109 protein-coding genes, 1 pseudogene and 1 other annotated feature (2 of these 111 running past the window's edge) are annotated in these 115343 nt (G+C 55.2%); of the genes and pseudogenes, 53 read left to right on the top strand and 57 right to left on the bottom strand.

Annotated elements, in window-relative coordinates:
- From tyrR to pspA, 7 genes are all read right to left on the bottom strand, one after another.
- Nucleotides 1–497 carry the 5' portion of a transcriptional regulator TyrR gene (gene tyrR, locus PGR23_RS04325; protein WP_045393099.1) on the bottom strand. The gene continues 1045 nt to the left of window position 1, outside the view, so the window shows 497 of its 1542 coding nt (coding positions 1–497); the start codon lies at nucleotides 495–497; the stop codon falls past the left edge of the window.
- Nucleotides 498–1510: 1013 nt separating this feature from the next.
- Nucleotides 1511–2572 carry a TIGR01620 family protein gene (locus PGR23_RS04320; RefSeq protein WP_047067032.1) on the bottom strand — a complete coding sequence of 354 codons (1062 nt, stop codon included), beginning with the start codon at nucleotides 2570–2572 and terminating at the stop codon, nucleotides 1511–1513.
- Nucleotides 2569–3966, bottom strand: a complete 1398-nt coding sequence (locus PGR23_RS04315) for a YcjX family protein (protein ID WP_015705662.1) — start codon at nucleotides 3964–3966, stop codon at nucleotides 2569–2571. The genes PGR23_RS04320 and PGR23_RS04315 overlap by 4 nt, the downstream gene beginning before the upstream one ends.
- A gap of 105 nt (nucleotides 3967–4071) precedes the next feature.
- Entirely contained in the window at nucleotides 4072–4290 is a 219-nt protein-coding gene (pspD, locus tag PGR23_RS04310; protein WP_015366275.1) for a phage shock protein PspD, read from the bottom strand.
- A gap of 31 nt (nucleotides 4291–4321) precedes the next feature.
- Nucleotides 4322–4681: an envelope stress response membrane protein PspC gene (pspC, locus tag PGR23_RS04305; RefSeq protein WP_015366274.1), complete on the bottom strand. Its 360-nt coding sequence runs from the start codon at nucleotides 4679–4681 to the stop codon at nucleotides 4322–4324.
- Complete coding sequence (gene pspB / locus PGR23_RS04300; protein WP_045393114.1) at nucleotides 4681–4905, bottom strand: envelope stress response membrane protein PspB; 225 nt, start codon at nucleotides 4903–4905, stop codon at nucleotides 4681–4683. The genes pspC and pspB overlap by 1 nt, the downstream gene beginning before the upstream one ends.
- Nucleotides 4906–4960: 55 nt before the next feature.
- A complete protein-coding gene (gene pspA / locus PGR23_RS04295; protein ID WP_015366272.1) occupies nucleotides 4961–5629 on the bottom strand; it encodes a phage shock protein PspA in 669 nt (222 codons plus the stop codon).
- A 152-nt stretch (nucleotides 5630–5781) separates the two neighbouring features.
- Here pspA and pspF point away from each other — a divergent pair, with 152 nt between their 5' ends.
- Entirely contained in the window at nucleotides 5782–6768 is a 987-nt protein-coding gene (pspF, locus tag PGR23_RS04290; protein WP_162184060.1) for a phage shock protein operon transcriptional activator, read from the top strand.
- On the opposite strand, the gene PGR23_RS04285 is transcribed toward pspF, so the two are convergent.
- Together PGR23_RS04285 and PGR23_RS04280 are read right to left on the bottom strand one after the other, a co-directional pair.
- Nucleotides 6759–8150 carry an MFS transporter gene (locus PGR23_RS04285; RefSeq protein ID WP_213292476.1) on the bottom strand — a complete coding sequence of 464 codons (1392 nt, stop codon included), beginning with the start codon at nucleotides 8148–8150 and terminating at the stop codon, nucleotides 6759–6761. The two genes, pspF and PGR23_RS04285, sit on opposite strands and share 10 nt — an antisense overlap.
- A gap of 24 nt (nucleotides 8151–8174) precedes the next feature.
- Complete coding sequence (locus PGR23_RS04280) at nucleotides 8175–9344, bottom strand: M20 aminoacylase family protein (RefSeq protein WP_045393123.1); 1170 nt, start codon at nucleotides 9342–9344, stop codon at nucleotides 8175–8177.
- 171 nt (nucleotides 9345–9515) lie between these two features.
- On the opposite strand from PGR23_RS04280, the gene PGR23_RS04275 reads away from it, so the two are divergent.
- From PGR23_RS04275 to sapF, 7 genes are all read left to right on the top strand, one after another.
- Complete coding sequence (locus PGR23_RS04275; protein WP_289578376.1) at nucleotides 9516–11813, top strand: helix-turn-helix domain-containing protein; 2298 nt, start codon at nucleotides 9516–9518, stop codon at nucleotides 11811–11813.
- 124 nt (nucleotides 11814–11937) lie between these two features.
- Nucleotides 11938–12222, top strand: coding sequence for a hypothetical protein (locus tag PGR23_RS04270; RefSeq protein ID WP_045393127.1), 285 nt, complete (start codon nucleotides 11938–11940; stop codon nucleotides 12220–12222).
- 238 nt (nucleotides 12223–12460) lie between these two features.
- Nucleotides 12461–14113 (top strand): ABC transporter substrate-binding protein SapA, encoded by a 1653-nt coding sequence (sapA, locus tag PGR23_RS04265; protein WP_045393130.1) that lies wholly within the window; start codon nucleotides 12461–12463, stop codon nucleotides 14111–14113.
- Nucleotides 14110–15075, top strand: coding sequence for a putrescine export ABC transporter permease SapB (gene sapB, locus PGR23_RS04260; RefSeq protein ID WP_020078599.1), 966 nt, complete (start codon nucleotides 14110–14112; stop codon nucleotides 15073–15075). Before sapA ends, sapB begins: the two co-directional genes overlap by 4 nt.
- A complete protein-coding gene (sapC, locus tag PGR23_RS04255) occupies nucleotides 15062–15952 on the top strand; it encodes a putrescine export ABC transporter permease SapC (protein WP_020078584.1) in 891 nt (296 codons plus the stop codon). Before sapB ends, sapC begins: the two co-directional genes overlap by 14 nt.
- Nucleotides 15952–16944 (top strand): putrescine export ABC transporter ATP-binding protein SapD, encoded by a 993-nt coding sequence (gene sapD / locus PGR23_RS04250; protein WP_015366243.1) that lies wholly within the window; start codon nucleotides 15952–15954, stop codon nucleotides 16942–16944. Before sapC ends, sapD begins: the two co-directional genes overlap by 1 nt.
- 1 nt (nucleotide 16945) lies before the next feature.
- Nucleotides 16946–17755, top strand: coding sequence for a peptide ABC transporter ATP-binding protein SapF (gene sapF, locus PGR23_RS04245; protein ID WP_047044986.1), 810 nt, complete (start codon nucleotides 16946–16948; stop codon nucleotides 17753–17755).
- A gap of 44 nt (nucleotides 17756–17799) precedes the next feature.
- Here the strand turns inward: sapF and PGR23_RS04240 are convergent, their stop codons facing one another.
- Entirely contained in the window at nucleotides 17800–19230 is a 1431-nt protein-coding gene (locus PGR23_RS04240; RefSeq protein WP_396279609.1) for a purine-cytosine permease family protein, read from the bottom strand.
- A 199-nt stretch (nucleotides 19231–19429) separates the two neighbouring features.
- Here PGR23_RS04240 and PGR23_RS04235 point away from each other — a divergent pair, with 199 nt between their 5' ends.
- The 4 genes from PGR23_RS04235 (at nucleotide 19430) to PGR23_RS04220 (ending at nucleotide 24373) form a co-directional block, all read left to right on the top strand.
- Entirely contained in the window at nucleotides 19430–19972 is a 543-nt protein-coding gene (locus PGR23_RS04235; protein WP_063414235.1) for a HutD/Ves family protein, read from the top strand.
- 242 nt (nucleotides 19973–20214) lie between these two features.
- Nucleotides 20215–21003, top strand: a complete 789-nt coding sequence (fabI, locus tag PGR23_RS04230; RefSeq protein WP_045393136.1) for an enoyl-ACP reductase FabI — start codon at nucleotides 20215–20217, stop codon at nucleotides 21001–21003.
- 193 nt (nucleotides 21004–21196) lie between these two features.
- Nucleotides 21197–22357 (top strand): carboxymuconolactone decarboxylase family protein, encoded by a 1161-nt coding sequence (locus tag PGR23_RS04225; RefSeq protein ID WP_047044995.1) that lies wholly within the window; start codon nucleotides 21197–21199, stop codon nucleotides 22355–22357.
- Between the two features lie 81 nt (nucleotides 22358–22438).
- Entirely contained in the window at nucleotides 22439–24373 is a 1935-nt protein-coding gene (locus tag PGR23_RS04220) for an exoribonuclease II (protein WP_063414231.1), read from the top strand.
- 5 nt (nucleotides 24374–24378) lie between these two features.
- Here PGR23_RS04220 and PGR23_RS04215 read toward each other — a convergent pair whose 3' ends face one another.
- Nucleotides 24379–24501 (bottom strand): hypothetical protein, encoded by a 123-nt coding sequence (locus PGR23_RS04215; RefSeq protein WP_264673920.1) that lies wholly within the window; start codon nucleotides 24499–24501, stop codon nucleotides 24379–24381.
- A 21-nt stretch (nucleotides 24502–24522) separates the two neighbouring features.
- Here PGR23_RS04215 and PGR23_RS04210 point away from each other — a divergent pair, with 21 nt between their 5' ends.
- The 3 genes from PGR23_RS04210 (at nucleotide 24523) to osmB (ending at nucleotide 26010) form a co-directional block, all read left to right on the top strand.
- Nucleotides 24523–24705 (top strand): hypothetical protein, encoded by a 183-nt coding sequence (locus tag PGR23_RS04210; RefSeq protein WP_045393142.1) that lies wholly within the window; start codon nucleotides 24523–24525, stop codon nucleotides 24703–24705.
- 70 nt (nucleotides 24706–24775) lie between these two features.
- Complete coding sequence (locus tag PGR23_RS04205; RefSeq protein WP_045393144.1) at nucleotides 24776–25525, top strand: DNA-binding transcriptional regulator YciT; 750 nt, start codon at nucleotides 24776–24778, stop codon at nucleotides 25523–25525.
- A 266-nt stretch (nucleotides 25526–25791) separates the two neighbouring features.
- Nucleotides 25792–26010: an osmotically-inducible lipoprotein OsmB gene (gene osmB / locus PGR23_RS04200; RefSeq protein ID WP_032688354.1), complete on the top strand. Its 219-nt coding sequence runs from the start codon at nucleotides 25792–25794 to the stop codon at nucleotides 26008–26010.
- 113 nt (nucleotides 26011–26123) lie between these two features.
- Here the strand turns inward: osmB and yciH are convergent, their stop codons facing one another.
- From yciH to pgpB, 5 genes are all read right to left on the bottom strand, one after another.
- Nucleotides 26124–26450, bottom strand: coding sequence for a stress response translation initiation inhibitor YciH (yciH, locus tag PGR23_RS04195; RefSeq protein ID WP_045393146.1), 327 nt, complete (start codon nucleotides 26448–26450; stop codon nucleotides 26124–26126).
- The gene (gene pyrF, locus PGR23_RS04190) at nucleotides 26450–27187 is read right to left on the bottom strand and encodes an orotidine-5'-phosphate decarboxylase (RefSeq protein WP_045393148.1); all 738 of its coding nucleotides are present in this window, start codon (nucleotides 27185–27187) and stop codon (nucleotides 26450–26452) included. Before pyrF ends, yciH begins: the two co-directional genes overlap by 1 nt.
- 194 nt (nucleotides 27188–27381) lie before the next feature.
- Nucleotides 27382–28551, bottom strand: a complete 1170-nt coding sequence (gene lapB / locus PGR23_RS04185; RefSeq protein WP_045374683.1) for a lipopolysaccharide assembly protein LapB — start codon at nucleotides 28549–28551, stop codon at nucleotides 27382–27384.
- 6 nt (nucleotides 28552–28557) lie between these two features.
- The gene (locus tag PGR23_RS04180; protein WP_045374686.1) at nucleotides 28558–28866 is read right to left on the bottom strand and encodes a LapA family protein; all 309 of its coding nucleotides are present in this window, start codon (nucleotides 28864–28866) and stop codon (nucleotides 28558–28560) included.
- 142 nt (nucleotides 28867–29008) lie between these two features.
- The gene (gene pgpB, locus PGR23_RS04175; protein ID WP_045393152.1) at nucleotides 29009–29767 is read right to left on the bottom strand and encodes a phosphatidylglycerophosphatase B; all 759 of its coding nucleotides are present in this window, start codon (nucleotides 29765–29767) and stop codon (nucleotides 29009–29011) included.
- Nucleotides 29768–29930: 163 nt separating this feature from the next.
- On the opposite strand from pgpB, the gene ribA reads away from it, so the two are divergent.
- On the top strand, nucleotides 29931–30521 hold the full coding sequence (gene ribA, locus PGR23_RS04170) for a GTP cyclohydrolase II (protein ID WP_015366227.1): 591 nt from the start codon (nucleotides 29931–29933) through the stop codon (nucleotides 30519–30521).
- A gap of 46 nt (nucleotides 30522–30567) precedes the next feature.
- Here ribA and acnA read toward each other — a convergent pair whose 3' ends face one another.
- The 4 genes from acnA to topA all read right to left on the bottom strand — a co-directional run bounded on the left by acnA (nucleotide 30568) and on the right by topA (nucleotide 37909).
- Nucleotides 30568–33240, bottom strand: a complete 2673-nt coding sequence (gene acnA, locus PGR23_RS04165) for an aconitate hydratase AcnA (protein ID WP_316423407.1) — start codon at nucleotides 33238–33240, stop codon at nucleotides 30568–30570.
- 380 nt (nucleotides 33241–33620) lie between these two features.
- A complete protein-coding gene (locus PGR23_RS04160) occupies nucleotides 33621–33779 on the bottom strand; it encodes a YmiA family putative membrane protein (RefSeq protein WP_072056445.1) in 159 nt (52 codons plus the stop codon).
- 245 nt (nucleotides 33780–34024) lie between these two features.
- On the bottom strand, nucleotides 34025–34999 hold the full coding sequence (gene cysB / locus PGR23_RS04155) for an HTH-type transcriptional regulator CysB (RefSeq protein ID WP_015705738.1): 975 nt from the start codon (nucleotides 34997–34999) through the stop codon (nucleotides 34025–34027).
- Nucleotides 35000–35311: 312 nt separating this feature from the next.
- A complete protein-coding gene (topA, locus tag PGR23_RS04150; protein ID WP_045393156.1) occupies nucleotides 35312–37909 on the bottom strand; it encodes a type I DNA topoisomerase in 2598 nt (865 codons plus the stop codon).
- Between the two features lie 410 nt (nucleotides 37910–38319).
- Between topA and PGR23_RS04145 the strand changes: the two genes are divergently transcribed.
- A complete protein-coding gene (locus tag PGR23_RS04145; protein ID WP_015366222.1) occupies nucleotides 38320–38571 on the top strand; it encodes a YciN family protein in 252 nt (83 codons plus the stop codon).
- 82 nt (nucleotides 38572–38653) lie between these two features.
- On the opposite strand, the gene sohB is transcribed toward PGR23_RS04145, so the two are convergent.
- Nucleotides 38654–39700 (bottom strand): protease SohB, encoded by a 1047-nt coding sequence (gene sohB, locus PGR23_RS04140; protein WP_047045013.1) that lies wholly within the window; start codon nucleotides 39698–39700, stop codon nucleotides 38654–38656.
- 251 nt (nucleotides 39701–39951) lie between these two features.
- Here sohB and PGR23_RS04135 point away from each other — a divergent pair, with 251 nt between their 5' ends.
- Nucleotides 39952–40713 (top strand): YciK family oxidoreductase, encoded by a 762-nt coding sequence (locus PGR23_RS04135; RefSeq protein WP_015366220.1) that lies wholly within the window; start codon nucleotides 39952–39954, stop codon nucleotides 40711–40713.
- Nucleotides 40710–41300 (top strand): cob(I)yrinic acid a,c-diamide adenosyltransferase, encoded by a 591-nt coding sequence (cobO, locus tag PGR23_RS04130; RefSeq protein WP_045393160.1) that lies wholly within the window; start codon nucleotides 40710–40712, stop codon nucleotides 41298–41300. The genes PGR23_RS04135 and cobO overlap by 4 nt, the downstream gene beginning before the upstream one ends.
- Here cobO and PGR23_RS04125 read toward each other — a convergent pair.
- The 9 genes from PGR23_RS04125 to rnm all read right to left on the bottom strand — a co-directional run bounded on the left by PGR23_RS04125 (nucleotide 41272) and on the right by rnm (nucleotide 55520).
- The gene (locus PGR23_RS04125) at nucleotides 41272–42246 is read right to left on the bottom strand and encodes a helix-turn-helix transcriptional regulator (RefSeq protein WP_047050029.1); all 975 of its coding nucleotides are present in this window, start codon (nucleotides 42244–42246) and stop codon (nucleotides 41272–41274) included. The two genes, cobO and PGR23_RS04125, sit on opposite strands and share 29 nt — an antisense overlap.
- Before the next feature lie 22 nt (nucleotides 42247–42268).
- A complete protein-coding gene (locus PGR23_RS04120; protein WP_320482693.1) occupies nucleotides 42269–44620 on the bottom strand; it encodes a beta-glucosidase family protein in 2352 nt (783 codons plus the stop codon).
- Nucleotides 44621–44638: 18 nt separating this feature from the next.
- Nucleotides 44639–46000 carry an MFS transporter gene (locus PGR23_RS04115; RefSeq protein WP_396279608.1) on the bottom strand — a complete coding sequence of 454 codons (1362 nt, stop codon included), beginning with the start codon at nucleotides 45998–46000 and terminating at the stop codon, nucleotides 44639–44641.
- A 178-nt stretch (nucleotides 46001–46178) separates the two neighbouring features.
- Nucleotides 46179–47081, bottom strand: coding sequence for a 23S rRNA pseudouridine(2605) synthase RluB (gene rluB / locus PGR23_RS04110; protein ID WP_045393170.1), 903 nt, complete (start codon nucleotides 47079–47081; stop codon nucleotides 46179–46181).
- 227 nt (nucleotides 47082–47308) lie between these two features.
- Complete coding sequence (locus tag PGR23_RS04105) at nucleotides 47309–49870, bottom strand: EAL domain-containing protein (RefSeq protein ID WP_396279607.1); 2562 nt, start codon at nucleotides 49868–49870, stop codon at nucleotides 47309–47311.
- A gap of 27 nt (nucleotides 49871–49897) precedes the next feature.
- Nucleotides 49898–52207 carry a bifunctional diguanylate cyclase/phosphodiesterase gene (locus PGR23_RS04100; RefSeq protein WP_396279606.1) on the bottom strand — a complete coding sequence of 770 codons (2310 nt, stop codon included), beginning with the start codon at nucleotides 52205–52207 and terminating at the stop codon, nucleotides 49898–49900.
- Between the two features lie 237 nt (nucleotides 52208–52444).
- Nucleotides 52445–53872: a GGDEF domain-containing protein gene (locus tag PGR23_RS04095; RefSeq protein ID WP_315710809.1), complete on the bottom strand. Its 1428-nt coding sequence runs from the start codon at nucleotides 53870–53872 to the stop codon at nucleotides 52445–52447.
- A gap of 149 nt (nucleotides 53873–54021) precedes the next feature.
- Nucleotides 54022–54642, bottom strand: coding sequence for an L-threonylcarbamoyladenylate synthase (locus PGR23_RS04090; protein ID WP_020078571.1), 621 nt, complete (start codon nucleotides 54640–54642; stop codon nucleotides 54022–54024).
- A complete protein-coding gene (gene rnm / locus PGR23_RS04085; protein WP_315710811.1) occupies nucleotides 54639–55520 on the bottom strand; it encodes an RNase RNM in 882 nt (293 codons plus the stop codon). The genes PGR23_RS04090 and rnm overlap by 4 nt, the downstream gene beginning before the upstream one ends.
- A 159-nt stretch (nucleotides 55521–55679) precedes the next feature.
- Nucleotides 55680–55775 (top strand) — a sequence feature (Trp leader region).
- A gap of 35 nt (nucleotides 55776–55810) precedes the next feature.
- On the opposite strand from rnm, the gene PGR23_RS04080 reads away from it, so the two are divergent.
- From PGR23_RS04080 to trpA, 5 genes are read left to right on the top strand one after another with little or no spacing between them, the layout of a single operon-like run.
- A complete protein-coding gene (locus PGR23_RS04080; RefSeq protein WP_047045030.1) occupies nucleotides 55811–57373 on the top strand; it encodes an anthranilate synthase component 1 in 1563 nt (520 codons plus the stop codon).
- Nucleotides 57373–58968, top strand: a complete 1596-nt coding sequence (gene trpD, locus PGR23_RS04075; protein ID WP_047066978.1) for a bifunctional anthranilate synthase glutamate amidotransferase component TrpG/anthranilate phosphoribosyltransferase TrpD — start codon at nucleotides 57373–57375, stop codon at nucleotides 58966–58968. Before PGR23_RS04080 ends, trpD begins: the two co-directional genes overlap by 1 nt.
- Nucleotides 58969–58971: 3 nt before the next feature.
- Nucleotides 58972–60330, top strand: coding sequence for a bifunctional indole-3-glycerol-phosphate synthase TrpC/phosphoribosylanthranilate isomerase TrpF (gene trpCF / locus PGR23_RS04070; protein WP_045393187.1), 1359 nt, complete (start codon nucleotides 58972–58974; stop codon nucleotides 60328–60330).
- 14 nt (nucleotides 60331–60344) lie between these two features.
- Nucleotides 60345–61538: a tryptophan synthase subunit beta gene (trpB, locus tag PGR23_RS04065; RefSeq protein ID WP_015366207.1), complete on the top strand. Its 1194-nt coding sequence runs from the start codon at nucleotides 60345–60347 to the stop codon at nucleotides 61536–61538.
- On the top strand, nucleotides 61538–62347 hold the full coding sequence (gene trpA / locus PGR23_RS04060; protein WP_315710814.1) for a tryptophan synthase subunit alpha: 810 nt from the start codon (nucleotides 61538–61540) through the stop codon (nucleotides 62345–62347). The genes trpB and trpA overlap by 1 nt, the downstream gene beginning before the upstream one ends.
- Nucleotides 62348–62377: 30 nt before the next feature.
- Here trpA and PGR23_RS04055 read toward each other — a convergent pair whose 3' ends face one another.
- A complete protein-coding gene (locus PGR23_RS04055; protein WP_047066974.1) occupies nucleotides 62378–62833 on the bottom strand; it encodes a MarR family winged helix-turn-helix transcriptional regulator in 456 nt (151 codons plus the stop codon).
- A 75-nt stretch (nucleotides 62834–62908) separates the two neighbouring features.
- On the opposite strand from PGR23_RS04055, the gene PGR23_RS04050 reads away from it, so the two are divergent.
- Nucleotides 62909–63856 carry a quinone oxidoreductase family protein gene (locus PGR23_RS04050; protein ID WP_315710817.1) on the top strand — a complete coding sequence of 316 codons (948 nt, stop codon included), beginning with the start codon at nucleotides 62909–62911 and terminating at the stop codon, nucleotides 63854–63856.
- 174 nt (nucleotides 63857–64030) lie between these two features.
- Here the strand turns inward: PGR23_RS04050 and PGR23_RS04045 are convergent, their stop codons facing one another.
- Genes PGR23_RS04045 through PGR23_RS04035 form a run of 3 tightly spaced genes read right to left on the bottom strand, consistent with a single transcriptional unit; the run spans nucleotide 64031 to nucleotide 65828 of the window.
- Complete coding sequence (locus PGR23_RS04045) at nucleotides 64031–65167, bottom strand: HlyD family secretion protein (protein ID WP_045393199.1); 1137 nt, start codon at nucleotides 65165–65167, stop codon at nucleotides 64031–64033.
- A 9-nt stretch (nucleotides 65168–65176) separates the two neighbouring features.
- Nucleotides 65177–65527, bottom strand: a complete 351-nt coding sequence (locus PGR23_RS04040) for a DUF3302 domain-containing protein (protein ID WP_045393202.1) — start codon at nucleotides 65525–65527, stop codon at nucleotides 65177–65179.
- A gap of 37 nt (nucleotides 65528–65564) precedes the next feature.
- Nucleotides 65565–65828, bottom strand: coding sequence for a hypothetical protein (locus PGR23_RS04035; protein ID WP_049060844.1), 264 nt, complete (start codon nucleotides 65826–65828; stop codon nucleotides 65565–65567).
- 138 nt (nucleotides 65829–65966) lie between these two features.
- Between PGR23_RS04035 and PGR23_RS04030 the strand changes: the two genes are divergently transcribed.
- Nucleotides 65967–66902 carry a LysR family transcriptional regulator gene (locus PGR23_RS04030; protein WP_045393208.1) on the top strand — a complete coding sequence of 312 codons (936 nt, stop codon included), beginning with the start codon at nucleotides 65967–65969 and terminating at the stop codon, nucleotides 66900–66902.
- A gap of 42 nt (nucleotides 66903–66944) precedes the next feature.
- On the opposite strand, the gene ompW is transcribed toward PGR23_RS04030, so the two are convergent.
- Nucleotides 66945–67583, bottom strand: a complete 639-nt coding sequence (gene ompW, locus PGR23_RS04025) for an outer membrane protein OmpW (RefSeq protein ID WP_045374891.1) — start codon at nucleotides 67581–67583, stop codon at nucleotides 66945–66947.
- Nucleotides 67584–67852: 269 nt separating this feature from the next.
- On the opposite strand from ompW, the gene PGR23_RS04020 reads away from it, so the two are divergent.
- The 5 genes from PGR23_RS04020 (at nucleotide 67853) to yciA (ending at nucleotide 72598) form a co-directional block, all read left to right on the top strand.
- On the top strand, nucleotides 67853–68266 hold the full coding sequence (locus PGR23_RS04020) for a YkgJ family cysteine cluster protein (protein WP_045393211.1): 414 nt from the start codon (nucleotides 67853–67855) through the stop codon (nucleotides 68264–68266).
- Between the two features lie 27 nt (nucleotides 68267–68293).
- Nucleotides 68294–69037 carry a YciC family protein gene (locus PGR23_RS04015; RefSeq protein WP_315710821.1) on the top strand — a complete coding sequence of 248 codons (744 nt, stop codon included), beginning with the start codon at nucleotides 68294–68296 and terminating at the stop codon, nucleotides 69035–69037.
- Between the two features lie 51 nt (nucleotides 69038–69088).
- Entirely contained in the window at nucleotides 69089–69628 is a 540-nt protein-coding gene (locus tag PGR23_RS04010; RefSeq protein ID WP_015366196.1) for a septation protein A, read from the top strand.
- A gap of 286 nt (nucleotides 69629–69914) precedes the next feature.
- A complete protein-coding gene (locus PGR23_RS04005; protein ID WP_315710823.1) occupies nucleotides 69915–72098 on the top strand; it encodes a TonB-dependent siderophore receptor in 2184 nt (727 codons plus the stop codon).
- 101 nt (nucleotides 72099–72199) lie between these two features.
- The gene (gene yciA / locus PGR23_RS04000; RefSeq protein WP_015705756.1) at nucleotides 72200–72598 is read left to right on the top strand and encodes an acyl-CoA thioester hydrolase YciA; all 399 of its coding nucleotides are present in this window, start codon (nucleotides 72200–72202) and stop codon (nucleotides 72596–72598) included.
- Between the two features lie 33 nt (nucleotides 72599–72631).
- Here the strand turns inward: yciA and PGR23_RS03995 are convergent, their stop codons facing one another.
- Nucleotides 72632–73168, bottom strand: a complete 537-nt coding sequence (locus PGR23_RS03995) for a YniB family protein (protein WP_047045057.1) — start codon at nucleotides 73166–73168, stop codon at nucleotides 72632–72634.
- Between the two features lie 151 nt (nucleotides 73169–73319).
- On the opposite strand from PGR23_RS03995, the gene hxpB reads away from it, so the two are divergent.
- The 3 genes from hxpB to PGR23_RS03980 all read left to right on the top strand — a co-directional run bounded on the left by hxpB (nucleotide 73320) and on the right by PGR23_RS03980 (nucleotide 76231).
- Nucleotides 73320–73988 (top strand): hexitol phosphatase HxpB, encoded by a 669-nt coding sequence (gene hxpB, locus PGR23_RS03990; protein WP_045393217.1) that lies wholly within the window; start codon nucleotides 73320–73322, stop codon nucleotides 73986–73988.
- 127 nt (nucleotides 73989–74115) lie between these two features.
- A complete protein-coding gene (locus PGR23_RS03985; RefSeq protein ID WP_015705758.1) occupies nucleotides 74116–74706 on the top strand; it encodes a metal-dependent hydrolase in 591 nt (196 codons plus the stop codon).
- A gap of 133 nt (nucleotides 74707–74839) precedes the next feature.
- Nucleotides 74840–76231 carry an L-cystine transporter gene (locus PGR23_RS03980; protein WP_015366191.1) on the top strand — a complete coding sequence of 464 codons (1392 nt, stop codon included), beginning with the start codon at nucleotides 74840–74842 and terminating at the stop codon, nucleotides 76229–76231.
- A 59-nt stretch (nucleotides 76232–76290) separates the two neighbouring features.
- Here PGR23_RS03980 and cedA read toward each other — a convergent pair whose 3' ends face one another.
- Entirely contained in the window at nucleotides 76291–76563 is a 273-nt protein-coding gene (gene cedA, locus PGR23_RS03975) for a cell division activator CedA (RefSeq protein WP_072047989.1), read from the bottom strand.
- Between the two features lie 172 nt (nucleotides 76564–76735).
- On the opposite strand from cedA, the gene katE reads away from it, so the two are divergent.
- Nucleotides 76736–78994 (top strand): catalase HPII, encoded by a 2259-nt coding sequence (katE, locus tag PGR23_RS03970; protein ID WP_315710828.1) that lies wholly within the window; start codon nucleotides 76736–76738, stop codon nucleotides 78992–78994.
- 41 nt (nucleotides 78995–79035) lie between these two features.
- Here the strand turns inward: katE and chbG are convergent, their stop codons facing one another.
- The 8 genes and pseudogenes from chbG to osmE all read right to left on the bottom strand — a co-directional run bounded on the left by chbG (nucleotide 79036) and on the right by osmE (nucleotide 84948).
- Nucleotides 79036–79794, bottom strand: a complete 759-nt coding sequence (gene chbG, locus PGR23_RS03965; protein WP_047045065.1) for a chitin disaccharide deacetylase — start codon at nucleotides 79792–79794, stop codon at nucleotides 79036–79038.
- A 12-nt stretch (nucleotides 79795–79806) separates the two neighbouring features.
- On the bottom strand, nucleotides 79807–81153 hold the full coding sequence (locus PGR23_RS03960; protein ID WP_045374759.1) for a 6-phospho-beta-glucosidase: 1347 nt from the start codon (nucleotides 81151–81153) through the stop codon (nucleotides 79807–79809).
- Nucleotides 81154–81255: 102 nt separating this feature from the next.
- On the bottom strand, nucleotides 81256–82095 hold the full coding sequence (gene chbR, locus PGR23_RS03955) for a transcriptional regulator ChbR (protein ID WP_045393229.1): 840 nt from the start codon (nucleotides 82093–82095) through the stop codon (nucleotides 81256–81258).
- A gap of 12 nt (nucleotides 82096–82107) precedes the next feature.
- Complete coding sequence (chbA, locus tag PGR23_RS03950) at nucleotides 82108–82455, bottom strand: PTS N,N'-diacetylchitobiose transporter subunit IIA (protein ID WP_015366185.1); 348 nt, start codon at nucleotides 82453–82455, stop codon at nucleotides 82108–82110.
- A 52-nt stretch (nucleotides 82456–82507) separates the two neighbouring features.
- Complete coding sequence (gene chbC, locus PGR23_RS03945) at nucleotides 82508–83866, bottom strand: PTS N,N'-diacetylchitobiose transporter subunit IIC (protein ID WP_015366184.1); 1359 nt, start codon at nucleotides 83864–83866, stop codon at nucleotides 82508–82510.
- Nucleotides 83867–83877: 11 nt separating this feature from the next.
- Nucleotides 83878–83943, bottom strand: a pseudogene (locus PGR23_RS03940) (hypothetical protein); the annotation flags it as partial.
- A gap of 70 nt (nucleotides 83944–84013) precedes the next feature.
- Nucleotides 84014–84334, bottom strand: coding sequence for a PTS N,N'-diacetylchitobiose transporter subunit IIB (gene chbB / locus PGR23_RS03935; protein ID WP_015366183.1), 321 nt, complete (start codon nucleotides 84332–84334; stop codon nucleotides 84014–84016).
- Nucleotides 84335–84609: 275 nt separating this feature from the next.
- Entirely contained in the window at nucleotides 84610–84948 is a 339-nt protein-coding gene (gene osmE / locus PGR23_RS03930) for an osmotically-inducible lipoprotein OsmE (RefSeq protein WP_396279605.1), read from the bottom strand.
- A 295-nt stretch (nucleotides 84949–85243) separates the two neighbouring features.
- Between osmE and nadE the strand changes: the two genes are divergently transcribed.
- The gene (gene nadE / locus PGR23_RS03925; protein ID WP_045393234.1) at nucleotides 85244–86071 is read left to right on the top strand and encodes an ammonia-dependent NAD(+) synthetase; all 828 of its coding nucleotides are present in this window, start codon (nucleotides 85244–85246) and stop codon (nucleotides 86069–86071) included.
- Nucleotides 86072–86172: 101 nt separating this feature from the next.
- On the top strand, nucleotides 86173–87036 hold the full coding sequence (gene cho, locus PGR23_RS03920) for an excinuclease Cho (protein ID WP_047077942.1): 864 nt from the start codon (nucleotides 86173–86175) through the stop codon (nucleotides 87034–87036).
- A 92-nt stretch (nucleotides 87037–87128) separates the two neighbouring features.
- Here the strand turns inward: cho and spy are convergent, their stop codons facing one another.
- Nucleotides 87129–87611: an ATP-independent periplasmic protein-refolding chaperone Spy gene (gene spy, locus PGR23_RS03915; protein ID WP_045393240.1), complete on the bottom strand. Its 483-nt coding sequence runs from the start codon at nucleotides 87609–87611 to the stop codon at nucleotides 87129–87131.
- A 157-nt stretch (nucleotides 87612–87768) separates the two neighbouring features.
- Between spy and PGR23_RS03910 the strand changes: the two genes are divergently transcribed.
- Nucleotides 87769–87969, top strand: a complete 201-nt coding sequence (locus tag PGR23_RS03910) for a hypothetical protein (RefSeq protein ID WP_155960284.1) — start codon at nucleotides 87769–87771, stop codon at nucleotides 87967–87969.
- 9 nt (nucleotides 87970–87978) lie between these two features.
- Here the strand turns inward: PGR23_RS03910 and astE are convergent, their stop codons facing one another.
- The 4 genes from astE to astC all read right to left on the bottom strand — a co-directional run bounded on the left by astE (nucleotide 87979) and on the right by astC (nucleotide 92738).
- A complete protein-coding gene (gene astE / locus PGR23_RS03905) occupies nucleotides 87979–88941 on the bottom strand; it encodes a succinylglutamate desuccinylase (protein ID WP_047045078.1) in 963 nt (320 codons plus the stop codon).
- 73 nt (nucleotides 88942–89014) lie between these two features.
- Entirely contained in the window at nucleotides 89015–90490 is a 1476-nt protein-coding gene (gene astD / locus PGR23_RS03900; protein ID WP_045393248.1) for a succinylglutamate-semialdehyde dehydrogenase, read from the bottom strand.
- Nucleotides 90487–91521, bottom strand: a complete 1035-nt coding sequence (astA, locus tag PGR23_RS03895) for an arginine N-succinyltransferase (RefSeq protein WP_032711851.1) — start codon at nucleotides 91519–91521, stop codon at nucleotides 90487–90489. The genes astD and astA overlap by 4 nt, the downstream gene beginning before the upstream one ends.
- Complete coding sequence (gene astC, locus PGR23_RS03890) at nucleotides 91518–92738, bottom strand: succinylornithine/acetylornithine transaminase (RefSeq protein WP_047045085.1); 1221 nt, start codon at nucleotides 92736–92738, stop codon at nucleotides 91518–91520. The genes astA and astC overlap by 4 nt, the downstream gene beginning before the upstream one ends.
- Before the next feature lie 446 nt (nucleotides 92739–93184).
- Here astC and xthA point away from each other — a divergent pair, with 446 nt between their 5' ends.
- From xthA to PGR23_RS03850, 8 genes are all read left to right on the top strand, one after another.
- Entirely contained in the window at nucleotides 93185–93991 is an 807-nt protein-coding gene (gene xthA / locus PGR23_RS03885; protein WP_315710841.1) for an exodeoxyribonuclease III, read from the top strand.
- A gap of 239 nt (nucleotides 93992–94230) precedes the next feature.
- Nucleotides 94231–94851, top strand: coding sequence for a TVP38/TMEM64 family protein (locus PGR23_RS03880; protein WP_161801924.1), 621 nt, complete (start codon nucleotides 94231–94233; stop codon nucleotides 94849–94851).
- Nucleotides 94838–95548 carry a TVP38/TMEM64 family protein gene (locus PGR23_RS03875; RefSeq protein ID WP_396279604.1) on the top strand — a complete coding sequence of 237 codons (711 nt, stop codon included), beginning with the start codon at nucleotides 94838–94840 and terminating at the stop codon, nucleotides 95546–95548. The genes PGR23_RS03880 and PGR23_RS03875 overlap by 14 nt, the downstream gene beginning before the upstream one ends.
- Nucleotides 95545–96108 (top strand): carboxymuconolactone decarboxylase family protein, encoded by a 564-nt coding sequence (locus tag PGR23_RS03870; RefSeq protein WP_047077939.1) that lies wholly within the window; start codon nucleotides 95545–95547, stop codon nucleotides 96106–96108. The genes PGR23_RS03875 and PGR23_RS03870 overlap by 4 nt, the downstream gene beginning before the upstream one ends.
- Nucleotides 96109–96117: 9 nt before the next feature.
- Entirely contained in the window at nucleotides 96118–97296 is a 1179-nt protein-coding gene (locus PGR23_RS03865) for an ABC transporter substrate-binding protein (protein ID WP_380376188.1), read from the top strand.
- Nucleotides 97269–98801, top strand: coding sequence for a thiamine ABC transporter permease (locus PGR23_RS03860; RefSeq protein WP_396279603.1), 1533 nt, complete (start codon nucleotides 97269–97271; stop codon nucleotides 98799–98801). The genes PGR23_RS03865 and PGR23_RS03860 overlap by 28 nt, the downstream gene beginning before the upstream one ends.
- On the top strand, nucleotides 98801–99445 hold the full coding sequence (locus PGR23_RS03855) for an ATP-binding cassette domain-containing protein (RefSeq protein WP_430915606.1): 645 nt from the start codon (nucleotides 98801–98803) through the stop codon (nucleotides 99443–99445). Before PGR23_RS03860 ends, PGR23_RS03855 begins: the two co-directional genes overlap by 1 nt.
- 75 nt (nucleotides 99446–99520) lie before the next feature.
- Complete coding sequence (locus PGR23_RS03850) at nucleotides 99521–100828, top strand: rhodanese-like domain-containing protein (protein WP_047045093.1); 1308 nt, start codon at nucleotides 99521–99523, stop codon at nucleotides 100826–100828.
- 5 nt (nucleotides 100829–100833) lie between these two features.
- Here PGR23_RS03850 and PGR23_RS03845 read toward each other — a convergent pair whose 3' ends face one another.
- A complete protein-coding gene (locus PGR23_RS03845; protein ID WP_047045098.1) occupies nucleotides 100834–101466 on the bottom strand; it encodes a CDP-alcohol phosphatidyltransferase family protein in 633 nt (210 codons plus the stop codon).
- A 100-nt stretch (nucleotides 101467–101566) separates the two neighbouring features.
- On the opposite strand from PGR23_RS03845, the gene PGR23_RS03840 reads away from it, so the two are divergent.
- Both PGR23_RS03840 and gdhA read left to right on the top strand, forming a co-directional pair.
- Complete coding sequence (locus PGR23_RS03840; RefSeq protein WP_047077936.1) at nucleotides 101567–101965, top strand: pyrimidine (deoxy)nucleoside triphosphate diphosphatase; 399 nt, start codon at nucleotides 101567–101569, stop codon at nucleotides 101963–101965.
- Between the two features lie 193 nt (nucleotides 101966–102158).
- On the top strand, nucleotides 102159–103502 hold the full coding sequence (gdhA, locus tag PGR23_RS03835; RefSeq protein ID WP_396279601.1) for an NADP-specific glutamate dehydrogenase: 1344 nt from the start codon (nucleotides 102159–102161) through the stop codon (nucleotides 103500–103502).
- Between the two features lie 43 nt (nucleotides 103503–103545).
- On the opposite strand, the gene PGR23_RS03830 is transcribed toward gdhA, so the two are convergent.
- The 5 genes from PGR23_RS03830 to selD all read right to left on the bottom strand — a co-directional run bounded on the left by PGR23_RS03830 (nucleotide 103546) and on the right by selD (nucleotide 109290).
- Entirely contained in the window at nucleotides 103546–104523 is a 978-nt protein-coding gene (locus tag PGR23_RS03830; protein WP_047045103.1) for an NAD(P)H-quinone oxidoreductase, read from the bottom strand.
- A 26-nt stretch (nucleotides 104524–104549) separates the two neighbouring features.
- Nucleotides 104550–105401: a glyoxalase III HchA gene (gene hchA / locus PGR23_RS03825; protein WP_047045104.1), complete on the bottom strand. Its 852-nt coding sequence runs from the start codon at nucleotides 105399–105401 to the stop codon at nucleotides 104550–104552.
- Nucleotides 105402–105433: 32 nt separating this feature from the next.
- Nucleotides 105434–106153: a PA1136 family autoinducer-binding transcriptional regulator gene (locus PGR23_RS03820; RefSeq protein WP_227508626.1), complete on the bottom strand. Its 720-nt coding sequence runs from the start codon at nucleotides 106151–106153 to the stop codon at nucleotides 105434–105436.
- Nucleotides 106154–106292: 139 nt separating this feature from the next.
- Entirely contained in the window at nucleotides 106293–108242 is a 1950-nt protein-coding gene (locus tag PGR23_RS03815) for a DNA topoisomerase III (protein ID WP_015366158.1), read from the bottom strand.
- A gap of 4 nt (nucleotides 108243–108246) precedes the next feature.
- Nucleotides 108247–109290, bottom strand: coding sequence for a selenide, water dikinase SelD (gene selD, locus PGR23_RS03810; protein ID WP_045360482.1), 1044 nt, complete (start codon nucleotides 109288–109290; stop codon nucleotides 108247–108249).
- 226 nt (nucleotides 109291–109516) lie between these two features.
- Between selD and phoC the strand changes: the two genes are divergently transcribed.
- Nucleotides 109517–110263, top strand: coding sequence for an acid phosphatase PhoC (gene phoC / locus PGR23_RS03805; RefSeq protein ID WP_015705781.1), 747 nt, complete (start codon nucleotides 109517–109519; stop codon nucleotides 110261–110263).
- A 218-nt stretch (nucleotides 110264–110481) separates the two neighbouring features.
- On the opposite strand, the gene PGR23_RS03800 is transcribed toward phoC, so the two are convergent.
- Entirely contained in the window at nucleotides 110482–111033 is a 552-nt protein-coding gene (locus tag PGR23_RS03800; RefSeq protein WP_047045108.1) for an NAD(P)H nitroreductase, read from the bottom strand.
- Nucleotides 111034–111197: 164 nt separating this feature from the next.
- On the opposite strand from PGR23_RS03800, the gene sppA reads away from it, so the two are divergent.
- From sppA to PGR23_RS03780, 4 genes are all read left to right on the top strand, one after another.
- The gene (gene sppA / locus PGR23_RS03795; protein ID WP_015366153.1) at nucleotides 111198–113051 is read left to right on the top strand and encodes a signal peptide peptidase SppA; all 1854 of its coding nucleotides are present in this window, start codon (nucleotides 111198–111200) and stop codon (nucleotides 113049–113051) included.
- A 140-nt stretch (nucleotides 113052–113191) separates the two neighbouring features.
- A complete protein-coding gene (gene ansA, locus PGR23_RS03790) occupies nucleotides 113192–114208 on the top strand; it encodes an asparaginase (RefSeq protein ID WP_045393280.1) in 1017 nt (338 codons plus the stop codon).
- A 10-nt stretch (nucleotides 114209–114218) separates the two neighbouring features.
- On the top strand, nucleotides 114219–114860 hold the full coding sequence (pncA, locus tag PGR23_RS03785; protein WP_045393282.1) for a bifunctional nicotinamidase/pyrazinamidase: 642 nt from the start codon (nucleotides 114219–114221) through the stop codon (nucleotides 114858–114860).
- Between the two features lie 281 nt (nucleotides 114861–115141).
- On the top strand, nucleotides 115142–115343 hold the beginning of the coding sequence (locus tag PGR23_RS03780) for a glycoside hydrolase family 18 protein (protein WP_396279600.1). It continues 1055 nt past the right edge of the window; the window shows 202 of its 1257 coding nt (coding positions 1–202); it begins with the start codon at nucleotides 115142–115144; its stop codon lies beyond the right edge, outside the window.

Genomic DNA, 115343 nt, shown 5'->3' with positions numbered 1-115343 from the left:
AGATACACCGGCGTTACTTCCAGCATAAAGTTTTGGCCATTAACGACCACATGCTCGGTATGCGACTCCAGCGGATTGCCTTCCAGCCAGCGCTGCAGGTTGAAATCAGTAATGAGCTGCGCCACCGGATGGCTGCGTAAGCGGGCCTGGGTTTGACCAAACAGCTGGCAGCTGGCCGGGTTGGCAAGCTCTACTTTGCCTTTGGCATCCAGCGACAGCACCGGTTCCGGCATTGCCACCAGCAGCGCGCTCAGCGCCAGATGTTCCCGTTCTGACGGCATCCACGCCACGGTACGTACATCGGTTACGCCGGAGATACGGCGGATTTCCGCCATTAAACTGCTGAAACTGGCGAACTCCAGCTCGGCGAAATTAAGGTAGATTCGGCCAATCGGGTCGATATCGATACCGCGCAGGTCAATACCGCGCAGCACCAGCAAATCGAGTAATTCACGGGTCAGACCAAGACGGTCCTGACAAAAGACTTCCAGACGCATAGGAGTTTTCACCCTAAAAAGGCCAATGACGGATGAATGATAGGACAGATATGGGCTTACGTGAAGATAGCTGTCAACAATTATTGACAGTATGGCGGAAAAATGGGCTTTATGCCGTAAAGTTATGCGGGCAACAGTAAACTGTTTAAAGGATTTCATCAATTACAGCAGACGCAGCGTATCGTTTGGTCCAGGAAAGCATATGCGTTGTGTTAATTCAGAGCACATTGCGCTCCCGATATTTCTTCTGCGTTATGGCTCTCATGGCACAGAGGGCGCTGGTCGCTAGGTTTTTTCCCGGAGGCGGCGCGTTGCGCCTTCTCCGGGCTACCAAATCGCAAAGCGCTGTAGCCCCGGTAAGCGGCAGCGCCACCGGGGGATCCAGCGTGGTGAATAAATTAACGGCAGGTCGCACGAACCGTAGATACTGTTATCGGTTTGCAACCTTTTAGCTTGAGAAAAGCGTTTATCTCGTTTCGCTCCAGAGTATCTTGCGCTCCTGGTTAATTTTTCTGCGACATGTTTTCCGTGGCGCAGGGAGCGCACAGAGGGCGGCCAGTCGCCGCCGCCCTCTGTACTCCCGGGCTCTGGCCGCCAAAATCGCCACTTCGTGGTACCTTCGACTTATCCCGGCAGGCTTCGGGTCGGGCCGAGGCAGCGTCCTTGCAAATCACGGCCCTCAGCCCGCATCCATGCGGGCTGCCCCGGCCTGCCGGGAACGTCTCAGCGATTTTGAGGCCACCAACACCGGCAGTTTCAGTCAGCATGGTGAATAAATTAAAGGCAGGCCGCACGGACCGTAGATGCTGTTATCGGTTTACCACTTTTTTAAGGGGTTTTCCCGGAGGCGGCGCGTTGCGCCTTCTCCGGGCTACCAAATCGCGCAGCGCTGTAGCCCCGGTAAGCGGCAGCGCCACCGGGGAATCCAGCGTGGTGAAGACATTAAAGGCAGGCCGCACGAACCGTAGGCCGGGTAAGGCGCAGCCGCCACCCGGCATTTACGCTTGCCGGCGTTATTTCTCCGCGCCGGTTTTGCTTTTCTGCAGCGTCTCTTTCAACTGGCCGATCAGCTCGCGGCGAAAATCGCCGAGCCGCGGTTTATCATCGGCGATCCACGGCAGCGGACGGCACAGCTCCATCGCCTTAATCCCCAGACGGGCGGTCAACAACCCGGCGCCGATACCCTGGGCGGCGCGCGCCGACAAGCGGGCCGCCAGATCCTGCGACATCCAGTCCATTCCGACTTCACGCACCAGTTCGCTGGCGCCGGCAAAGGCGATATTCAGCAACACCAGGCGGAATAAACGCAGGCGGCTATAATAGCCGAGTTCAATACCGTAGAGAGTGGCGATACGGTTAATCAGCCGCAGGTTACGCCAGGCGATAAACGCCATATCGACCAGCGCCAGCGGGCTAACGGCGATCATCAGCGTCGATTCCGCCGCCGAGCGGCTGATTTCCCGCCGCGCCTGTGCGTCCAGCACCGGCTGTACCAGTTGCGCGTACAGGCTCACCACTTCACGATCGTTTTGCGTTTCATGGATGGCCGCATACCAGCGCTGCAGCGCCGGATGCGATTGATCCAGCCCGGCCTGCTGCGCCAGCTTCTCACAGAACGCGCGCCCTTTGCCCACCGCGTGGCTATGCATCAGATCCCGCGCTTCATCGCGTTCGTGCGCGCGCTGGCGCAAACGCCACAGGCGACGCCATTCGGTCGCCACCGAGCCCACGCCCGCGCCGACAATCAACGCCCCGGCCGCACAGCCGCCGAGCGCAATCCAGTCCTGGGTCTGCCAGGCCGTCGCCGTCCACTGTACGCCCTGCGCCACCACGCTAATGCCAAAAATCGCCAGACCGGCGCTAACCATCCGCCGCCACAGGCTGCGTTTCGGGCGCAGTACCGATTCCACCACCGCTTCGGCGGCCCCCTCCTCTTCAGCCACCATTTCAGGCAGCATCGGAGAGAAGGTTTGCGCATCGGCCGCGTCAAAGGCGCGGGCCGATTTTAAGGTCTGGCTCTTTTCCGTTTCCAAAGGGCCATCGAAATCGATCCGCGGTTTTATCGGCTCGCTCATCGCAATTTATCTCCAATCAAAAATTCCAGCGCCGCGTCGAGGCGAATATGCGGCAGCGGTTTATCGACATCCATCGCTCTCGGGCGGAAGTTCTCAAACTGGAAGCCCTGCTGTTCCCAGAAGGCCTGACCCGGCAGCCGCGCCGGCACCTCGCCCGGGAAAATGGTGAGCGGCTGCCCATCGCTCAGACGATCGCCGCGCAGCGCCGGGATCTTCTCGCCGTTAACCTCGATAAGCCCGCCCTGGGTGGCCTGAATTGACGCCAGCCCCAGACAATCCATGCTGATGCCCTCAAAGGCGGCATTCTGCCAGGCGTCCTGAATCAGTTGCTGAAGTAGCGACACCATGTTGCCATGCTGATCGACGGTCACGTGATCGGCTTTGGTGGCGGCAAACAGTAGCTTGTCGATAACCGGTGAAAACAGGCGGCGGAACAGCGTTCGCTGGCCGTAATGGAAGCTTTGCATCAACTGGGTCAGCGCCAGGCGCATATCGTTAAACGCCTGCGGCCCGCTGTTTAATGGCTGCAGACAGTCCACCAGTACAATCTGGCGGTCAAAGCGCAGGAAGTGATCTTTATAAAAGCCTTTCACCACTTTCTCGCAGTAGTATTTGAAACGCTCGCGCAGCATCCCGGCATTGGTGTGTTTATCAGCCTGCGCCAGTCTGGCTTCGCCAATCGCATCGACATCCGGCCAGGGGAAGAACTGCAGCGCCGGCGCGCCCGCCATGTCGCCGGGAAGCACAAACCGCCCCGGCTGAATAAAGTGCAACCCCTCGCGCTTGCAGGCGTGCAGATAATCGGTCCAGGCGGCGGCGATCTCCGCCAGACGGGTTTCGTCGGCGGGCGCCAGCGGATCGAGCCCATCGCACAGCTGTCGCCAGCGGGCAGACCATTCCCCGCGTTGCCCCTGTAAAAGCCCGGTCATCTGCCGCGACCAGCTTAAATAATCCTGCGCCAGCATCGGCAGGTCGAGCAGCCATTCTCCCGGATAATCCACGATTTCCAGATACAGCGTTGAAGTGTCTTTGAAATGACGTAGCAGAGAATCGTTAGAGCGATAGCGCAGCGCAAGACGAATTTCGCTCACCCCACGGGTCGGCGTCGGCCAGGCCGGGGGCTGGCCATAAAGCTGTGCCAGGCCTTCATCATAGGTAAAACGCGGAATACCGAAATCACGCTGCGGAACCCGTTTCACGCCCAACAGACGTTCTTCACGCGCCGCGCTCAGCAGCGGCAACCGCGCCCCGGCGTGGATATTCAGCAGTTGATTGACCATCGCGGTGATAAAAGCCGTTTTACCGCTGCGGCTTAGCCCGGTCACGGCAAGACGTAAATGCCGGTCAACCCCGCGGTTGACCAGCGCATTGAATTCAGTTTTGAGTCGCTTCATCGCCAGTCCGTTATGCCCAGAAGGAATGTCGTTTAATGATAAGCTAAATAGATGGGGATAATCAGGGCCAATATAAAGCGCGCCGGTATTCCTCCCCCTGAGGAATTATTTCATTCCGCGGGCAAAACGATTGGCCAGCCGACTGAGCAGCGGCTCAAGCGCTACCGCCAGCAACATTTTCAGCGGCCGACGCGCCACCGATTTCACCGCCCAACCGGCAACGCCCGCCGGGCCGTATCGCAGCGCGGTCAGTAGCACCAGCTTACCGGCGATCTTAAGACCCGGTTTCACTTTTTGCCCTGCCTGTTGCCATTTCATATTCATGCGTTGCCTCATGGGTTATATGGAAAAAGTTTTACAGTTGACGAAAACGGCTGCGCAGCGTGAAGGTATCGGAGGTGATGTAACGCTCCATATCACGCAGGCGCTGTTCGCCGGAAGCCAGTTCGGCATCCACTGCGGCCAGTAAATCGCCATTGCTCGGCCCTTTTTCGCCGTACAGTTCGCTATCCGGTATCGGATCCAGCGCGAAAGTGAGAATGATGTAGGCCACCAGCACGAAAAAGAAGAGGCCAAAAATCATCGCCAGTACGGTTATCAAACGCACCAGCTTCACCGGCACATCCAGGTGCTGCGCGATACCGGCGCAGACCCCTTTCACCATTCCGCGCTGCGGAATGCGCCACAGTTTTTTATTAAAGTCCAATCCGGCCATTATTTGTCTCTCCAGTTCGGATGTTCCGCATCAAGGATCGCTTCCAGCGCCTGAATACGCTCGCGCATCCGTTTCGCCTCATCGGTCAGCTGCAGCAGGCGCTGCTGTTCATTCTGGGTTAATGCCCCGTCCGCCGAGCGATTGTTGTAGTGCAGCCATAACCAGACCGGCAACACGAACAGCACAAATAGCGTGAGCGGGATGGCAAGAAAAAGCATGCTCATGTGTACTCCTTACAGGTGGTGAGCCGCGGCGCAACACCGCGCCGCGCAATATGCATTACTGGTTATTCTGATTCATTTTGGCTTTCAGCGCCGCCAGTTGCTCGCTGATTTCATCATCCGCTTTCAGCTCGGCAAACTGCTGATCCAGCGATTGTTGTTTGCCAAAACGATGGCTCTCCGCCTCGGCTTCCATTTGGTCAATACGGCGTTCGAAAGACTCAAAACGCGCCATCGCTTCATCCATTTTACCGCTATCCAGCTGGCGGCGGACATCGCGCGAAGAGCTGGCAGCCTGATGACGCAGCATCAGCGCCTGCTGACGAGCGCGGGTTTCGCTGAGCTTATTCTCCAGCTCGCCAATCTCTTTTTTCATCCGCGCCAGGGTTTCATCCACCAGTTGCGCTTCGTGTTCCAGGCTGCCGATAAGGTCGGTCAGCTTCTGTTTTTCGATCAGCGCCGCACGCGCCAGATCTTCTTTCTCTTTACGCAGGGCCAGCTCGGCCTTTTCTTGCCATTCCACCTGCTGCGCCTGCGCCTGTTCGATACGGCGGGTCAGCTGTTTCTTTTCCGCCAGCGCGCGGGCGGAGGTCGAACGCACTTCAACCAGCGTGTCTTCCATCTCCTGAATCATCAGACGGACCAGCTTCTGCGGATCCTCCGCTTTCTCCAGCAGAGAGTTGATGTTGGCGTTCACGATGTCGGCAAAGCGAGAAAAAATACCCATAATTTCAATCCTCATAGTTCTGATAGCAGGCAGCGGCCTGTGCAGTAGTTAATACAAATGGCGTGCCAACTTTTTATCTTATTGATTTTAAACAAGGTGGTTGAGGAATGGCCGCCTGCTTGCTACAGTGAGTTGGTGAATCACACTACTTAATGGCGAAATTCATCATGACGGAATACAAGGATAACCTGCTTGGCGAGGCAAACAGCTTTCTGGAGGTGCTGGAGCAGGTCTCGCAGCTGGCGCCGCTGGATAAACCGGTGCTGGTGATCGGCGAGCGCGGGACCGGCAAAGAGCTCATTGCCAACCGTCTGCACTTTCTCTCTTCGCGCTGGCAGGGGCCGTTTATTTCGCTCAACTGCGCGGCGCTGAATGAAAACCTTCTCGATTCCGAATTGTTTGGTCATGAGGCCGGCGCCTTTACCGGCGCCAGCAAACGGCATCCGGGGCGCTTTGAACGTGCCGACGGCGGCACGCTGTTTCTCGATGAGCTGGCCACCGCTCCGATGCTGGTGCAGGAAAAATTGTTGCGGGTAATTGAATACGGCGAACTGGAACGCGTCGGCGGCAGCCAACCGCTGCAGGTTAACGTACGGCTGGTGTGCGCCACCAACGCCGATCTGCCCAAAATGGTCGAGGAAGGTCATTTCCGCGCCGACCTGCTCGACCGGCTGGCGTTTGATGTCGTGCAACTACCGCCATTGCGCGAGCGCCAGAGCGACATCATGCTGCTTGCCAACCAGTTTGCTATTCAGATGTGCCGCGAACTGGGGCTTCCTCTGTTTCCCGGCTTTAGCGAGCGAGCCGTCGACACGCTGCTCGCATACCGCTGGCCGGGCAATATTCGTGAGCTGAAAAACGTGGTTGAACGCTCGGTTTACCGCCACGGCAGCAGTGATAGCGAGCTGGATAATATCATTATCAACCCATTTCGCCGCGCGGCCCCAGCGCCTGCTCCAGGCGATGAATCTGCGCTTCCCAAACTACCACTGGACCTGCGCGCCTTTCAGCTGGAGCAAGAAAAAAGCCTGCTGCAGTCAAGCCTGCAGCAGGCGAAGTACAATCAAAAGCAGGCGGCTGAGCTGCTGGGGCTTACCTACCACCAGCTACGCGCATTACTGAAGAAGCATCAGCTATGAGCGACGCGCGGCAGCATCGCCGCGCTGACCAGCATTGAGCCTAAACACAGCGCGGCGTTAAACCACAGCGCGTACTGCGCGGCGCTGGCCATACCCAACGGCAGGAATAGCGCAAAAAGTGACGCCGTCACGGCAATACCCATCGCGCCGCCAAGCGAGCTTCCCATCTTATACACCCCTGACGCGACGCCAATTTTATTCTCCGGCGCATTGGCGACGGCGGTGTCGGTCGATGGCGTGGCGTAACAACCGAGCCCGAGGCCAAACAGGATATTACTGAAGAAGACGGTCCCGATATAGAGCGACTTATCGAGGAAGGTACAGGAGATCAGCAAAATGCCGATGGCGGTAAAGACCGGCCCGGTCATCATCGGCAGCCGAGCGCCGTAGCGCTGGAGCAGCTTTTCCCCGACGCGGATCATCGCCAGTACCGTCACTAGATAGCCCAGCGTCATCATGCCGGTTTCCAGCGGACTGAGATGATGCCCCTGTTGCAGCCAGATGCTGGTAATCATCATGGTGCCGATAGCGCCGTTGAGCATAAAGTTCGATAGCACCGCCGCGCCGTAGGCTCGGTTGCGAAATAAAGCGAAGTCGATCAGTGCCGCTTCACCTTTACGCAGGCCGCTGCGGATAAATACTGCTGCCGCCAGCACCGCGCCACACAGCATCGACAGCGATAAACCACTACTCCAGCCCCATTGATGACCCTTGCTGATAAACAGATTAAGCAGCACCAGCGACGCGATCAGGCTTAATAATCCGCCCACATCCAGCTTATGCCGATCGGCGCTGGCGCTGCGGCTCTCCGGGGTGCCGCGCAGCAGCAGCAACGCCAGCAGCGCCACTGCAATCGAGAACACGAAGATCCACCGCCAGCCAAGACCGGTGGCAATCGCACCGCCGACAAACGAGCAAAGCCCGCTGCCGCCCCAGGAACCAATGACCCAGAAACTCACCGCCCGCTGCCGCGCTTTGCCTTCATACCAGGTTTTAATCAGCGCCAGCGTCGCCGGCATAATGCAGGCCGCCGAAAGCCCTTGCAGGATACGGCCGGTGATAAATAGCCCCGGCCCCTGCGACGCCGCCAGAAATGCGCTACCGATAATACTCAGCGCCAGGCCGAGATAGGTCATCCGCACCCTGCCGAATTTATCCGCCAGCCCGCCGCTGGCCACCACAAAACAGCCGCTGAATAAGGCGCTAAGACTCACCGCCAGGGTTAGCGTCTCCAGTGAAATATCGAGGCTGCTTTTCATCGCCGGAACAACATTGATAACCGATTGCGCAAACAGCCAGAACGTCAGCACGCTGAGCACAATACCCGCCAGCAGGCGATCGCTACCGACGAACTGAGATTCGCTTAACGATACAGAACTCATAATCGGGTCCCCCGTCGCGATAGGTTAACGCAGATAGCGTTCCGTCAGGCCGCACCACAGCGCCGCGCCGGTAAGCAGGATTTGATCGTTAAAATCGTACCCTGGGTTATGCACCATGCAACGGTCGGCTTCATCACCCGCGCCGATAGTGAAATAGCAGCCGTTGGGATTGCTCTCCAGCATGAAGGCGAAATCTTCGCTGCCCATAAATGGATTCACGGTACCAACCTGTTCTTTGCCAAACAGCGTGGTCGCCACTTCACGGACCAGCTCATTAGCCGCCGGATCGTTACGCAATACCGGGCTGCCGTTGACGTGGGTTAAGGTAGCGCTGGCGTTAAAACTTTCCGCCTGAGCGACCGCGATGTCGTGAATACGCTGCAGCACCGTCTCGCGCACCTGCTGGTTAAGGGTACGTACGGTTAGCTTCATCAATACCTTATCGTTGATGATGTTCGGCGCATGGCCCGCCTGAATGCTGCCGACGGTGACTACCGCGGGTTCAAATGGCGTGATGTTGCGTGAAACGATTGATTGCAGCGCGAGAGTAATGTGGCAGGCCACCAGCGTCGCATCGACGGTATGTTCCGGCACCGCGCCATGGCCGCCAATGCCCTTCACCTCGATATGCAGCGTATCGGAAGAGGCCATCATCGCGCCGTCGCGCAGGCCGATTTTGCCCAGTTTCTGGCCCGGCATGTTATGCAGGCCAAAGATGGCGTCACAGGGGAATTTCGTGAACAGGCCATCTTCGACCATCACCCGTCCGCCGTACAGCAGCTCTTCCGCCGGTTGGAAAATTAAATGCAGCGTACCGTTAAACTGACGCGTGCGCGCCAGATATTCCGCCGCATACAGTAGCGTGGTGGTGTGACCGTCATGGCCGCAGCCGTGAAAACGCCCGTCGACCTGGCTTGCCCATGCTTTACCGCTCATTTCCTGCATCGGCAGCGCATCCATATCCGCGCGCAATCCCAGACGTTTTTCGCCGCTGCCGACTTTCAGCGTCCCGACCACGCCGGTACCGGCGAGGCCGCGATGCACTTCATACCCCCACTCAGTAAGCAGCCGGGCGACTTCATCGCTGGTTTTATGTTCTTCAAAGCCAATCTCGGGCTGTTGGTGGAAGCGGCGACGTAACGCCACAAACTGCGCTTCATTAACTTGCAAGGATTCAATCAATGGATGTGTCATTTTTATTATTCCTGTGTTGTGTTTGCACGACACTTTCGAGTTTATGCGCCCCACCCGGCTTTAAAATGCTTTTTTTTGTTTTATATTGACGAAATATCAATGACTATTTTCTATACAATTCTGTTATGACAAAAAACAGCCTGCTATTTTTTGTCTTTTAAGGAGCGGCGCATGGAACATCATCTCGGCGATTTCAGCCTCACGGTTCGCGATATTCGCCATTTCAGCCCGCCGGAAAACGACGGATTAACGCTGCTATGGCTGCTGGAAGGTAGTGCAACGTTGCAACTCGGCGAATCGTCGCAACCGATGCGGGTTGATGAACTGGCGATTATTAACCGCCGCCAGCGCTGGCAGATTGCCGGCGAAGAGGCCAATGCGGTCATGATCCTCAACCTTGCCGCCGGTTGGCTCACCCGCCTTGATAGCGATTTTTTTGCCAGTGATTATCGGGTTAGCAGCGAAACCAGGGATGCCACAGATAATCTACGCCAGCTGATGCGCCAGTTGCTGGTAGCCGGGCTGGTCAATCATCAGTCGCGCTATCGGCTGGAAGCGAACCGTTGGCTGAGTGAAATTGCCCTACTGCTGGCAACCCGTTTTACCCAACCTATCGTGCCCAGCCTGCGCCGCGGCGCCGAGAACTGGAGCCGACGAATTACCAACGTGATAGCGCGCATCGAAGCCAACTATCAGCGGCGGATCTCGCTGCAGGAACTGGCTGCCGCCGAATTTGTCTCTGAGGCCTGGCTTTCGCGCCTGTTCCATAAAGAGGTCGGCATTAGCTTCGTGCAGTACATTACCGCCCTGCGTCTCGGCAAAGCCGCCGAGCAACTGCTGACTACCCGCCGCTCGGTTCAGCAGGTGGCGCAGGATAACGGCTTCGCCAGTACCCGCATCATGAGCGATCTGTTTAAGCGCCAGCACGGCGTCACGCCGCGACAATTTCGCCAGCAGCAGCCGCAGTCCAGCGCTCGTCCACGAGCGAACGCCAGCGAAATCTGGCGCCCGGTCGCGGTCGAGAGGCTTTACGCCCGTCTTAACGAGGCGGAAAAAAGCAGCGATGATACGCCGCCGCTGCTGCTCAACCCGCGTCAGACACGGCTGGTGGATATCCGCCAGCTGCCAGCGCGCGCGCCGGTATTGCGCCATACCCGAACCATCGTTACCGTCCGTGAACTCGATGATTTACTCCGCGAAGATGTGCGACGCGAGCTGGAGCAACTGCAGCAGACGCTACCCGTTTACGGCATCGATATTCACGATCCGTTTCTCAGCAGTCGCTTGTTTGGCGAGGGCTGGGACGACCCGACGCTCGCAGGCTATGCCTGTTGGTACAATCTTCAGCAACTGTTTAGCTGGCTGGCGCAGAAAGGCTGGACGGTGCTGCTACATACCGGCTTAACCACCCGCTGCGATTTATTACAACGTTTTCTGCAACTCGCCGCCAATCACTTTCCACCCGCGACGCTCGCGAGCTGGCGTTTTGTCTGGCACTGGTCGCCGCAGGCCAGTGAAGCGGCGCGACAGCTGGCCTGGCGACAACAGCGAGAAGTGCTCGCGTCCACCTTGCAACAACCGCAAATGGGTATCTGGCATCGTTTCCCGCAAAGCGGTATTGGCGACGATCCGCTTCTGTCTTCCCCGCTGCTCAGCGAGGCCGACTTTCTCGCCTGCCAGGCGGATGCCAACGAACTGCTTGACCTGGCACAGGCCGATAGCAGCAAACTATCCGCCAGCGAAGACTATCCACGACAAAAATTACGCCAAATCCATCATGCCCTACGGCAACGGCAGCTCTCGTTACCGCTGTGGCTGCTATCGTGGAATACCCTAACCGGCGATACCCGCGATACCAACGGGCGTTTTTTCCGCGGCGCGCTGTTGATGGATAACCTGTTGGGCATTGCCGATCGGGTGTGGCTGGCCGGCTTCTGGCTTAATTCAGGTCTTCAGGGGGAAGCGCGGGACAACGGTAAACTCGACACCTCCAGCCTGGCGCTGCACTACCTGCATGGTCTGCCGCGCCCGGTGTACTGGGTATTATGGCTGTGGCGGCGTCTACGCGGCGAAGTCTTAATCAATGACAAAAACCTGTTGTTATTGCGCCATAACGGACACTACCAGTTGCTACTGCGCAATACGGTGATTTTCAACCCCTGGCTGTCGAGCGAAGAGGCCTTTACTCAGCGTTTTCGCCAGCCCTATACCCTGCGGCTTGCAGGGCTGAAGGGACGCTGGCGCATCAAACAGCATCTGTTCGATCAGCACCATGGCGCGCTATTCCCGCTATTTGAGGCATTTCGTAGCCGCAGCGGCCCTGACGAAGAAGATTATCGCTGGCTCCAGCACCACGCCCGTCCGGCGCTGAGCGTGCATGAGGAACAACTGGATGATGGCTGGCTACGGGTGGATTCACTGCAGAGCAATGCGCTGGCGTTATATGAATTCACACCGCTGGAGGATTAAAACGTGACAACGTCACTATCAATTCACATATGAAAACGCGGAGAGTTAATAATATGTAACTGGTAAGATGTCTTAATGTGAATTATCATCGACGGCAATATCATTCAATGGATTGAAAATTCACGTGATCCCGGTTAATTCTCATACGCTCACCCGCTATGCCGCCCATGCCAGTTTGATCCACACCATGAAAAATCATCACGCCCCGGCCCTCTCATTAATGATGATTTTCTCGGATCTCTGCGTGCGTTCCACCCGTGATGCCTACAATGAACAAGGCTGGGAGATATCAGAGCGTAAAAGCGGATTCGTGCTGCGTACTTTCGTCGCCATCCATCGCGATGGCGGAGAACTGGAGATCACGCCAAAAGATTATATTGCCCGCTATAATCAGCTCCTTCCGCTCTGATCCCCACAGCCCACCCGCGCCGATACCAGAACGCCTGCAGATGGCTAACTGGAGAAATTGGCAATAAAAAGATACCATGTTTGATAATACTGGTTTATTTCCGACACTATTTTGACCAACTGGCTGGACAACATGCGCTGCCGGTGACCGCATTATCCCCCTCGATGTCGTAAAGGTGGTGGTAAATGTCATTTAATATTAATAAGATAGAGCTCTGCTCTATGATCAAAAAGAAAATATGCGCCTGAAATTGTCCTCTCTTTTAGCGGCAGCCTCGATGCTGTGCGGGCAGGCTTTTGCCGCACCGGCCCCGACACCGGCGCTGCCAGCTAATGCCGATATCCGCGATAGCGGATTTGTCTATTGCGTCAGCGGGCAGGTAAATACCTTTAACCCGCAAAAAGTCAGCAGCGGCCTGATTGTCGACACCCTCGCAGCCCAGATCTACGATCGCCTGCTCGACGTCGACCCTTATACCTACCGTCTGGTGCCTGAACTGGCGGAAAGCTGGGAAGTGCTTGATAACGGCGCCACCTACCGCTTCCATCTGCGCGATAAGGTCCAGTTCCAGACCACCGACTGGTTTAAACCGACCCGCGCTTTTAACGCTGATGATGTCATATTCACCTTCGGGCGCATCTTTAACCGTGACGACCCGTGGCACAGCGTCAACGGCAGTAGCTTCCCCTATTTCGATAGTCTGCAGTTCGCCGACACCGTAGAAAGCGTTCGGAAACTGGATAACCATACCGTCGAGTTTCGCCTGAAACGTCCCGACGCCTCTTTCCTGTGGCACCTGGCGACGCACTATGCTTCGGTCATGTCCGCAGAGTATGCAGCGCAGCTGACCAAAAGCGATCGCGAAGAACAACTCGACCGCCAGCCCGTCGGTACCGGTCCGTTCAAGCTAGAAGAGTATCGTACCGGGCAGTACATCCGCCTGCAGCGCCACGCGGCCTACTGGCGCGGCAAGCCATTGATGCCGCAGGTGGTGGTGGATCTCGGTTCCGGCGGCACCGGCCGGCTGTCAAAACTGCTGACCGGCGAATGCGATGTGCTCGCCTGGCCGGCCGCCAGCCAGCTCACCATCCTGCGCGACGATCCGCGCCTGCGTCTGACGCTGCGCCCGGGTATGAATATCGCCTGGCTGGCTTTCAACACCGCCAAACCGCCGCTGGATAACCCGGAAGTTCGCCACGCGCTGGCGCTGGCGATCAACAACCAGCGGCTGATGCAATCGATCTACTACGGCACCGCGGAAACCGCGGCTTCAATGCTGCCGCGCGCCTCGTGGGCCTACGACAACGACGCTAAAATCACCGAATACAACCCCGCGGAGGCGCGTCGTCGCCTGCAGGCGCTGGGCTTGAGTAATTTGACCTTAAAACTGTGGGTGCCGACCAGTTCCCAGGCGTGGAACCCCAGCCCATTGAAAACCGCCGAGTTGATACAGGCGGATATGGCGCAGGTGGGTGTAAAAGTGATTATTATTCCTGTTGAAGGCCGCTTCCAGGAGGCGCGTTTGATGGACATGAGCCACGATTTGACGCTTTCCGGCTGGGCCACCGACAGTAATGATCCGGACAGTTTCTTCCGCCCGCTGTTGAGCTGCGCGGCGATTGGTTCGCAGACCAACCTCGCCCACTGGTGCAACCGCGAGTTTGATGAGGTGTTACAAAAAGCGCTGATTTCTCAGCAGCTGGCCTCGCGCATCGAAGCCTATAAAGAGGCACAGCATATTCTCGCCCGCGAACTGCCGGTGCTGCCGCTGGCCTCTTCGCTGCGGCTGCAGGCTTATCGTTATGATATGAAAGGACTGGTGCTGAGTCCGTTTGGCAACGCCTCCTTCGCAGGCGTGTCGCGCGAAAAAGAAGAGGTGAAAAAACCATGATTATTTTTACCCTGCGCCGCCTGCTGCTGTTACTTGTGACGCTGTTTTTCCTCACCTTTATCGGCTTTAGCCTCAGCTATTTCACGCCGCACGCGCCGCTGCAGGGTGCATCGCTGTGGAATGCCTGGCTGTTTTGGTTCAAAGGGGTGCTGCACTGGGACTTTGGCGTCTCCAGCATCAATGGCCAACTGATTTCCGAACAGCTGAAAGTGGTCTTCCCGGCCACAATGGAGCTGTGCATTCTGGCATTTGGTTTTGCGTTATTGGTCGGCATTCCCGTGGGGATGATTGCCGGGATCATGCGTAATAAGTGGCCGGACACGCTCATTAGCGCCCTGGCGCTGGTGGGGTTCTCTATTCCGGTATTCTGGCTGGCATTACTGTTTACCCTGTTCTTCTCGCTGACGCTGGGTTGGTTCCCGGTATCCGGTCGCTTTGACTTATTATACGAAGTGAAGACGGTGACCGGCTTCGCGCTCATCGATGCCTGGCTCTCTGATTCGCCGTGGCGCCATGAGATGATCGTCAGCGCCGCGCGGCATATGGTGCTGCCGGTGTTGACCCTGGCCGTCGCGCCGACCACCGAAGTGATCCGCCTGATGCGCATCAGCACCAGCGAAGTCTACGATACTAACTATGTTAAAGCGGCGGCGACACGCGGCGTCACCCGACGGACAATCCTCCATCGTCACGTGTTGCACAATGCCCTGCCGCCGGTGATCCCACGCCTGGGGCTGCAGTTTTCCACCATGCTAACGCTGGCGATGATTACCGAAATGGTCTTCAGCTGGCCGGGGCTGGGGCGCTGGCTGATCAACGCCATCCGCCAACAGGATTACGCGGCGATTTCCGCCGGAGTGATGGTAATCGGCGCGCTGGTCATTATCGTCAACGTCATCTCGGATATTTTAGGAGCCATGGCTAACCCACTGAAACATAAGGAATGGTATGCCCTACGATAGCGTCTATCTTGAAAAGCGCCCGCCCGGCGCATTGCGCACCGTATGGCGTAAATTCTACGGCGATACCACCGCGATGATTGGTTTATACGGCTGCGGCGCGCTGGTGCTGCTGTGCGTATTCGGCGGCTGGTTCGCGCCTTATGGCATCGATCAGCAGTTCCTCGGCTACCAGCTGCTGCCGCCCTCGTGGTCGCGCTACGGCGAAGTGTCGTTCTTCCTCGGTACCGACGATCTCGGCCGCGACGTTCTGAGCCGCTTGCTCAGCGGCGCGGCGCCGACCGTTGGCGGCGCCTTTGTGGTCACGCTCGGCGCCGCACTGTTCGGCCTGGTGCTTGGCGTCATTGCCGGCTCCACCCATGGTTTGCGTTCAGCGATAATGAACCACATCCTCGACACTCTGCTATCGATCCCCTCGCTGCTATTGGCGATTATCGTCGTCGCTTTCGCCGGGCCGCATCTGAGCCATGCAATGTTCGCCGTCTGGCTGGCGCTGCTGCCGCGCATGGTGCGTTCGGTCTATAGCATGGTGCACGATGAACTGGAAAAAGAGTACGTGATTGCCGCCCGCCTCGACGGCGCTTCCACGCTCAATATTCTCTGGTTTGCGGTTCTGCCTAATATTACCGCCGGGCTGGTCACCGAAATTACCCGCGCGCTGTCAATGGCGATCCTCGACATTGCCGCACTCGGTTTTCTCGACCTCGGCGCCCAGCTACCGTCTCCGGAATGGGGCGCCATGCTCGGCGACGCGCTGGAACTGATTTACGTCGCTCCCTGGACGGTTATGCTGCCGGGCGCGGCCATCATGATAAGCGTACTGCTCATCAATCTGCTGGGCGACGGTATTCGCCGCGCAATTATTGCCGGGGTTCAATAATGCCGTTACTGGATATTCGTAATCTTACCATTGAGTTTAAAACCAACGAGGGTTGGGTAAAGGCCGTCGACCGGGTCAGCCTGACGCTGGCTGAAGGTGAAGTCCGTGGTCTGGTCGGTGAGTCTGGCTCCGGCAAAAGCTTGATCGCCAAGGCGATTTGCGGCGTCACCAAAGACAACTGGCGGGTTACCGCCGACCGTATGCGTTTTGATGATATCGATCTGCTGCGCCTGTCTAACCGCGAGCGCCGCAAACTGATTGGCCACAACGTGTCAATGATCTTTCAGGAGCCGCAGTCTTGCCTTGACCCTTCCGAGCGTATCGGTCTGCAGTTGATGCAAAATATCCCCGGCTGGACCTTTAAAGGCCACTGGTGGCAACGCTTTGGCTGGCGCAAGCGCCGCGCTATCGAACTGCTGCACCGGGTGGGGATTAAAGACCACAAAGATATTATGCGCAGCTTCCCCTACGAACTGACCGACGGCGAATGTCAGAAGGTTATGATTGCCATCGCACTTGCCAACCAGCCGCGCCTGCTGATTGCTGATGAACCCACTAACGCCATGGAACCGACGACTCAGGCGCAAATTATTCGCCTGTTGACCCGGCTCAACCAGAATAACAACACCACCATTTTGCTGATCAGTCACGATATGCAGATGCTCAGCAAATGGGCGGATAAAATTAACGTCATGTATTGCGGGCAGACGGTGGAAACCGCCCCGAGCGAAGAGCTGGTGACCATCCCTCATCACCCCTACACGCAGGCGCTGATTCGCGCGATCCCGGACTTCGGCAGCTCAATGCCGCATAAAAGCCGGCTGAATACCCTGCCCGGCGCCATTCCGCTGCTGGAACAGCTTCCCATCGGTTGTCGGCTGGGGCCGCGCTGTCCCTATGCGCAACGCGAGTGTATCGTCACGCCGCGTTTGACCGGCGCGCGTAATCATCTGTACGCCTGTCATTTCCCGCTGAACATGGAGAAAGAGTGAAATGGTCGAAACATTGCTGGAAGTTCGCAATCTGAGTAAGACCTTTCGCTACCGCACCGGCTGGTTCCATCGCCAGACGGTAGAGGCGGTGAAGCCGCTCAGCTTTACCCTGCGCGAGCGGCAGACGCTGGCAATTATTGGTGAAAACGGCTCCGGGAAATCCACGCTGGCCAAAATGCTGGCCGGCATGGTCGAGCCGACCACCGGCGAACTGTTGATTGACGACCATCCGCTGGAGTTTGGCGATTACTCATTTCGTAGCCAGCGTATTCGCATGATTTTTCAGGATCCCTCGACCTCGCTCAACCCGCGTCAGCGTATTTCGCAGATCCTCGATTTCCCGCTGCGTCTCAATACCGATCTCGAACCGGAAGCCCGGGAAAAGCAGATTATCGAAACCATGCGCATGGTGGGACTGCTGCCGGACCACGTCAGCTACTATCCGCATATGCTGGCGCCGGGGCAAAAGCAGCGCCTGGGGCTTGCTCGCGCCTTGATCCTGCGCCCGAAAGTCATTATCTGCGATGAGGCGCTGGCCTCGTTGGATATGTCGATGCGTTCGCAGCTAATCAACCTGATGCTGGAGCTGCAGGAGAAACAGGGAATATCCTACATCTACGTGACCCAGCATCTGGGGATGATGAAGCATATCAGCGATCAGGTGCTGGTGATGCATGAGGGCGAAGTAGTCGAACGCGGAAGCACCGCCGATGTGTTGGCCTCGCCTCTGCATGATCTGACCAAACGGCTGATCGCCGGCCATTTCGGCGAGGCGCTAACTGCCGACGCCTGGCGAAAAGATGGCAAATAGCGTTAACATTCCTTCAGGGGCGGCATAATAGCCGCCCCTGCTGTTTATGACTGCGGGAACACGCTCTGCGCCGGTAATGGACGGCGGTCGAAGCGGCGCAGCGCAAAATACAACCATCCGGTACCTACCCAGCCGATAATCCATGACACATCATTGCCGGCGAATATCCACGTCAGCGAACCATGGAACAGCGGGTTCTCAATAAACGGCAGTTGAATCAGCACGCCAATGATATAAATGGTAATGGCATACCAATTCCAGAAACCATAGCGTTGATGCGGATCGCTCAGCGCCGGAATATCGACCGCGCCTTTAGAGATAATGTAGTAATCCGTCAGGCTGATGGCGCTCCAGGGAACGAAAAAGGCCAGCAGGAATAACAGGAAATGGGTAAAGTGCTTTAAGAAAGCCGGTTCGCTGAGCAGCGCGATAATACATGAAGCCGCCACCATCATGACGACGAAAGCAACCCGGCATTGCTGCGACAACGCGGTCTGACGACGAAAACCGGAAACAATGGTAGTCAGAGACATAAAACTGCCGTAAGCGTTGAGCGTCGTGAAGGTGATTTTGCCAAAGCAGATAGCAAAATAGATAACCATCGCCATCACCTGGCTTTTACCTAATCCCACCAGATAACTCACTTCATGACCGGGGAATGCGCTGCCGGCAATCGCGGCGGTAAACACACCCAGCGTCATGGATGTCTGGGTTCCCAATATGGTTCCGAAAAACACCGAGCAGAACGTTTTCGTTGCCGATACATTGCGTGGCAGGTAGCGCGAATAGTCGGACACATACGGGCAGAAAGCGATTTGCCACGACGAGGCTAGAGACACCGCCAGCAGGAACATCGGCAGGGAGAAATGGTTATTTTGCGCCAGGGCCGTGAGATCCGCCGACATCAGCAGGGTAACGAACATATAGACGAAGGCCAGAATGCCGATAATGCTCGCCAGTTTACCCAGCTTATGAATCACCTTATAACCCAGCACCGCAATAACAATAATAATTGCACTGAATAGCAGCATTCCAGCTACATTGCTGATACTCAACAGTTTTGCCATCGCCTGCCCCGCCAGTACGGTACCGCTCGCGGAGAAACCGACATACATAATGCAGACCAGTACCAACGGCACTACCGCGCCAAAGACGCCAAACTGGGCGCGGCTTATTATCATCTGCGGCAAACCCAGCCGTGGTCCCTGCAGCGCATGCAGCGACATCACCGCCGCCCCCAGCACCTGTCCAAGAAGAAGACCTATCAGCGACCACACCACGTCACCACCCAGCACTACGGCTAAAGCGCCGGTGACAATAGCGGTAATTTGCAGGTTGCCGCCAAACCATAGGGTAAACTGGCTAAAGGGATGCCCATGCCTTTCGCGCTCGGGGATGTAATCAATCGACCGCGTTTCCTTTAATCCTGCCTCATTATTTTTTGATTGCCCGTCTGTAGACGAAAAAGAAGACATAGGTACCTCGCTATTATTATTTCACTCACTCCCCATCTGACCGATCCTGTATATACAAGCATTGACAACTGCCCGCACCGCACGCATCCTATTTTTGTGATGAATATGTAAATTCTTTGTATTGCAAAAAGTAACAAAACCATAACAATAACGTTGATTAACGCCTGCGCAGGCAGCGCTTAACCGAGGTGTACCGCTCATGATCGTTCCCGTCCAACTATCCACTCTGCCCGTCACACCCTGGAAAAATGGCGCAGGCGAGACCCGTGAGATAGTCTGTGTGCCTTCACCTGATGCCCCTTTTTTATGGCGAGCCAGCATTGCCACTCTGCAAAATGATGGTCCGTTTTCCTGCTTTCCCGGCGTCGATCGGGTCATTACCCTGCTGACCGGGCAACCGCTCCGCCTGAAAGGTGAAGCTATCGATCACCCTTTAGCGTTGTGGCAACCCTGGGCTTTTGCCGGCGAGTGGCCGCTGCGTAGCGAAGGGATCCGCGAGCGCGGTCTCGACTTTAATATCATGACCCAGCGCAGTCGCGCCGCCGCCGAGGTACGGGTCGTGGACGATGTACAGACCCCCGGCGACGAAGGCGTCGCGTGGGTATTACAGGGGCGCTGGCAACTTGGTGAACGGCAATATGAAGCGCAATCGGGTATTTTCTGGCGCCAACAAGCGCCGGGCGAACTCGCGCCGCTAACGACGGACGCCCTGCTTTTACTCACCACGATCGTGCGCCGTTAACCGCAGAAATTTCGGCAACGCGTTGGGATCTGTCGCTAAAACACAGTGATTATCCGGTGATATACTGGAGCGAGCGCATTTATCATTACGCGCTGCCTTGCGACAGGCGACACAAAAAATCGTGACACAAGGGGTCTTCAGTGGGATATAATTCCCGGCTAAATTTGAGTTATTTTGAAATAACAACGTTAACCTTTTGATTGTTAGAGTAAAAATAAGCAATAACGATAAGGATTAAAGCTATGGGTTTTCTTTCCGGTAAGCGCATTCTGATCACTGGCGTGGCCAGTAAACTGTCCATCGCCTACGGTATTGCGCAAGCAATGCACCGTGAAGGGGCTGAACTGGCATTCACCTATCAGAACGAAAAACTGAAAGGCCGCGTAGAAGAGTTTGCTGCTGCGCTGGGTTCCAACATTGTGCTGCCGTGCGATGTGGCTGAAGACGAAAGCATCACCGCGCTGTTCACTGAGCTTGAGAAAGTATGGCCGAAATTTGATGGTTTCGTGCACTCTATCGGTTATGCGCCGGCTGACCAGTTAGATGGCGACTATGTCAATGTCGTAACTCGCGAAGGTTTCAAAATCGCCCACGACATCAGCGCCTACAGCTTCGTGGCGATGGCGAAAGCCTGCCGCGCGATGCTGAACCCGAACTCCGCGCTGCTGACCCTCTCCTATCTGGGCGCTGAGCGCGCGATCCCGAACTATAACGTTATGGGTCTGGCGAAAGCGTCTCTGGAAGCCAACGTCCGCTATATGGCGAACGCGATGGGACCGGAAGGTATTCGTGTTAACGCCATCTCCGCCGGTCCGATCCGCACCCTGGCGGCATCCGGTATCAAAGATTTCCGTAAAATGCTGGCGCACTGCGAAGCGGTCACCCCGATCCGTCGCACCGTCACCATCGAAGACGTCGGCAACAGCGCGGCTTTCCTGTGCTCTAACCTGTCTGCGGGTATCTCCGGCGAAGTCGTTCACGTTGACGGCGGCTTTAACATCGCTGCGATGAACGAACTGGAACTGAAATAAGTTCCTTATCCTCCTCACCCCGGTGAGGAGGATCTTTCCTCCCCCTCTCTACCTACGCTTTTCCTCTGTTATTCCAATCCGCTATTTATTAGTACGTATCAATATTTTCTCCTGCTTCAGGGTTACGCCAGGATAGTTGTGCATAGAGGTACCGCGAAACGGCGGTTCGCCACCTACCGAACAAGGAACGCCCATGGAGCAACGCCGCGTGTATGGCAAAAACCACTGGTATCACGAGACCCAGTCAACCAACAGCCCGGTCGAGGTTCTTCCTCTGGTGCCAGAAGCCGCTGACGTTGATGACCGTTTTTTGCTCGATCTGTCGCTTGCAGCCGATGTCAGCCACCCCCATGAAGGCTGGCTGGCGCCCGCGCGTCAATTGGCAAAGGTGCTTTTCCCGGACAGCGTCACGGTAACCCGATTACAAACCTTCAGCGCCTACGACCGTCTCAGCACCGCCCTGACCGTCGCTCAGGTCTACGGCGTACAGCGCTTATGTAACCACTATGCCGCGCGTCTGGCGCCGTTGCCGGGCCCTGATTCCTCACGAGAGAGTAATCGCCGACTGGCGCAGATTACCCAGTACGCACGCCAGTTAGCCAGTTCCCCTTCGGTTATCAACGAGGTCTCCCGCCGCCAGCTTGATGAGGTCGGACTGACCAGCCGCGATATTGTGTTAATTAACCAGATTATTGGTTTCGTGGGCTTTCAGGCCCGCGCGGTAGCTGCCTTTCAGGCCGCGCTCGGACAACCGGTACGCTGGCTTCCGGGTATGCCGCAGCAGGAAGATGCCCCGTCAGAACGCTTCACGGACGTGACAGGAGAGTGGTCTGCGGATATCGATGATGCCGACCTGCGTTACGCCAATGACGACAGGCAAGCAAGGCTCGCCGCATGGCACCGTCATCCCGGCCTACAGCCTCTCGCCCCTATTCTGGCAACGGATGAAGGGGCGTTAGCGCTGCTGCATCAACTGCTAACTGAACTGGATAACTCTGCGCAGCCCTTAAGCACAATGGCGGCGTTGCTGGCGGCGCGAATCAACGGTAGCGTCAGCTGTTTTAACGCCTGGGCAGCGCGCTGGACAGCTGATAACGGATTGTTGCAAGCATTGCGCGGCGATGAACGAACGATTCAGCGCTGGGCGCAAAGCCATTCTTTGGAACACGTTTTCCTGCAGGCGGCGCAGCTATTGACCCGTGCGCCGGACCGTTTTAGCGCCGCACAGCTAACTCCCCTCACTGAATATGGGCTTTCCCGCATTGAGGCTATCAATCTGCTGGCGTGGTGCGGCCTCTGCGGCTGGCTGAACCGGCTTAAAATCGCCCTCGGCGAGGTACGTCAAGCGACGTAAAATGCTGAAACAGCGCTTGCTGAGGCAGGCATATTCGCGTAAAAATGTCAGCCGCTCTTTTAGCCACGAAAAAACCTAATTATGTTTCAGGACAACCCGCTGCTAGCGCAGCTTAAACAGCAATTGCATTCCCAGACTCCGCGCGTTGAAGGGGTCGTTAAAGGTACGGAAAAAGGTTTTGGCTTCCTCGAAGTCGACTCGCAGAAAAGCTACTTCATTCCGCCGCCGCAAATGAAAAAAGTGATGCATGGCGATCGTATTATCGCCGTGGTCCATACGGAAAAAGAACGTGAAAGCGCCGAGCCGGAAGAGCTGGTTGAGCCTTTCCTGACCCGTTTTGTCGGTAAAGTGCAGAAAAAAGACGATCGCCTGTCTATTGTTCCTGATCATCCGCTGCTGAAAGACGCCATCCCTTGCCGCGCCGCGCGTGGCGTTGAACACGACTTCAAACAGGGTGACTGGGCGGTGGCTGAAATGCGTCGCCATCCGCTGAAAGGCGACCGCGGATTTTATGCCGAATTAACGCAGTTCATCACCTTTAGCGACGATCATTTCGTGCCATGGTGGGTGACGCTGGCGCGTCATAACCTGGAAAAAGAAGCGCCGAATGGCGTTGCTACCGAGATGCTCGATGAAGGACTGGAACGTCGCGATCTGACGGCGCTTGAGTTCGTGACCATCGACAGCGCCAGCACCGAAGATATGGACGATGCGCTATATGTAGAGCGCGCCGACGACGGTAAACTGCTGCTGACCGTCGCTATCGCCGATCCGACGGCGTGGATTGCCGAGGGCAGCAAACTGGACAACGCGGCGAAAATCCGCGCCTTCACCAACTATCTGCCGGGCTTTAATATCCCGATGCTGCCGCGCGAACTGTCTGATGATTTGTGCTCGCTGCGCGCCAACGAAGTGCGCCCGGTGCTCGCCTGCCGCATGACCCTGGCAGCCGACGGCGCCATTGAAGATAATATCGAATTCTTCGCCGCGACCATCGAATCAAAAGCCAAACTGGCTTATGACGACGTCTCCAACTGGCTGGAAAATATCGGCGCCTGGGAACCTGCCGATGACGCTATCGCGCAGCAAATCAAACTGCTGCAGGAAGTCTGCCAACGCCGCAGCGAATGGCGTCAAACCCACGCCCTGGTGTTCAAAGACCGCCCTGATTATCGCTTCGTGTTGGGTGAGAAAGGTGAAGTACTGGATATTGTTGCCGAACCTCGCCGCATCGCCAACCGCATTGTTGAAGAGTCAATGATTGCCGCTAATATCTGCGCGGCACGCGTGCTGCGCGATAACCTCGGCTTCGGCGTATATAACGTGCATACCGGTTTCGACCCGGCTAACACCGAGCAACTGGCCGCGCTGCTAAAAACGCACGATGTACACGTTGATCCGCAGGAAGTCCTGACGCTCGAAGGTTTCTGTAAACTGCGCCGCGAACTGGATGCCCAGCCTTCAGGTTTCCTTGATAGCCGTATCCGCCGCTTCCAGTCGTTCGCTGAGATTAGCACCGAGCCGGGCCCACACTTCGGCCTTGGGCTGGAAGCTTACGCGACCTGGACTTCGCCAATCCGTAAATACGGCGATATGATCAACCACCGTCTGTTAAAGGCCATCATTAAAGGCGAGACCATTGGCCGCCCGCAGGATGATGTCACCGTGCAGATGGCGGAACGTCGTCGTCTGAACCGTATGGCGGAACGCGACGTCGCAGATTGGCTGTACGCTCGCTTCCTCAACGATAAAGCCGGAACCGATACCCGTTATGCGGCAGAAATCATTGATGTCAGCCGCGGCGGCATGCGCGTACGCCTGGTTGATAACGGCGCTGTCGCCTTTATCCCGGCACCTTTCCTGCACGCGGTACGCGATGAACTGGTTTGCAGCCAGGAGAACGGAACCGTACAGATTAAAGGTGAAGTCGTTTATAAAGTCACCGATGTTATCGACGTGACTATCGCTGAAGTCCGTATGGAAACCCGCAGCGTCATCGCCCGTCCGGCGGCGTAACGCTTTTATGGCCCCTGCCCAGGGGCCATACATTTCTCGTTTTGAGTGAATATCGCCAGCTGCGCAAGGATGTGCGTTTTTTTCGCTTCTCTTTTGCAGCCGTTTTTTGCATCATTGATTTCATTCATTTTTGTAACCAGGATAATGCTATGTCTGATCTGAATGCCCGCCTGCTCGCCCAACGTATCGATACCGTGCTGGATATTCTGGTTGCCGGAGATTATCACTCGGCTATCCATAACCTGGAGATCCTCAAAGCCGAGCTGCAGGCGTTGTCTCACGACGAGCCAGAGAAGGACTCAGGGCAAACGAAAGCGCCGTGGGAAATCTGATTCATTCCTGTCCCCCAGCACGCCCGAAGGCCTGCTGGGCGCCGTATAGACCTCTAACTGTGATGTAGCTATGAACGCCCGACAACAAAGTATTTTACAAATGGTCATCGATAAAGGCCGCATGAGCGTTGCCGATCTGGCCAGGATGACCGGTGTCTCCGAAGTCACTATTCGCCAGGATCTGAATTCGCTGGAAAAGCAAAGCTATCTGCGCCGCACCCACGGCTTTGCCGTACCGCTTGATAGCGAAGACGTCGAAACCCGCATGATGACCAACTTTGCCATTAAGCGTGAACTCGCCGCGCGCGCCGCGTCGCTGGTAGCGGCCGGAGAGACGGTGTTCATCGAAAATGGCAGTTCAAACGCCCTGCTGGCCCGCACGCTGGCGGAACGCGGTGATATCACGATCATCACCGTTAGCAGCTATATCGCGCATTTACTCAAGGAAACGCCGGGTGAGGTCATTCTGCTGGGCGGCATTTATCAGAAACGCAGTGAAAGCATGGTTGGCCCGTTAACCCGTCAATGCATCCAGCAGGTGCACTTCAGCAAGGCATTTATCGGCGTTGACGGCTGGCAGAGTGAAACTGGTTTTACCGGCCGCGACATGATGCGCGCCGATGTGGTTAACGCAGTGCTGGAAAAACAGTGCGAAGCTATTGTGCTCAGCGACAGTTCGAAATTCAGCGTCGTGCATCCTTATCCACTGGGCCCAATTGCCCGTTTCAATCGCGTCATCACCGACAATAACCTGAGCGAAACTATTCGCCAGCAGCTCTGCGCAAGCGGTTTAACCCTCGATATTGTCAACCCCGCCTAATCGCTTCCGCCAGCGCCCAGGAATGGCGTTGGCAGCCCCTCTGTGTCTGAGAGTATTCTGACCTGCAATTAAGATTTTTTACCTGACGTTAAATTTTAAAATAAGTAGAATTATTATTAGCGATATAACAGGAAGTGACTATCACCTGCGTGATTAGAGCAACACCTGCGCAACTTAAGTTTCATGGAATAACCCTTAAGTCATAGTCAGTTGCTATGCTTAAAGGAAGTTGTATCCATGAATAGATTATTCAGGAGAATAAAATGATGACTTCGATGAGCAAAAAAATGGCTGCGGCCGTACTGGCGGTTACTGTAGTAATGTCCCTGAGCGCTTGCTCTAACTGGTCTAAACGCGACCGTAACACCGCAATCGGCGCAGGCGCCGGCGCACTGGGCGGCGCGGTATTAACTGACGGCAGCACCCTGGGCACCCTGGGCGGCGCAGCGGTTGGCGGCATCATTGGCCACCAGGTTGGTAAATAACCACCCCGCGTATTAAATTAATAATAATTTCGTAGTTACTGACTCACGCATCTACAAATAATTAAGGCCACGGTAAATACCGTGGCCTTGTTGTTTATTTCGCAGAAATTATCTTAGCCACCCGCTAATTTCACTTTCATCCCTTTGGCTTCCAGCAGTGATTTCAGCAAGTCGCGTTTATCACCCTGAATTTCAATCACTCCATCTTTCAGTGAACCGCCGCAGCCGCATTTCTTTTTCAGCTCAGCGGCCAACTTCGCCAGCGCGTCATCATCGAGATCGATACCGGTAATCAGGCAGACGCCCTTCCCTTTGCGCCCGCTGGTCTGGCGTTGAATACGCACAATACCATCGCCCTTCGCTCTTTGCGGCGCCGCTTTCGGCTCTTCGATACGTCCGCTCTCGGTAGAGTAAACCAGGCGGCTGTTAGAATCGCTCATTACGCCTCCAATTTCAGCGACGCGTTGATCGCCGCAAGCGTTGCAGCCGGATCGGCTGACTGGGTAACCGGTCGGCCGATTACCATATAATCAACCCCCGCCTGCTGCGCCTGTTCCGGAGTCATAATCCGGCGTTGGTCGCCAGCATCACTGCCTGTGGGGCGGATCCCTGGGGTAACTAACTTAAATTCTTGTCCTAACTCTTGTTTAAAGCGGACGGCTTCCTGCGCTGAGCAGACGACGCCGTCGAGACCACAGCGTTTGGTTAGCGCCGCCAGTTTAGCAGCATGATCGGCTGGAGAAAGCGTAATACCGAGATCCTGTAAATCGCTGGCCTCCATGCTGGTCAGTACGGTGACCGCTATCAGTAACGGCGCCTCTTTCCCAAACGGCAGCAGCGCCTCGCGGGCGGCAGTCATCATACGCGCGCCGCCGGAAGCGTGGACGTTTACCATCCATACGCCAAGCTCTGCGGCGGCGGCGACCGCGCGTGCGGTGGTGTTCGGGATATCGTGGAACTTCAGGTCGAGGAATACTTCAAAGCCGCGCTGGTGCAGGTCGCGAACAAACTGCGGGCCCAGCAGCGTGAACATCTCCTTACCTACCTTCAACCGGCAATCGCGCGGATCGATTCGATCAACAAAGGCTAACGCCTTATCGCGGTTATCATAATCAAGCGCAACAACCACGGGAGAAGATGTGATAACGCGAGGAGAAGAGCTAGCAGTAGACGTCATGACCGGACCTTAATTGTTGATGGGCGCCTGCACGGCGCAAAAAAGGTAAACGGGCAGCATTCTACCTGCGAAGTAGGGAAAATGACAGGCTGGTTTTGCCCGGCTACAGACAAAAGCGGGCACGTGGCAACAGAAGCGGATACGGTAAAATACAGATAAGTATGTTGTAACTAAAGGCAGGTTTTTTTTAGATGTTACTGGCCATCAAGGCCGCGAATCGGCTTGATAGTCGCCCACGAACGGCAGGACGGGCAGTGCCAGTACAGGGTGTGGGAAGTAAAACCGCACTTCTGGCAGCGGTAACGCGGTTTGCTCCGCACCTGCTCGCCAACCATGTTGCGCAGAACCCCCAGGCTCGCCTTCGCGCGCCCTTCTTCCGCCTCATTAAGATGGTAGTCCATCAGTTTATGGAACACGCGCATCGTCGGGTGGCGTTCCAACTGGCGAGTCACATAGCTCTGTGCGGCCTCGGCGCCTTCCTGCTGCTCGATAATTTGCGCCAGCATAAGCTCCGCGGTCGCCCCGGTGTTCTCTTCGACACAGCGGCGCAGGAACGCTTCCCACTCCTCATGCTTACCCAACTGCTGATAACAGGTTTGCAGCATTTCCAGGGTTTCACCAACCAGTTCTTTATCCTGGCCAATCACCCGTTCCAGGCTTTCTACCGCTTTCGCGTAGTCGCCTTTTTCCATCCACACGCGCCCCATCATAATCGAGACGCGGGCGCTGTTACGGTCCGCTGACGCGCCTTTTTTCAGCAGCGTCATTGCTTTATCGAGATCGTTACTGGCCATCTGCTGCAGCGCCAGCTCACACCAGAAGTTGGCGATATCGCTGCGATGTTTCTCTTTGCCCAATTTTACCAGCCTTTCGGCGACTTCAATCGCGGACTGCCAATCGCTGGTTAGCTGGTAGATTTGTAGCAGTTGCTGTAGCGCGCCCAGGCGGAAGTCGGTTTCATCCACCAGCTGCTTGAACATATCTTCCGCGCGATCGTACAGGCCGGCGGCCATGTAATCGCGCCCCAGCTGTTGGACGGCAAGCAGGCGCTGATCGTAGGTGAGAGAGGCGCTCTCCATCAGGCTTTGGTGAATGCGGATGGCGCGGTCGACTTCACCACGCGAACGAAACAGGTTGCCAAGGGTCAAGTGGGCTTCAACGGTGCCGGTATCCTCTTTTAACATATCGAGGAACAGATCTACGGCTTTGTCCTGCTGATTGCTCAGCAGGAAGTTGACCCCGGCCACGTAATCACGCGACAGGCGACTAGCATCGTCCTGTTTGGACTGTTGTGCGCTCCTGCGCCCCATATACCATCCATAGGCAGCGGCAACGGGAAGAAGCAGAAACAACAACTCCAGCATAGAAGGTTATTCCTTGACCGCAGGGACGCCGGCATCAGCAGGCGCTACGGTCACTGGCGCGATCTGCTGCTCCAGGCGTTTAATTTTACGTTCGGCGCGCGCCAGCGATACACGAACCCGCAGCCAGAACAGGCCGCAAATCAGCCAGCCAATCGCAAACCCGGCAGCGAATAACACCGCCAGCAACGTGGAGATGCGGAATTCACCCTGCGCGAGCAAATAGTTGAACGTGACCAGTTGGTCGTTTTGCGCACCCAGCGTCACAGAAATGACGAAGATAGCTAACACCAGTAAGAAAATAAGTAAATATTTCACATGACTTCCCGTTCTGTGGGTTGCGCGAGTAAAACGCGTTCAAGCCCTATAAAGTATCATTTTCACCGCAGTGGTGAAATGGAAAAGCATGACACCCGTCATGATATGCGGCCAGGTGTCGCGAAATTCAACATAAACGGCGTCAGGTTGCGCGTTTTTTGATATCCGTCGCCTCTTCGACAGGCGGGGTTAACGGGCCGCAAAAACGCTGCGTGAGCCAGGTCGCCGCGGTAACCAGCAGCCAGGAAAGGCTGGTCGCCACGATAAGATCCTGCGGCCAGTGCATGCCTAACGCCAGACGGCTGCCCATGACCGCTGTAGCCCATCCCAACAGCAGGCCGATAGTCACCCAGCGCCGACGTGGCCACAACAGTCCTACCCCCAGCAGCGCCCAGCTGGCGGCAAACATGGTATGGCCGGACGGAAAGGCAAAACCGGTCTCTTTTTGCCAGTGTTTACGCAAGAATCCCGGTATTGTCTGTTGTTCAGCCAATTGCTCATGCACCAGTTTAGCGCGTTCTTTACGTTTTAACTCATAGAATTGCGCCACCGGTACCTGTTGGGTTCTTTCCAACCAAATCACAAACGGCCGTGGTTCCTGCACCCGTTCTTTGATCCAGGATTTAAGCCCCTGACCTGCCAGGATGGCGGCGCCGAGAATGAGAAACAGCACCAGCGCTTCGCGCAGACGAAACCGTAAACACCACAAAAACCAGCCAAATAGCGCTACATGAGTAATTATTCCCCACGGCTGGGTGACGGTTTCAGTCACCCAGTACCACATTTTCAACATGGCCGGGGCTTGACCCGGCTGCCACTGCCAGCCGGAGAGCCAGACTATAACGGGCATAACAAGCAATAGCGCCGCCCCGATGGCGGTCCTTTTGGCAATCAACAGCATCATATCTCCTTCTCTTTCCTTCTGAATATCATAACGGAAAGTAGATCGTTTGTGCGCTTTCCGCGCAGGCGGTCGTTGGTAATTAGGAGAACGTCGCGGCGTTGTGGCAAAATAGTAGTAAACAGAAAGCACATTCAGGTGCTGTCAGAATCTGGAGAATCACATGCAGCTTAAACGTGTGGCAGAAGCCAAACTGCCAACCCCCTGGGGCGATTTCCTGATGGTGGGCTTTGAAGAACTGGCAACCGGGCAGGATCATGTCGCGCTGGTGTATGGCGATATTTCGGGGCAAGCCCCGGTACTGGCTCGCGTACACTCAGAATGTCTGACGGGCGATGCCCTTTTTAGTCTGCGTTGTGATTGCGGTTTTCAGCTGGAAGCGGCGCTGTCGCACATCGCTGAAGAGGGGCGCGGGATCCTGCTTTATCATCGTCAGGAAGGCCGAAATATCGGTTTGCTGAATAAAATTCGCGCCTACGCGCTTCAGGATCAAGGTTACGATACCGTCGAAGCCAACCACCAGCTAGGCTTTGCCGCCGATGAGCGCGATTTTACGCTGTGCGCCGATATGTTCAAACTGCTCGGCGTTGAGCAGGTTCGACTGTTGACCAACAACCCGAAGAAAGTCGAAATTCTGACCGAGGCGGGAATCAATATCGTCGAACGCGTTCCGCTCATCGTCGGCCGTAACCCGAAAAACGAACACTACCTGGATACCAAAGCGGCCAAGATGGGGCATCTGCTGAATAAATAAGTCAGCTCCAGAATGAATCAGGGCCAGCATTCGCTGGCCCTTTCTTTTACAGCATATTACGAATCACATAATGCAGAATGCCGTCATTCTGATAGTAGGTAAGTTCAGTCGCGGTATCGATACGACAGCGACACTGAATGACCTCCTGCTGTCCATCGGCGCGGGTGATGGTGACTGGAACCGTTGCCGCAGGATGCAGCGCCTGCAGGTTACTGATATCGATCCGCTCTTCGCCGGTCAGCTGTAGCGTTTTACGCGTCACGCCTTGCGGAAACTCCAACGGTAATATCCCCATGCCAATAAGGTTGGAGCGGTGAATACGCTCGAAGGACTCGGCAATCACTACCCGCACGCCCAACAGACGCGGCCCTTTTGCCGCCCAGTCGCGGCTGGAACCTGAACCATATTCTTTACCGGCAATCACCGCCAGAGGCGTGCCCTCAGCTTTATACAGCATAGCCGCATCGTAGATGGCAACAGGCTGCGTGTCTGGTAAATGACGCGTCATCCCCCCTTCCACGCCCGGCACCATTTCGTTACGGATACGAATATTGGCAAAGGTACCGCGCATCATCACCTCATGGTTGCCACGTCGTGAACCATAAGAGTTGAAATCGGCGCGCGCCACGCCGTGCTCCTGCAAATAGCGTCCTGCAGGGCTGTCTGCCTTGATACTTCCTGCCGGAGAGATATGGTCGGTAGTCACCGAATCGCCTAACATCGCCAGGATCCGCGCGCCGTGAATATCTTCTACCGGTTTCGGCTCAACGCCCATCTCATCAAAGAATGGCGACAGGCGAATATAGGTAGAGTCATCCTGCCAGCGATAGGTATCGGAACGGTCTACCTGAATAGCTTTCCACTCCTCGGTACCTTCGAAGACTTCGGCATATTCTTTACGGAACATGTCGGTGGAAACCTGCTGCACCGCGCGAGCAATCTCCTCGCCGCTCGGCCAGATATCTTTCAGGAACACCGGCTTACCGTCTTTACCAACCCCAAGCGGTTCACGGGTCAGGTCAATGTTCATATTGCCAGCCAGCGCATAGGCCACGACCAGCGGTGGCGACGCCAGCCAGTTGGTTTTCACCAGCGGATGGATACGACCTTCGAAGTTGCGGTTACCGGAGAGCACCGCCCCCACGGTCAGGTCACCCTTTTTAATTGCCTCTTCGATAGGTTCCGGCAGCGGCCCGGAGTTACCGATACAGGTTGTACAACCATACCCTACGAGGTTAAAGCCCAATTCATCGAGATAAGGCGTCAACCCCGCATGCGCCAGATAATCAGAAACCACTTTCGAACCCGGCGCCAGCGAGGCTTTCACCCACGGCTGCGGTTTCAGGCCACGCTCAACGGCGTTCTTCGCCAGCAGGCCGGCGGCCATCAACACGCTCGGGTTGGAAGTATTGGTACATGAAGTGATTGCCGCAATCGCCACCGCGCCTTCCGGCAGCGAATAGCGTTGCCCATTGAGAGTGTAATCAACCGACTGACGCGATTTTTGCGTTTGATTCACTTCCAGTTCGTTGCTGGCGGCAAACGCTTTCGGCACATCGCCCAACGCGACGCGGTCCTGCGGCCGTTTCGGCCCGGCGAGGCTGGCCTCAACCGTACCCATATCCAGCGCCAGGGTGCTGGTAAATACCGGCTCATCGCCCGTCTGGCGCCACATCCCCTGCGCTTTGGCATAAGCTTCAACCAATGCCACCTGCTCTTCGCTGCGCCCGCTCAGGCGCATATAGCTGAGGGTTACCGCATCGATCGGGAAGAAGCCGCAGGTCGCGCCATATTCTGGCGACATATTCGCAATGGTTGCCCGGTCGGCCAGCGGTAACGAGTCGAGACCGTCGCCGTAGAATTCTACGAACTTGCCAACCACACCATGTTTGCGCAGCATCTGGGTCACTGTCAGCACCAGGTCAGTCGCGGTGATCCCCTCACGCAGTTTACCGGTCAGCTTGAAACCGACGACATCAGGTATAAGCATGGATACCGGCTGCCCAAGCATCGCCGCTTCCGCTTCAATCCCGCCGACGCCCCACCCTAATACGCCCAGACCGTTAATCATGGTGGTGTGCGAATCGGTACCCACCAGCGTATCCGGGTAAGCCACCCATTCGCCATCCTGTAGTTCGCTCCACACGGCACGGCCGAGATATTCAAGGTTCACCTGGTGGCAGATCCCGGTTCCCGGCGGCACAACGCTAAAGCGGCTGAAGGCCTGCTGCCCCCAGCGCAGGAAAGCATAACGTTCGTGGTTCCGCTCCATTTCAAGGCGCACGTTATCTTCAAAGGCGTTTTCATTACCAAAACGGTCCACCGTTACCGAGTGGTCAATCACCAGGTCAACCGGCGAGAGCGGATTCACCTTTGCCGTATCGCCGCCCAGCCGTTTTACCGCTTCACGCATGGCGGCTAAATCGACCACCGCCGGTACGCCGGTAAAATCCTGCATCAATACGCGCGCCGGACGATAGGCTATTTCGCGGTCGGCATGCGCTTTCTGCAGCCAGCCGGCCAGCGCCTGAATATCTTGTTCCGTCACCGACTCGCCATCCTGCCAGCGCAGGAGGTTTTCAAGCAGAACTTTGAGGGATTTGGGCAGTCGGGTGAGATCGCCCAGTTGTTTAGCGGCCAGCGCCAGGCTGTAGTAATGGTAGGTTTTGTCTTTGACCTGTAGCGTATCCTTACTGGCTGCTCGTAGTGTTGACGACATAGCTCCTCCTTTATCACAGGGATGCATGCCCTGAACTCCTCAGGGTCTTTATTAAAGATAACACAAACTTGACATAACACTTTGATAACAACTCAAATTGCTAAAATTGACAAAACCATACAGTTCAGAAATTTTGAAGATAACAGTGTTACAGCACGGAGATATTTGATGAGGTTGAGTAAGTTCCGAACCTATTCACTGAACGGGAAAAGAAAAAGAGCTAATCACGGATAGACAATGATTAGCTCAGGATGGATTAACATTTAAAGCTGATAAGTCGGAAAATAATTTCTTCCACCGTGTTCCACAATTCCGGGTGCTAATTTTACCAACCTCCTTTTGTCACAAAAGTGAAATATAACCTTCTCTGATAAACTGCTTTAGCTAATAATCCAGATGAATAATGCAACGATGCACCAGAAAGCGCTAAGCCCCATCAGTAGTGAGCCCCAGACCTGACTGCGCAGCGTTGGATCGATTTCCGCTTTGTGACGTTCATACGACATCGCGAGCTTTGCATAATCGATATTGTTTATCATTTCATCACCACCAATTGCTAAAATCATCAGGTACAGATAAATCTTAATAAGATATATAAAATAGATCCAGCTAATTCAGGAACAGGTAAAAGGCTTTTAACCGTTATTTTGATCGCAGCGGGTATATTGGAGAAATAACGAAGTGAAAATCCGTAGAAATGTGATTACAACGAGGTTTATAAGTTCTGATAAGGTCCATAATAGAAAATGGCACTCCCCGGAGGAAATGCCATTTATCAATTCGATTATTTTTCCGGCAGTTTAATATCTTTGAACATGGCCTCTATATCCTCATTCGAACGTAGCGCCACGGCCGTATCGACCACATCTCGCGTCAAATGCGGCGCAAAACGTTGAATAAAATCATACATATAACTTCTGAGGAAGGTGCTTCGGCGGAAGCCTATCTTGGTGGTGCTGTGGCTGAAAATACCATTGGCATCGAGTTTTACCAGGTCTGGATCGGACACGGGATCGACCGCCATGCTGGCAATAACTCCAACGCCAAGCCCTAAGCGCACATAGGTTTTGATGACATCGGCATCAGTCGCCGTGAAGACGATACGTGGAGTAAGCCCGGCGCGATTAAACGCGGTATCCAACTCAGAACGTCCGGTGAAGCCGAAGGTATAAGTTACCAGCGGATACTGCGCCAGCTCTTCAATGGTCACCGAACCTTTCGAAGCGAGCGGGTGGTCCGGCGTCACCACAATTGAACGGTTCCAGTGATAGCACGGCAGCATCACCAAATCGTCGTACAGATGCAGCGCTTCGGTAGCAATGGCAAAGTCGGCATTACCCTTCGAAACCGCTTCTGCAATCTGCGTCGGCGACCCCTGATGCATATGCAAAGAGACCCGAGGATAACGCTCAATAAAGCCTTTAATCACTCCAGGGAGCGCATAACGCGCCTGCGTATGGGTGGTGGCAACGTACAACGAGCCCTTATCCGGCCAGGTGTGCTCGCCTGCCACGGATTTAATGGCCTCAACTTTAGATAACACTTCACGCGCGATGCGAATAATTTCCTGACCGGCTGGAGTGACCTGAGTTAAATGCTTACCGCTGCGGGCAAATATCTGAATTCCCAACTCATCTTCCAGCATGCGTACCTGCTTGCTGATGCCAGGCTGTGAAGTATACAAGCCTTCGGCGGTAGAGGAGACATTCAGGTTATGGTTAACAACCTCAACGATGTAGCGGAGTTGCTGTAGTTTCATGGCTGATATCCGTAAACGCGTCAAATGAATCCGCTTAATACCCATTACGTTCAGACTGCTGCCTGCCGGCGGCAAAATGCCAGAGATGCCCTGCGGCACGCCGAACCTGCGCCACAACGCGTGCTGAGACCGATGGTGTATAAGACGATTTAATAATAAAAAAGTGATTCGCTATAACCACTATATCATTTATATCTACAGTGTATAGATGGTAACAAAAAATAATAAGTCGGTTATAAAGCGACAATGACGAGGCGGTAGTGCGAGGAAAATCGAAGAAAGAATGGGCCGCATCGCGGCCCATTCAGAAGGTTACTTTTTCGCTTCAGTCCATTTACCGTCGATAAAGAAGGCGGACCAGCCGGTCGCTTTACCCTCTTTCTCGGAGGAAACGTACTGTTGCTTGGTCTTACGACTAAAGCGTACCAGCGTTTTATTGCCCTCAGGATCCTGCTGCGGCGCATCGGCCAGATAACGCAGCTTTTCAGGCAGACGATCGCGGAAGCGGTACAACTCTTCCACTAACGGCGCACGTGTTTCACGTGATTTCGGGAAGGTGTTTGCCGCCAGGAAAACGCCCGCCGCGCCATCGCGCAGGACGAAATAAGCGTCGGACTTCTCGCAGGGCAGTTCCGGTAAAGGCACCGGATCTTCCTTCGGCGGAGCCACTTCGCCATTACGCAGGATCTTACGCGTATTTTTACATTCGTCGTTGGTGCAAGCCATGTACTTACCAAAACGCCCCATTTTGAGGTGCATTTCGGAACCACATTTCTCACACTCCACGATAGGGCCGTCATAGCCTTTGATACGGAACTCGCCCTCTTCAATCTCGTAGCCGTCGCAGGTCGGGTTGTTACCGCAGACATGCAGTTTACGCTTCGGATCGATAAGGTAGCTGTCCATCGCGGTGCCGCATTTCTGACAGCGACGTTTAGCGCGCAGCGCGTTGGTTTCGGCATCATCGCCTTCCAGCACGTTGAGAACTTCGTTTTCCGGTACCAGGTTAATGGTGGTTTTGCAACGCTCTTTCGGCGACAAAGCGTAGCCAGAGCAGCCGAGGAATACCCCGGTACTGGCGGTACGAATGCCCATTTTACGCCCGCAGGTCGGACAGTCGATGCTGGTCAGCACCATTGGGTTCGGCTGCATACCGCCTTCTTCAGGATCCTTCTCAGCCGTTTGTAGCTGGGAAGTGAAATCGCCAAAGAAGTTATCAAGCACCTGTTTCCACTCGGCCTGATGATTGGCCACCTGATCGAGGCGGTCTTCCATCTGTGCGGTAAAATCGTAGTTCATCAGATCGCGGAAGTTTTCTTCCAGACGGTCGGTGACGATTTCACCCATTTTTTCAGCGTAAAAGCGGCGATTCTCGGCGCGTACATAGCCGCGGTCCTGGATGGTCGAAATGATCGACGCATAAGTGGACGGACGACCGATGCCGCGTTTTTCCAGCTCTTTTACCAGCGAGGCTTCGCTGAAACGCGCAGGCGGTTTAGTGAAGTGCTGCGCAGGTGTCAGTTCCACCAGGCTGAGGCTGTCGCCCTGATTGACCACCGGTAACGTCCGGTCTTCATCGCCTTTACGCAGCGCTGGCATCACTTTCGTCCAGCCGTCAAAGCGCAGCGTACGACCGCGGGCTTTTAGTTTGAACTCGCCAGCCTGTACCGTCAGGGTGGTTGAGTCGTATTTTGCCGGCGTCATCTGACAGGCGACGAACTGACGCCAAATCAGTTGATATAACTTCTGCGCATCGGCTTCCATGTCTTTCAGCGATTCCGCCATCACATTCACGTCAGAAGGACGAATCGCTTCGTGCGCTTCCTGCGAGTTTTCTTTGCTGGCGTACTGATTCGCGCTTTCAGGCAGGTATTTTTTGCCGAAGTTATCGCCGATATAGCCGCGTACCATATTCAACGCATCCTGACTCAGATTGGTAGAGTCGGTACGCATGTAGGTAATATGACCGGCCTCATACAGACGCTGGGCCATCATCATGGTTTTCTTCACGCCGAAGCCAAGACGGGTACTGGCGGCCTGCTGCAGCGTGGAGGTGATAAACGGCGCGCCCGGCTTGCTGCTGGTCGGCTTATCTTCGCGCTCCAGCACGCTATATCGCGCTTTTTCCAGCAGCGCGACGGCCGCCATGGTTTCGTCACGGTTAACCGGACGGAACGGCTTGTCATTCTTGTGAGTCACCTGCAACGGTAACGCGTCACCGCCCGGCGTGGTAGTACTGGCGTCGATCTCCCAGAACTCTTCCGGAACGAAGGCTTTAATTTCGCGTTCGCGCTCAACGACCAGGCGGACTGCGACAGACTGCACGCGGCCAGCGGACAGACCGCGGGCAATTTTTTTCCACAGCAGTGGAGAAACCATATACCCCACCACGCGGTCCATAAAGCGGCGCGCCTGCTGGGCATTAACACGATCGATATTCAGCTCGCCCGGCTTCTCAAAGGCCTGACGAATCGCGTTTTTGGTGATTTCGTTGAACACCACGCGGCTGTACCGTTGCTCATCACCACCGATAACTTCCCGCAGGTGCCAGGCAATGGCTTCCCCTTCGCGGTCAAGGTCGGTTGCGAGATAGATGTGGTCGGCTTTTTCCGCCAACTGTTTGAGTTCTGAAACTACCTTTTCTTTACCCGGAAGTACTTCATAATGCGCATTCCAGTCGTGCCATGGGTCTACACCCATGCGGTTGACCAGAGCGCCACGTTCATCCTTTTTAGGCTTTTTAGCCCCTTTGGTGGAGGTAGAGTCGGCGCTCTTTTTGGAAGCTGAGCCACTGGTCGGCAAATCGCGGATATGACCGACGCTGGATTTCACCACGTAGTCATTACCCAGATACTTATTGATCGTTTTGGCTTTTGCCGGGGACTCAACGATAACGAGAGCTTTACCCATATTCACCTTTACCTAATTTAATTCATCCAGGAATACATCGCACATTGATTCACCATCCACTAGCGACGTGCCTGATATGTTGCGGCCACGTCGATGGATATCAACCCTCTGCACGCCCAGTTTCACATCCATAAAACCAGATAGCTGAGTTTGCTGGCTTTAGCGAGCCAGGTTGCATAGCACGAAGAATTTTTGGCCGAATGTCAAGCAAATCTGTTGCCAGATCGCTGAAAGCGTCACACTGTACCTGATAAAATTCGTTACGCAACTTTATTAGCATGCAAAAGCCAACTCCGCCAGTAAAGTGATGTTTCTTAGCCAGTTGCAATTACCCCTGCACAATCAATGGAAAATTTGCCCGTTGCCCTCTCGCGGCGTAGACTACCGGCGAAGAACTACAGGAGTCCGTTATGCAAGGTACAACCCAACCCATCGAACGCCAGGCGTTACTTGAAATTGCCAATCAACTCATTCGCGATCATGAAGATACGTTAGCCGGAATTGAAGCCACCAACGTCGTTCAGCGTAACGGGGTTTTGGTGTTCAGCGGCGAGTTTTATCTTGATGAGCAAGGTTTGCCGACAGCGAAGAGCACCGCGGTATTTAACATGTTCAAGTATCTCGCTCATGAGTTGTCAGATAAGTATCACCTGGTTGATTAATAGCCAGTCATTGATGGGCCGGCTCTCGGCTTAAGCCAGCCAGAAACAGCAACGCGAGGTATCAGCCTCGCGTTGTTTTATCTTACATTAAGGGCTTTTGCCCACGCTGCCACCAGCGAAGTAATAGACGGTCCGCGCTTTCTGCCGCGCTACCGGTAACGCGATCGAGCAACTTCTTACGCTGCTGATAACGCACGCTAATGACTTCATGGTTATCCATCATGCTCAACAGGAGTTCATCGCTGGTCTGTACCGCATCCGCCAGCCCTTTTTCCAGCGCCTGCACGCCGTACCAGTGCTCGCCGGTCGCTACCTTTTCGATATCCAGCGACGGGCGCATCTGATGTACGAAATCTTTAAAAAGCTGATGGGTTTCATTGAGATCTTCGCGGAATTTCTGCCGGCCTTCCTCGGTGTTTTCACCCAACATGGTTAACGTGCGTTTATATTGCCCGGCGGTATGGAGTTCAATATCGATGTCTTTGTTTTTCAGGAAGCGATTGATGTTGGGGATCTGCGCCACTACGCCAATCGAGCCGAGGATAGCAAACGGCGCGCAGACGATTTTGTTCGCCACGCAGGCCATCATATAGCCGCCGCTGGCAGCGACCTTATCGACCGCAACCGTCAGTGGGATCTGTTTATCACGTAAGCGCTGCAGCTGCGATGCAGCCAGGCCATAGCCGTGAACCACCCCGCCGGGGCTTTCCAGACGCACCACCACCTGGTCGCGCGCCTTCGCCGAAGCCAGCACCGCCGTAATTTCTTCGCGCAGGCCGCTTACCTCGTGGGCATCCATGCTGCCTTTAAAATCCAGCACCCAGATACGCGCCTTGCCGCTGGGCTCCGCGGCGCCCAATTTTGCCCGCGCTTTGGCCTCCTTGGCTTCCTGCTTATGCTTTTTCTTCTGCGCTTTATGCCAGAGTTTTTGCTGCGGGCCATCCAGCAGCGCCACCGCCAGCTCTTCTTTCATCTCCTTATATTGCTCGCTAAGATTCGTCACCCGCAGCTCGCCGCGCTGCTTCTTACGCTGAGTCAGATTAACGATAATGGCGGCGATAACCGCAATGGCAACGACGATAGTCGCAGCCTTGGCTAAAAATAAGCCGTATTGAGCAAGTAATTCCACGTTTTCACCTTGTGTAAAGCACTGACGTTGACGCACAGTGTACATCAGCCTTTATCATCAAGTCTCTGCGCTTTCCGTGCGCTGCGAGGCGCATTCCCGTTTTTTTTGTCGCAATGAAATCGTTGCAAGATATTAATTCTGCGAAGAGTTTCCCTTTGACTGATTGCAATCATCAATCGTTTGAGGCATAAAGCGCAAAAGTAAGATACCGAATAAGATGTGGCCATAAGCAGGCCAGCAGAGGAGTCGCCGTGCACTATCAACCGCAGTATCACCTACTTAAAGACCGTATCATTCTGGTCACCGGCGCCAGCGACGGCATCGGCCGTGAAGCCGCCCTTACCTATGCGCGCTACAGCGCAAGCGTGGTACTGGTCGGCCGCAATGAAGAAAAGCTGCGCGGCGTCGCGCAAGAAATTGAACAGGCTGGCGGTATTGCGGCACGCTGGTTCACTCTCGACCTGTTGACCTGCACGCCGCAGGAGTGCCAGCAACTGGCGCAGAAAATCGCCATTCACTACCCGCGTCTCGACGGCGTATTGCACAACGCGGGCCTGCTTGGCGACGTATGTCCGATGGACCAGCAGGATCCTGAGGTATGGCAGCAGGTGATGCAGGTGAACGTTAATGGCACTTTTATGCTCACCCAGGCGCTTCTTCCTTTATTACTCAAGTCTGATTCCGGTTCGCTGGTGTTTACCTCTTCCAGCGTTGGCCGCCAGGGCCGCGCCAACTGGGGCGCTTACGCGGCCTCGAAATTCGCCACCGAAGGGATGATGCAGGTACTGGCCGAAGAGTACCAAAGCCGTCATCTGCGGGTAAATTGTATTAATCCTGGCGGGACGCGCACCAAAATGCGCGCCAGCGCTTTCCCGACCGAAGATCCGCAAAAGCTGAAAACCCCTGCCGATATCATGCCGGTCTATTTATGGCTGATGGGCGACGATAGCCGACGTAAAACCGGTATGACCTTTGATGCCCAGCCAGGGCGTAAACCAGGGATATCCCAATGAGCGATCAACGTTACCGCGAGCGCCAGCAGCGGGTAAAAGACAAAGTCGATGCGCGGGTCGCCGCCGCCCAGCAAGAACGCGGGCTGATCATGGTATTTACCGGAAACGGCAAAGGCAAAACTACCGCCGCCTTCGGTACCGTCACCCGCGCGGTTGGACACGGCAAAAAAGCCGGCGTGGTGCAATTCATCAAAGGTACCTGGCCTAACGGCGAGCGTAATTTACTGGAGCCGCACGGCGTCGAGTTTCAGGTAATGGCCACTGGATTTACCTGGGATACGCAAAATCGCGAAAGCGATACCGCTGCCTGCCTCGATGTCTGGCAGCACGGGCGGCGTATGCTGGCCGACGACAGCCTGGATCTGGTACTACTGGATGAACTTACCTACATGGTGGCCTATGACTATCTGCCGCTGGAAGAGGTGCTGACGGCGCTGAGAAACCGCCCTGCGCACCAAACGGTGATGATTACCGGGCGCGGCTGCCATCGCGAAATTATCGAGTTAGCCGATACCGTCAGCGAGCTACGCCCGATAAAGCATGCCTTTGACGCGGGGGTTAAAGCGCAGATGGGGATTGATTACTAACCGCCAGCCGCGCCAGCAGTTGGCCGTTTAATGGCAGGCATACACAGTCCTCGCCGAGCGCCAGCTGCTGGTCGAGGACGTTTTGCCGCGAAACAAAGCGTTTACGGTACTCGGTCGGCGTCAGTCCGCAGTATTTGTTAAAGGCGGCGATCAGGTATTTGTGCTCCTGAAAACCGCAGCTATGGCTGATTTCGGTTATCGGCGTACGCGTATCCCGCAGCAGATTACGGGCCTTATTCAGCCGTACCAGGGTCAGATACTCTTTAAAGTTGTAACGACTCACCCGCTTAAACAGCCGGGAAAACCACGAATAGCTCATGCCGCTGTGCTCGGCCACTTCGCTCAACGTCAGTGGCCGATCGTAATGCAGATTAATATAATCAATGCCTTTTTTAATCATCGACTCTTCGCGTAGCGAGCTCTCTTCGCGCTCCTGCGGCTCCCCTGCCGTCACCAGCGCATCAAGCAGTAAATAAATCGCCGCGATGCGCTGGAATGGCGTACGGTTATCGACGAGCTGTTGCAGCAGCGCCGTTAGCCGCTGGCGCACCTGCCAATCCGCGTTCTGCGCAATACGTCCGGCGGTACACCACTCCAGCCGTGGAGAGGGATGCATTTCATCAAACAGACCTGGCGAAAATTGCACGGTGACCAGCTGGCTACCGGCCACCTCCGCGCTGAGTGAATGCACTTCCTCCGCGTTGATATACAGCATATCGCCCTCGCGCAATAGCCACTCCCGCTGACCGACGGCCAGCGTAAAACCGCCATGAAGGACGGTGATAAGCTCCGGCGCCGGGTGCCAGTGAGGTTCGCAGTAGCGTACCTCGGCGGCAAAGACGTTGAGTTTCTCGGCGTCGAAGGCGATCAGCTCGTAGCCGCTATTGGTCGCCGGCTGCCCGCTTTGCGTTACCTGACGAGGATGCGTCACTGAAAACGGGAACACGGATTACCTCCTGAACTTTTGTTTATTGATGACCCGCCAGCACGGCATTGAGTTCATCGCGATCGATATCCAGCGCCAGGAATTCAGTCAATGCAATCAGCAAACCACAGAACAGATCCGGGGCCAGGCGGATAAGCTTTTCCCGTACCAGGTCTGGCGCTACACCGCTTTTCGCCGATATCAGCGTCACCACGCGGGCAAAGGCTTCCGGCTGTTGAATAAGCTGCTGGAGAGAATTGTCGTCGCGCAGCGGTACGTAGCGCGCAGGGCAATCAATCTCAACGCTTGCCGTTAATGGAAGATCGCGTGACGAAGCGCCCACGTAGATTTGCCACTGCCCAGGGGTCACCAGCCAATCCGCCAGCCCCGGATGATAGCAGGCTAAATCAGCGACAGGCAGTGCGAGCTCGACCCGACGCGTTTCTCCTGCCAGCAACGGCACTTTGCTAAAGGCTTTCAGCGCGCGAACCTCGCGGATAAGCTCCCCCTTCGGGGCCGCAACGTACAGCTGTACAATCTCTTTGCCCTCATAGTCGCCGGTATTCGTTAAATCAAACGCTACATACAGGGTGTCGCCTTCGGCAAGCCGCGCTGTGGAAAGCGAAAGATTGGCATAGCTGAATTGGGTATAGCTCAGGCCAAAGCCAAACGGGAAAAGAGGCGTAAGGCGGCGTTTATCATAATAGCGATAGCCGACAAATAGCCCTTCGCCATAATGATGGCGCAGGTTTTCCCCAGGATACTGCAGCCAGGCGGGCGTCTCTTCGAGCGTATTTGGCACCGTGACGGTCAGCTTACCGCAGGGGTTGCGCTTACCGAAGAGAATTTCAGCAACGGCGCGCCCCATCCCCTGTCCGGCGAAGAAAGTTTCCAGCAGCGCCCGGCATTCGCCAAGCCATGGCATCACCACCGCATCGCTGTTGGCCAACACCACCACCACGTTCGGCTGTACCGCAGCGACCTCGCGGATCAGCTGTTCGTGCGCGGGGAGAATATTCAGATCCTGGCGATCGCCATTTTCGCCATCTTCGCCAACCGCCGTGCTGACAAAAACCACTGCCACGTCGGCGGCCCCGGCAACATCGCGCGCCTGCGCCAGAGCCTGCTCGTCGCTTTGGTTGTCGTCTGGCGCGCCCGGCGACCACGTGACCTTAAAGTCGTCCCCGGCAAGATCGAAAATCTCATCCAGCGGACGGTCGAGCAAATACGGAACCGTGGTGGCACAACCTGAGCCCTGAATAACCGGCTCCTGTGCGGGCTTACCGATCACCGCGATGCGCGGGGTTTTATGTGGTTTCAGCGGCAGCAGGTTGTCTTCATTTTTCAGCAATACGATGGATTCTGCCGCTAAACGCTGCGATAACGCATGGTGTGCGGCAAAGTCAGCGCGCATTTGCGGCCGGCGATGTCGTTGTACTTTATCGACCAGCTCCAGCATCCGCAAACAAGCCCGGTCAACCACCGACATCGGTACCTCGCCGCAGGTGATGGCCGCCAGCAGGGTTTGTTTGTCCCGGCGGGTTTCCGGCATCGCCAGGTCGTTGCCGGCAAGCAGCGATGCCGGACGGTCTTTAATACCGTACCAGTCGGACATCACCAGACCGTCATATCCCCATTCATCACGCAATACCTGGGTCAGTAAGAACGGATCCTGCGATGTTTGGACGCCATTAAGACGGTTATAAGAAGACATCACCGTCCACGGCCGGGATTTGGCAATCGCTCGTTGAAATCCGGCGAGATAGATTTCACGCAGCGCTCTCTCCTCAATAATCGAATCCATTTCGGTACGCCGATACTCGGAGTTATTGGCGGCAAAATGTTTAAGGCTGGCGCCGACGCCTTCGGCCTGTAAGCCGTTAATTAGCGCCGCGGCGATATCACCGCTGACGATCGGGTCTTCAGAGTAGTATTCATAGCCGCGTCCAGCCAGCGGGGTGCGCCGAATGTTAATTCCCGGCCCCAATAGAATGCCCACCCCCATCTGTTGGCATTCGCGACCCAGCGCTTCCCCCATCTCCCGTACCAGTTCAATATCCCAGCTACAGGCCAGACTGGAGCCATTCGGAAAACAGGTGGCCGGCAGCGAGGCGCTGAACAACGCTTCACTGCCGCCCTTCGCGACAGGCTCATCGGCGCTGGCCTGGTCGGCGGTTTGAGTAATCACCGAGATGAAGTCATCCATGCTCCACTTTTCATTACCATCTATTTGCGCGCTGCTATAGCGCACGCCGTAGGTACCATCGGTCATCACGATATCGGGGATACCATGCTGCGGCAACGAAGCCGTGCGCCACAGGCCGCTGCCGGTCAGCAGCGCCACTTTTTCCTCTGCCGTCATGGCGGCGATAAGGGTACTAAAATCGTTATTCATCTCTCTGACTCCTTGAGGTTAAAGCGCATTTTGCTTACGCAGGCTGATTTTTTGCACAATATCGCGATAGGTTTTTTCATCCAACGAATAGCAGGCCACGAAGATGGCGCTGATGGCGAACATCGCGCCGGGGAAAAGCGTCATCAGAATATTGATGCCATTAATTGCATCGCTGGTCACATTACCCGCATCATAGTGATAGAGATCCAGCATCCAGCCCGCACAACCGCCGCCAATCGCCATCGCAATTTTGGTGATGAAGTTAAAGAAACCGTAGATTGCGCCTTCAGAGCGTACGCCGTGATGCCATTCAGCATATTCGACGGTGTCGGCAATCATCGACCACATGGCGACAAAGCCCATGCCTAGCGTAATGCTGTAAAGGCACACGCCAATCATTATCAGCCACAGATTATTACCGGCGATAAAATATTGCATCAGCACTCCCAGCACGCCAATTAACAATGCCAGTAGCGCCATTTTCTTTTTCCCCATTAGCGCAATCACTTTCTCGGAAACAATGGTACCAATGATATAAGCGCCTGACTGAACCATGAAGAAAGTAGCGGTGAAACCTTCGCTGCCGATGATGTATTTAATAAAGTAAATGGCGATCGCCATCCATACGGTATAAGCGATATAGAAAAATACGGTAAATAATGACAGATGAATTAGTGGTGCATTACCTAATACCGCACGGAACATTTCACGAAGCGTCGGCGCATTCATTTTATCCTCTTCGCCAACTCGCTCCGTGGTCAAGGCAAAACAGGCAAGAAACATAAAAGTCGCTAACAGCGCAAAACAGGAAACGGCAAAGACATAGCCCATTTGTTTATCGTTAAAAGGCGAAATCAGCCAGTCGGCGGTAGTGGAAACAATCAGATAGCCGACAATCGCCAACACAAAGCGGTATACCGACAGCGACGAGCGCGAGGCTTCATGCTGCGTCAGGCGGTTGGTCAATGCCGAATAAGGCGTGTTAACCGCCGTATAGGCCAGACAATAAATGGTATAAGAAGCAAGCGCGAAATAAAATTTAGCCTCCCCGCCAAACGGCACAAAACACAGCACGGTTAAAAAACCTAACGGTATCGCACCATATAATAGCCAGGGACGCAGTTTGCCATATTTACTCTGCGTCTTATCAATTGCAAAGCCAATCAGGATATTAAATATTGCGTCAATCACCCGGGCAATCACAAAGATCAGGCTCGCTTGTACCGCGCTGATGCCATAAATATTCGTATAAAAAAACAGTAGGAATAAAGAGACAAAACCGAACGATAAATTAGAGGCGAAATCACCTAAGCCATAGCCTATCTTTTCTTTTACGCCGATGACCACATAGCTTGCCGATAACTTTGTTGTTGTACTCATTGCGGGCTACCTGTTTTGTAATCAGTGCCGACAGTATATGGCGACGCTAATAACATCACTTTGCGTTATTTGTCTGCGTAATTCCTGTTTCTTGTCTTTATGCAAAAGTGTGAAAAATGTCACAAGCGAAGGGATAAAGGAGGAGCGTTCCGGCGGGAGACCGCCGGAACGGACAGCATTAGCCGTTAGTCTTGTTGCGGGTGCTGGAACGGCGGTTACCGTTATTACCCTGACGCGGATTGCCGCTGGTCTGGCTATGACGCTTGACGGCACGGCGAATCTGATTCGCTTTCATGCGACGGCGATCTTTCTCCACCGCCACTTTGCTTTCGGTTTCAGCCGGCAGCTCCACCAGTTCACGCAGATAGTTGGTCTGAGCCAAATCCAGTTCCGTCCAGCCGCCGCGCGGCAGGCCTTTCGGCAGCAGAATATCGCCGTAGCGTACGCGGATAAGACGGCTAACCTGAACGCCGACCGCTTCCCACAGGCGACGCACTTCGCGGTTGCGGCCTTCGGTCAGAGTGACGTTATACCATTGGTTGATCCCTTCACCGCCGGTGAACTTAATCGTTTTAAATGCTGCAGGGCCATCTTCTAACTGTACCCCACGCGCCAGCTGGCGCAGTTTGTCTTCATCAACCTGGCCGAAAACGCGAACGGCGTACTCACGCTCGACTTCGCGGCTTGGGTGCATCAAACGGTTCGCCAGTTCACCATCGGTGGTAAACAGCAGCAGGCCGCAGGTGTTCACATCAAGGCGACCTACCGCGATCCAGCGCGCGCCGCGCAGTTTTGGCAGACGGTCAAATACCGTCGGGCGCCCTTCCGGGTCGTTACGGGTGCAGAGTTCGCCTTCTGGTTTGTAATAGGCCAATACCCGGCAAATCTGCTCGGCAGATTCTTTTACCGAAATAAGATGACCGTCGATACGAATTTTCAAACCAGGTACGATTTCTACGCGATCGCCGAGGGTTGCGACCTTACCATCCACGCTGACGCGGCCAGCTTCGATGATAGTTTCAATTTCACGGCGGGAGCCATGGCCAGCACGAGCCAGCACTTTCTGTAATTTCTCGCTCATAGAGCTTCCTTTAGGTGTCGCCTTCCCAGGCGTCTGATATGCTTTGGCGACAACAGGTCATTAAAAACACCAACCTGTTGTTATATAAACACTTTACACAATTTAAGGCGCCATTCGTCAGCGCTGTAAAACAGCGCGCGCGCCTGCGTGGGCGAACATACTACACTAACTTCAAAATGAATGCTTCACTGCGATACATTTCTCCGTCTATTGCTCATCATCCGCCGTCAAGGAACTTGCCGGGATGGAAAAATGGTAAATGGCGCAGGATGACCAAACAGGTAACCTTGCGCTTTCTGGCAGCCGAGGTCGCGTAACTGGTTTTTTATCGCCTCATCTTCAATACCCTCAGCAACAACGGGCACCTTAAAACCCTGAGCCAGCACAATCAACGATGCAATCATCGATTCTGCTTTATCCTCATCGGCAAATTGGCAAATCAGCCGGCGGTCAATTTTGATGCTATCAAATGACAGCGTGTGTAAATAAGGCAAACTGGATAAATTGACGCCAAAATCATCCAGCGCTACGGCAATACCATGGCGGCGCAGATAAGCAATCATTCGACTAATTCTGGCAGCATCATTCATCAGTAACCGTTCGGTTATCTCAAGACAAATATTGCCCGTGACCAGACCATGACGATAGATAACATCCATTAAATGCCAGGCAAAATCCTGTTGCAGAAGCTGAATCGCCGATACGTTGATATGCAGTATAAAGTTCGCCGGCGCCCCACGGCGAATCATAGCGGAGAGTTCACGACAGGCCTCTTCAATAATCCAGCGCCCTAACGGGATTATCAGCCCACTCTCTTCCGCCAGGGGAATGAAACGATCGGGTGGAATTTCCCCTTCCGCTTCAGAGCACCAGCGAAGCAAGCACTCTCCTTCCTGAAAAGCGCTCTGATCCTGTAAATCCACAATCGGCTGCAGCACCAGATGAAATTCATGATGCTGGATCGCGTCATGAAGAGACTCATGAAGTTGGATATTATAAAGCTCGGCCTCATGCATCTCACCGCTGAAAAATGTCGCGACGCCATTTCCCTGCTTCTGCGCATGGCGTAGGGCAATCCACGCCTCACGCAGCGTTTGTTCAATATTCTCTTCGCGGATCTCAGCCGTAACCAAGCCTATATTCCCGGTATAAACGTATTTGTTTGCCGTAAGAGACGCTTCATTTTTGACGTCGATAAACAGTGAGGAAAGCAGTTCGCTGTAGCGCCGACGCTCTTTTGGCTGAGTTTGCCCTGGAAAAACCACGATAAGCTTATCCACTTTATCGCGGGCGATCAGCGTATTCGTCGGCAACAAATTACGCAGGCGAAGAATATAATCGCTGATGAATTTTTCACCATACTCCGTACTTAATGAATTGATAACCGTGTTCATGTTGCTGATATGCAGCAACGCAAGTAAATTTCTGCTTTGATATAACGATGCTTGCCGTAATAATCCGGCCCGCGTCAATAAGCCCGTTGGTTGATCTTCCTCTATTTCGCGCCGCTGAGCGTCGAAGCTTTCCGCTAACTGGTACGACAGCGCCATGAAAGTAGTTTCCAGAGAGGCAATTTCCGGGAAATGACGCTTATTATCGGGAGGCAACCAGCGGTGAGTCACCAGTTGTTCTGCTTTACGTACGATATCCCGAAGTGGCTTAACCGCGCGGGATAAGCCACAAAACACCACCAGCAGACCAAGCGAAAAAATGATAAACAACATGCCCATAGTGATGGCTATATATTTTATTATGGTACGAGTAATCATTCTCGCCGGACTAATCACGATCCCTGTCCAGTGTAATAAACCATCACGATCGGTGATAGGGAAAGCATCAATGTAATATTCCTCGTTGCCGGAGGTGAAAAAATGCACTCCGGATTGCTGGTGTGCTTTTAAGATACGACTCGCGGCCACTAGCACCGGTAAATGGGTGTTCTCCAGCGTGGGCAGATTAAGGCTCGAATGTTTTCCTCCCGCCAGCATACTTCGGGTCAACGAGGGGACGGATGAGGAAATTAACTCATTACTTTCATTAACAATAAGTAAAATACTGTCTGGATGAGGTTTGAATTTTTCCAAGCTTTTATTTAATTCGTTGAGGTGCAACTCGCTGGCCACTACGCCAACAAACTGTCCGGCGCGGTTGAAAGCCGGTGAACTGAACGCCACGCCAATTTCATTATCATATTCATAATCACGAAAAGGTTTTGTCCAGTGCGGACTCTGGTCTTTAGCCACCGCCGCATACCAATCGCGCTGCGTTATTTGATAATCCGGTAGCACCGCTTTTACCAATGAATTCACAGTGAGATGACTATACACCGTCAGATGATGAGCTGTTCGCGCATCTTTTACCGCAAGATAATCATTCGACGCGACTTTACCATGTGCCGCCTGAAGGAAATCGCCGTTCACCGCGCCAAATTCAACCAGATTGAGATAATGTTTGTTGCTGAATACGTTATTGGTGGTATTGACCATTTCCCCAATCAAACTGCGAACCGGGATCGCCGCACTGGATTGGCGCCCAATGGCATGGACCAGTATCGCATTCGCTTGTACGGGAACATCAATATAATCGTGGATAACTTCCTCGATATTGACTCTTTTCGCGCGCAGAATATCAGCACTCACCTCATCAAAAAAAGCATAACCCTCGTAGTAGAGAAAAGCATATGTCGTCAGCAGCACGACGATAATTGTCGTAACTAAGGTAAATATGATGGCCTGCGTTAAGGTGAACGGGTAGCTGTTGACCGAAAGCTGTTTTTTTAATATCTGCATCGTTATTATCGCCGTTTGTCGGGCACATCATTCGGGGTCAACAACAAATAAACCATTAGTAAATTCAAAGCTATCAAACGTTTTCGGCCGGGAATAATAATACCCCTGCGCCAAATCACAGCCCATCTCCTGCAGTTTTTCCGCCATTTCGCGCGTTTCAACGCCTTCGGCCACCAGAGGCACGGAAAAGCTTCGAGCCAGCATTAACACCGAGGCGATAACCGCTTCATTTTTTTTGTCTTCAAGCACATTGCTGACAAACCCACGGTCGATCTTCAAACAATCAAACGGTAGTGAATGCAGATATGAAAGGCTGGAGTAACCGGAGCCAAAATCATCAATCGCGACGCAAACGCCAAGGCGGCGTAAATAAGCCAGTATTTCGACAATTCGCCACGTGTCTTGTAGCAAGACGCTTTCGGTGATTTCAAGGCAAATATTACTGTTCATCAAATCACAAGCGTGAATTGATTCCAGCAGATGCTGAGCAAAATCAGGTTGCTGAAGCTGAATTGGCGAGATATTGACGTGAAGTTTAAAATCCCGTGGCGCGCCGCGCGCGATAAACGCGGCAAGTTCACGACAGGCGGTTTCAATTATCCATTTCCCTAACGGCACAATCATGCCGGTGTTCTCGGCGAGGGAAATGAATTTATCGGGCGGCACGAAGCCAAGCACATTGGATTGCCAGCGAACCAAACATTCACCTTCTTTACAAGGGCGCTGCGATTCAAATGCGACGATCGGCTGCATAACCAAATGAAAACCTTCTGAACGGAGATCATCGCATAACGCCTGATGCAGACGCAGATTATTGACTTCCTCTTCACGCATAGCGACGGTGAAAAGTTTACTCATGCCGCTACGCTGCATTTGAGCATGCTGTAAAGCCAGGCTAACATTCATCAGACATTCGCTGATATTCTCTGGCGTGAGCGACTCAATCAACATGCCAATATGGCCTGTAAATATATGCGATTCACCCGGCATATCAGAAGTAGACATACGAAAAACGGAAGCAATTAGCGCACTATACCAGGCGACATCTTTTTCGGCATAAATGCCGTCAAAAGCAATGATGAACAAGTCTTCGCGGTCGCGGCAACATAGCGCCCCTGCAGGCAACATTTTGCGAATGCGTAAAGCAAACTGATGAATAAACTGCCGCGCCTGGGCGGTACCAAGTACATGCTTTACCGAGTTGTAATTGTTGACGTGAATCATCGCCAACATATTGCGGTGATAGTAAAGAGATTCACAATTCAGTAGACCACTACGGGTTAAAAAGCCGGTTTCGCTATCCTCTTCCAGTTTCCGGCGTTTCAATTCAAACGTATCAGGAATAATTGAACAAAGATTGCTCAAGGCCGTATCCAGTGACGCTATTTCCGGAAATACTCGTTTAGTTTGTTTCTTCCACGGCATCAATCCGAGACGCACTTTATCTGCAACATCCTTTAAGGCGCCGGTAAAATGCGAAATAATCATCAGTAGAACCAACATCAAAATAAAAATAAACAGCGTCGTGGTGAAGGTCAAAAGTAGACGCTGCTTATTCATTTCAGCCATTTCCGCATGCTGCGGGGCGATAAGAACCGCCTTCCAGTTCAACAGATGTTGGCTGTCCTGCACGCTAAAGGCGGTCGCCAGCAAAGTCTTCTCCCCAGCACGTAAGGAAAATGACGTTGGCGACGGTGGCGCGGAAGTCAGTTTTTCTATCAGTTGGCGATCCTGCTGCCAGATCTGTTGGCTACCGGTACGCGCGACAATACGATTGTTGTCATCAATAAGCAGGAGAGCATAGCTTTTGTCCGGCAGGAGACTCTGTAAATAAGCGGTCATATCTGCGGGTGTGGCGCCACTGGCGATCGCCCCGACAAAGCGACCTTGCTTGTCGTACACCGGCTGGTTCCAGCTCATGATGATGCTGCCGGTAGAGAGGGAGCGTTGCCAGAAACCGCTCGTTTGCTGGCGTGCGCGGCGAAACTGCGGAAAATCAGCGACATTAAAGGCGTTATTAACTTTGACAATATTGGTCTGCGGGCTTAAACCGCTGTATTTTACCAGGGAGTGATGATTATCGCGCTGGGTTCGCTGCAAATAAATTTGATTACTGTGATTGTCGCGAATGACAGCAATACAGGCGCCATTTTCTGCAAACCACGACAGGCTTTGAAAGGCAGGCATGGTTTTAAACGCGCTCGCGGTCAAATACACCATTTCAGGAACCAAAGCATCCTTATCGATATTGTTACCTTCCCCCTGAATATATTGTAAAAATAGATTCGTTATTTGTCGCGGGCGGTCAACGGCATCCTCAAGTTTATGCTGAATCAACGCATACTGAGTTCCGATGATTTTTTTATCAATGGCGGTACTGACCTGACGCGACTGATAGTTAAACAGGCCGGTCAGGCTGACAATAATCAGCATTAACGCCAGCAGTGAAACAACCAGCACGCTTTTCACCAGGGTGATGGGATAAGTATTTGGGGTCAGTTTGAGCATAAATTAACTGTATTCAATCACAAGTAAAAGGTCATTATTATTGAGTTTCACCAGCTTAAATCTCGACTATGAGCCGGTAACATTGTTATTTATTAGAGGAGAGGCGCTGATACGATTGCGCCCCGTTTTTTTAGACTGATAAAGATAGCTATCTGCCTCAGATAATAACCGATCAAAGCTGTCAACAATATTCCAGCGCATCACCTGCCCGTAGCTAAGACCAATACTGACGGTTAGCGATAAATTCGCACTTTGCCAGGCAATATTCATCTCTTCAATCGCCTGACGAATATCTTCAGCTAAACGATAGCCATCTTCACCCGCTTTGCCCGTCATCACCACGGCAAACTCTTCACCGCCCAGTCGGGCAATCACCCCTCGATCGGCTACAGTGTTTTTTACCCGCCGGGCGAAAGTCATCAAAACATTATCGCCACAATCATGGCCCCAGGTGTCGTTAATTTTTTTAAAATGGTCAATATCAAGCACCAGCACGTTTAGCGACGTCTCATTGTCCGTTACTTCCAGTTCACGCAGATGTTCATAAAGACCAAAACGAGAATGAACCCGGGTCAGGTAATCGTAGCGAACCTGTCGCGATAGCTGTTTCACCATCTTGTTGACCGCCTCCACGCTGACCGCGACGATAACCGGACTAATGGCAATAGATGCGATGCCAAGGCGCGTGGAGATAATCATAGGCAGAAACGACGTCATGTTCGATTCAATAGCGTGCCGATCGATCAGCATCATTTCCACCATACCGGAGCACAAAGTCAGCAAGCAGGTTGTTGATAATGAATAGTTTAGCGCGCACCAAATTAACGCCGGAAGAATCATCGCCAGCGTTCCCATACTTCCCGTCACTCCGCTGAGAATAGAGACCAGCAGCGAGGCCATTAACATGCCAACCGGTACTAACCGCCGCAAATTCAATGCGCTAAAAAACTCTTTTTTCTGACACAACAGCGTAAAAGGTAGAATGAGCACACTAGTGGTAAACTCCTCGCTAAACCAAACAGGATAGATTTGCCAGAATTCAGCGTGAATACCGCAGGAATAAATATAACTCCCCAGGGCTGAACATATTAACGCGGAGATAAAACAATAGCTGTAAATTCGAAAGATGGTTATTTTTAAATTATCTTCATCTGCCTTCTCTTCTCTGATTATCAGCCAGTACATTATTAACATAAATAGCACATCGGAGAAATCCACCAGAATGCTATAGACTCCTCGCTCACCCGTAGCAAAGCTTGATAATAGCATTGCGGCTAAAACAACTGCGGCGTATTTTTTATAACGCAACGCCTTATTCCTGATAAATAATCCGACAATGACCGCATTCAGTGGCCAGAACAAAGCAATATCGCTATGGCGTATAGCTTTTCCCACCAGATATAAAGTAACGGTAATGCTTGAAAGCATGAAAAAATTGAATAGCACTTTCTCCCTCTTAATAACATCAGAGGGTTGAATAGTCAGCTTATGCATAATGTTGAGTTTCTTTCTGGAAGCGATATCAATGAGTGATATCGTAAGCGTGCTAATAATATACCAGGGAAGAAATGACTCAATATGAAAGGTGTTTTAAATTAAATTTAAGCCGCGGGCGGCGCGTGTAACGCCGCCCGCGAGAAGCATCACAGGAAGGGTTTGATATCACCGACGCCTTCACGCAGCACCACCGGAGCGTCTTCGGTCAGGTCGATAACCGTCGTCGGCTGCTGGCCGAGATAACCGCCGTGAATAATCAGATCGACCACCTTCTCCAGACGGTCTTTAATCTCTTCCGGATCGGACTCCGTGAATTCATTACCTGGCAGCATTAATGATGTCGAAAGCATCGGCTCGCCAAGCGTTTCAAGCAGCATCTGGGCGATAGGGTTCGCCGGCACGCGCATACCAATGGTTTTACGCTTTTCTTGCAACAGGCGTCGCGGCACCTCTTTCGTTCCCTTAAGAATGAACGTGTAGTTGCCCGGCGTGTTGTTTTTGATTAGACGAAACGCCACGTTATCGACAAACGCGTAGGTCGACAACTCGGAGAGATCGCGGCACATCAGGGTGAAATTGTGGCCATCCGGCAACTGACGGATACGGCAGATCCGCTCCATCGCCCCTTTATCTTCGATTTTGCAACCCAGGGCATAGCCAGAGTCCGTTGGATAAACGATAACCCCGCCCTTACGCACGATTTCCACCGCCTGATTAATCAACCGCGCCTGCGGATTATCGGGATGGATATAGAAAAACTGGCTCATACTTCCCTCTCAATTTGTTCAGCGGCCACTTCCCAACTGCGCCAGATCCCTTCCACGCCAGCGGGTAGCCAAAGTTTACGCCCCAGTTCAATCCACGGGCAGGGCTGGTGGAAATCTGAACCCTGCGACGCCATCAAACCAAACTGTTTCGCGTAGCTCGCCAGCTGCGCGCGCTCATGCGGCGCCTGCTGACATTGGGCGACCTCCATCGCGTCGCCGCCCTGCTCGCTAAAATGGGTCAACAGCCGTTTCAACCATTTGGCGGAAAGATCGTAGCGCCCTGGATGGGCGATCACCGCTTTGCCGCCAGAATGATGAATGACATCAATCGCTTGTTTTATTGTACACCACTGCGGCGGAACGTATCCGGTTTTCCCGCGGGCGAGATATTTTTTGAATACGTCGGCGATATTGCCGGCGAAACCCGCTTCAACCAAAAAGCGCGCGAAATGGCCGCGGGTGACCGCGCCGCCATCGGCGAGCTTTAACGCCCCTTCCCAGGCGCCGGGGATACGCGCTTTCTCCAACCGTTCGGCAATCATCCGCCCGCGCTGGTTGCGCCGCTCTTTCTGTTCGCAAAGGAGTTGCGTCATCGCCGGATGGTCGATATCAATATTCAGTCCCACGATATGAATTTCGTGATTTTCCCATAGGGTGGAAATTTCTACCCCGGTGATAAGCGTGAGCGGCAGTCCAGCCCGCGCAATTTCGGCACGTGCCGCCGGTATGGCCGCCACGCTATCGTGATCGGTGATAGCCAGCGTACCCACCCGCATCTCATGCGCGCGGTGTACCAACTCTTCTGGAGTCAATCGCCCATCGGAGGCAACGGTATGGCTGTGCAGGTCATAAATGACCGCGTAATTAGTGTCGCTCAAGATGGCTCCTGGTGGACCTGAACTGAAATAAGCGCATTATGATAACGACTGAGAAAGAAAATCTGCAAACAAGGGTTGACTTTATTTTCATGAACCAGTTAACTAGTACGCAAGTTCGCAAAACGGGTATCTCTGATGAAAACGCAAATTATTACTCTTCATAGCTGGTGGCGTCGTTCCTGGAATCGGGCGGCGTAATCGCGTTTTGCACTCAGCAAACAGATACCTGGCCCGCCACTGAGCGGGCTTTTTTTTGAACAAAATAATGAACAGAACAGGCGAGAATGATAATGCAAACATCAAAACCAGCGCTCGAGCTTCTCACCAGCGACGCCATCTATCGCGAAAACCCGACGGCGTTATTCCATCAATTATGCGGCGCGCGCCCGGCAACCCTGCTGCTGGAATCGGCCGACATCGATAGTAAAGACGACTTAAAAAGCCTGCTGCTGGTCGATAGCGCCCTGCGCATTACCGCGCTTGGCAATACCGTCACGGTCCAGGCGCTGTCGGCGAACGGCGCCGCGCTGCTTGAACTGCTGGATAACGCATTGCCGTCCGGCATTGAGAATCTGCGCCAGCCGAACAGCCGGGTACTCACCTTCCCACCGGTTAGCGCCCTGCTGGATGAAGACGCTCGCCTGTGTTCGTTATCGGTGTTCGATGCGTTTCGTCTGCTACAAGATTTGGTCAGCGTCCCGCAGGCCGAGCGCGAAGCGATGTTCTTCGGCGGCCTGTTCGCTTACGACCTGGTGGCCGGTTTCGAGGATTTACCGCCGCTCGACGCCGATACCGCCTGCCCGGATTACTGTTTCTACCTGGCGGAAACGCTGCTGGTCATCGATCATCAGACCAAAAACACCCGCATTCAGGCGAGCCTGTTCACGCCGCTGGAGAATGAGAAACAGCGTCTTCTGCAACGTATCGCCCAGCTTCGCCAGCAGTTAAATGAACCGCCTGCGCCGCTGCCGGTCACTACCGTCGCCGAGATGCGTTGCGACGTCGATCAGAGCGATGAAGAGTACGGCGCCGTGGTGCGCAAAATGCAGCGCGCCATTCGCGCGGGCGAAATTTTCCAGGTCGTGCCGTCGCGCCGTTTCTCCCTCCCCTGCCCGTCGCCGCTGGCCTCGTACGATGTGCTGAAAAAGAGCAATCCCAGCCCGTATATGTTCTTTATGCAGGATAACGATTTCACCCTGTTCGGCGCCTCGCCGGAAAGCTCGCTGAAATACGACGCCGTCAGCCGCCAGATTGAGATCTACCCCATTGCCGGCACCCGTCCGCGCGGCCGCCGCGCCGACGGTTCGCTGGATCGCGATCTCGATAGCCGTATTGAGCTGGAGATGCGTACCGACCACAAAGAGCTTTCCGAACATCTGATGCTGGTTGACCTGGCCCGTAACGACCTGGCCCGCATCTGTACGCCGGGTAGCCGCTACGTGGCGGATTTGACTAAAGTCGATCGCTACTCCTTTGTGATGCATCTGGTTTCCCGCGTGGTTGGTGAACTGCGCCGCGACCTGGACGTCCTGCACGCCTACCGCGCCTGCATGAATATGGGCACTCTTAGCGGCGCGCCGAAAGTTCGCGCCATGCAGCTAATCGCCGCCGCAGAAGGCAAGCGGCGCGGTAGTTATGGCGGCGCGGTCGGCTACTTTACCGCCCATGGCGACCTCGATACCTGCATCGTGATCCGCTCAGCCTACGTTGAAGATGGTATCGCCACCGTGCAGGCGGGCGCCGGTATCGTGCTCGATTCCGTTCCGCAATCCGAGGCGGATGAAACCCGTAATAAAGCTCGCGCCGTGCTGCGCGCCATTGCTCAGGCCCATCACGCGAAGGAGACTTTCTAATGGCCGACATCCTGCTGCTCGATAATATCGACTCCTTTACCTATAACCTCGCCGACCAGCTGCGGGCTAATGGCCACAACGTGGTTATTTATCGCAATACCGTTCCGGCGCAATCGCTGATTGAACGTATCGGTACTATGGATAATCCGGTGCTGATGCTCTCTCCGGGGCCGGGAACCCCAAGCGAAGCCGGCTGCATGCCGGAGCTGCTGACCCGTATGCGCGGCAAGTTACCGATTATCGGTATCTGCCTCGGCCACCAGGCCATTGTGGAAGCTTACGGCGGCTATGTCGGCCAGGCGGGAGAAATCCTTCACGGCAAAGCCTCCAGCATTGAGCATGACGGCCAGGCGATGTTCGCCGGTCTTGCCAACCCGCTGCCGGTGGCCCGCTACCATTCACTGGTCGGCAGCAATATTCCGGCCGGGCTCACCATTAACGCCAATTTCAACGGTATGGTGATGGCGGTTCGCCACGACGCCGATCGCGTCTGCGGCTTCCAGTTCCATCCGGAGTCGATTCTGACTACCCAGGGGGCGCTGCTGCTGGAGCAAACGCTGGCATGGGCGCTGCAGAAACTGGAACAGACCAATGTCGTACAACCGATTCTGGAAAAACTGTACCAGGCACAGACGCTGAGCCAGCAGGAGAGTCACGTGCTGTTTTCCGCCGTCGTGCGCGGCGAAGTGAAGCCGGAACAGCTGGCCGCGGCGCTGGTAAGCATGAAAGTGCGCGGCGAGCAACCGCAGGAAATTGCCGGCGCTGCCACCGCGCTGCTGGAAAACGCCGCGCCGTTCCCGCGTCCGGATTATCAGTTTGCCGATATTGTCGGCACCGGCGGCGATGGCAGCAACAGCATCAATATCTCAACTGCCAGCGCCTTTGTCGCCGCCGCCTGCGGTTTAAAGGTGGCGAAACACGGCAACCGCAGCGTCTCCAGTAAATCCGGTTCGTCCGACCTGCTGGCCGCGTTTGGTATTAATCTGGATATGAATGCCGATAAATCGCGCGCCGCGCTGGATGAACTGGGCGTCTGCTTCCTGTTCGCGCCGAAATACCACACCGGTTTCCGCCATGCGATGCCGGTCCGCCAACAGTTGAAAACGCGCACCCTGTTTAACGTATTGGGGCCGCTTATTAACCCTGCGCACCCGCCGCTGGCGTTGATTGGCGTCTACAGCCCGGAACTGGTGTTGCCGATTGCCGAAACCTTGCGCGTACTCGGCTATCAACGCGCCGCCGTGGTACACAGCGGCGGCATGGACGAAGTCTCGTTGCATGCGCCGACCGTGGTCGCCGAACTCAATAACGGCGAAATCCAGAGCTATCAGCTGACCGCCGCCGACTTCGGCCTGACGCCTTATCATCAAGAGCAACTGGCCGGCGGCACGCCGGAAGAAAACCGTGACATTCTCACGCGCTTGCTACAAGGTAAAGGTGAAGCCGCTCACGAAGCCGCCGTCGCCGCCAACGTCGCCATGTTGATGCGTTTACACGGGCATGAAGACCTGAAAGCCAACGCCCGGCAGGTACTGGATGTGCTGCACAGCGGAGCGGCCTATGACAGAGTGACCGCATTAGCGGCAAGAGGGTAAATAATGCAGACCGTTTTAGCAAAAATCGTTGCCGACAAAGCGATTTGGGTAGAAGCCCGCAAACAACAACAACCGTTAGCCAGTTTTCAGAATGATATCGTGCCGTCCGAGCGCCATTTTTACGATGCGCTGGCCGGCGCCCGCACCGCCTTTATTCTCGAGTGCAAAAAGGCATCGCCGTCGAAGGGACTGATTCGGGAAGATTTCGACCCGGCGACCATCGCCGGGGTTTATAAGCACTACGCTTCGGCAATTTCAGTACTGTGCGATGAGAAATATTTTCAGGGCAGCTTTGATTTTCTGCCGATCGTCAGCAAGGTCGCGCCGCAGCCGATTCTGTGTAAAGACTTCACCATCGATCCTTACCAGATTTACCTCGCGCGTTACTACCAGGCCGATGCCTGCCTGCTGATGCTCTCGGTGCTCGATGATGACCAATATCGGCAGCTCGCCGCCGTCGCCCACAGCCTCAATATGGGCGTTCTGACCGAGGTCAGCAACGAAGAGGAGCTGGAGCGCGCGATTGCGCTGAAGGCCAAAGTCGTCGGCATTAACAACCGCGATCTGCGCGATATGTCGATTGATCTGAACCGCACGCGTCAACTGGCGCCGCGTCTCGGCCCGGATGTCACCGTGATCAGCGAATCCGGAATCCATACCTACGGCGAAGTCCGCGAACTGAGCCACTTCGCCAACGGCTTCCTGATTGGCTCGGCGCTAATGGAGCAACCGGACCTCAGCGCTGCGGTGAAGCGCGTGCTGTTAGGTGAGAACAAGGTCTGCGGCCTGACTCGTCCGCAGGATGCGCAAGTCGCCTGGGAGGCGGGCGCTATCTACGGCGGCTTGATTTTCGTCGCCAGTTCGCCGCGCGCCGTTGACGACCAGCAGGCACAGGCGGTAATGGCCGCCGCGCCGCTCAGCTACGTTGGCGTATTCCGCGATGCAGCCATTGAAGAGGTCGTCACCCGTGCGACCAACTTGAAACTCGCCGCGGTCCAGCTTCATGGGAGCGAAGACCAGGCCTGGATTGATGCCCTGCGCGCGGCGCTGCCGGAGCAGATCCAAATCTGGAAGGCGCTGAGCGTCGGCGAAACGCTGCCGCCGCGTAACCTCAATCATGTGGACAGATATGTCTTTGACAACGGTCAGGGCGGTAGCGGTCAACGCTTCGACTGGTCGCTGCTGCAGGGCCAGGACCTGCGTAACGTGATGCTGGCAGGCGGCCTCAGCGCCGATAACTGCGTAGAAGCCGCGAAAAGCGGCTGTGCCGGACTCGATTTCAACTCAGGCGTAGAGTCGCAGCCGGGAATAAAAGAGGCAAGCCTGGTGGCTGCCGTTTTCCAGACGCTGCGCGCATATTAAGGAGCAATGCAATAATGAGCACTTTACTGAACCCGTATTTCGGCGAATTCGGCGGTATGTACGTTCCGCAGATCCTGATGCCCGCCCTGCGCCAGCTGGAAGAAGCTTTCGTCAGCGCGCAAAAAGATCCTGAGTTTCAGGCCGAATTCACCGACCTGCTGAAAAACTACGCGGGTCGTCCGACGGCGTTGACCAAATGCCGCAATCTGACCGAAGGCACCCGCACCACGCTGTACCTCAAGCGTGAAGATCTGCTCCACGGCGGCGCGCACAAAACCAACCAGGTGCTGGGCCAGGCGCTACTGGCCAAACGTATGGGTAAAACGGAAATTATCGCCGAAACCGGCGCCGGCCAACACGGCGTCGCCTCGGCGCTGGCCAGCGCCCTGCTCGGTCTGAAATGCCGCATCTATATGGGCGCCAAAGACGTCGAGCGGCAGTCGCCGAACGTGTTCCGCATGCGCCTGATGGGTGCGGAAGTCATTCCAGTGCACAGCGGTTCCGCCACCCTGAAAGATGCCTGTAACGAAGCGCTGCGCGACTGGTCCGGCAGCTACGAGAAGGCGCACTACATGCTCGGCACCGCCGCTGGCCCGCACCCATTCCCGACTATCGTGCGTGAATTCCAGCGCATGATCGGCGAAGAAACCAAAGCGCAGATCCTCGAGAAAGAAGGGCGCCTGCCGGACGCGGTGATCGCCTGCGTTGGCGGTGGTTCTAACGCCATCGGCATGTTCGCTGATTTCATTGATGAATCCCGCGTTGGCCTGATTGGCGTCGAGCCTGCTGGCCACGGTATCGAAACCGGCGAGCACGGCGCGCCGCTGAAGCATGGTCGCGTCGGCATTTATTTCGGCATGAAGTCGCCGATGATGCAAACCTCCGACGGGCAGATTGAAGAATCTTATTCTATCTCCGCCGGGCTGGATTTCCCGTCAGTGGGGCCTCAGCATGCGTTCCTTAATAGCACCGGGCGCGCTGAGTATGTGTCAATTACCGACAACGAAGCGCTGGATGCCTTTAAAGCGCTCTCCCGCCATGAAGGCATTATTCCGGCGCTGGAGTCGTCGCACGCTCTGGCGCACGCGCTGAAGATGATGCGCGAAAATCCGGATAAAGAGCAGCTGCTGGTAGTTAACCTGTCCGGCCGCGGCGATAAAGACATCTTCACCGTACACGACATTTTGAAAGCGCGAGGGGAAATCTGATGGAACGTTACGAGACGCTATTTGCACAGTTAAAAAACCGCCAGGAAGGCGCCTTTGTTCCCTTCGTCACCCTCGGCGATCCGGGGCCGGAACAGTCGCTGAAAATCATCGATGCGCTGATTGAAGCCGGCGCCGATGCGCTGGAACTGGGGATCCCCTTCTCCGACCCGCTGGCCGACGGCCCGACGATTCAGGGCGCCACATTGCGCGCTTTTGCCGCCGGCGTTACCCCGGCGCAGTGCTTCGAGATACTGGCGGCGATCCGCCACAAGCATCCGACCATTCCAATCGGCCTGTTGATGTACGCGAACCTGGTGTTCAGCCCGGGGATTGATGAGTTCTACGCCGAATGCGCGCGTGTCGGCGTGGATTCCGTGCTGGTCGCCGACGTGCCGGTCGAAGAGTCCGCCCCGTTCCGTCAGGCAGCGCTGCGCCATAACATTGCGCCGATTTTCATCTGCCCGCCAAATGCCGATGACGATTTACTGCGCCAGATTGCCTCCTATGGCCGCGGCTATACCTACCTGCTATCGCGCGCTGGCGTGACAGGCGCGGAAAACCGCGCCGCGCTGCCGCTGCATCATCTGATTGAAAAATTGGCGGAATATAACGCCGCGCCGCCGCTGCAGGGCTTTGGTATCTCGGCGCCGGAGCAGGTTTCGGCCGCTATTGACGCCGGCGCCGCCGGGGCAATATCCGGCTCGGCCATCGTTAAGATTATCGAGCGCAATCTTGAACAACCGCAAAAAATGCTCGAAGAGCTAAAAAACTTCGTGCAGAGTTTGAAAGCGGCAACCAAAACCGCCTGACCCTTTGCCGCCCGGCCTCAAGCCGGGCGGCTATTTCTGCTGCAGGCTGTTGGCGTATTTTCGCGTTAGGCGAAACAGCGCCAGCACCTCGTCTTGCGACCATTCCGCCAGCACCTGATTCATTAACCGCCGCCGCGCAACGGCAATAGCGTCGATCATCCGCTGCCCCTTTTCGCTGAGCGTCACCTCGCTAATCCGCCGGTCTTTGGCATTGGCCTGCTTGCAGGCAAGCCCCTGAGCCTCCAGCTTTTTCACCTGACGACTGACGGTGGTGTAATCGCGACCTAAATGATCCGCCAGCTCAACTACCCCCACCGGGCCATAGCGCCCTACCGCCACCAGTAGCGGAAATAGTATCTGTTCAAGCTGCACCCCTGCCGCCTGCAATATCTGCTCATCGCGCAGAGGTTGATTCATCACGCTAATGATATCCAGCAGCGCGCCGTGAAAGTCGGTGATGTCGTAATTATTATGTGCATCTTGCATATATTAGTTAACCGCGTATAGTGCTCCTGAAGAATATGTGCATATTACACATAATTATCATCAGGAGATAATGTTATGAAAGCCGCCGTGGTATTTGATCTAAGCGAAGGCCCGGTATGGGCTGATTTTAGCGAACCGCAGCCCGCCGTCGGACACACGCTGATCGACGTTCGCGCCGCCGCCATTAGCCACGTGGTTAAGGGCCGGGCATCAGGACATCATTATAGTTTTGACGGCACTCTGCCGTTTGTCGTCGGTATCGATGGCGTCGGTATGACCCCTGACGGCCAGCGCGTCTATTTCGCTTTCCCCAGCGCCCCGTTCGGCAGTATGGCGCAACGCGCGCCGGTCGCAATGCAGAATTGCCTGCCGCTGCCGGATGCACTTGACGATATCAGCGCCGCGGCCATGGCCAATCCGGGCATGTCTGCCTGGGCTGCGCTTGTAAAGCGGGCGCAGTTTCAGGCCGGCGAAACGGTACTGATTAACGGCGCCACCGGCAGCGCCGGGCAGCTGGCGGTGCAGATTGCCCGCTACCTCGGTGCGAAAAAAATCATTGCCACCGGGCGCAATGTGCAAGCGCTGGCCGCCCTCGCAGCCGATGAGTGTATTGATTTAACCGCCGATGAGCAGACGCTTAGCGCACAATTCGCCGCCGCCAGCGCCGGGCAAGTTGATGCGATCGTGGATTATTTGTGGGGACGCAGCGCAGAGTTGCTGCTGCCCATGCTGGCGAAATATACCCCCGGCGATAAGCCGGTGCGTTATGTGCAGGTGGGTTCCCTTGCCGGGGCGGATATCGCGTTAAATGGCGCCGTACTGCGCGCCGCGCCGCTACAGCTCATGGGCAGCGGCATCGGCAGCCTAACCATGCCGCAACTGCTGGCGGCAACCGGGGAGATGCTGCAGGTTGCGGTTCCCGGTCAGTTTACCATCGCCACCACGCCGCTGCCGCTCCGCGATGTCGCGGCGGCCTGGCCGCGTGATAACAGCCAGAAACGCACGGTTTTCACCCTTGATTAAAAAAATTCGCCTCCGCACAAACTCTGGGGTTGATATCTTAAATGAGAAATATTATCTTTCTCATTACCGAATGGTTGAGTGAACAACTCAGGTATTCGGTACGACATTGCTCACATTGCTTCCAGTATTTTTGCCCGCGTTTATCGCGGGCTTTTTTTCGCTCAACTTCAGCTTTTAGTGGTCGAGATACAGATAATGCAACCAGCTGGTCATCCGTAACAGCACCTTACGCATCACCGACACGTGGGCAAAATGGTCGGTATACACCGCCGCCTGGGCACTGACGCCATCAGGGAGATGGGCGAGATCGCGGCTCGCCGCGAGGTCAATCATCACATAAACCCCTTCCCGACCGGGCGTGGCACTTAAACCCTGTAACGCGCCGCTGGCCTGGTAGCTGCCGTCGGGAATAGTTGGCAATACTTTTGTGACCTTGCCGGCATACACCTGCCCCGGTAGACCATTGAATACCACCTCTGCCTCGTCCCCCTGCTCCAGGCGCAGGATAGCGTTCTGGCGAAATACCGCCACCACCTGGCGTTTCTGCTGCGGAATAAAAATCATCACCGGTTTGAACGGCAGACGAACTGCCGTGGTGCCCGGTCGCGCCAGCACCTGGGTGACATAACCATCGCTGGGCGCGCGGAATACCGTCTGTTCAAGGTCATAACGCGCCTCGGCAATCTGCGATTTCAGGCTGGCGATTTGCGCATCCTCGCCATTGAAACGCGCAGAAAGTCTTTCTAACTCCTGTTGATACTGTGCCTTAGCCGCCCGCAGGGCCGCGGATTGCGCCTGATATTGCTGCTCGGCGTGATTCACGTCCTGCTCGGAAAAAGGGTTAACCGGCATGGCCGCGCCTTTCGCATAGCGTTGATAATCCTGCCGGGCACGTTCATATTCCGCCGTCATCCGCTGGACGTTAGCGGCGGATTCACTTAATGCCGCTTTCCGGGTTCTGATATCCGCTTCGGCGGCGCTGAGATCCGCCTCCAGTTTATTCAGTCGCGCGCGATAGCGGCTATCATCAAGACGAAACAGTACCTCGCCTTTGCGTAATAACACATTCGTTTTATCGGTAACTTCTACGATGGCCCCCGACACCTGCGGCACAATCGGGATCGACAGAGCTATTTTTTGCGCCCGGTCGGTGTACGGGTGATTATAATTCATAGTCAGAATTAGCGCGCCGACAATAAACACCCCACCAAGGACCGCCGTGGGTACCGTCCATTTATTTACCGGGATACGGAAAATTTTAAATACGCCATAGGCCAACGCCACATAGCAAAGAATAATGAGTAAATCCATACACTGGCCTCAGCGGTTATTTGACGAGTTTGTCGTTACAGTTATCTGTTGCTCCTGCAGACGCTTTAGCTCGCTTTCAAGTTGCCTGATTCGCTGATGCATTTCGGCGCTATCTTCGACTTTATGCGCCATTCCCCACCCGCGCTCGGGGCGATACAGCGTTGCCCAGATCCATAACAGTGGCCAAATCGCATGCAGGGTAAACAGGCTCACCCAGCCGGCCACATGGATCGCATCCTGATGAGGATGCTGACGTTTTTTGGCTAATAAATAGGGAATATCATGAATAATAATAATGCCGTAAAATAAAATCAAAAACACGGCAATTAACACGCCTAAGGCGAAGTAGTTAAGGAACATAATAACACCTGGTAATAAAAAAGGTAAACCGTACTAACTACGCTGTTTTATAATTAGCAATGCCACTCACTGTAATCGTGGGGCTGTGCCGAGAATAATCATTTTCCGACTGATAGACCAAATATTGGTAACGGTAAAAATCAGTACTTTTATCTTTCCGGTATAATATCTCTTCCCCCGAAACCGATAGTCCCTTGATAATATCGTCATATTCAATATATTTTTCTTTTTCGGTTACGCTGGAAGCGCACGCAGCCAGCAGCAACATTGCAGATAACGCAGCCATTCTTGTTATTTTCATCGAATTATTTCTCTGTATTTTTCGGCTGTAACAAATAATCCACGCAAATAATACCCAGCTCCCAACCAGAAGTCATATGACAATGACAGCAAAGATGTATATCATTTTTGATATAGCAAAACCAAAAGAAGCGACCTCGTGAAAGAAAAAGACCTGCGCATAGACGAACTCCGCATCGTCCGCGTGATTGCCGAAACGGCAAGCGTTAGCAAAGCCGCCCAGCTACTGGATATGCCGCAGTCGAACGTGTCGCGGGCGCTGAATGCGCTGGAACGGCGCCTGGGGCTGGAAATCTTTATCCGCCACCCACGGGCATTAATCCTGAGCGAGTTTGGCGAGCAGTTCCTGCGCCGGGCGGACATTCTGCTGGATAAGCATAATGACCTGCTTGATATGTCCGGTACCTGGAAACGCAGCCTCAACGGTATGGTGACGCTCGGCGCGCCAATCGGTATTCAGGCTTTCCTTGCCCGATATCTTTTGCCGCCGGTGCTGCGCTCAGCGCCGGAATTAACCGTAAACCTTCTCACCCGCAATCCCGACGAGCGCGAACAAAAGCACGGGACGCTTTTCGATAGCGATTGCGATCTGCTGATTAGCTTTTTCCAGCCCCAGGACGAAAGCCTGATCGCAAGGCCTCTCACCCGCTTTCGCATGGGGCTGTTTGCCTGCGCGGATTATATTACGCAGTCGCCTCTGCACGATGTTGATGAGCTTGCGCAGCATCGTTGCATCACTTTGCGTACGTTGGGCGGGATCCGCAACAGCTGGCATTGCTATAACGCAGCGGGTGAAAGCATTCAGGTAGAGGTCAACGGTTCCAGCGTATGCGATAACATTTTGCCGGCCATCGAGCTTGCCAAGCAGGGTCTGGGCATTGTTTATGCCCCTTTTTACTCCGTCGCGGCGGAATTAGAGGCCGGTACGTTACAACCCTGTCTGCCACGGGAACGCGGCGTGAATATGCAGGCGTGGTTGATTTATCGTCAGCGAGGCGTGTTGCCGCATCGCGTGCAGGTGATAATGGATAGCATTATGGAAAGCGCCAAACTGCACGCCCATCGGCTGGTCTGAAGAGGATAAAACTGGCCGCAGGCGGCCAGTTTTTTTAAAGCATTAGAAGCGATAACCGGCAGAGAACATAAACACCCACGGATCCAGACGGGTACTGACTTTCTGGTCAACGCCGTTAGCTTTAAATTTCACATCGGTGTCGATATCCATGTACCAGACCGACATGTTAAGCAGCCAGTTGCGGTCAATCAGATAATCCAGGCCAACCTGTCCTGCCGCGCCCCATGAATCTTTCAGACTCAGGTCGGAAAGCCCGGCGTCCTTACCGGTATCGTTGAAATCATTATTAAAGAAGGTCGTATAGTTAATACCGGCGCCGATATACGGGCGCACTTTACTTTGCGCATCGCCAAAGTACCACTGCGCCATCAGCGTCGGCGGCAGCTGATGTACGGTGGCGATAGTGCCGGTCGGCCCGGTACCGACCTTATGGCGGAACGGCGTTGCCGCCAGCAGTTCGATACCGATATTGTCGGTCGCCATATAGGTAAAGGTTAAACCCAACTGGGTGTTATTACTGACGTTAAAACCGCCGAGACTACCCAGCACGTTGTCAGAGCCCTCAGTCGGGCGAACCGTCGCCGAGCCCGCGCGAATAAAAAACTCCCCCGCTTCATGCGCCCAGGCGCTACCACCAGAAAGCGTACCTAAGATCAATGCCGCCGCTGCTATTTTCTTCATATCCATGTCCCCATTATGGTTTTTATCAGCGGCTGCAAATATACCTACAATGAGTTAGCTTTGATCTGTTTTAGATCACACCAGGCCATTAGATTTAACATTTATTGATCCAGATTAATTTTTGCAGCAGTTAGTAACGTTCTGATTTGTCTTTACATCAATTTTTACCCATGAGAAAAATTTTTGCTTGCCCCCCTTGTCGCCGATCGCGCGGATAGCTAATTTAATTGCCGACAATTTGTGTTGATGCGTTTTTTTCAGGTGTAATTATGAGTGAAATCAACCCGTGCATGACGTGCGGTGCCTGTTGTGCGTATTTTCGAGTCTCCTTCTACTGGGCTGAAGCCGACGACGCTGGCGGCGTGGTACCCACGCAGCTCACCGAACCCCTTACCCCTTTTCTGCGCTGCATGAGCGGTACCAATCAGCGGCAAAGCCGCTGTACCGCCTTAAGCGGTGAAATCGGCGAATCGGTACACTGCTCCATCTATCACCAGCGGCCTTCCCCCTGCCGCGAATTTGCCATGTCAGGCGAAGGCGGCGAACTCAACGAAGCGTGCGATCGCGCCCGTGCCCGCTACGGCCTGCCGCCACTGGGAACTCTTTACAAAGATATACCTACCGTGACCTCGGCAGAGACTGCTACCCAACCACGTTTTGCGGTACAATCCCCGGCTAGTTAAAACACCTGCAAGACTCAAGGAGAATGCATGTCTATCACGGCGAAGTCCGTCTACCGTGACACGGGGAATTTTTTTCGTAATCAGTTCGTTACTATTCTGCTGATTGCGTTGTTATGCGCGTTCATCACGGTAGTCATTGGCCATGCCTTTTCGCCCAGCGACGAGCAGTTATCGATCCTCAGCGAGGGCGATAACCTGGTGGGCAGCGCCGGCTTGTTTGAGCTGGTGCAGAACATGACGCCGGAACAGCAGCAGATCCTGCTGCACGCGTCGGCAGCCTCAACCTTCTCGGGCCTGGTGGGGAATGCCATCCTCGTCGGCGGCGTACTGTTGCTGATTCAGCTCATCTCCGCCGGGCATCGCGTCAGCGCGCTGCGGGCGATCGGCGCGGCAGCGCCGGTTCTGCCGAAGCTGTTGCTGCTTATTCTGTTCACCACCTTCGTGGTACAGATGGGGATGATGCTGGTGCTGGTGCCGGGCGTGCTGCTGGCGATTGTTCTGGCGTTCGCGCCGGTGATGCTGGTGCAGGATAAAATCGGCATCTTCAGCGCAATGCGCGGCAGTATGCGTCTGGCGTGGGCGAATATGCGCCTGGTGGCGCCAGCGGTACTCGGCTGGCTGCTGGCAAAAACGGCGCTGCTGCTGCTTGCTTCAAGCTTTGCAACGCTGTCGCCCAACGTTGCCGCCGTGGTCATTAATACCATCAGCAATCTGTTCTCTGCGCTGTTGCTGATCTATTTGTTCCGCTTGTATATGCTTATTCGCAACTAACTTTAATCAGGGCCGGGCATTCCGGCCCTTCCTGAACGACGGAATTGATGTATGAAGCAGTTTCTCGATTTTTTACCGCTCGTAGTCTTCTTCGCTTTTTATAAGATTTACGATATCTACGCCGCAACCACCGCGCTGATCGTCGCCACCGCGGTAGTCCTCATTTATAGCTGGGTGCGCTATCGTAAAGTTGAAAAGATGGCGTTGATCACTTTTGTGCTGGTCGCCGTATTCGGCGGGCTGACAATCTTCTTCCACAACGATGAATTTATTAAGTGGAAAGTGACCGTCATCTACGCCCTGTTTGCCGGCGCCCTGCTGTTCAGCCAGTGGGTAATGAAAAAGCCGCTGATCCAACGCATGCTTGGTAAAGAGCTGACGCTGCCGCAGCAGGTGTGGTCGCGGCTGAATCTGGCCTGGGCGCTGTTCTTTATTCTCTGCGGGCTGGCTAATATCTACATCGCGTTCTGGCTGCCACAGAATATCTGGGTCAACTTCAAAGTCTTCGGTTTAACGGCATTGACCCTGGTCTTTACCCTGTTGAGCGGCGTTTATATCTACCGCCACATGCCGCAGGACGATAAGCACTAATACCTCTCAACGGTACGCGCTAGCCGGCGCGTACCGCCTCCCTTGTGCTTTTCATTTCTTTTCTCTACCTCCTATCCCGTTCAGTTCAAATTTAACTTCCGAAAGAGCGGGTAAGCCACCTCTTATTACGCCTTTCCCCAACGGCTCGCCTTCACGCTTTCTTCATCAAACAGGAAAAATTGCGCCAATTGTGAGGATTTGATGAAGTTTCGTCCCGCCTCATTGTAATGATAATGATTATTATTAATATTCACGTTCTTGTTTTATTTTGATACGGATATTTACAATGAGAACGAACACCGCATTCCCCCTCGCTCCCCTTACCATCATTATCGCCAGCTTCTTTTCAGCGGAGAGTTTGGCCGAAGAAGCCGAACAGGATACTGAAACCATGGTGGTCTACAGCACCGCCGAAGAAGCGTTAAAACAACAGCCCGGCGTTTCGATTATCACCGCCGAAGATATTGCCAAAGAGCCGCCGGTTAATGACCTGTCAGAAATCATCCGTAAAATGCCCGGCGTGAATCTGACCGGCAACAGCGCCAGCGGTAGCCGCGGTAACAACCGTCAAATCGACATTCGCGGGATGGGCCCCGAAAACACGCTGATTTTGATCGATGGCGTGCCGGTTACCTCACGAAATTCGGTACGTTACAGCTGGCGCGGTGAACGCGATACCCGCGGTGATAGTAATTGGGTACCCGCTGAAATGGTTGAACGTATTGAAGTCCTGCGCGGACCCGCCGCGGCCCGCTATGGGTCCGGCGCGGCCGGCGGCGTGGTGAATATCATTACCAAACGACCAACCAACGACTGGCACGGCTCACTGTCGTTCTTCACCAATCAACCGGAGAATAACAAAGAAGGTGCCACCAACCGGGCCAACTTTAACCTCAGCGGCCCTCTGGCAGGCGATGCCCTCACCATGCGTTTGTACGGCAACATCAATAAAACCGATGCTGACGCCTGGGATATCAACCATGCGCAGAATGGCTCATACGCCGCCGGTCGCGAAGGCGTGCGTAATAAAGATATTAACGCCCTGCTGTCGTGGAAAATGACCCCACAACAGATCCTCGATTTCAACTATGCCTACAGCCGCCAGGGCAATATTTATGCCGGCGATACCCAGTACAGTAACGGCAACCTTAGCCCCAATGGCCTGGTTGATTCACTCTACGGCCATGAAACCAACCGCCTGTATCGCCAGTCGTGGGGGCTAACCTATAACGGAATTTGGGATTGGGGACAGTCAAAAGCCGGCGTTTATTATGAAAAAACCAATAATACCCGCCTGCAGGAAGGATCAACCGGCCGCGTCGAGGGGATGATCAATAGCGATGAATACGCCACCAGCCGTCTGGAATCATGGCGCTCCACAGGCGAGTTAAACATTCCGTTCTACTGGTTGGCGGATCAGACGTTGACGCTTGGCATGGAGTGGAACCGCGACGAACTCAACGATCCGGCGTCGATGCAGGCCACTGACGTGAGCGGTGAAACCATCGCCGGCACCAGCGGCAATGCCGCCGATCGTAGTAGCAAAAACAGCGCCACGTTAACCGGGATCTACCTGGAAGATAATATCGAGGCCACGCCGGGAACTAACATTATTCCCGGCCTGCGTTTCGATTACCACAACCAGTTCGGCAGTAACTGGAGCCCAAGCCTCAACCTGGCGCAGGCATTAGGTGAGTGGTTTAAAGTCAAAGCCGGTATTGCACGGGTATTTAAAGCACCGAATTTATATCAATCCAGCGAAGGCTATCTGCTCTCCACCCGCGGCAACGGATGCCCGAACGCCATTGCAACAGGCAGTTGCTATCTGCTCGGCAACCCGGATCTGGATCCGGAAATCAGCATCAATAAAGAGCTTGGGCTGGAATTCAACGCCGGAGGCTATAACGCCGGGATCACCTGGTTCCGTAATGATTACAAAAACAAAATCGTCTCCGGCAGCGAGGTGCTTGGCTACACTTCCAGCGGCAACAACATTCTACAGTGGCAGAACGGCGGCAAAGCCGTAGTAGAAGGACTGGAAGGGACCGTGCTGATCCCATTGATTGCCGACACCCTGAACTGGCGCACCAACGCGACCTGGATGATTAAATCGGAAAGTAAAGATACCGGCAATCCGCTGTCGGTGATCCCGAAATATACTATCAATACCATGCTTGACTGGCAGGTAAACAGCAAACTGTCGGCTAACATAAACTGGACAATGTATGGCCGTCAAAAGCCGCGTCAGTACGCGGAAATTCGCAACGAGACCGGGGTTCTCGCCACCAATGAAGTCGGCGCTTATTCGATAGTCGGGATCGGCGGCAACTATCAGTTGATGAAAGATATTCGCCTGAACGCCGGCATCAGCAACCTGTTTGATAAGCAGATTTATCGCGAGAACGCCGGTGCGTCAACTTACAACGAGCCGGGGCGCGCCTATTACGCCGGCGTTACCCTAAGTTTCTAATCTGCCGACGCCCGTACCGACGGGCGTATTCCCCTATTCTCTCTGCGCCGTTTTCATAGTAGCATCGCGCCTGATCTCCTTTGACTAGTACAGAGTATAGAATGACAACAACAGATCTCGCCCCGAAGGGCGAATTGGTTTTACGCACCCTGGCCATGCCGGCGGATACCAACGCGAACGGCGATATTTTTGGCGGCTGGCTGATGTCGCAGATGGATATCGGCGGCGCGATTATGGCCAAAGAGATTGCCCGCGGCCGCGTTGTGACTGTCCGTGTTGATGGTATGACTTTTTTACGCCCGGTCGCCGTTGGCGATGTTGTGTGCTGCTATGCCCGCTGCGTAAAGCGCGGCAACACCTCGATCACTATTAATATTGAGGTATGGGTGAAAAAAGTATCGACGGAACCTCTGGGCCAGCGTTATAAGGCGACGGAAGCCCTGTTTATTTATGTGGCGGTAGACAATGAAGGCAAGCCGCGAGCGCTGCCTGCCGAGTAAGGCATTGCCCGGCTTGCCGGGCAGATCTTCTGCTTAAAGAAAGCCAAGCAGCGAGAAGAAAATATAACCGATCACAATCACCACAATCGGCAGCACGTAAAGCGTGAAATACTGCTTCAGAATAGTATGACGCGGAACGACAATACGTTCGGCAAGCTGTTCGCGCGACAGGCCTTCCGCGCCTTTAGCCTGTTCCAGAATCAACTGATCTTCCACGCCTTCGCGTAGAAACTTCGCCTGGCGGGCCATCCGCGCGCCGGAAGCCTGCAACGCCATACCGACAAACACCAGCGCGTAGATAATCCAGAAACCGATGTTCAACGCATGTTTGAACTCCGGCAGCGGCGAGTTGTACCAGAAGAAATTCAGGAACGGCGTATTGAAACGCACCATCTCAATCATCAGGTGGGCGAAATCCATCATCACCGCATCAATACCCGGTTTCTTTTCGCTATGCTCGTACATAAACTTCAGTACGGAAATCAGCGTAGACAGCACGGCTGGAATGAAGATGACCCATCCCAAAATGCGTTTAATGACCGCAATGCGTCCAGCTTGTTGATACGTCATGAGTTCCCCTTGTTTAAAACGCCAGACTCTCCATGCCGACATAGAGTCAGGTATAAGTCTATCTTCCGCAGCGAATTTCGCCTGCTTCAGCGCGGTATGATATACCATATGGACAATTTCGTTATCTACTTACGCCAATGGAGAGGAACTTATGTCAGCAAAGCGTCAGATTCTTGCCGCTATTTTCGATATGGATGGCCTGCTTATCGATTCAGAGCCGCTATGGGACCGCGCAGAGCTGGAGGTACTGGAAAGCCTCGGAGTGGATATTAGCCGCCGTGATGAATTACCTGACCTGCTGGGGCTGCGCATCGACCTGGTGGTCGATTTATGGTTTGCACAACAGCCCTGGCGCGGCCCGGACCGCGCGGAGGTAACCGCCAGTATTATCCGCCGGGCCATTCAGCTGGTCGAGGAGTCACGGCCGTTGCTGCCCGGCGTGCGTGAAGCCGTGGCGTTGTGTAAGGCCGAAGGACTAAAAATCGGCCTCGCCTCCGCGTCGCCGCTGCATATGCTGGAAAAAGTGCTGGAAATGTTTGAACTTCGCGACCAGTTCGACGCGCTGGCCTCAGCCGAACATCTGCCTTACAGCAAACCGCATCCCCAGGTCTATCTTGATTGCGCCGCAAAGCTTGGCGTCGCGCCAATGTCCTGCGTGGCGCTGGAGGATTCTGTTAACGGCATGATTGCCAGCAAAGCGGCGCGGATGCGCTCGATTGTGGTTCCGGAAGCAGAAAACAGCCGCGATCCGCGCTTCGTACTGGCCGATGTGAAACTGGCGTCTCTGCAGCAGCTGACGGTAGCAGACCTGCGCGGCTAAACGACTTGCGCTGGCATTAATGTCGTCAAAATATGTCAACCTTGTGACAAAGAGTTACACCGTCACCTCTTCCGTATACTGTATAAAAACCCTATACTGTATGAATTGACAGTTTAGGGTTTTTATCATGACGGCGGAAGGCCACCTCTTCTTTTCTATCGCCTGTGCGGTATTTGCAAAAAATGCAGAATTAACCCCCGTGCTGGCGCAGGGGGACTGGTGGCATATCGTTCCTTCCGCCGTGCTGACCTGCCTGCTGCCCGATATCGACCATCCTAAATCTTTCCTCGGGCAGCGTTTAAGCTGGGTCTCAAAACCGGTAGCCCGCGCCTTTGGCCACCGGGGCTTTACCCACAGCCTGCTGGCGGTATTCGGCGCGCTGGCGCTGTTCTATCTAAAAGTGCCGGAGAGCTGGATAATCCCGGCCGATGCGCTGCAGGGTTTAGTGCTTGGCTACCTCAGCCATATACTCGCCGATATGCTCACCCCGGCCGGCGTACCGCTGCTGTGGCCTTGTCGCTGGCGGTTCCGCCTGCCGATCCTCGCGCCGCGCAAAGGCAATCAGCTCGAGCGCGCGCTGTGCATGGCGCTGTTCATTTACGCCGTCTGGATGCCGCAAAGCATGGCCGAAAATAGCGCCGTGCGCTGGTCATCAAATATGATTAATTCGCTGCAAATAACCTTTAATCGTTTTATTAACCATCAGGCTGAACGATAAATACGCTAAATGATTTTTTGGTTATAACCCATTCCATTTGAGTATAAGAAAGCAATAAGGCCTTCTGCTACTCTTGGCGCCATAAGAGTTGGTTTCAGACCAACCCAGGTAACAAGATATCAGGAGAACGGGGATGAATTTTCCATTAATAGCGAACGTTGTCGTGTTCGCGGTTTTACTGTTTGCGCTGGCTCAAACCCGCCACAAACAGTGGAGCCTCGCTAAAAAAGTACTGGTCGGTCTCGTTATCGGCGTTATCTTTGGTCTTGGCCTGCAGCTGGTTTACGGCTCCGACAGCCAGGTTCTGAAAGATTCTATTCAGTGGTTCAATATCGTCGGTAACGGCTATGTACAACTGCTGCAGATGATCGTTATGCCGCTGGTCTTCGCCTCCATTTTGAGCGCGGTGGCGCGCCTGCACAATGCATCACAGCTGGGGAAAATCAGTTTCCTGAGCATCGGTACGCTGCTGTTCACCACCCTAATCGCCGCGCTGGTCGGCGTGTTGGTGACCAACCTGTTTGGCCTCACCGCTGAAGGCCTGGTGCAAGGCAGCGCGGAAACCGCTCGTCTGAACGCCATCCAGAGCAACTATGTCGGTAAAGTATCAGATCTGAGCGTTCCGCAGCTGATCCTGTCGTTTGTGCCGAAAAACCCGTTTGCCGATCTGACCGGCGCTAACCCGACTTCTATCATCAGCATCGTTATCTTCTCGGCGTTCCTTGGCGTCGCGGCGCTGAAACTGCTGAAAGACGATGTGGAGAAAGGCCAACGCGTCCTGACCGCCATCGACACGCTGCAGGGCTGGGTGATGAAGCTGGTGCGTCTGGTGATGCAGTTGACCCCGTACGGCGTACTGGCACTGATGACCAAAGTGGTTGCCGGTTCCAACCTGCATGACATCATCAAGCTCGGCGGTTTCGTGGTGGCCTCTTACATCGCGCTGGGGATCATGTTTGTGGTACACGGTCTGCTGTTAGCCGTCAATGGCGTCAGTCCGCTGAAGTATTTCCGTAAAGTCTGGCCGGTGATTACCTTCGCTTTCACCAGCCGTTCCAGCGCGGCGTCTATTCCGCTGAACGTGGAAGCGCAGACGCGCCGTCTGGGCGTGCCGGAATCTATTGCCAGCTTCTCCGCCTCATTTGGCGCGACGATTGGTCAGAACGGCTGCGCCGGTATCTATCCGGCGATGCTGGCGGTAATGGTAGCGCCAACCGTTGGCATCAACCCGCTGGATCCAATGTGGATTGCCACCCTCGTGGGTATCGTCACCGTAAGCTCCGCGGGCGTAGCCGGCGTTGGTGGCGGCGCGACCTTCGCAGCCTTGATCGTGCTGCCGGCGATGGGTCTGCCGGTCACGCTGGTCGCGCTGCTGATTTCCGTCGAGCCGCTGATTGATATGGGCCGTACCGCCCTTAACGTTAACGGTTCAATGACCGCCGGCACGCTGACCAGCCAGTGGCTGCGCCAGACGGATAAAGCCATCCTCGATAGCGAAGAAGACGCCGAACTGGCGCATCGCTAACGTTAACAGCCACAAAAAAGCCGCTGAATTTCAGCGGCTTTTTTATTTTACCCGCGAGGTTATGCCTCTATTTCACCTTCCTGGCGTATCTGATTAGCCCAACGCTGCGCCGATTCCGGCACGGTGAACGCCGGTGAACGGCGGAAACGCTCGCCCATCAGTACAAAGGCGACGTACTTGCCCCGCAATATCCAGACATCGCGAAAATGGTCCATTTTAACGGCATGATCCGGCGGCGCAGGCTCGACGCGCGGCACGTAGCTAATGACAGGGCGATTTTGTTGGCGCAATGTTTTCATAACAGATGGATTCACTAAGCAAAGCGGGAACATAAACCCCTATCATAGCCGATCGCCCCCCTTTTCGTCGCCCCTCCTCCGCTAATGCGCATTTTAGGATAACTCTATTCGTTTCTGCCCGGAGAACCCAGAACAATGTTCTATAGTTAGAAGGGTTTTGGTTTAGCAACGACCACTTTTAGCAATGAAAGCAGGAGACGAGCAGATGTCAGAAAAACACCACGACCCACACAGCCGACAGGCTCCGGTACACGATAGCGATGAAGCAAAACCGGGCCTTGATTCACTGGCACCCGAAGACCGCGAATGGCGCCCTACTCCCCAGCCAACCGCGCCCGGGGAGCAGCCGACGTCGCCCGGCAGCCTGAAAGCGCCGGATACTCACAGCATAAAATTAGATACGCTTGAGCCGCAGCGTAAAGGCGGCGAAAACTTCCCGCTGACCACCAATCAGGGGGTACGCATCGCCGACGATCAAAACTCGTTACGCGCCGGCAACCGCGGACCAACGTTGCTGGAAGATTTTATCCTGCGTGAGAAAATTACCCACTTTGACCATGAACGCATTCCCGAGCGTATCGTTCATGCTCGCGGTTCCGCCGCGCACGGCTATTTCCAGCCTTACAAAAGCCTGAAAGAGATTACCAAAGCCGATTTTCTGTCCGCGCCGGAAAAAATCACCCCCGTTTTTGTCCGCTTCTCCACCGTTCAGGGCGGCGCGGGCTCGGCCGATACCGTGCGTGATATCCGCGGCTTTGCCACCAAATTCTATACCGAAGAGGGCATTTTCGACCTGGTGGGCAACAACACGCCGATTTTCTTTATCCAGGATGCGATTAAATTTCCCGACTTTGTCCATGCGGTGAAACCCGAACCGCACTGGGCAATTCCGCAGGGACAAAGCGCCCATGACACCTTCTGGGACTATGTTTCGCTGCAGCCGGAAACATTGCATAACGTGATGTGGGCCATGTCCGACCGCGGCTTGCCGCGCAGCTATCGCACGATGGAAGGTTTCGGCATTCATACCTTCCGCCTGATTAACGCCGAAGGCAAGGCTACCTTTGTGCGCTTCCACTGGAAGCCGGTGGCCGGTAAAGCATCCCTGGTGTGGGATGAGGCGCAGAAATTGACCGGCCGCGACCCGGATTTTCATCGCCGCGACCTATGGGAAGCCATCGAGGCTGGCGATTATCCGGAGTTTGAGCTCGGCCTGCAGTTAATTCCTGAGGAAAACGAGTTCGATTTCGACTTCGATCTGCTGGATCCGACCAAACTCATTCCGGAAGCGCTGGTGCCCGTGCAACGAGTCGGCAAAATGGTGCTTAACCGTAACCCCGACAACTTCTTCGCTGAGAACGAACAGGCGGCATTCCATCCAGGTCATATCGTGCCGGGTATCGATTTTAGTAACGACCCGCTGCTGCAAGGGCGACTCTTCTCCTATACCGATACGCAAATTAGCCGCCTCGGCGGGCCAAATTTCCACGAAATTCCGATTAACCGCCCTACCTGCCCGTATCATAATTTCCAGCGTGACGGCATGCACCGAATGGAGATTGATACCAATCCAGCAAACTATGAGCCCAACTCTATCAACGATAACTGGCCTCGCGAAACGCCGCCGGCGCCGAAACGCGGCGGCTTTGAATCACTGGCGGAACGCGTTGATGGCGAGAAAATCCGTAACCGTAGTCCCTCCTTCGGCGAGTACTACGCCCAGCCTCGCCTGTTCTGGCTCAGCCAGACGCCGATTGAGCAGCAGCACATTATCGGCGGCTTTAGTTTTGAGCTGAGCAAAGTGGTCAGAGTCTGGATCCGCGAGCGGGTGGTCGATCATCTGGCGCATATTGATATCGGGCTGGCGGAAGCGGTAGCCAACAATCTCGGTATCGAACTCAGTGATGAGCAGAGGAATATTGCCCCGCCAGCGCCGGTTAACGGCGTGGAGAAAGATCCAACCCTCAGTCTTTACGCTGATGGCGATGGCGACGTAAAAGGACGAATTGTCGCGGTATTACTCAACGAGAAAACCTGCGCGCAGGATGTACTCAACCTGTTGCAAGCGCTGCAGGCCAGAGGCGTCCACAGCAAACTGCTCTATTCGCGTATGGGCGAAGTCAGCGCCGATGATGGATCGCAGCTACCGATCGCCGGAACCTTCGCCGGCTCGCCATCGTTGACGGTTGATGCGGTTATCGTTCCCGGCGGCGATCTGAGCAGCATCAGCGATAACGGAGATGCCCGCTACTATCTGCTGGAAGCTTATAAGCATCTGAAGCCTATTTTACTGGCGGGCGATGCGCGGCAGTTTAGTTCGCTGCTACAGGTGCCCGCTGCGGGTGAAGAAGGGGTTATCGAATGCGACGCGATTAATACGCTTAGCGTTGATAAGCTGCTGACGCTACTGGCCGCGCATCGCGTCTGGTCAAGAAGCAGTAAAGTTGCGGCCATACCCGCATAATAAAAAGCCCGGCAGTTCATGGCTGCCGGGCTTTCCTCTCTTTATACGTCGCGATAGTTTCCGAGCCGGTAGCCGCGTTCCGCAATAGCGTACTTCAGTTCGCCGGACGTCAGCACGTCCAGTTCGGTCAGCCGCGGATAGCAGTAAGCGCTGCCCATAATGGTGTTATCGACAAATGCCGGATGACACATCACTTCCAGCGAGTTTTCCTGCCGTTCGAGCGATGCATCCAGCGTCTGCAGGAACAGCGCTTGTGAAACCGCTTCACCGTAAAATTCGCTGCTGAAGCCATCGCTACTGCGCGCCGCATCCTGATCGAGGCCATTCAGCGCCGCCACCTGGCGGTCGATACGCAAAGCGACACCCTTTTCGCGCGCAAAAGCGGCGACGATGGGGTAGATCTGCGCGATCATATGCACGTGGTGGTGGCTGTCGATATGGGTCGGTTCGCAACCAAACAGTTCGATAAAACGCCGGTACTGACACTCCAGTTCATGGGCGATCTCATCCAGCGGCAGGCTGTCCTCTTCCGCCATCTGCCAAATCCATTTGCCTAACCGCCCGTCGCGGGTTAACCCCGGCATCGCCGATAATGGCTCGCCCAGCGTCAACACAAAGTGCATGCCCACCGCCAGCTCGGGCAGGCTGCGACTCAACTGGGCGGCGTGGCCGATAGCCGCGCCGTTGACCAACGCCGTGGTCGACGTCACCAGTCCGTTCCTGCAGGCTTCGATAATACCGTAGTTCTGCCCTTTGCTCAGGCCATAATCATCGGCGTTAACGATCAATACGCGTTCCATCGGCCGCCCCCGTTACTGTTTCAGTTTTTCGATAGTGGCTGCAAAGTTCGGCAGCCACTTCTCATGGGCGAGGATCATCTCCCGCGCCAGCTGCTCGGCATCACGATCCGAATGAATCAACGGGCTTAAATTGAGCGCCAGCAGCACATCATTGAGCTCACCGCTTATTGCCGCCTGGCTGGCCGCCACTTCAAAGCCTTTGATGGTATAAATCAGCCCCAGCACTTTTTCATCAAAATGCGTGATTCGCGGCGTGGGTTTCGCGCCATCGCGGCCCAGCGTACAGGTCATTTCTACCGCCCAGTCGGCCGGAATATTATCAACGTGGCCATGGTGCGGAATATTCACATAGTGCTCGGCCTGCTTATCATTGTAAATGGCGTTAATCACCTCGCAGGCGGCATCAGAGTAGTAAGCGCCGCCTCGCTGCTCAAGCTCCTTCGGCTTAATGTTCAGATCCGGATTTTTGTACAGTTCAAACAGCTGTTTTTCAACCTTCTGTACGACCTGAGCGCGCGCGCCGCCTTTATAGTACTCGCCCATCTCAATCGCCAGCATCTCTTTCGGCTTGAAGTAATAAAGCAGATACGAGCATGGGATCAGGCGCAGTGAGCGAATCAACCCTTCGCTAAACGGCAGGTCGAAGATGTTTTTCACCGAGTTCGCGGTCAGGCGGCCAGAAGCCACGCCGTCCAGCAGTTCATCGAAGCGCGACACGCCGTTGACCAGCACATCGCGAACGAACACCAGGTGGTTAAGGCCGAACAGATCGATATTCAGTTCATCGCTCGGGCTCAGCTGCAGCACATCGGTAATAAACATCTTCATACCGATTGGAATGTTGCACACGCCGATAAAGCGTTTGAAATTGGTGTGGCGATATACCGCCTCGGTGACCATACCCGCCGGGTTGGTAAAGTTAATGATCCACGCATCGGGGCAAATTTCCTGCACATCTTTGACAATATCGAAAATCACCGGGATGGTACGCAGGCCTTTAAACAGACCGCCCGCACCGTTGGTTTCCTGGCCAAGATAGCCATGGCTTAGCGGGATACGTTCATCTTTTTCACGCGCTTTCAGCTGGCCAACGCGTAGCTGCGTGGTGACGAAATCCGCCCCTTCCAGCGCCGCGCGGCGATCCAGCGTTTTGTAGACTTTCATCGGCACGCCGGCTTTTTCTACCATCCGCTGGCACAGCGCATGGATGATATCGAGCTTCTCCTGCCCTTCTTCCACGTCCACCAGCCACAGTTCCGTTACCGGCAGCTCATGATAGCGTTTGAGGAAACCTTCCAGTAATTCCGGGGTATAGCTGCTGCCGCCGCCGATAGTCACGACTTTTAATTTCTGGCTCATATCTTTCTCCCTTAGGCGCTACGCGTAGACGTAGACCGCTCTCCGCATAAATGCGGACAGTTAACTTGAATGAATAAACCGCGCGGTAAATTCCGCTGCGAGTTAATTAATATTGGTCAGCTGTTTGCGATAACTGCTTGGCGTAAAGGAAGTCAGCTTTTTGAATGTTTTAATAAACAGACTTGGGCTGCTATATCCTGATTCATACGCAATATCAGTGACCGAATAGTTGGTAATTTCCAGCTGTTTTTTCGCGAAATTGATGCGGATATCATTAATGATCTGCATCGGCGTCTTACCATAATAGCGCTGGGTCGCCCGGGTTAAATATTCTTGCGTTTTCCCGGACAATTGCACCATATTTTCCAGCGCGCTTTCGCCAAATTTGTTTTTATCGTGCATATCCTCTACGGTATTTTTCAGCCAGTGAGGAATCACATCTTCAACGGGCTCTTCACGATAATGACGTAAGCGGTTAATGGTGTAAAACGAGACCAGTTCAATAAACTCGTCAAATTCAGTCTCGCGAAAATTCAGTGAAGCAATAACCGACTCGATATAACTGAGAAAGGCGCTTTGCACCGCATAGACCTGAGAGGCGACCAGACCGAACGGCAGCAGCGGCAGATAATGTTTCTCAAAGAAGCGTCTGCTGATGCCAACGTTAAGAATGCGCGTCGCACCAAACTCGTAAAAGCTCTGATGGTGCGACCCCATTGGGATAAAGACAAAGTCCCCGCGCTCCAGCAACACCCGCTTGCCATTAATTTCCTGATAATAGCGCCCGGTTAAAACGATAGTGAACTCGTAGTAATCATGCTGGTGAAGCCCGCTCACACTCTCCGTTTTGTTATAGATGACCACATGAAAGTTTTTCCCGTTGAAGAGCTGTTGTTCCCTGGCGGTACTGATCTCGGTGGTCATCATCTTCGGCTGCCTCATCGTTCGGATAGCCTATTGTACCTTCTCGTGCAGCTCGATCAATTCGGCCACCAGTTCACGGGCCAGCATTGAGGTCATCAGATGATCCTGCGCATGAACCAGCACCAGACTCACCTTCATCTTGCCCTCGCCTTCATCGCTTTCAATAAGCTGGGTCTGGACGCGATGCGCTTCGCTCAGCGCCATCCGCGATTGCTCCATCATCGATTTCGCGGCGGCAAAATCCCCCTGCTTCGCCTGCTTCAGCGCCGCATAGGCCAGGCTACGCGCCTGTCCGGAGTTGATAATCAGCCCCATCACCACCTCTTCGAGGTCATTTTCCGGGGTTTCTACCGCGTCGATGTTATCCAGATCAAACATAATATTTCCCTCGTTTCTCAGGCGGTACGGGAAGAGCCCGTACCGCTAGACATCAGAATTTCAGTGCGTTAGCAATATCTTCTTCGCTTTCTTCCTGCTCGATGGTGCTCTGCGCTTTGTTCGACAGGATGACGAACGGCAGGTACACGGCAGTAGCGACACAAAGGTTGAAGAGCGCGACCAGCAGGGCAGCAACGCTACCGTTACTGTTAAAGAAAGCGCCCAAACCGGTTGGCATCGTCCACGGGGCCAGGTTGGTCACCGGTGGGATAATGCCCAGACTATAAGCGGCCAGCGTAATCGCGGCCAGAATCGGTTGGACCAGAACGAACGGGATGAACATGACCGGGTTCATGATGATCGGCAGACCGAACAGAATCGGTTCGTTAATCTGGAAGATGCCTGACGGCAGCGCCAGCTTAGCGACCTGACGATGATCGGCGCGGCGAGAAGCGATGAAGATGGCGATAATCAGACCCAGCGTCGCACCGGAACCACCCAGCAGGATGTAGGAGTCGAGCATCGGCTTCGCCCAGAAGTGGAACTGTTTGCCGGCTTCGATGGCCGCGTCGACAGAACCATACTGGTTATACAGCGCGATGTTTTCCAGCGCCCACGGCGTCATAATGCCGTTATCCAGCGCGGTCAGCGCCAGCGAACCGTGCACCCCGAAGAACCACAGCAGGGAGTTAAAGATTACGTACGCCCAGCCAACGACGCTGCCCATCGCCGCCAGCGGCGTGGAGATGGAGTCCATGATGATCTGATGGAAGTTGCTGCCGTAGTTTGACAGAATCCACGAAATAATGCCGAAGACCGACAAAATCAGGAAGCCCGGGATCAGCGCCGAGAAGGAACGCGATACCGATGACGGCACGCTATCCGGCAGTTTAATGACCCAGTTGCGACGAATGACAAAGGTGAACAGTTCCGCCACCACCAGGCCGATAATCATCCCGGAGATAATGTTCTGCCCGCCGAGCCAGTTGGCGCCAACGGCGTAGGCTTCACCTACGCTATAAGGCGTGACGGTCATAAAGGCGGCGACCGCCAGCAGACCGGCAGCCATGGGGTCGACTTTACGCTCTTCGGCCAGCGCGGCGCCGATAAAGAACGGCGCCATCAGCGACATAATACCCAACGTACCGTTATAGACATTACCGCCGATGGCTTTAAAGCCGTTTAAGGTTTCAATGGTGGAGGCATCCAGGCGAATCCCCATTGAATAAAAGAAAGAACCTTCACCAAAGCTCAGAAAAACGTTGTTGATTAATACGAACATGGCCCCGGCGAGGGTCAGCGGCATTAATTTAATAAAGCCGTTTTTAATCGCATTAATGTGCGGTTGCTTTCCTATTTTAACAGCAAAAGGAAGGAGTACCTTTTCAAGCGAATCGATCACTTTACTCATAGTCAATACCCTTAAAAGCCGCAATAAAATATTACGGCGATGATGTATGAAATTACTCTTTGACGGGAAAATAAACTGTTGAATATAGTGGCGGCTAGTATTAATTAACTACCAGACGCCAGAATATCGCGAGTTTAAAAAATAAAATTATTGTGCAGCAGCTTTCTTAATGGCCGCGACGGCCGCTTTCAATACACCTAAGCCATCAACTTTACCGTACAGAATGGAGTCAATGACCTCTACCGGCTTGTTGGGCAGCAAACGTTGGATTTCCGGCAGCATATACGCAATTTGTGGCCCTAATAATACGACATCAGCTTCCGGCCCTTTTTCACCGGCCAGCGTTTCAGGATACGCTTCAATAATTACCGGGACTTCATATTTTTCTGCCTGGGCACGCATTTTGGAGACCAGCAATGAAGTGGACATGCCAGCCGAGCAGAACAGATAGATATGTTTCTTTTCCATGAACGCTTCCTCAATTTGTAGGACCAGGGCCTCAGCAATGGCTGAGAGCCGGTAAGACTGGTAACTTTCGGTTAGTTTTGTTTATGCATTGAGTATACGGCAACATTTGGCGGCAGGATAATTCCCTGTTGAACAGAATTGTCTCTCATTGACCTCGCGTTTTGACTACCCTCACATTTCCCCCAAATAATTCGCGCAATTAAATAAGCATTAGCCGCCATAAAAAAGCCCGACCAATGGTCGGGCTTTCGTAGCTCTCAGCTTGTGACGCGTAGTTATTTGCTGTTACGCGGATCGGTGTCGTACTCGGCGCAGGTCTGGTAGCCGGAGTTCATCACGTGACCGGTGTCGTCCAGCGCGACGAAGTAGGTTTCAATTTTACCATCCCGTTGACCCAGGATATAAGTCTGGCAAGTTCCGCGTGCGTGGATCATGGTGACTTCAGACGACGGTTTACCGGCAATCTGCATAACCTGGCTGCGGGTCATGCCTTTTTTGACATCCTTAACAACTGGCTGTGTGAACTGGTCTTTGGTGCGGTCATAGGCCGTACACCCCGCCAGCATGGTTAATACTGCCGCTGCGCCCATCAATCCTGCTAATTTTTTGTTCATATTCCGTCCTCATTATGTAATCGGCGTGTTTTAAGCCTGGAATAAAAAGCGTTATTTTTCAAGCCAAACGTCGAATTCATGTAAATTCAGAACTTTTCTGGTAACCAGATATGTGCAAAAAAACAGCGGCGCAGCGCACTCTACTTCCAACTACCTTCCGCACCATAATTAAATGCTATGCCATTGGTTGCCTTCTTTTCCGTCAGTCAGCGGTACCAGCCTTGTCGTTTCAGCAGCAAAGAGGTAGTTTTAGACCATGCTGGTTGCCATACAGGCTCACTTTCCGGAGGGCGTAATGACGCTTCAACAACAAATTATTCAGGCGCTGGGCGCGAAGCCGCAGATTGATGTCGAAGGCGAAATTCGCCGCAGCGTGGATTTCCTGAAATCCTATCTGCAGACCTACCCGTTCATTAAATCACTGGTGCTCGGCATTAGCGGCGGCCAGGATTCGACCCTTACCGGCAAACTATGCCAGATGGCGATCGATGAGCTGCGTGCCGAAAGCGGCGATCGCAGCCTGCAATTTATCGCCGTGCGCCTGCCTTATGGCGTCCAGGCCGATGAGCAGGATTGCCAGGATGCCATCGAATTTATCCAGCCCGACCGCGTGCTGACCGTCAATATTAAAGGCGCGGTGCTGGCCAGCGAGCAGGCGTTGCGAGAAGCGGGTATTGAGCTGAGCGATTTTGTTCGCGGCAACGAGAAAGCCCGTGAGCGAATGAAAGCCCAATACAGTATCGCCGGCATGACCAAAGGCGTGGTCGTGGGAACAGATCATGCCGCAGAAGCGATCACCGGCTTCTTTACCAAATACGGCGATGGCGGTACCGACATTAATCCTATCTTCCGTCTCAATAAACGTCAGGGCAAACAGCTACTGGCGCAGTTGGGCTGTCCTGAGCACCTTTATATGAAGCAGCCGACCGCCGACCTCGAAGATGACCGCCCTTCTCTGCCGGATGAAGTCGCGCTGGGCGTGACCTACGAAAACATTGATGACTATCTGGAAGGTAAAACCCTGGACGAGAACATCGCCAAAACCATCGAAGGCTGGTATCTGAAAACCGAGCATAAGCGCCGCCCGCCGATTACCGTCTTCGACGATTTCTGGAAGAAGTAACTACTCCCCTGCACCCCGGCCAGCGCCGGGGTTATTTTTTGTTCTTTTCGCCGTAAAACTCGCCTGCTATACTGGATACATAAACAGTATCAGGAGTTGTTGTGGCCAGAAAACAATCTGCCCCGCGTCTGGAATTTGAAGCGGCGGCAATCTATGAGTACCCCGAACACTTACGTCCATGGCTTGAGGCCTTGCCAAAGCTGCCAGGGGTGTATCAGTTCCATGGGGAAAGCGAGACGCTGCCGCTTTATATCGGTAAGAGCGTGAATATCCGCAGCCGGGTGCTGTCGCATTTGCGTACCGCTGATGAAGCCTCCATGCTGCGCCAGGCGCGGCGCATCAGCTGGCAGCGGACCGCCGGGGAATTAGGCGCGCTGTTACTTGAAGCGCGGTTAATTAAAGAACAGCAGCCGCTGTTTAATAAACGACTGCGGCGTAATAAGCAGCTCTGCTCCTGGCTGCTGGAGGCGGGTAAACCGCAAGTTGTGTATGCGCGAGAAGTCGATTTCTCCCATCAGCAGCACCTGTACGGCCTCTTCGCTAACCGCCGCGCGGCATTACAGGCGCTGCAAACCATCGCCGATGAGCACCGTCTGTGTTACGGCATTCTGGGGCTGGAACCGCTGAGTCGCGGGCGCGCCTGTTTTCGTTCCGCGCTGGGGCGCTGCGCCGGCGCCTGCTGCGGTAGAGAGCGCGTCGAAGATCATAACCAGCGGCTGCTGGCGCAGATGAGTAAGCTTCAGCTGGTGTGCTGGCCGTGGGCGGGTCCGGTGGCGCTGGAGGAGCGCGGTCCGGATATGGTCCAGTACCACATCATTCATAACTGGCTGTGGCTGGGCGCGGTGGATTCGCTGGCGCAAGCTGCTGAACTCACCGCACTGCCAGCCGGTTTCGATCACGATGGCTACAAGATCCTTTGTAAGCCTTTGCTCAGCGGTGAGTATCAGCTGCACCCGCTTGGCTAATGATATCGTAAACGTAAAAAACCGCCGGCCCTGCCCAAAGCCTTACTGGCAATGATTGGGCAAGACCGGCGGTCTTCATTCTTCGCGCTGAGTTACTCAGCAGGTACAGGCATTTTACCTTCCGGCGCTTTACGTTCTGTCAGATGCTTCTCAAAATTCGCATTGAACTGTTTTTTCTGTTCCGGCGTCAGGATGTTGTAAATCTTGTTCTGGGTTTCCATGCGGGAAAGCATCATCTCTTTATGCTGCGCTTCCATTTTGTCGATCTGCGCGCTGGCTTTCGCTTTGTCGAAAGTATCGCTGGCGATCAGATCGTGCATGGCGCGACGTTCGTCAAGTGACGGACGTTTCATGTTCTGGCGTTGGCTTTTCATGATGTCACGAACCTGCTGTTTTTGCGCATCGGTCAGGTTCAGGTCTTTGAACATCATATCGTGATGACCCGGCATACCTTTATGGTGCATCATCGGTTTGCTATCAGTTTGGGTGGTAGCGGTGGTATCGGCCGCGTGAGCCAGGTTAGCAGCACCCAGAGCCAGAGTAGAGGCAACAAACAGAGCAGTAATCTTCTTCATGGTTATGTCCTTACTATCAGTTATTCTGACGGCGCATTGCCGTGTTGACGAGATTAACTTTACGCGCTTTATCGTCAATTAGTCAGTGCAAGCGTAAAACAATGAAAGTGTAAAAAACATTTTCTCACCAATTGTGGAGAAAATAAGGAAAATGAGGATGGATATGCAACAAAAAATAAATAACAGGCTGTTTTATAAAGAAACTATGAAGATTATAAAACAGTGGAGATTAAAAACAAAGCATTTAACCAGGAATAATCCGCAAACAATGCCAATGGCACAAATAAATAAGATCGGTGCGCAGCCATATTTCACTCGATATTCACAACCGCGAACAACAACGGCTGTGAATAGTTAAGAAAGGAAATTACAACCGTTCCAGCATCAGCCCAGCCCGTAGCCCTGGCGCCACGCCGGGGTTGGGAAACAGCACGTACTCCTGCGCCTTTTCGACGACATAGCGCGTTTCGCCATCCTCAGCCAACAGCGTCCCGGCGCTGAACGGTGTAAAATTGAGCGTCTCCCCCGACATATGCAACTGGAACTGGTCGCTGTGGCGCGTGATCTGCTGCACCACCCGGTAGCGCAGCGGGGCAGTCGTTTCTTCCACCGCCAAATCGCCCACCAACAGCCTGCTTAACGCCCGCTGCGTCGCTGAGAACTGGGTTAAATCGTTGTCGCCAAAAGGCAGCGCTTTGCCCAACTCCAGCGTACAGGCCAGCGCGGCAAAACGTTCGCAGCTAAAGTGGGTAAAGGTTCCCGCCGGTTGTTGATGGAACACCAGCGCCTCCAGCCCGGCCGCGCCAAGCCAGCTGAGAAAATCTTCGCCCCACGGCTCCTCGCGTGCCGGCAACACGCCAAAGCGCGGATGCAGCGAGCCGCGAATAGCGGTATGCATATCCAGGTGCCAGCGCACGCCATGGCTATCGCTAAAAAAACGCGTCACAGCGCTTTCCAACTGCCGCGCCCGCACCGTTTCACCACTGGGCGCGAACTTGCGCCAGCGTTCGCCGAACATGCGGTTCATATCGCTATCGAGATAGCGTTTATTTTGCCGCAGCGCCGGCGGGTTGCCGAATATCACCAACACACGCCAGCGCAGCGGGAGTTCGCCGCTAAACAACTGCTGAAGCAAAGCGTTGACTATCTCCACCGGCGCGGTTTCATTGCCGTGAATACCGCAGGAGAGTACCAGTGAACGTTCGCAGCGCGCATGCGGGGTCAGCAGCAGGATGCCGCAATCGATCCAGTGCCAACGAAAATGGGCGGTTTCGCCATGAAAATGATGCGGCCAGCGCCCCGCCAGAGTTAGTGCCAGAAAGTCGTCCACGACGCCTCCTTTATTACTGAAACGGATCGAGGAAAACTCGCAGGGCCGAGCATCCCGGCCCCCCGAACTTTCATCAACTTGCCTGCGATGAAAAATCCAGCCCCGGACTGAGCGTCTCCGGTAGCGTCAGTTCGGCGGATTCCAGGCTGGCCATCGGCCAGGCGCAATAATCGGCGGCGTACCAGGCGCCTGGACGATGATTTCCCGAGGCGCCGGTTCCGCCAAACGGCGCGGTACTGGCAGCGCCGGTGAGCGGCTTGTTCCAGTTGACGATCCCGGCGCGGGCCTCCAGCAACAGGCGCTCGAACTTATCGCGCTCGGCGGAAATCAACCCGCAGGAGAGACCAAACCGGGTGGCGTTAGCCATCGCGATCGCTTGCTCGAAATTGTCATAGCGCCACACGCATAACAGCGGGCCAAAAACTTCTTCATCCGCCACCTGCTGCACGTTGCTCATGTCGATGATCCCCGGCGTCAGCAGCGAGGTACCGTCGCGCAGCAGGCGCGGCTCCAGTAACGTCTGTCCGCCGCTCGCCACGTGCCCAAGCCAGGCCTGATGCACCTTTTGCGCGGCCTGCGGCGATACCAGTCCGCCCAGGAACGGCTGCGGCTCCGCATCCCACTCGTCGGGAATAAGACGTTGTGACACCGTCACTAAACGCTGTAAAAACGCATCGCCCGTCGCGCCGCGCTTCACCAACAGACGGCGCGCGCAGGTGCAGCGCTGCCCGGCGGTGATAAACGCCGACTGAATTGTCAGGTGGACCGCAGCGTCAATATCCTGCGGTTCGTCAACAATCAGCGGGTTGTTACCGCCCATTTCGAGGGCGAGGATTTTTTGCGGCTGCCCGGCCAGTTGACGGTGCAGTTGGAAGCCGGTCGCGGAACTGCCGGTGAACAAGAGACCGTCGATATCCGCCTGCCCGCTCAGCGCCTCGCCGGTCTCCCGGCCGCCCTGCAGTAGATTCACGACTCCAGCGGGTAAGCCCGCCTCCGCCCACAGCTTAACCACCGCTTCGCCGCTTTGCGGCGTAAGCTCGCTGGGTTTAAAGACGATGGTATTACCAGCGAGTAGCGCCGGTACAATATGTCCGTTGGGTAAATGGCCCGGGAAATTATAAGGCCCGAATACTGCCAGTACCCCGTGGGGACGGTGGCGCAGGGTGGCGGCGCCGTCGGCCATCGCCGTCTCGCTCTCGCCGGTGCGGCTATGATAGGCGCGCACCGAGATCGCCACCTTATTTATCATGGCGGTAATTTCCGTGGCCGCCTCCCAGCGTGGTTTACCGGTCTCGGCGGCAATAATCGCCGTCAGCTGGCTTTTGTTCGCTTCCAGCAGCGCCGCAAACTTCTCGACGATCGCCTGACGCGCGCTAAATGGCAGGCGGGCCCAGGCGGGAAAAGCCTGACGCGCGGCGCTAACCGCCTGCGCGACCTGCCCGGCGTCGGCGTCATTCCCCTGCCACAGCAGCGCCTGGTTGACCGGGTTATATTTACTGCGCTGCGGGCCGCGCCCGTTTTGCCATTCGCCGTTAATCCATAAACTCATGATGCTTTCTCCTCGGGGATCAGGCGGACCATCCGTACGCGGTCGCCTGGGTGGCATTTCAGCGTATCCAGCTCACGCGCGCTCAGCAGCAACGTTTCGCTATCCGGGTCGGCATGGACCAGGATGGCGCGGAACTGCTGATACTGCTCGTTGGTGACCAGACACTGCGGCCACTCTCCCGGCGCAGGTTGCCCTTCCTCCACCGTCAGCAGGCGGCTTTTGCGTATCGCCCGCACCCGGTCAATTTCGCACTCCAGCGTCGGGCCGCCGTCAAAAATGTCGATGTAGTTGTTAAAACGGAAGCCTTCTTTTTCCAGTACCGCACGCGCAGGCGCCGTTTGCGGATGAACCTGGCCGATGACCGCCCGCGCTTCATCGGAGAGAAAGTCGATATATAACGGATGTTTTGGCATTAATGCGGCGATAAACGCTTTTTTACCGGTGCCGGAGAGATAGTCGGCGCGGGAAAATTCTATCGCGAAGAAGCGCTTGCCAAGGCTTTCCCAGAACGGCGAATAACCATGCTCATCAATCACGCCGCGCATCTCGGCGACCACTTTGTCATTAAAGTGGTCGCGGAAACCGGCCATAAACAGCAGTCGCGATTTCGACAACAGGTAGCCGTTGCCCTCTTTACGCCATGCCGGATCGAGAAACAGCGTGCAGAGTTCGCTACAGCCGGTGTGATCGTTGCTAAGGAACAGCGTCGGCAGCGCGTGATAAACATTGAGCTCTTTTGAAGCATGTACCTGGGTGCCGACCCGATAGTTGTACCAGGGATCGTTGAGGCCAACGGCGACTTCAATCGCGCAGATCCCAACAACCGCGCCGCTGACGCTATCTTCCAGCACAAAGACATAGCCCTGTTCGCTTTTCGGCAGTTCGCCGCGCCAGGTCCGCTGGGAGCGTTCAATGCGGGCAGCCAGAGTGGGTTCGTCCGCCGGCAGCGACGTCAGGCCGCCGCCGGTTTCTCCCGCCAGGGCCATCAGCCCCGGCAAATCGGCTTTTTCAACCGGTCGGATCACCATCATGATGAAACTCCCGCAAGGAAGTGACGGCAGGCCAGCTCAAAGCGATCGAGACCGGTGTTAACCTCTTCCTCGCTCACGTTAAGGGCCGGGGCGAAGCGAACGACGTTTGCCCCGGCTATCAATACCATCAGCCCGTCTTCCGCCGCCTGGGTACTAATGGCTTTTGCTTTTCCGGCATATTCGTCGTTCAGTACGCAGCCAATCAGCAGCCCCAGTCCGCGAATTTCCTTGAACAGGCCGTATCTGGCGTTAATCGCGCTCAGGCGTTCGCTAAACCACTGATGACGCTGTTTAACGCCGTTCAAAAGCGTCGGGGTATTGACGATAGACAGCAGTTCCCCGGCAACAGCAGTGGCGAGTGGGTTACCGCCGTAGGTCGTACCATGAGTGCCGACGGTCATCACGCTGGCGCATTTCTCCGTCGCCAACAGCGCGCCGATCGGGAAGCCGCCGCCCAGCGCTTTCGCCGTCGACAGGACATCCGGCGTCACCCCGTAGTGCATATAGGCATACAATTCGCCGGTACGCCCGACGCCGGTTTGTACCTCATCAAAAATCAGCAGCGCGTTGTGCTGGTCACACAATTCGCGCAGGCCGCGCAAAAATTCCGCTTTCGCCGGCACCACGCCGCCCTCGCCCTGCATCGGCTCGACGATTACCGCGCAGGTGTCGTCATTAATCAGCGCGCGCGCCGAGTCGAGGTCGTTATAGGTAGCATGCTGGATCTGCGGCGGCAGCGGCGCAAAATCCTGCGAATAGGAAGGCTGACCGCCGGCGGAGACGGTGAACAACGTGCGCCCGTGGAAAGCGTTTTTGAAGGCGACAATGCCGCTTTTGTGGCTGCCGTAATGATCGTGGGCGTATTTACGCGCCAGTTTCAGCGCCGCTTCGTTGGCTTCGGCGCCGGAGTTACAGAAGAAAACGCGGTCGGCAAAGGTGGCGTCGATCAGCTGTTTGGCAAGGCGCAGCGCCGGTTCATTGGTGTAACCGTTACCGGTATGCCAGAATTTTCCCGCCTGCTCGGTCAGCGCTTTTACTAGCTGTGGGTTAGCGTGTCCCAGCGCATTCACCGCGATACCGCCGGCAAAATCGATATACTCTTTCCCCTGCTGATCCCATAACCGTGAACCTTCGCCGCGTACCGGAATAAAAGCCGCCGGCGCATATACCGGCATCATCCATTGATCAAAATTGCTACGCGTAATTGACTGAGACATATCGACCTCTTCCGGTAAATTAAAAGTAAGAACAATGTTAAAATTTATGAGTTATTACGCTGTAAATGTAGATTGCACGCATCGTGCCAGCCAGAGGCAAAAATGCATAAATTGAGCTCAATCACGTGATATCAACGAGTTACAGGCACTAATTATTCAACAAAAATGCATATCTAGTGAATAATTATCAGGTAAACGGCGCTGGATAGTGGAAAAAGACGATAAGTTATGCAGCGATAAGATATAATTCTGTAATTGTGATCCTCTACGAAATTTATCGTAGATATCTGCGCTTTTTTGGCGCGACATGCGCCAAAACGGTGCATAATTTGTGCGATTCGCTCGCCAACCGCAGTAATCGGTAGAATTAACCACCTGCCGGCAGCCACCATGATGAAATTCTGCTAACATCCTTGCACTATTCACCTTGCACAGTGGCAGCGACTATGAAATTCATCTCTTTTAATATCAACGGCCTGCGTGCCCGCCCCCATCAACTGGCCGCCATCGTCGATAAACATCAGCCCGATGTTATCGGTCTCCAGGAAACCAAAGTTCACGACGATATGTTTCCTCTCGAAGAGGTGGCGAAGCTGGGCTACAACGTCTTTTACCATGGGCAAAAAGGCCATTACGGCGTGGCGCTGCTGACCAAAGAGACTCCGATAGCCGTGCGTCGCGGCTTCCCGGGCGACGGCGAAGATGCGCAGCGTCGCATCATCATGGCGGAAATCCCCTCACCGTTTGGCAATGTCACGGTAATTAACGGCTATTTCCCGCAGGGTGAAAGCCGCGACCACGAGACCAAGTTCCCGGCAAAGGCGGCGTTTTATCAGAATCTGCAGAACTACCTCGATACCGAGCTGAACAAAGAAAATCCGGTGCTTATCATGGGCGATATGAATATTAGCCCTACCGACCTTGATATCGGCATCGGCGAAGAGAACCGCAAGCGCTGGCTGCGCACGGGTAAATGTTCGTTCCTGCCAGAAGAGCGTGAATGGATGGATCGTCTGCTGGGCTGGGGCCTGGTCGATACCTGGCGTCACGCCAACCCGGATAATAATGAGCGCTTCTCATGGTTCGATTACCGCTCTAAAGGTTTTGATGACAACCGCGGTCTGCGTATCGACCTTCTTCTGGCAAGCTCGCCGCTGGCCCAGCGCTGCGTCGAAACCGGCATCGATTACGACATCCGCGGCATGGAAAAACCCTCCGATCATGCGCCGGTATGGGCAACCTTTAAATCATAATTCTTCTCCGGGGCTCCGGCGCGGAGCCCCGCTATCCTGAGCAAAATCAATAAAGTGAACGGTATACATTGTCGCTCACGGCAATTTACTATACTGTCGCGCGCACCCGGCGTTTCCTGCCGGGCAAAACGAAGACAGGAGACCCCTCATGCAAAAGAAGCCGTTACCAGGCACGCTATAAACTGCTGTTTGCCGTACTCCTGTTTGCCCTGCTGGCATGGCTTGTTCATCACGCCGGGCTGACGAGACTGTTCAGCCACCTTCACGATCTTCAATTACTTATTCTGCACAGCGGTAGCGCAGGTTATGCGCTTTATATCCTGCTGTTTATCATCGCCACCTTGTGCCTGATGCCCGGCAGCGCGTTGGTCATCGTCGGCGGTATGATATTCGGCCCCTGGTTGGGCACGTTACTGTCGCTTATCGCCGCGACTGTCGCCTCATCGCTGTCGTTCCTGCTGGCCCGCTGGCTGGGGCGCGAAGCGCTGCAGCGCTATTGTGGTCACCATGCCGTTTTTCAGGCGTTCGAGCGCGGTATTGCCCGCAGCGGCTGCGATTTTCTGATTTTCACCAGGCTGGTGCCGCTGTTCCCTTATAATCTGCAGAACTATGCCTATGGACTGACGGCGATCCCCTTCTGGTCCTTTACGTTTATCTCCACCATCGCCACCCTGCCGGGATTGTTTATTTATACTTTTATGGCCAGCGAACTGGCCCGCGATGGCATCACCCCGGCCTTTATTGGCAAACTCAGCATCGCCGGCCTGGCGCTATTTGTATTAACTCAGGCCGCCAGGCGTTATGGCCGCTATAAACGCATTAGTGTCGCAACATCCGCGGTAGGCGATGAAAATGGATAACAGAAAACGGCTGTGGCTCTCACGCGGCGCTATCGTCCTGCTGGCGCTGGCAGCACTCGTCGGCTGGTGGTTAATACCGGGCGTACGCTCCTTTCTGCAACATAGCCTTAGCGCGTTTGCCACCCTCGATCAGCAGGCGCTGGAGCGTTTTATTCACGCTTATGGCCCGCTGGCGGCACTGGTCTCTTTCGGTCTGATGATCCTGCAGGCGATTGTCGCGCCGCTGCCGGCGTTTTTGATAACTTTTGCCAACGCTTCGCTGTTCGGCGCACTGTGGGGCGGCGTATTGTCATGGGTCAGCGCGATGGCTGGCGCGGCGCTGTGCTTTTTTATTGCCCGCGTATTGGGCCGTGAAGTGGTAGAAAAACTGACCGGCAAGGCGGTATTACAGAACGTAGATGGCTTTTTTAGGCGCTACGGCAAGCACACCATCCTGGTTTGCCGCCTGCTGCCCTTCGTCCCTTTCGATCCGGTGAGCTATGCCGCTGGGCTAACCTCAATCCGCTTTCGCCATTTTATGTTTGCCACCGGCGTCGGCCAATTACCGGCGACTATCGTCTACTCGTGGGCCGGAAGCCTGCTGACGGGGGGGCGGTTCTGGCTGCTCAGCGGCTTATCTATTTTGTTCGCTTTGGCTATCGTAGTCGCGATAGCCAGGTCGCAATACGTTGCACATCACAACAGGAAATCGCCATGAATCTACCGCCGTTAACGTCGATTCCATTGATCCTGCGCCCGCAGGCATGGCTACACCGTCGCCATTATGGCGCGGTGCTCAGCCCTATCCGCTGGTGGGGTCGCATCCCGCTGGCGTTTTATCTGGTTTCGATGTTTGTCGGATATCTGGAGCGCCGGCGCTCGCCGCTCGATCCGCTGCTACGCTCGTTGGTGAGCGCCCGTATCGCCCAACTGTGTCACTGTGAATTTTGCATTGATATCACCAGCATGAAACTGGCGCAGCGCGCCGGCGGCAGCGAAAAACTATTGGCGGTTAACGACTGGCGCAATAACGGATTATTCAGCGATTGCGAACGGTTGGCGCTGGAATATGCCGAAGCGGCGAGCATGACGCCGCCCGCCGTCGATGACGCGCTGCGCGCCCGGCTGGCGCAGCAGTTCGATGCTCAGGCGTTAACCGAGCTAACCGCGCTGATCGGCCTGCAAAATTTATCCGCGCGCTTTAATTCCGCGTTGGCGATCCCGGCGCAGGGCCTGTGCCAAATCCCGAAGCCCGATGTTTCCGACACTCATCCCTAAGGAGTCAATATGCGCAGTCTGCGTTATTGTTTAATTTGGCTTGCCGCGCTGCTGCTGGCCCCGACTCTCGCCAACGCCGACGAGAGCTGGCAGAGCATCAGCCAGCAGGCGCGTGGCCAGACGGTGTGGTTCAACGCCTGGGGCGGCGACCCGGCGGTTAACCGCTACCTCGACTGGGTCAGCGCCGAGGTTAAACGTGATTACGCCGTCGATCTGCGTATTGTACATATCGCCGATGCCGCCGATGCGGTTAAGCGTATTCAGACCGAGGCGCGTGCCGGTCGTTCCCGCGGCGGTTCAATCGATTTATTGTGGGTTAATGGCGAGAATTTCCGCACGTTGAAGCAGGCGAATTTACTGCGCAGCGGCTGGGCTGAAAAACTGCCTAACTGGCGCTACGTCGATACGCGAAAACCGGTTCGGGAAGATTTCTCCCTCGCCACCGACGGCGCGGAATCCCCGTGGGGCGGCGCGCAGCTGACCTTTATCGCTCGCCGCTCGCAGCTGTCTGCCCCCCTGGACAGCGCACAGGCGCTACTGGCGTTCGCCACAGCGCATCCAGGCAGCGTCACCTATCCGCGGCCGCCGGATTTTACCGGCACCGCTTTCCTTGAGCAGTTGCTGATCTCGCTAACCGATCGACCGGATGCCCTGCGCCAGCCGCCGCAGGCGGCCAGTTTCGCCGCGGTGACCGCGCCACTATGGGACTATCTCGCCAGGCTACACCCGCTACTCTGGCGCCAGGGTCGCGATTTTCCGCTGTCACCGGCGCGGATGGACGCGATGCTGGCGCAAGGCACGCTACAACTATCACTCACTTTCAATCCGCTGCATGCGCAGCAAAAAGCCGCCAGCGGCGAACTTCCGCAAGACAGTTATAGCTTCGGTTTTAAACAAGGCATGCTCGGCAACGTGCATTTTGTCGCTATCCCCGCCAACGCCCGCGCTACGGCAGGCGCACAGGTGGTTGCCAACTTCCTGCTATCGCCGCAGGCTCAGCTACGCAAAGCCGATCCGCAAATCTGGGGCGATCCCAGCGTACTCGATCCCGAAAAACTCAACGACGCCCAGCGCGCCGCATTGTACGCCGTGCAACCGAAAGCGACGCCGCCGATGCTGGCTGAACCGCACGCCGCCTGGGTTGACGCGCTGGAGCAGGAATGGTTGCGCCGCTACGGTACCCATTAATTGCGCTGACGTGGGGAGCGATAGCGCTTGTCTATCTCCCTCTGCTTCCCGCCGCCGCGCTGATGGCGGTACCTGCCGTCGACGCCGCGGCCTGGCGGGCGCTATTAAGCGATCCGCAGTTGCCGCAGGCGCTGGCGGCGACGCTAGCTTCTACGCTGCTGGCGGTGGGCGGCGCGCTGTTCATCACCCTGACGGTGATTGGCGCGTTATGGCCAGCCGCCGGCTGGCAGCGCCTTGCGAGAAGATTACCGCTGCTGCTGGCGGTACCCCATGTCGCTTTCGCCACCGCCGCCCTGCTGCTATTTGCCGAAGGCGGCTGGCTGTATCGGCTGTTTCCCGCGTTGAGCCCACCGGCCGATCGCTACGGTATCGGTCTGGGCCTGACGATGGCGGTCAAAGAGAGCGCTTTTTTACTGTGGGTGGCGTATGGCGTACTGGGTGAAAAACAGCTGGCGGCCCACACCGTAGTCATGAAAACCCTCGGCTACAACCGCTGGCAATGTCTGCAGTGGATTATTGTGCCGGCGCTGCTGCCATCGATGAGCCTTGTTCTGCTGGCCACCGTTGCCTGGAGTCTGTCGGCGGTGGATGTCGCTTTAGTGATCGGTCCGGGAAATCCGCCAACGCTGGCGGTACTGGCGTGGCAGTGGCTTAATCAGGGCGATCCGTTGCAACAGGCGAAAGGCGCGTTGGCCAGCCTGCTGTTGTTGGCGTTCACGTTAATCTTCGCGGCCATAGCATCGATAGGCTGGCGCCGTTGGCGGCAAACTATTCCCGCACTATGCGGCAAGCGCGCCGCCCCCGCCAACGCTGCGACCGGACGTATTCTGGCGCAGGTGGTACCCGCCTGCGGTCTGGTTTGCGCATTGTTATTGGCTGGCATTTCGCAATGGACGCAGCCAACGGCTGAGGCGATCGGTAACAGCCTCTGGCTGGCATTGGGCGCAGCGATACTGGGAGCCGCGCTGTGTCTGCTGTGGCTGGAGTTCGGTCCCGCCAGATATAACGGACTCTGGCTGCCATTAATCATCCCGACGCTGCCGCTTGCCGATGGTCAATATCAATTAGCACTCGTGGGCTGGCTCGACGGTCAATTGATGACGGTATTATGGGGGCATCTGTTATGGGTCGTGCCATGGATGCTGTTTATCCTCTCCCCGGCGTGGCGCAATCTTGATCCACGGTTGTTATTAATTGCCCGTACGCTTGGCTGGCGGCGCGGCCGCCTGTTTTGGTGGGTCAAACTGCCGTCAATGGCGCGACCGCTGCTCACCGCGCTGGCGGTCGGGTTTTCGGTGAGTATCGCGCAGTATCTGCCGACCGTGTGGCTCGGCGGCGGACGGACGCCGACGTTGACCAGCGAAGCGGTAGCGCTGAGCAGCGGCGGCGACAGCAGGCGGCTTGCCGCACAAGCGCTGTGGCAATTGCTGCTACCGGCGATCTGCTTTATGGTTACTGCGCTGATGGCCTGGTTTATGGGCCGTCGTCGCCGGGGATTACGCTAATGCTAACCGTTAACGACCTGACATTAACCCTCCACCGCCAACCGCTGTTGTGTGGAGTCAATTTTTCTGTCGCTCCCGGCGAAGTGTTGACCCTGATGGGCCCTTCCGGCAGCGGTAAATCAACCCTTTTTGCCTGGATGATCGGCGCGCTTGCCGACACCTTTCGCGCTGAAGGTGAATTATGGCTCAACGAACGCCGCTGCGACGGGCTCGCCACCGAAGCGCGGCGCATTGGCATCCTGTTTCAGGATGCGCTACTGTTTGACCACTTCAGCGTGGGGCACAATTTACAGCTCGCCCTGCCTGCGGAGATCCGCGGCGCGGCGCGGCGGGCCGAAGTCGAGCACGCGCTGGCGCGCGCCGGTATGCCGGGCTTCGCCTCGCGCGATCCGGCCACGCTCTCCGGCGGACAGCGCGGGCGCGTCAGCCTGCTGCGCGCCCTGCTGGCGAGGCCGCAAGCGCTGCTGCTGGATGAGCCTTTTAATCGCCTGGACGCAGAACGCCGCGCCGATTTTCGCCAGTGGGTATTTGCGGAAATTGACCGGCTGGCAATCCCGGCGGTGCTGGTGACTCACGACAGCCAGGATCTCCCGCCGGGCGGACGCTATATTAATATCGCCGCCTGGCAGGCAAATTCCGTCTAACCTGCGTTATCGCAAAGAAATTCCCTTATCAGGAGCAGAGAATGAGCCCTCCTCTTTCTACCGTCGGGCATTTCGATGAAACGTGTTTCTCAATTGACCGCACTAGCCCTGCTCATGGGGCTTGCTGCTTCCTCTTCTTTCGCCGCTGATACCATGCCAACGCTGGACTTTTCAACGCTGCAACAGCGGCACGGCGTGGCGATAGACACCCGCCTCAGCGCTTTCTATAACGGTTGGCCGCAAAGCGCCAACGGTCCACAGGGCCATGAACCTCAGGCGCTAAACCTCTCCGCTACCTGGCTTGGCGCAATGAGCGACGAACAACTGCGCGCATGGGCTACTCAGCACCAGCTGCAGGCCGATACGCCAATCGCGTTATATGGCGGCGCCGAGGATAACGCCAGAGTTGCGGCGCGCCTGAAAGAAGCCGGATTCACGAAGCTCAGCACGCTTAGCGACGCCTTCAGTCAGAGCGAGCGCCTGCAGAAGCTGCCGCACTTTGAGCAGCTGGTGTATCCGCAGTGGATCCACGATTTACAGCAAGGTAAAACCGTTACCGCCGCCCCGCAAGGCGACTGGAAACTGTTTGAAGTGGCCTGGGGCGCGCCGAAATTTTATCTGCTGAATCACATTCCCGGCGCCGGTTATATCGATACCAATGAAGTGGAAAGCGAGCCGCTGTGGAACAAAGTGTCCGATGAACAGCTAAAAGCGATGCTGGCTAAACACGGTATTCGCCATGACACCACGGTGATTCTGTACGGCCGCGACGTCTACGCCGCCGCGCGCGTCGCGCAGATCATGCTGTATGCCGGGGTGAAAGATGTACGCCTGCTCGACGGCGGTTGGAAAAGCTGGTCCGACGCGAATCTGCCGGTCGAACGCGGTATGCCAGCCGCAGAAAAAGCGGCGGCGGATTTCGGCGCGCCGATCCCCGGTCAGCCGCAGTTAATGCTCAATACCGAACAGGCGCGTGGGTTACTACACCGCCAGGATGCTTCGCTGGTCAGCGTCCGCTCGTGGCCGGAATTTATCGGCACCACCAGCGGCTACAGCTACATCAAGCCGAAGGGCGATATTGCCGGCGCGCGCTGGGGCCATGCCGGCAGCGATTCCACCCATATGGAAGACTTCCATAATCCGGACGGCACGATGCGCAGCGCCGACGATATCGCGGCGATGTGGAAACAGTGGAACATTCTGCCCAACCAGCAGGTCTCGTTTTACTGTGGCACAGGCTGGCGCGCCTCAGAGACTTTCATGTACGCCAGAGCGATGGGCTGGAAAAACGTCTCCGTTTACGACGGCGGCTGGTATGAATGGAGCGGTAATCCGCAAAATCCGGTAGCCACCGGCGAACGCGGCCCGGACAGCAGCAAATAATCTGACTACTGAGGGAGGTTCTGGCTTTGCGCCTCCCTCAGCGTCAGGTAGCCGCTCCAGATACGGGTGAAGGTCGTCAGCCAGCATAACGCGCCGAAGCACCACGCCAGCCAGGTGAAGTGCGCCGGAAACAGGCAACACAGTACAAATAGCAGGATCGTCTCCGTTCCTTCCGTCAACCCGCCAAGATAATAAAATGATTTATGCGCATAGCCCGGATTGGCAATTTGATGCTTTGCCGCAAGGGTCGCAAACGCCAGGAAGCTGCTGCCGGTGCCGATAAACGCAAACAGCAGCCAGCCGCCCGCCAGCGCATTTTGCGCCGGGTCGGCGACAATAAAACCGAACGGCACCAGCGCGTAAAACAAAAAATCGAGCGAAATATCCAAAAACCCGCCCGCATCGCTGAGGCCGCGCCGCCGCGCCAGCGCGCCATCCAGGCCATCCAGCAACCGGTTGAGCAAAATGGCCGCCAGCGCGGCGCCGTACCAGCCGAGCGCCAGAAACGGCAGGGCCAGCACGCCGATAGCAAAACCGAAAAGCGTCAGGCCGTCAGGGGAGATCCCTGGGCGATCGAGCACGCGGGCGATGGCATTCAGTACGGGCTTCAATCGGGGGTGCAGGCGGCTATCAAGCACGGTGACGCTCCATCAGGCTAAAAGGTTGTCGGTACAGGGGAAAGACGGAGATAATACGCCATTATAAGCAAGGCCGGTATTTGAATGATTCAGGACAACTATGCAAAAAATCATTGATGTTGTCGCCGCGATTATCGAACGCGACGGCAAAATTCTCCTGGCGCAGCGCCCGCCGCATGCCGATCAGCCGGGGCTGTGGGAGTTCGCCGGCGGCAAAATCGAACCCGGAGAAAGCCAGCCGCAGGCGTTAGCGCGCGAGCTGGAAGAGGAGCTGGCTATCGTCGCGAGGCCAACCCGCTATATCGCCAGCCATCAGCGGGAAGTTTCCGGACGTTTGATCCACCTGCATGCCTGGTGGGTCGCCGAATTTCGAGGTGAACCGGTCGCCCGTTACCATAGCGAACTGCGCTGGTGTACGCCGTCGCAAGCATTAGAATTTGATCTGGCGCCGGCGGATATTCCTCTGCTGAATGCCTTTATAAACCAACAAGCAGGCTAGCTTCTCTCCCCCTCATCTCCGGCCTGGGTCATCGTTTTTAGTTATGACACTCGTCGGATTATAAATTTTTCTCCGCGCTCAATTTTTCCTTGTCAGCCTAACTATTTCCGGTGTTATAGTCGGAAAATCGGCTTTTTCAAGGCCGGGTATAAAAAATAACAAGCAACCACAACCGTAAGGGGAAATTACATCTATGGATCAGGCGTGTACTCTGGAAAGTTTTCTCGCCCGCGTTCAACAGCGCGACCCGCATCAAACTGAATTCGCTCAGGCCGTCTGCGAAGTGATGACCACTCTGTGGCCGTTCCTTGAACAGAATCCGCGCTATCGTCAGCTCAATTTGCTGGAACGCCTGGTCGAACCGGAGCGCGTCATCCAGTTCCGCGTCGTCTGGGTTGACGATCGCAATCAGGTTCAGGTTAACCGCGCCTGGCGTGTGCAGTTCAACTCCGCAATTGGCCCATACAAAGGTGGTATGCGTTTCCATCCGTCGGTCAACCTGTCGATCCTTAAGTTCCTGGGCTTCGAACAGACCTTCAAAAACGCCCTCACCACGCTGCCGATGGGCGGCGGTAAAGGCGGCAGCGATTTCGACCCGAAAGGTAAAAGCGACGGCGAAGTGATGCGCTTCTGCCAGGCTTTGATGACGGAACTGTATCGTCACCTCGGCCCGGATACCGACGTTCCGGCGGGCGATATCGGCGTTGGCGGCCGCGAAGTCGGCTTTATGGCCGGCATGATGCGCAAACTTTCCAACAACAGCGCCTGCGTCTTCACCGGCAAGGGTCTCTCCTTCGGCGGCAGTCTCATCCGCCCGGAGGCCACCGGTTACGGTCTGGTTTACTTTACGGAAGCGATGCTTAAGCGCCACGGTCTGGGCTTCGAAGGGATGCGCGTCGCGGTATCCGGCTCCGGCAACGTGGCGCAGTTCGCCATTGAGAAAGCGATGGAATTCGGCGCGCGCGTCATTACCGCCTCCGACTCCAACGGTACGGTGGTAGACGAAGCCGGCTTCACTAAAGAGAAACTGGCCCGCCTGATCGATATTAAAGAGCGTAGCCACGGCCGCGTCGCCGACTACGCGCGCGAATTCGGTCTGACCTACCTCGAAGGCCAGCAGCCGTGGTCAGTGCCGGTAGATATCGCGCTGCCGTGCGCGACCCAGAACGAACTGGATGTCGATGCCGCGCAAATGCTGATCGCCAATGGCGTTAAAGCGGTTGCCGAAGGCGCCAACATGCCCACCACCATTGCCGCCACCGATCTGTTCCTCGACGCTGGCGTGCTGTTCGCGCCGGGCAAAGCAGCCAACGCCGGCGGCGTTGCCACATCCGGCCTTGAAATGGCGCAAAACGCCGCGCGTATGGGCTGGAAAGCGGAGAAAGTGGATGCGCGTCTGCATCACATTATGTTGGATATTCACCACGCCTGCGTCGAGTACGGCGGTGAAGAGAAACAGACCAACTACGTCCGCGGCGCCAATATCGCCGGCTTCGTCAAGGTCGCTGACGCCATGCTGGCGCAGGGTGTGATTTAATCTGTGTCTTTATCCCCGACGCCCGGCGTCGGGGATATCAACTCTACTCCATGGTAATCACCACTTTCCCCAGATGATTACCGCTATCGAGGCAGGCATGCGCCTGCGCGATTTCAGCCATCGGATAGCTGGCGTAAATCAGCGGCTTACATTTACCCTGCGACAGCAGCGGCCAGACGTGGTCCTTCAACGCCTGAGCGATCTGCCTTTTTTCTTCTGCGCTTCGGCCGCGCATCGTTGAACCGGTCACGGTCGCGCGCTTGAGCATCAAGGTTTGAATATCAACATCATGGGCGATTCGCCCGCCCATAAAGCCGATAATAACCAGCCGCCCGTTTCGTTTCAGCAGTTCCAGGTTACGATTAAAATAGGGTCCACCCACGATATCGAGAATAACGTCGACGCCTTTACCATCGGTCAGCTGAGTGATTTTCTCTGCGAAATCATCGGTTTTATAATTGATGGCCGTGGCATAAGGACGCAGCGCCGCCACTTTTTCTTCCTGCCCGACGGTGGTATAGACTTTCATACCTAACTCATGACACAACAGGATCGCCGTCGTCCCGATGCCGCTGGCCCCGCCGTGAATCAGGACGCTTTCATGAGGTTGCGCCCGGCCCATCTGAAACAGGTTCACCCACACGGTGAAGAAAGTTTCAGGTATCGCCGCCGCTTCGCTAAAACTCAACCCAGGCGGTATTGGCAACGTTTGCCCCGCCGGTACCGCGCAATACTCCGCATAGCCGCCGCCGTTGGTCAGGGCGCAAACCTTATCGCCGGGATGAAAATCCGTCACCTGCGATCCTACCGCCGCGACCACCCCAGCGACTTCCAGTCCGGGTATCGGCGTTACCCCTTCCGGCATCGGATAAACGCCCTGTCGCTGTAAGATATCCGGCCGATTGACGCCAGCGGCTTTAACCTGGATCAGGACGTCGTTATCACCGACCGAGGGGATGTCGCCTTCACCAATCTGAAGAACCTCCGGGCCGCCCGGTTGACTAATTGAGATATACTTCACTGCTCCCCCTCATCATCAGATTGCTGTTACTTTGCATATTCGTCGAGCAACGCTTTTGCCGCCAACTGACCGAGCGCATTCGCCGCAAAAGGGCTGTCCCCGGTCAGTACTTTACGGTCCTGATGTACACGACCTTTAATATCGCTGTTTACGATCTCAAGCCCCATTGCTTTTAACGCTTCGCCAAAATACCAGGTCAGGTGACCGGGCATATAGCCGATATCAGGCGTTTGTTTATCGGCGGCATCCGGAAACGCGCAAATAGCATAACCGTTTAACGGATTCTCCCCCTGTCGTAACGCGAGGAACGCCGCCGGGCCGTGACAGAGCGAAATCACAAACCGATCGTGTCGTATCGCCCAGCGCAGCGTTTCGGCGACGGCTTCGCTCTCCGGCAGGCCGATAAGCGCACCGTGGCCGCCGGGAATAAATACCGCCGCATAATCGCTATCAGCATCCAGCTGCGCTACGACGTCAGAAAGGGCCAGGGGCTGGCGGAACTGCGGAAGATAACGCTCGAAGAACGGCATAATCTTTTGGTCTTCGCGCGGCATCGCCCAGTATTCAAACTTGACCATTTGCCCGGAGAGCGTCGCAATATCAAAATCGAAACCTGCGGCGTGCAGATGGTACATCGGCAGCAGCGTCTCTACCGGATGATTACCGGTCGAAAAGAGCGCGCCGTTATCGGTAGGCAGATAACGTTCATCGGCGGCGATAACCAGCACTTTCCGCCGTCCATTATAGCGCCGCGTGTAATCAGCGCCGCTGAGGTCAGACACCGGGCTGGTAAACTGGCTGAGAGAATAGGCCGAAGGAAAAAAAGCATTCTCTTCAGCATGGTCCACTTGCGGTTGTTTACTGATTTGTTCGCTCATCATCTTTTCCTTTTCATCTGCGGATATAGCGATTATTCACTGTGTGGCGGCGATATTTCACCGTTCAGCATCGCCACCTGGACGGCCTGCGCCGTGGTCACCACTCTCAGGCGACCGCGCGCATGGCGCAAATGATTCTCCACCGTACGTTCAGAGATCCCCAGCACGGCGGCAATGTCTCCCTGCCTAAGCCCTTTGGCTACCAGAGTGAGTACTTCGATTTCTCTCCGGGTCAGTACGGTTGCGTTACCTTCCTCAACAGAGCTCAACAATCTCCGCGCGCAATGAAATGCCTCTATGCCCAGTAACATCAGCAGCATTTCGGCTCGTGGAGAAGCGTCGATGGCCATGCCGCCAAGGCTCAGCGCCCCTTCAATCCCCGTGCGGCCGAAAATGGGGATCTGCATGCCATGAAGCGCGCCTTTCAAGGGAACGTCGACAATTTGATACTCACTGCTGGCCGTGTCACTACCGGTTTTTCGCCACAAAAATGGCCGGGAGGTATGGATGAAATGCTGGTTGACCGGACAGCGCTGCAGGTAGGTTTGTTCATCTACCTCATCGTCAAACCAGTGCCCTTCAATCCAGTAAATGCGTTCAATATAGGGAGTACGTAGTGGGGAAATAGAAAATAGTACGATCCGGTCATAGCCAAAAGCGGACATCACGTTTCTGACGTGTCGTTGCAGTTCAGCCATGGTGCTGACCGATCTGATTTTGAGGATACTGTCCATTGGATCGTTTGCCATCATCATCCCTTCTTTAACATCAATGACCCTATTTTAGAGCAGGGAGGCGGAAATGATATGCGGGAAAACCCTCAACCGGGTTAAGCGCCCTCAGGCGGAAGGGCGTTTTAGCTAAGCCCCTCCGTGGCGAGGGGCGGAGACATTATTGCGGACTTTCCGGCGCGATATCCGCCGCCGGCTTTTTGCCTTTCGGCTTACCCTTCCCTTTACTAAACGATTTTTTCGCTCCGCCTGGCGCAACCAGCCCGCGGAACTGGCGCACCGGCGTGCTCCGCGCCTGATCGATAAGCTGGAAAAGCGTCCCTACCAGCGGCTGCATAAAGTCCTGATAGCGGCACTGTTTTTCGCTGATTTGCGTCAATACCGACTCCCAATGGGCGGTCATATCCGGGCGCGCGGCCATTTCCGGCAGGGAATGGATTAGCGCCCGACCGGCGTCCGATGAGTGGATATAGCGCCCCTTTTTATTCAGGAAACCGCGCTTAAACAGCAGCTCGATAATCCCTGCACGGGTCGCTTCCGTCCCCAGACCGTCGGTTGCGCGGAGGATCTTTTTCAGTTCTTTATCCTGCACAAAGCGGGCAATACCGGTCATCGCCGACAGTAGCGTCGCGTCGGTAAAGTGGCGCGGCGGCTGGGTCTGTCGCTCCACCACTTCACCTTTTTCGCACAATAGCTCATCGCCTTTGGCGACCACCGGCAGCGGCGTACCGTCGTTCTCTTCGTCGCGCTCTTTGTTGCCAAGCAGCGCGCGCCAGCCCGCTTCGGCGAGGAAGCGCGCCTTAGCGACAAATTTGCCGTTAGCAATATCAAGGTCAATCTGGCACTTGCGGAATACCGCATCCGGGCAGAACTGCATCAGATACTGACGAGCGATCAGGTTGTACACCTTCTCTTCGTTATCGTTGAGTTTAACCTGACTGCTGCGCGCGGTCGGGATAATCGCGTGGTGCGCATCGACCTTTTTATCATCCCAGCAGCGGTTGCGGATCTCCGGATCCATCACCGGCTGCGGTAGTAGATCCGGCGCATGGACGCTAATCGCGTTCAGTACCGCATGGCGGCCAGCAAAGTGTTCTTCCGGCAGATAGCGGCTATCCGAACGCGGATAGGTAATTAGCTTATGGGTCTCATACAGCTTCTGGCAGATATCCAGCACGTTCTGCGCGCTGAAGCCGAAGCGTTTCGCCGCCTCAATCTGCAACGCCGACAGCGAAAACGGCAGCGGCGCCGGTTCGGAATCGCGTTTATCGTTATAGCCGGTTACGATTGCCGGCTGCCCTTCTATGCGTTTAACGACATGCTCGGCCAGCGGACGATGCAGTAAACGCCCCTCTTCATCCTGATAGGGTTCGCAGGCTTCGCTTGGCACCCAGGTGGCGATAAACCGCTCGTCTTGCGGCGTGACAATATGCGCTTTGACGTCAAAGAAATCTTTGGCGACGAAGTTTTCAATCTCTTCATCGCGACGGACTACCAGCCCCAATACCGGCGTCTGTACGCGGCCAACCGACAACACTCCCTGATAGCCGGCATTACGCCCGAGAATGGTGTAGGCGCGGGTCATGTTGATGCCATACAGCCAGTCGGCGCGAGCGCGGGCCAGCGCCGACACGCACAGCGGGACAAACTCGCTATTCGCGCGCAGGCGGTTAATCGCCCGTTCAACCGCCTGTGGGTTAAGGTCGTTAATCAGGCAACGCTGCACCTGCTGGCGCTTTTCCGGCGCCAGCTGCAGGTAGTCCAGCACTTCATCGACCAGCAGTTGCCCTTCTCTATCCGGGTCACCCGCATGAACCACTTCCTGCGCCTCGCCAAGCAAGCGCTTGATGACGTTCAGCTGTTTTGTGACCGACGGTTTTGGTTGTAGTTGCCACTTTTCCGGAACGATGGGCAGGTCGAGCAGATTCCAGCGCGCATAGCGGCCGTCGTAAACATCCGGCTGCGCCTGCTCCAGCAGGTGGCCGATACACCAGGTGACCACCTGCCCGTTGCCGCACTCAATAAAACCATCGCCTTTGCGATGCGGTTTTGGCAACACATCGGCGATAGCGCGACCGAGACTCGGTTTTTCTGCAATAAACAACCGCATCTAATCAACGGATCTCGATCATTGGACGCCCGCCGCGGGCGGTTACCAGCTCGCCAATGGCGGCAAGCTTGATGCCAAATTCCGCGGCAGCGGCCTGGACTTCGGCTTCAGCTTCCGGCGTTACCGCCAGCAGCAGGCCGCCGGAAGTTTGCGGATCGCACAGCAGATCGCGCCATTCCGCCGGCATCTCGCCCATCAAATGACCGTAGCTGGCAAAGTTGCGCCCGGTGCCGCCCGGCACCGCTCCGGCGGCGATATAGGCTTCAACGCCCGGCAGTTTCGGGATATCGGCGTAATTTAGCTGCGCCTGAACGCCCGCGCCGCGGCAGACTTCGCTAAGATGCCCCAGCAGGCCGAAACCGGTGACGTCCGTCATCGCTTTTACCCCTTCGATATTGGCAAATGCGGCGCCGGCAAGGTTCATCTGGCACATGGTTTCCGTCGCCAGCCCCTGGTGTTCCGGCTTCAGCAACGATTTCTTCTCGGCGGTAGTCAGCACGCCAATGCCCAGTGGTTTGGTCAGATACAGCTTACAGCCCGCCTGCGCGGTGCTGTTTTTCTTGATACGTTCGGTTGGTACCACGCCGGTCACCGCGAGCCCGAAAATCGGTTCCGGCGCATCGATGGAGTGACCGCCCGCTAGCGCAATTCCGGCCTGCTGGCAGGCAAAACGCCCGCCTTCAACCACTTCGCGAGCAATCTCCGGCGCCAGCGTGTTGATTGGCCAGCCAAGTATCGCAATCGCCATAATCGGTTTGCCGCCCATGGCGAAAATGTCGCTGATGGCGTTAGTCGCCGCGATACGGCCAAAATCAAAAGGATTATCGACGATCGGCATGAAAAAATCGGTGGTGCTGATGATCGACGTCCCGTTACCCAGATCGTAGACCGCCGCATCATCGCTGGTTTCGTTGCCGACAAGCAGGTTCGGGTCGACAAACTTCGCCTGCTCGCTATGCAGAATGGTTTCCAGCACTTTGGGGGAAATTTTACAACCGCAACCGGCTCCGTGGCTGTATTGCGTTAAACGAATAGCTTGCTCGCTCATGGACATCTCCTGTCATTGCAATCCCGCTATGGTAGCGCCCAAACGGCAAGGTGATAAGTGCGACAGTCCGAAATCGCGAGTGGTTGCTCATTAAGCAGACAAATATGCGTTTTTGCGATACCGAACAATTTTTTCAATGTGATTTTAACTTTTACTTACAGATGACAAAAATGTGACTAAAAACAAAACCATTGTTCTGGACATATAACACCGTAAGGAAATGTAGATGAAAAAGCGCGTTCTCGCCCTCTGCCTCGCCAGCCTGTTTTCCGTTAACGCTTTCGCACTGGTCCCTGCCGGCAACGATGCGACAACCAAACCCGATCTCTATTATCTGAAAAATGCCCAGGCCATCGATAGCCTGGCGCTGTTGCCGCCGCCGCCGGAAGTTGGCAGTATCGCATTTTTAAACGATCAGGCGATGTATGAGAAAGGACGGCTGCTGCGCAATACCGAACGCGGTAAACTGGCGGCTGAAGATGCCAACCTTAGCGCCGGCGGCGTGGCGAATGCCTTCTCCAGCGCCTTTGGTTCGCCCATCACCGAAAAAGACGCGCCGCAGCTGCATAAGCTGCTGACGAATATGATTGAGGATGCCGGCGATCTGGCCACCCGCAGCGCGAAAGAAAAATATATGCGCATTCGCCCGTTTGCGTTCTACGGCGTCTCAACCTGTAACACCACCGAGCAGGACAAGCTGTCGAAAAACGGCTCTTATCCTTCCGGTCACACCTCAATCGGTTGGGCAACCGCGCTGGTACTGGCGGAGATCAACCCGCAACGACAAAACGAAATTCTCAAGCGCGGCTATGAGCTGGGCGAAAGCCGGGTTATCTGCGGCTATCATTGGCAGAGCGACGTCGATGCGGCGCGTATTGTCGGCTCGGCGGTAGTGGCGACCCTGCATACCAATCCGGCTTTCCAGCAGCAGTTGCAGAAAGCCAAAGATGAATTCGCCAAAACGCAGAAGTAACGTCATCGCCCTTGCATTCCCGGAGGCGGCGCGCTGCGCCTTCTCCGGGCTACCAAGTCGCAAAGCGCTGTAGCCCCGGTAAGCAGCAGCGCCACCGGGGATTTTGAGCTCACCAGCACCATTAGTTTCAGCCAGCGTGATGAATACATTAACGGCAGGCCGCACGCCCCGTAGGCCGGGTAAGGCGCCAGCCGCCACCCGGCGTAACAAGCGTTGACTCAGAAGCGCGTGACGAACGGCGCGGTATCCGGTCGCGCAAACGTGGTTGCTGCTTTTAACTGCGGCGTGCCGAGGTAAAGGAAACCGACAATTTTGTCCTGCTCGCGGCAGCCAAAGCCTTCGCGGACAACCGGACTCTCGGTTAACGCGCCGCTACGCCAGATACCGTTAAAGCCCTGCGCCACTGCGGCCATTTGCATCGCCATCACCGCGCATCCGGCGGACATCTCCTGTTCCCACTGCGGCACCTTCGGATGCTCTTCGCAGCGCGCGACCACCGCGATAATCAACGGTGCGCGAAACGGCGCATTGCGTGCTTTTTCAATGGCTTTTTCATCCTGCCCGGCGGCCATCGCCCCTTTTTCCAGCAGTTGACTAAAGCGTTCGCGACCATCATCGGCAATAATAAAGAACCGCCACGGCTGTAACGTACCGTGATCCGGCGCGCGCATCCCCGCATGAAGGATATTTTCCAGCTGTTCGCCAGCCGGAGCCGGGTCGGTCAGGCGCGACGCGCTGCGGCGATTTACCAGTAGTTCGAGAGCATCCATCTGTGTAACTCCTGTGATGTCATTTTGCATAAAATTAACATGCGCATGGATTTTGTTACAGCCCGATGGGTGATTCCTGCTGACAAGCGTCGGCACTCTCTTTAGGATAGCCAGACGCGGCAGCCCCTGCGGCTGACCCATCATCAAAATATTAGGGAGAATACATGCGAACCCTTTGGCGATTTCTTGCCGGATTTTTTAAATGGACATGGCGAATACTCAATTTCATTCGCCAATTCGCGCTGAACCTGGTGTTCCTGGTTTTAGTGCTGATTTGCGTCGGCATCTGGGCACAGTTTAGCAGCAGCACCGCGGAACATACCGCACGCGGCGCGCTGCTGATGGACATCACCGGCGTGGTCGTTGATAAGCCTTCCGCCAGCAGCAAGCTCGGGGTCATCGGCCGCCAGCTGTTCGGCGCCAGTTCCGATCGTCTGCAGGAGAACTCACTGTTCGATATCGTACAGACGATTCGCCAGGCGAAAGACGACCGTAATATCACCGGTATCGTACTGGATCTGAAAAACTTCGTCGGCGGCGATCAGCCTTCGATGCAGTACATCGGTAAAGCGCTACGCGAGTTCCGCGACAGCGGTAAACCGGTATATGCCGTCGGCAGCAGCTACACCCAGGGGCAATACTACCTGGCGAGCTTCGCCAATAAAATTTGGCTCTCGCCGCAGGGTGAAGTCGACCTGCACGGTTTTGCCACCAACGGTCTGTACTACAAATCGCTGCTGGATAAACTGAAAGTCTCGACCCACGTTTTCCGCGTCGGTACCTACAAATCCGCCGTCGAGCCGTTTATTCGCGACGACATGTCGCCGGCTGCGCGTGAAGCGGACAGCCGTTGGATCGGCGAACTGTGGCAGAACTATCTCAACACTATTGCCGCTAACCGCCAGATCACCGCGCAGCAGCTGTTCCCCGGCGCTCAGGGCGTGATCGACGGCCTGCGTAAAGTCGATGGCGATACCGCGAAATACGCGCTGGATAACAAGCTGGTCGACGAGCTGGCCACCTCGACGGAAGTGGAAAAGGCGCTGACTAAGCAGTTTGGCTGGAGCAAAGCGGATAACAACTATCGCGCCATCAGCTACTACGATTACAACGTCAAAGCGCCTGCTGAACAGGGTTCAGCGGTCGCGGTTATCTTTGCGAACGGCGCCATCATGGATGGTGAAGAAACGCCGGGTAACGTCGGCGGCGATACCACCGCGGCGCAAATCCGCGACGCGCGCCTGGATCCGAAAGTGAAAGCGATCGTTCTGCGCGTCAACAGTCCTGGCGGCAGCGTCAGCGCCTCGGAGGTCATCCGCGAAGAACTGGCGGCGGCGAAAGCGGCGGGTAAACCGGTGGTGGTCTCAATGGGCGGCATGGCGGCATCCGGCGGTTACTGGATCTCCACCCCTGCGGATTACATCGTGGCGAACCCGAGCACCCTTACCGGCTCCATCGGTATCTTTGGCGTGATTAACACGGTGGAAAATACGCTCGGTTCAATTGGCGTCCATACCGATGGCGTCGCCACCTCGCCGTTGGCCGATGTCTCAACCACCAAATCGCTGCCGCCGGAAGTGCAGCAGTTAATACAGCTGAGCATCGAAAACGGCTATAAGCGCTTTATCACCCTGGTGGCTAACGCGCGTAAGAGCACGCCGGAGAAGATTGACCAAATCGCGCAAGGCCACGTCTGGACCGGTGAAGACGCCAAGGCCAACGGTCTGGTGGATAGCCTCGGCGATTTCGACGACGCGGTGGCGAAAGCCGCGGAGCTGGCGAAACTGAAACAGTGGCATATCACCTGGTATCAGGAAGAACCAACGTTCTTCGCGATGGTGATGGATAGCCTGACCGGTTCAGTGCGCGCGGCTCTGCCGGCCGCCATCCAGGCATACCTGCCTGCGCCGGTTGCGGCAGCCGCGGACGTTGTGAAAACGGAAAGCGATAAACTGGCGGCATTTAACGATCCGCAGAATCGCTATGCCTTCTGTCTGACCTGCGCCAATATTCGTTAATCCCCCGTCTGCCCCCGCCGTGGGGCAGCGTTTCAACAACATTAAATTCAAGCGCTTCTCTGCAACTCCCAGGGTTAGCGCTTTATTTTTTTGCCTGCCACTTTATACTGCGCCTGTTCACATCCAACCTAAGCGATGCTATGCAAAAGAAATCGATTTACGTTGCCTACACCGGTGGGACCATCGGTATGCAGCGCTCCGATCACGGTTATATCCCCGTTTCCGGCCACCTGCAGCGCCAGCTGGCGCTGATGCCCGAGTTCCACCGCCCGGAGATGCCGGACTTCACTATTCATGAATATGCGCCGTTGATGGATTCGTCTGATATGACGCCGGAAGACTGGCAGCATATCGCTGACGATATTCGCGACCACTACGACCAATACGATGGCTTTGTTATCCTGCACGGCACCGATACCATGGCCTTCACCGCTTCGGCGCTGTCGTTCATGCTGGAGAACTTAGGTAAGCCGGTGATTGTGACAGGGTCACAAATCCCGCTAGCCGAGCTGCGTTCCGATGGGCAAATCAATTTGCTCAATGCGCTGTACGTCGCCGCCAACTATCCCATCAACGAAGTTTCGCTGTTCTTCAATAATCGTTTGTATCGCGGCAACCGCACGACTAAGGCCCACGCAGACGGTTTTGATGCCTTTGCTTCGCCAAACCTCGCGCCACTGCTGGAGGCCGGCATCCATATCCGCCGTCTCGGTACCCCGCCGGCGCCGCACGGAAATGGCGAGCTGATCGTTCACCCAATTACGCCGCAGCCGATCGGCGTGGTTACCATCTATCCGGGGATTTCTGCCGATGTGGTGCGTAACTTCCTGCGTCAGCCGGTGAAAGCGCTGATCCTGCGCTCTTATGGCGTAGGCAATGCGCCGCAGAACGGCGAGTTTATTCAGGTCCTGGCGGAAGCCAGCCAGCGCGGTATCGTGGTGGTGAATCTGACGCAATGCATGTCGGGTAAGGTGAATATGGGCGGCTACGCCACCGGCAACGCACTGGCGCAGGCCGGTGTCATTAGCGGTTTTGATATGACCGTGGAAGCGACGCTGACCAAGCTACACTATCTGCTCAGTCAGAACCTTGATGGTGCGGCCATTCGAAACGCCATGCAGCAAAACCTGCGCGGCGAGCTGACCCCCGATGAATAAGGAGCATGCTATGAGCCACCGCGCACTGCTATTGGTCGACCTGCAAAACGATTTCTGCGCCGGCGGCGCGCTAGCCGTCCCCGAAGGCGATAGCACCATTGATATCGCAAATCAGCTGATCGACTGGAGCCTGGCGCGCGGCGACGCCATCATCGCAAGCCAGGACTGGCATCCGGCCAACCACGGCAGCTTTGCCAGCCAGCATCAGGCAGAACCCTATGCCCAGGGCGAGCTTGATGGCCTGCCGCAGACTTTCTGGCCCGATCACTGCGTGCAGCATAGCGATGGCGCCGCGCTGCACCCGTTACTGAAACAGCAGGCCATCAACGCCGTGTTTCATAAAGGGCAAAACCCGGCAATCGACAGCTACAGCGCGTTTTTCGACAACGGTCACCGGCAGAAAACCGAACTGGATGGCTGGCTACGCGCGCACGGCGTGACGGAGCTGAACATTCTTGGCCTCGCGACGGATTACTGCGTTAAATTTACCGTGCTCGATGCGCTGGATTTGGGCTACACCGTTAACGTTATCACCGACGGCTGTCGCGGTGTCAACCTGCAGCCGCAGGACAGCGCCGTTGCCTTTATGGACATGGCCGCCGCCGGAGCCACGCTCTACACCCTTGATGACTGGCTGGAAACCCAGCCCTGACCTCACGCCGGGCGGTATTTACCGCCTCGTTGACCTCGATAAATTGAGCTGTCTCGCAGTTTCCCTGGATAAGGGCTGATACTGTGGGCAGGCTGTTTTTTCGCCACGCCATTTCCGTGGCGTGTGCTTATTTATACCCTAAATAATTCAAGTTGTAGAAAGGCGGCAAGGGCGCGAATCCCCAGGAGCATAGATAACTATGTGACTGGGGTGAGTGCACGCTGCCAACGCATCTGCAGCTTGAAGTATGACGGGTATATCATTGTCAAAGAGGAACTCCGATGAAACTTTTGCCCTTGCTGGCAGCATTACCCCTGCTCTGCGCCTCTGTCGTTTCCGCGCAATCTTACATGTCGGTCGGCTACTTTAACGGCGGCGGCGACGTCACCGCAGGCCCCGGCGGCGATATCGACAAGCTTGATGTCCGACAAATAACCCATCTTAACTACTCGTTCGGCCTTATCTACAACGATGAAAAAGACG

The organism is Klebsiella sp. 141162, assembly GCF_050600755.1.
In the GTDB taxonomy this organism is placed as follows: domain Bacteria; phylum Pseudomonadota; class Gammaproteobacteria; order Enterobacterales; family Enterobacteriaceae; genus Klebsiella; species Klebsiella aerogenes.
The sequence above is the reverse complement of the archived record's forward strand: the minus strand, read 5'-3'. Positions and strand labels throughout refer to the sequence as shown.

Coding starts and splice junctions, on each gene's coding strand:
- katE (WP_315710828.1), top strand. CDS start 76,736: ATGTCAGAAAAACACCACGACCCACACAGCCGACAGGCTCCGGTACAC.
- PGR23_RS04215 (WP_264673920.1), bottom strand. CDS start 24,501: ATGAATGAAATCAATGATGCAAAAAACGGCTGCAAAAGAGAAGCGAAA.
- pspC (WP_015366274.1), bottom strand. CDS start 4,681: ATGGCCGGATTGGACTTTAATAAAAAACTGTGGCGCATTCCGCAGCGC.
- sapC (WP_020078584.1), top strand. CDS start 15,062: ATGCCCTACGATAGCGTCTATCTTGAAAAGCGCCCGCCCGGCGCATTG.
- sppA (WP_015366153.1), top strand. CDS start 111,198: ATGCGAACCCTTTGGCGATTTCTTGCCGGATTTTTTAAATGGACATGG.
- PGR23_RS03980 (WP_015366191.1), top strand. CDS start 74,840: ATGAATTTTCCATTAATAGCGAACGTTGTCGTGTTCGCGGTTTTACTG.
- cysB (WP_015705738.1), bottom strand. CDS start 34,999: ATGAAACTACAGCAACTCCGCTACATCGTTGAGGTTGTTAACCATAAC.
- PGR23_RS04275 (WP_289578376.1), top strand. CDS start 9,516: ATGGAACATCATCTCGGCGATTTCAGCCTCACGGTTCGCGATATTCGC.
- PGR23_RS03850 (WP_047045093.1), top strand. CDS start 99,521: ATGAAACGTGTTTCTCAATTGACCGCACTAGCCCTGCTCATGGGGCTT.
- PGR23_RS04020 (WP_045393211.1), top strand. CDS start 67,853: ATGAGTGAAATCAACCCGTGCATGACGTGCGGTGCCTGTTGTGCGTAT.
- trpCF (WP_045393187.1), top strand. CDS start 58,972: ATGCAGACCGTTTTAGCAAAAATCGTTGCCGACAAAGCGATTTGGGTA.
- nadE (WP_045393234.1), top strand. CDS start 85,244: ATGACGCTTCAACAACAAATTATTCAGGCGCTGGGCGCGAAGCCGCAG.
- PGR23_RS04105 (WP_396279607.1), bottom strand. CDS start 49,870: ATGCAGATATTAAAAAAACAGCTTTCGGTCAACAGCTACCCGTTCACC.
- sapA (WP_045393130.1), top strand. CDS start 12,461: ATGCGCCTGAAATTGTCCTCTCTTTTAGCGGCAGCCTCGATGCTGTGC.
- pyrF (WP_045393148.1), bottom strand. CDS start 27,187: ATGACGTCTACTGCTAGCTCTTCTCCTCGCGTTATCACATCTTCTCCC.
- PGR23_RS04090 (WP_020078571.1), bottom strand. CDS start 54,642: ATGAGCCAGTTTTTCTATATCCATCCCGATAATCCGCAGGCGCGGTTG.
- ribA (WP_015366227.1), top strand. CDS start 29,931: ATGCAGCTTAAACGTGTGGCAGAAGCCAAACTGCCAACCCCCTGGGGC.
- chbB (WP_015366183.1), bottom strand. CDS start 84,334: ATGGAAAAGAAACATATCTATCTGTTCTGCTCGGCTGGCATGTCCACT.
- pspA (WP_015366272.1), bottom strand. CDS start 5,629: ATGGGTATTTTTTCTCGCTTTGCCGACATCGTGAACGCCAACATCAAC.
- PGR23_RS03815 (WP_015366158.1), bottom strand. CDS start 108,242: ATGCGGTTGTTTATTGCAGAAAAACCGAGTCTCGGTCGCGCTATCGCC.
- PGR23_RS03820 (WP_227508626.1), bottom strand. CDS start 106,153: ATGATGGCAAACGATCCAATGGACAGTATCCTCAAAATCAGATCGGTC.
- pspF (WP_162184060.1), top strand. CDS start 5,782: ATGGCGAAATTCATCATGACGGAATACAAGGATAACCTGCTTGGCGAG.
- PGR23_RS04320 (WP_047067032.1), bottom strand. CDS start 2,572: ATGAGCGAGCCGATAAAACCGCGGATCGATTTCGATGGCCCTTTGGAA.
- PGR23_RS04120 (WP_320482693.1), bottom strand. CDS start 44,620: ATGAATAACGATTTTAGTACCCTTATCGCCGCCATGACGGCAGAGGAA.
- chbG (WP_047045065.1), bottom strand. CDS start 79,794: ATGGAACGCGTATTGATCGTTAACGCCGATGATTATGGCCTGAGCAAA.
- pgpB (WP_045393152.1), bottom strand. CDS start 29,767: ATGCTGTTGATTGCCAAAAGGACCGCCATCGGGGCGGCGCTATTGCTT.
- chbA (WP_015366185.1), bottom strand. CDS start 82,455: ATGTTTGATCTGGATAACATCGACGCGGTAGAAACCCCGGAAAATGAC.
- PGR23_RS04035 (WP_049060844.1), bottom strand. CDS start 65,828: ATGAAAATAACAAGAATGGCTGCGTTATCTGCAATGTTGCTGCTGGCT.
- PGR23_RS03960 (WP_045374759.1), bottom strand. CDS start 81,153: ATGAGCCAGAAATTAAAAGTCGTGACTATCGGCGGCGGCAGCAGCTAT.
- chbC (WP_015366184.1), bottom strand. CDS start 83,866: ATGAGTAAAGTGATCGATTCGCTTGAAAAGGTACTCCTTCCTTTTGCT.
- PGR23_RS04095 (WP_315710809.1), bottom strand. CDS start 53,872: ATGCATAAGCTGACTATTCAACCCTCTGATGTTATTAAGAGGGAGAAA.
- phoC (WP_015705781.1), top strand. CDS start 109,517: ATGAAAAAGCGCGTTCTCGCCCTCTGCCTCGCCAGCCTGTTTTCCGTT.
- ompW (WP_045374891.1), bottom strand. CDS start 67,583: ATGAAGAAAATAGCAGCGGCGGCATTGATCTTAGGTACGCTTTCTGGT.
- PGR23_RS03995 (WP_047045057.1), bottom strand. CDS start 73,168: ATGACGTATCAACAAGCTGGACGCATTGCGGTCATTAAACGCATTTTG.
- spy (WP_045393240.1), bottom strand. CDS start 87,611: ATGAAGAAGATTACTGCTCTGTTTGTTGCCTCTACTCTGGCTCTGGGT.
- trpB (WP_015366207.1), top strand. CDS start 60,345: ATGAGCACTTTACTGAACCCGTATTTCGGCGAATTCGGCGGTATGTAC.
- chbR (WP_045393229.1), bottom strand. CDS start 82,095: ATGAGGCAGCCGAAGATGATGACCACCGAGATCAGTACCGCCAGGGAA.
- PGR23_RS04225 (WP_047044995.1), top strand. CDS start 21,197: ATGGAGCAACGCCGCGTGTATGGCAAAAACCACTGGTATCACGAGACC.
- sapD (WP_015366243.1), top strand. CDS start 15,952: ATGCCGTTACTGGATATTCGTAATCTTACCATTGAGTTTAAAACCAAC.
- hchA (WP_047045104.1), bottom strand. CDS start 105,401: ATGAGCGAACAAATCAGTAAACAACCGCAAGTGGACCATGCTGAAGAG.
- lapB (WP_045374683.1), bottom strand. CDS start 28,551: ATGCTGGAGTTGTTGTTTCTGCTTCTTCCCGTTGCCGCTGCCTATGGA.
- PGR23_RS04205 (WP_045393144.1), top strand. CDS start 24,776: ATGAACGCCCGACAACAAAGTATTTTACAAATGGTCATCGATAAAGGC.
- topA (WP_045393156.1), bottom strand. CDS start 37,909: ATGGGTAAAGCTCTCGTTATCGTTGAGTCCCCGGCAAAAGCCAAAACG.
- pspD (WP_015366275.1), bottom strand. CDS start 4,290: ATGAATATGAAATGGCAACAGGCAGGGCAAAAAGTGAAACCGGGTCTT.
- PGR23_RS04010 (WP_015366196.1), top strand. CDS start 69,089: ATGAAGCAGTTTCTCGATTTTTTACCGCTCGTAGTCTTCTTCGCTTTT.
- PGR23_RS03855 (WP_430915606.1), top strand. CDS start 98,801: ATGCTAACCGTTAACGACCTGACATTAACCCTCCACCGCCAACCGCTG.
- acnA (WP_316423407.1), bottom strand. CDS start 33,240: ATGTCGTCAACACTACGAGCAGCCAGTAAGGATACGCTACAGGTCAAA.
- sapF (WP_047044986.1), top strand. CDS start 16,946: ATGGTCGAAACATTGCTGGAAGTTCGCAATCTGAGTAAGACCTTTCGC.
- osmE (WP_396279605.1), bottom strand. CDS start 84,948: ATGAACAAAAAATTAGCAGGATTGATGGGCGCAGCGGCAGTATTAACC.
- PGR23_RS04235 (WP_063414235.1), top strand. CDS start 19,430: ATGATCGTTCCCGTCCAACTATCCACTCTGCCCGTCACACCCTGGAAA.
- trpD (WP_047066978.1), top strand. CDS start 57,373: ATGGCCGACATCCTGCTGCTCGATAATATCGACTCCTTTACCTATAAC.
- gdhA (WP_396279601.1), top strand. CDS start 102,159: ATGGATCAGGCGTGTACTCTGGAAAGTTTTCTCGCCCGCGTTCAACAG.
- PGR23_RS03865 (WP_380376188.1), top strand. CDS start 96,118: ATGCGCAGTCTGCGTTATTGTTTAATTTGGCTTGCCGCGCTGCTGCTG.
- PGR23_RS04285 (WP_213292476.1), bottom strand. CDS start 8,150: ATGAGTTCTGTATCGTTAAGCGAATCTCAGTTCGTCGGTAGCGATCGC.
- astD (WP_045393248.1), bottom strand. CDS start 90,490: ATGAGTTTATGGATTAACGGCGAATGGCAAAACGGGCGCGGCCCGCAG.
- PGR23_RS04220 (WP_063414231.1), top strand. CDS start 22,439: ATGTTTCAGGACAACCCGCTGCTAGCGCAGCTTAAACAGCAATTGCAT.
- astA (WP_032711851.1), bottom strand. CDS start 91,521: ATGATGGTGATCCGACCGGTTGAAAAAGCCGATTTGCCGGGGCTGATG.
- yciH (WP_045393146.1), bottom strand. CDS start 26,450: ATGAGCGATTCTAACAGCCGCCTGGTTTACTCTACCGAGAGCGGACGT.
- osmB (WP_032688354.1), top strand. CDS start 25,792: ATGACTTCGATGAGCAAAAAAATGGCTGCGGCCGTACTGGCGGTTACT.
- PGR23_RS04005 (WP_315710823.1), top strand. CDS start 69,915: ATGAGAACGAACACCGCATTCCCCCTCGCTCCCCTTACCATCATTATC.
- PGR23_RS04315 (WP_015705662.1), bottom strand. CDS start 3,966: ATGAAGCGACTCAAAACTGAATTCAATGCGCTGGTCAACCGCGGGGTT.
- pncA (WP_045393282.1), top strand. CDS start 114,219: ATGAGCCACCGCGCACTGCTATTGGTCGACCTGCAAAACGATTTCTGC.
- PGR23_RS04145 (WP_015366222.1), top strand. CDS start 38,320: ATGCAAGGTACAACCCAACCCATCGAACGCCAGGCGTTACTTGAAATT.
- fabI (WP_045393136.1), top strand. CDS start 20,215: ATGGGTTTTCTTTCCGGTAAGCGCATTCTGATCACTGGCGTGGCCAGT.
- xthA (WP_315710841.1), top strand. CDS start 93,185: ATGAAATTCATCTCTTTTAATATCAACGGCCTGCGTGCCCGCCCCCAT.
- PGR23_RS03860 (WP_396279603.1), top strand. CDS start 97,269: ATGGTTGCGCCGCTACGGTACCCATTAATTGCGCTGACGTGGGGAGCG.
- cobO (WP_045393160.1), top strand. CDS start 40,710: ATGAGCGATCAACGTTACCGCGAGCGCCAGCAGCGGGTAAAAGACAAA.
- PGR23_RS04080 (WP_047045030.1), top strand. CDS start 55,811: ATGCAAACATCAAAACCAGCGCTCGAGCTTCTCACCAGCGACGCCATC.
- PGR23_RS04045 (WP_045393199.1), bottom strand. CDS start 65,167: ATGGATTTACTCATTATTCTTTGCTATGTGGCGTTGGCCTATGGCGTA.
- PGR23_RS04240 (WP_396279609.1), bottom strand. CDS start 19,230: ATGTCTTCTTTTTCGTCTACAGACGGGCAATCAAAAAATAATGAGGCA.
- hxpB (WP_045393217.1), top strand. CDS start 73,320: ATGTCAGCAAAGCGTCAGATTCTTGCCGCTATTTTCGATATGGATGGC.
- pspB (WP_045393114.1), bottom strand. CDS start 4,905: ATGAGCATGCTTTTTCTTGCCATCCCGCTCACGCTATTTGTGCTGTTC.
- PGR23_RS04015 (WP_315710821.1), top strand. CDS start 68,294: ATGTCTATCACGGCGAAGTCCGTCTACCGTGACACGGGGAATTTTTTT.
- PGR23_RS03910 (WP_155960284.1), top strand. CDS start 87,769: ATGGATATGCAACAAAAAATAAATAACAGGCTGTTTTATAAAGAAACT.
- yciA (WP_015705756.1), top strand. CDS start 72,200: ATGACAACAACAGATCTCGCCCCGAAGGGCGAATTGGTTTTACGCACC.
- PGR23_RS04280 (WP_045393123.1), bottom strand. CDS start 9,344: ATGACACATCCATTGATTGAATCCTTGCAAGTTAATGAAGCGCAGTTT.
- PGR23_RS04160 (WP_072056445.1), bottom strand. CDS start 33,779: ATGATAAACAATATCGATTATGCAAAGCTCGCGATGTCGTATGAACGT.
- PGR23_RS03870 (WP_047077939.1), top strand. CDS start 95,545: ATGAATCTACCGCCGTTAACGTCGATTCCATTGATCCTGCGCCCGCAG.
- selD (WP_045360482.1), bottom strand. CDS start 109,290: ATGAGCGAGCAAGCTATTCGTTTAACGCAATACAGCCACGGAGCCGGT.
- cedA (WP_072047989.1), bottom strand. CDS start 76,563: ATGTTCCCGCTTTGCTTAGTGAATCCATCTGTTATGAAAACATTGCGC.
- PGR23_RS03875 (WP_396279604.1), top strand. CDS start 94,838: ATGAAAATGGATAACAGAAAACGGCTGTGGCTCTCACGCGGCGCTATC.
- PGR23_RS03840 (WP_047077936.1), top strand. CDS start 101,567: ATGCAAAAAATCATTGATGTTGTCGCCGCGATTATCGAACGCGACGGC.
- PGR23_RS04040 (WP_045393202.1), bottom strand. CDS start 65,527: ATGTTCCTTAACTACTTCGCCTTAGGCGTGTTAATTGCCGTGTTTTTG.
- sapB (WP_020078599.1), top strand. CDS start 14,110: ATGATTATTTTTACCCTGCGCCGCCTGCTGCTGTTACTTGTGACGCTG.
- rluB (WP_045393170.1), bottom strand. CDS start 47,081: ATGAGCGAGAAATTACAGAAAGTGCTGGCTCGTGCTGGCCATGGCTCC.
- PGR23_RS03985 (WP_015705758.1), top strand. CDS start 74,116: ATGACGGCGGAAGGCCACCTCTTCTTTTCTATCGCCTGTGCGGTATTT.
- PGR23_RS04210 (WP_045393142.1), top strand. CDS start 24,523: ATGTCTGATCTGAATGCCCGCCTGCTCGCCCAACGTATCGATACCGTG.
- astC (WP_047045085.1), bottom strand. CDS start 92,738: ATGTCTCAGTCAATTACGCGTAGCAATTTTGATCAATGGATGATGCCG.
- PGR23_RS04115 (WP_396279608.1), bottom strand. CDS start 46,000: ATGAGTACAACAACAAAGTTATCGGCAAGCTATGTGGTCATCGGCGTA.
- trpA (WP_315710814.1), top strand. CDS start 61,538: ATGGAACGTTACGAGACGCTATTTGCACAGTTAAAAAACCGCCAGGAA.
- PGR23_RS03800 (WP_047045108.1), bottom strand. CDS start 111,033: ATGGATGCTCTCGAACTACTGGTAAATCGCCGCAGCGCGTCGCGCCTG.
- ansA (WP_045393280.1), top strand. CDS start 113,192: ATGCAAAAGAAATCGATTTACGTTGCCTACACCGGTGGGACCATCGGT.
- PGR23_RS04050 (WP_315710817.1), top strand. CDS start 62,909: ATGAAAGCCGCCGTGGTATTTGATCTAAGCGAAGGCCCGGTATGGGCT.
- PGR23_RS04055 (WP_047066974.1), bottom strand. CDS start 62,833: ATGCAAGATGCACATAATAATTACGACATCACCGACTTTCACGGCGCG.